Annotated in this window: 99 protein-coding genes, 1 tRNA gene and 4 pseudogenes (2 of these 104 only partly in view); 40 read left to right on the top strand and 64 right to left on the bottom strand. The window is 45.4% G+C overall.

Annotation, left to right across the window (positions count from 1 at the left end; all coding sequences use genetic code 11):
* On the top strand, positions 1-63 hold the final stretch of the coding sequence (locus MKY98_RS25175) for an alpha-amylase (protein ID WP_039271815.1). It extends 1,431 nt beyond the left edge of the window; only the last 63 of its 1,494 coding nucleotides appear in the window; its start codon lies off the left edge, out of view; it ends in the stop codon at positions 61-63.
* A gap of 64 nt (positions 64-127) precedes the next feature.
* On the opposite strand, the gene gpmA is transcribed toward MKY98_RS25175, so the two are convergent.
* The 5 genes from gpmA to MKY98_RS25200 form a co-directional block, all read right to left on the bottom strand.
* Positions 128-877, bottom strand: coding sequence for a 2,3-diphosphoglycerate-dependent phosphoglycerate mutase (gene gpmA, locus MKY98_RS25180; protein ID WP_069011004.1), 750 nt, complete (start codon positions 875-877; stop codon positions 128-130).
* 136 nt (positions 878-1,013) lie between these two features.
* Complete coding sequence (locus MKY98_RS25185; RefSeq protein WP_023990900.1) at positions 1,014-1,754, bottom strand: Bax inhibitor-1/YccA family protein; 741 nt, start codon at positions 1,752-1,754, stop codon at positions 1,014-1,016.
* A gap of 148 nt (positions 1,755-1,902) precedes the next feature.
* Positions 1,903-2,190 (bottom strand): hypothetical protein, encoded by a 288-nt coding sequence (locus MKY98_RS25190; RefSeq protein WP_029518700.1) that lies wholly within the window; start codon positions 2,188-2,190, stop codon positions 1,903-1,905.
* Between the two features lie 242 nt (positions 2,191-2,432).
* Complete coding sequence (locus tag MKY98_RS25195; RefSeq protein WP_069011005.1) at positions 2,433-4,727, bottom strand: glycoside hydrolase family 2 protein; 2,295 nt, start codon at positions 4,725-4,727, stop codon at positions 2,433-2,435.
* A gap of 200 nt (positions 4,728-4,927) precedes the next feature.
* Positions 4,928-5,992: a LacI family DNA-binding transcriptional regulator gene (locus MKY98_RS25200; RefSeq protein WP_069011006.1), complete on the bottom strand. Its 1,065-nt coding sequence runs from the start codon at positions 5,990-5,992 to the stop codon at positions 4,928-4,930.
* A 143-nt stretch (positions 5,993-6,135) separates the two neighbouring features.
* Between MKY98_RS25200 and pepT the strand changes: the two genes are divergently transcribed.
* Positions 6,136-7,371, top strand: a complete 1,236-nt coding sequence (gene pepT, locus MKY98_RS25205) for a peptidase T (protein WP_029518703.1) — start codon at positions 6,136-6,138, stop codon at positions 7,369-7,371.
* Positions 7,372-7,569: 198 nt separating this feature from the next.
* Positions 7,570-8,406, top strand: a complete 837-nt coding sequence (locus tag MKY98_RS25210; RefSeq protein WP_069011007.1) for a methyl-accepting chemotaxis protein — start codon at positions 7,570-7,572, stop codon at positions 8,404-8,406.
* A 193-nt stretch (positions 8,407-8,599) separates the two neighbouring features.
* Here MKY98_RS25210 and MKY98_RS25215 read toward each other — a convergent pair whose 3' ends face one another.
* Positions 8,600-9,475 (bottom strand): DNA-binding protein, encoded by an 876-nt coding sequence (locus MKY98_RS25215; RefSeq protein WP_069011008.1) that lies wholly within the window; start codon positions 9,473-9,475, stop codon positions 8,600-8,602.
* A 557-nt stretch (positions 9,476-10,032) separates the two neighbouring features.
* Here MKY98_RS25215 and hxlA point away from each other — a divergent pair.
* Positions 10,033-10,668 carry a 3-hexulose-6-phosphate synthase gene (gene hxlA, locus MKY98_RS25220; RefSeq protein WP_029518706.1) on the top strand — a complete coding sequence of 212 codons (636 nt, stop codon included), beginning with the start codon at positions 10,033-10,035 and terminating at the stop codon, positions 10,666-10,668.
* A gap of 5 nt (positions 10,669-10,673) precedes the next feature.
* The gene (hxlB, locus tag MKY98_RS25225) at positions 10,674-11,231 is read left to right on the top strand and encodes a 6-phospho-3-hexuloisomerase (protein ID WP_069012217.1); all 558 of its coding nucleotides are present in this window, start codon (positions 10,674-10,676) and stop codon (positions 11,229-11,231) included.
* 179 nt (positions 11,232-11,410) lie between these two features.
* Here the strand turns inward: hxlB and MKY98_RS25230 are convergent, their stop codons facing one another.
* The 8 genes from MKY98_RS25230 to MKY98_RS25265 all read right to left on the bottom strand — a co-directional run bounded on the left by MKY98_RS25230 (position 11,411) and on the right by MKY98_RS25265 (position 22,736).
* On the bottom strand, positions 11,411-13,543 hold the full coding sequence (locus MKY98_RS25230) for an endo-1,4-beta-xylanase (RefSeq protein ID WP_029518709.1): 2,133 nt from the start codon (positions 13,541-13,543) through the stop codon (positions 11,411-11,413).
* Between the two features lie 62 nt (positions 13,544-13,605).
* Complete coding sequence (locus MKY98_RS25235) at positions 13,606-14,529, bottom strand: carbohydrate ABC transporter permease (protein ID WP_029518710.1); 924 nt, start codon at positions 14,527-14,529, stop codon at positions 13,606-13,608.
* A gap of 439 nt (positions 14,530-14,968) precedes the next feature.
* A complete protein-coding gene (locus MKY98_RS25240) occupies positions 14,969-15,949 on the bottom strand; it encodes an ABC transporter permease (RefSeq protein WP_029518711.1) in 981 nt (326 codons plus the stop codon).
* A gap of 14 nt (positions 15,950-15,963) precedes the next feature.
* Positions 15,964-17,631 carry an ABC transporter substrate-binding protein gene (locus MKY98_RS25245; RefSeq protein WP_029518712.1) on the bottom strand — a complete coding sequence of 556 codons (1,668 nt, stop codon included), beginning with the start codon at positions 17,629-17,631 and terminating at the stop codon, positions 15,964-15,966.
* Between the two features lie 210 nt (positions 17,632-17,841).
* Positions 17,842-19,605 carry a sensor histidine kinase gene (locus tag MKY98_RS25250; RefSeq protein WP_069012218.1) on the bottom strand — a complete coding sequence of 588 codons (1,764 nt, stop codon included), beginning with the start codon at positions 19,603-19,605 and terminating at the stop codon, positions 17,842-17,844.
* Entirely contained in the window at positions 19,602-21,233 is a 1,632-nt protein-coding gene (locus tag MKY98_RS25255; protein ID WP_029518714.1) for a response regulator, read from the bottom strand. The genes MKY98_RS25250 and MKY98_RS25255 overlap by 4 nt, the downstream gene beginning before the upstream one ends.
* A 273-nt stretch (positions 21,234-21,506) precedes the next feature.
* Entirely contained in the window at positions 21,507-22,280 is a 774-nt protein-coding gene (locus MKY98_RS25260; protein ID WP_029518715.1) for a class I SAM-dependent methyltransferase, read from the bottom strand.
* 114 nt (positions 22,281-22,394) lie between these two features.
* Positions 22,395-22,736: a cupin domain-containing protein gene (locus MKY98_RS25265; protein WP_069012219.1), complete on the bottom strand. Its 342-nt coding sequence runs from the start codon at positions 22,734-22,736 to the stop codon at positions 22,395-22,397.
* Between the two features lie 347 nt (positions 22,737-23,083).
* Here MKY98_RS25265 and MKY98_RS25270 point away from each other — a divergent pair, with 347 nt between their 5' ends.
* From MKY98_RS25270 to MKY98_RS25285, 4 genes are all read left to right on the top strand, one after another.
* The gene (locus tag MKY98_RS25270; RefSeq protein ID WP_039271834.1) at positions 23,084-24,319 is read left to right on the top strand and encodes an FprA family A-type flavoprotein; all 1,236 of its coding nucleotides are present in this window, start codon (positions 23,084-23,086) and stop codon (positions 24,317-24,319) included.
* Between the two features lie 36 nt (positions 24,320-24,355).
* Positions 24,356-25,549: an NAD(P)/FAD-dependent oxidoreductase gene (locus tag MKY98_RS25275; RefSeq protein WP_069012220.1), complete on the top strand. Its 1,194-nt coding sequence runs from the start codon at positions 24,356-24,358 to the stop codon at positions 25,547-25,549.
* A 2-nt stretch (positions 25,550-25,551) separates the two neighbouring features.
* Complete coding sequence (rd, locus tag MKY98_RS25280) at positions 25,552-25,722, top strand: rubredoxin (RefSeq protein ID WP_069012221.1); 171 nt, start codon at positions 25,552-25,554, stop codon at positions 25,720-25,722.
* A gap of 61 nt (positions 25,723-25,783) precedes the next feature.
* Complete coding sequence (locus MKY98_RS25285; protein WP_029518719.1) at positions 25,784-26,488, top strand: Crp/Fnr family transcriptional regulator; 705 nt, start codon at positions 25,784-25,786, stop codon at positions 26,486-26,488.
* A 132-nt stretch (positions 26,489-26,620) separates the two neighbouring features.
* Here MKY98_RS25285 and MKY98_RS25290 read toward each other — a convergent pair whose 3' ends face one another.
* From MKY98_RS25290 to MKY98_RS25305, 4 genes are all read right to left on the bottom strand, one after another.
* Positions 26,621-28,390: a glycosyltransferase 87 family protein gene (locus tag MKY98_RS25290; protein ID WP_069012222.1), complete on the bottom strand. Its 1,770-nt coding sequence runs from the start codon at positions 28,388-28,390 to the stop codon at positions 26,621-26,623.
* Between the two features lie 99 nt (positions 28,391-28,489).
* Complete coding sequence (locus tag MKY98_RS25295; RefSeq protein ID WP_069012223.1) at positions 28,490-29,200, bottom strand: MBL fold metallo-hydrolase; 711 nt, start codon at positions 29,198-29,200, stop codon at positions 28,490-28,492.
* 374 nt (positions 29,201-29,574) lie between these two features.
* Complete coding sequence (locus tag MKY98_RS25300) at positions 29,575-30,216, bottom strand: SDR family oxidoreductase (RefSeq protein ID WP_069012224.1); 642 nt, start codon at positions 30,214-30,216, stop codon at positions 29,575-29,577.
* Between the two features lie 100 nt (positions 30,217-30,316).
* Positions 30,317-30,916 (bottom strand): TetR/AcrR family transcriptional regulator, encoded by a 600-nt coding sequence (locus MKY98_RS25305; protein WP_069012225.1) that lies wholly within the window; start codon positions 30,914-30,916, stop codon positions 30,317-30,319.
* Between the two features lie 242 nt (positions 30,917-31,158).
* Here MKY98_RS25305 and MKY98_RS25310 point away from each other — a divergent pair, with 242 nt between their 5' ends.
* The 5 genes and pseudogenes from MKY98_RS25310 to MKY98_RS25330 all read left to right on the top strand — a co-directional run bounded on the left by MKY98_RS25310 (position 31,159) and on the right by MKY98_RS25330 (position 34,701).
* The gene (locus tag MKY98_RS25310; protein WP_069012226.1) at positions 31,159-31,899 is read left to right on the top strand and encodes an ABC transporter ATP-binding protein; all 741 of its coding nucleotides are present in this window, start codon (positions 31,159-31,161) and stop codon (positions 31,897-31,899) included.
* Positions 31,896-32,657, top strand: a complete 762-nt coding sequence (locus MKY98_RS25315; RefSeq protein WP_069012227.1) for an ABC transporter permease — start codon at positions 31,896-31,898, stop codon at positions 32,655-32,657. The genes MKY98_RS25310 and MKY98_RS25315 overlap by 4 nt, the downstream gene beginning before the upstream one ends.
* A 123-nt stretch (positions 32,658-32,780) precedes the next feature.
* The gene (locus tag MKY98_RS25320) at positions 32,781-33,128 is read left to right on the top strand and encodes a KGG domain-containing protein (protein ID WP_029518726.1); all 348 of its coding nucleotides are present in this window, start codon (positions 32,781-32,783) and stop codon (positions 33,126-33,128) included.
* A 392-nt stretch (positions 33,129-33,520) separates the two neighbouring features.
* Positions 33,521-33,751, top strand: a pseudogene (locus tag MKY98_RS25325) (AraC family transcriptional regulator); the annotation flags it as partial.
* 491 nt (positions 33,752-34,242) lie between these two features.
* Complete coding sequence (locus MKY98_RS25330) at positions 34,243-34,701, top strand: AbrB/MazE/SpoVT family DNA-binding domain-containing protein (RefSeq protein ID WP_039275279.1); 459 nt, start codon at positions 34,243-34,245, stop codon at positions 34,699-34,701.
* Positions 34,702-34,868: 167 nt separating this feature from the next.
* On the opposite strand, the gene MKY98_RS25335 is transcribed toward MKY98_RS25330, so the two are convergent.
* From MKY98_RS25335 to MKY98_RS25365, 8 genes and pseudogenes are all read right to left on the bottom strand, one after another.
* Positions 34,869-35,744: a copper amine oxidase N-terminal domain-containing protein gene (locus tag MKY98_RS25335; RefSeq protein WP_069012229.1), complete on the bottom strand. Its 876-nt coding sequence runs from the start codon at positions 35,742-35,744 to the stop codon at positions 34,869-34,871.
* A 53-nt stretch (positions 35,745-35,797) separates the two neighbouring features.
* Entirely contained in the window at positions 35,798-36,898 is a 1,101-nt protein-coding gene (locus MKY98_RS25340; protein WP_069012230.1) for a hypothetical protein, read from the bottom strand.
* 816 nt (positions 36,899-37,714) lie between these two features.
* A complete protein-coding gene (locus MKY98_RS25345; RefSeq protein ID WP_069012231.1) occupies positions 37,715-37,945 on the bottom strand; it encodes an aspartyl-phosphate phosphatase Spo0E family protein in 231 nt (76 codons plus the stop codon).
* Positions 37,946-38,159: 214 nt separating this feature from the next.
* A pseudogene (locus tag MKY98_RS27135) lies at positions 38,160-38,530 on the bottom strand (hypothetical protein); the annotation flags it as partial.
* A gap of 227 nt (positions 38,531-38,757) precedes the next feature.
* The gene (locus tag MKY98_RS25350) at positions 38,758-39,363 is read right to left on the bottom strand and encodes a zeta toxin family protein (protein ID WP_069012232.1); all 606 of its coding nucleotides are present in this window, start codon (positions 39,361-39,363) and stop codon (positions 38,758-38,760) included.
* Complete coding sequence (locus MKY98_RS25355; RefSeq protein WP_176715749.1) at positions 39,360-39,533, bottom strand: hypothetical protein; 174 nt, start codon at positions 39,531-39,533, stop codon at positions 39,360-39,362. The genes MKY98_RS25350 and MKY98_RS25355 overlap by 4 nt, the downstream gene beginning before the upstream one ends.
* Positions 39,534-40,269: 736 nt before the next feature.
* A complete protein-coding gene (locus MKY98_RS25360) occupies positions 40,270-40,527 on the bottom strand; it encodes a SunI/YnzG family protein (protein WP_069012233.1) in 258 nt (85 codons plus the stop codon).
* 676 nt (positions 40,528-41,203) lie between these two features.
* Positions 41,204-41,416 carry a hypothetical protein gene (locus MKY98_RS25365; protein ID WP_176715750.1) on the bottom strand — a complete coding sequence of 71 codons (213 nt, stop codon included), beginning with the start codon at positions 41,414-41,416 and terminating at the stop codon, positions 41,204-41,206.
* Positions 41,417-42,241: 825 nt separating this feature from the next.
* Between MKY98_RS25365 and MKY98_RS25370 the strand changes: the two genes are divergently transcribed.
* On the top strand, positions 42,242-43,423 hold the full coding sequence (locus tag MKY98_RS25370) for a serine hydrolase domain-containing protein (protein WP_069012236.1): 1,182 nt from the start codon (positions 42,242-42,244) through the stop codon (positions 43,421-43,423).
* Here MKY98_RS25370 and MKY98_RS25375 read toward each other — a convergent pair.
* Positions 43,409-43,852 (bottom strand): Lrp/AsnC family transcriptional regulator, encoded by a 444-nt coding sequence (locus tag MKY98_RS25375; protein ID WP_023990936.1) that lies wholly within the window; start codon positions 43,850-43,852, stop codon positions 43,409-43,411. The two genes, MKY98_RS25370 and MKY98_RS25375, sit on opposite strands and share 15 nt — an antisense overlap.
* Positions 43,853-43,999: 147 nt before the next feature.
* Here MKY98_RS25375 and MKY98_RS25380 point away from each other — a divergent pair, with 147 nt between their 5' ends.
* Positions 44,000-45,187 carry an MFS transporter gene (locus tag MKY98_RS25380; protein ID WP_245231597.1) on the top strand — a complete coding sequence of 396 codons (1,188 nt, stop codon included), beginning with the start codon at positions 44,000-44,002 and terminating at the stop codon, positions 45,185-45,187.
* A gap of 144 nt (positions 45,188-45,331) precedes the next feature.
* Here the strand turns inward: MKY98_RS25380 and MKY98_RS27140 are convergent.
* Positions 45,332-45,442: pseudogene (locus tag MKY98_RS27140) on the bottom strand (SDR family oxidoreductase); the annotation flags it as partial.
* A 143-nt stretch (positions 45,443-45,585) separates the two neighbouring features.
* Entirely contained in the window at positions 45,586-46,530 is a 945-nt protein-coding gene (locus MKY98_RS25385) for a helix-turn-helix domain-containing protein (RefSeq protein ID WP_069012237.1), read from the bottom strand.
* A gap of 166 nt (positions 46,531-46,696) precedes the next feature.
* On the opposite strand from MKY98_RS25385, the gene MKY98_RS25390 reads away from it, so the two are divergent.
* From MKY98_RS25390 to MKY98_RS25425, 8 genes are all read left to right on the top strand, one after another.
* Complete coding sequence (locus tag MKY98_RS25390) at positions 46,697-48,895, top strand: glycoside hydrolase family 52 protein (protein ID WP_069012238.1); 2,199 nt, start codon at positions 46,697-46,699, stop codon at positions 48,893-48,895.
* A 35-nt stretch (positions 48,896-48,930) separates the two neighbouring features.
* Positions 48,931-51,102: an alpha-glucuronidase family glycosyl hydrolase gene (locus MKY98_RS25395; protein WP_069012239.1), complete on the top strand. Its 2,172-nt coding sequence runs from the start codon at positions 48,931-48,933 to the stop codon at positions 51,100-51,102.
* Between the two features lie 471 nt (positions 51,103-51,573).
* On the top strand, positions 51,574-52,497 hold the full coding sequence (locus tag MKY98_RS25400; RefSeq protein ID WP_029518738.1) for a S8 family peptidase: 924 nt from the start codon (positions 51,574-51,576) through the stop codon (positions 52,495-52,497).
* A gap of 1,056 nt (positions 52,498-53,553) precedes the next feature.
* The gene (locus tag MKY98_RS25405; protein ID WP_029518740.1) at positions 53,554-53,733 is read left to right on the top strand and encodes a hypothetical protein; all 180 of its coding nucleotides are present in this window, start codon (positions 53,554-53,556) and stop codon (positions 53,731-53,733) included.
* Positions 53,734-53,803: 70 nt separating this feature from the next.
* Positions 53,804-54,526 (top strand): hypothetical protein, encoded by a 723-nt coding sequence (locus MKY98_RS25410; protein WP_029518741.1) that lies wholly within the window; start codon positions 53,804-53,806, stop codon positions 54,524-54,526.
* Positions 54,527-55,599: 1,073 nt separating this feature from the next.
* On the top strand, positions 55,600-56,106 hold the full coding sequence (locus tag MKY98_RS25415) for a sigma-70 family RNA polymerase sigma factor (protein WP_029518742.1): 507 nt from the start codon (positions 55,600-55,602) through the stop codon (positions 56,104-56,106).
* Positions 56,093-57,169 carry an anti-sigma factor gene (locus MKY98_RS25420; protein WP_029518743.1) on the top strand — a complete coding sequence of 359 codons (1,077 nt, stop codon included), beginning with the start codon at positions 56,093-56,095 and terminating at the stop codon, positions 57,167-57,169. The genes MKY98_RS25415 and MKY98_RS25420 overlap by 14 nt, the downstream gene beginning before the upstream one ends.
* On the top strand, positions 57,151-57,456 hold the full coding sequence (locus MKY98_RS25425) for a hypothetical protein (RefSeq protein WP_029518744.1): 306 nt from the start codon (positions 57,151-57,153) through the stop codon (positions 57,454-57,456). The genes MKY98_RS25420 and MKY98_RS25425 overlap by 19 nt, the downstream gene beginning before the upstream one ends.
* A 160-nt stretch (positions 57,457-57,616) precedes the next feature.
* On the opposite strand, the gene MKY98_RS25430 is transcribed toward MKY98_RS25425, so the two are convergent.
* From MKY98_RS25430 to MKY98_RS25440, 3 genes are all read right to left on the bottom strand, one after another.
* Positions 57,617-57,862: a helix-turn-helix domain-containing protein gene (locus MKY98_RS25430; RefSeq protein ID WP_029518745.1), complete on the bottom strand. Its 246-nt coding sequence runs from the start codon at positions 57,860-57,862 to the stop codon at positions 57,617-57,619.
* 131 nt (positions 57,863-57,993) lie between these two features.
* Positions 57,994-58,542: a sigma-70 family RNA polymerase sigma factor gene (locus tag MKY98_RS25435; protein ID WP_029518746.1), complete on the bottom strand. Its 549-nt coding sequence runs from the start codon at positions 58,540-58,542 to the stop codon at positions 57,994-57,996.
* Positions 58,543-59,661: 1,119 nt separating this feature from the next.
* A complete protein-coding gene (locus tag MKY98_RS25440; protein WP_025683859.1) occupies positions 59,662-59,889 on the bottom strand; it encodes a hypothetical protein in 228 nt (75 codons plus the stop codon).
* 138 nt (positions 59,890-60,027) lie between these two features.
* Here MKY98_RS25440 and MKY98_RS25445 point away from each other — a divergent pair.
* The 5 genes and pseudogenes from MKY98_RS25445 (at position 60,028) to MKY98_RS25460 (ending at position 64,838) form a co-directional block, all read left to right on the top strand.
* A tRNA-Cys gene (locus MKY98_RS25445) sits at positions 60,028-60,099 on the top strand.
* A 31-nt stretch (positions 60,100-60,130) separates the two neighbouring features.
* Positions 60,131-60,364, top strand: a complete 234-nt coding sequence (locus MKY98_RS27145; RefSeq protein WP_069012240.1) for a glutaredoxin family protein — start codon at positions 60,131-60,133, stop codon at positions 60,362-60,364.
* A 31-nt stretch (positions 60,365-60,395) separates the two neighbouring features.
* Positions 60,396-60,608 (top strand): hypothetical protein, encoded by a 213-nt coding sequence (locus tag MKY98_RS25450; protein ID WP_025719390.1) that lies wholly within the window; start codon positions 60,396-60,398, stop codon positions 60,606-60,608.
* A gap of 174 nt (positions 60,609-60,782) precedes the next feature.
* Positions 60,783-60,941 (top strand): annotated as a pseudogene (locus tag MKY98_RS25455) (hypothetical protein); the annotation flags it as partial.
* Between the two features lie 306 nt (positions 60,942-61,247).
* The gene (locus MKY98_RS25460) at positions 61,248-64,838 is read left to right on the top strand and encodes a family 14 glycosylhydrolase (protein WP_208332567.1); all 3,591 of its coding nucleotides are present in this window, start codon (positions 61,248-61,250) and stop codon (positions 64,836-64,838) included.
* A gap of 204 nt (positions 64,839-65,042) precedes the next feature.
* On the opposite strand, the gene MKY98_RS25465 is transcribed toward MKY98_RS25460, so the two are convergent.
* From MKY98_RS25465 to MKY98_RS25495, 7 genes are all read right to left on the bottom strand, one after another.
* Positions 65,043-65,777 carry an ABC transporter permease gene (locus MKY98_RS25465; protein ID WP_069012242.1) on the bottom strand — a complete coding sequence of 245 codons (735 nt, stop codon included), beginning with the start codon at positions 65,775-65,777 and terminating at the stop codon, positions 65,043-65,045.
* Between the two features lie 28 nt (positions 65,778-65,805).
* Positions 65,806-66,516, bottom strand: coding sequence for an ABC transporter permease (locus MKY98_RS25470; protein ID WP_069012243.1), 711 nt, complete (start codon positions 66,514-66,516; stop codon positions 65,806-65,808).
* Complete coding sequence (locus tag MKY98_RS25475) at positions 66,509-67,435, bottom strand: ABC transporter ATP-binding protein (RefSeq protein ID WP_069012244.1); 927 nt, start codon at positions 67,433-67,435, stop codon at positions 66,509-66,511. Before MKY98_RS25475 ends, MKY98_RS25470 begins: the two co-directional genes overlap by 8 nt.
* Positions 67,436-67,625: 190 nt before the next feature.
* Positions 67,626-68,654 (bottom strand): NADH:flavin oxidoreductase/NADH oxidase, encoded by a 1,029-nt coding sequence (locus MKY98_RS25480; protein WP_029518752.1) that lies wholly within the window; start codon positions 68,652-68,654, stop codon positions 67,626-67,628.
* A gap of 319 nt (positions 68,655-68,973) precedes the next feature.
* A complete protein-coding gene (locus MKY98_RS25485; protein WP_029518753.1) occupies positions 68,974-70,278 on the bottom strand; it encodes an ABC transporter substrate-binding protein in 1,305 nt (434 codons plus the stop codon).
* 106 nt (positions 70,279-70,384) lie between these two features.
* A complete protein-coding gene (locus MKY98_RS25490; RefSeq protein ID WP_069012245.1) occupies positions 70,385-72,031 on the bottom strand; it encodes a response regulator in 1,647 nt (548 codons plus the stop codon).
* Positions 72,024-73,889 carry a cache domain-containing sensor histidine kinase gene (locus MKY98_RS25495; protein ID WP_069012246.1) on the bottom strand — a complete coding sequence of 622 codons (1,866 nt, stop codon included), beginning with the start codon at positions 73,887-73,889 and terminating at the stop codon, positions 72,024-72,026. Before MKY98_RS25495 ends, MKY98_RS25490 begins: the two co-directional genes overlap by 8 nt.
* A 121-nt stretch (positions 73,890-74,010) precedes the next feature.
* On the opposite strand from MKY98_RS25495, the gene MKY98_RS25500 reads away from it, so the two are divergent.
* Entirely contained in the window at positions 74,011-74,907 is an 897-nt protein-coding gene (locus tag MKY98_RS25500) for a carbohydrate ABC transporter permease (RefSeq protein ID WP_029518756.1), read from the top strand.
* The gene (locus MKY98_RS25505) at positions 74,907-75,737 is read left to right on the top strand and encodes a carbohydrate ABC transporter permease (RefSeq protein WP_039271872.1); all 831 of its coding nucleotides are present in this window, start codon (positions 74,907-74,909) and stop codon (positions 75,735-75,737) included. Before MKY98_RS25500 ends, MKY98_RS25505 begins: the two co-directional genes overlap by 1 nt.
* Before the next feature lie 94 nt (positions 75,738-75,831).
* Here MKY98_RS25505 and lepB read toward each other — a convergent pair whose 3' ends face one another.
* Positions 75,832-76,452, bottom strand: a complete 621-nt coding sequence (gene lepB, locus MKY98_RS25510) for a signal peptidase I (protein WP_029518758.1) — start codon at positions 76,450-76,452, stop codon at positions 75,832-75,834.
* 331 nt (positions 76,453-76,783) lie between these two features.
* Here lepB and MKY98_RS25515 point away from each other — a divergent pair, with 331 nt between their 5' ends.
* From MKY98_RS25515 to MKY98_RS25525, 3 genes are all read left to right on the top strand, one after another.
* Entirely contained in the window at positions 76,784-78,136 is a 1,353-nt protein-coding gene (locus MKY98_RS25515; protein ID WP_069012247.1) for a right-handed parallel beta-helix repeat-containing protein, read from the top strand.
* A 112-nt stretch (positions 78,137-78,248) separates the two neighbouring features.
* Positions 78,249-79,781, top strand: a complete 1,533-nt coding sequence (locus MKY98_RS25520; RefSeq protein ID WP_069012248.1) for an MFS transporter — start codon at positions 78,249-78,251, stop codon at positions 79,779-79,781.
* A gap of 49 nt (positions 79,782-79,830) precedes the next feature.
* Positions 79,831-80,958, top strand: coding sequence for a glycoside hydrolase family 88/105 protein (locus MKY98_RS25525; protein ID WP_069012249.1), 1,128 nt, complete (start codon positions 79,831-79,833; stop codon positions 80,956-80,958).
* 74 nt (positions 80,959-81,032) lie between these two features.
* Here MKY98_RS25525 and MKY98_RS25530 read toward each other — a convergent pair whose 3' ends face one another.
* The 4 genes from MKY98_RS25530 to MKY98_RS25545 form a co-directional block, all read right to left on the bottom strand.
* Entirely contained in the window at positions 81,033-81,980 is a 948-nt protein-coding gene (locus tag MKY98_RS25530; RefSeq protein ID WP_069012250.1) for a polysaccharide deacetylase family protein, read from the bottom strand.
* A gap of 196 nt (positions 81,981-82,176) precedes the next feature.
* Positions 82,177-84,243, bottom strand: a complete 2,067-nt coding sequence (locus tag MKY98_RS25535; RefSeq protein WP_069012251.1) for an acyltransferase family protein — start codon at positions 84,241-84,243, stop codon at positions 82,177-82,179.
* Positions 84,244-84,411: 168 nt separating this feature from the next.
* Positions 84,412-85,761, bottom strand: coding sequence for a sodium-dependent transporter (locus MKY98_RS25540; RefSeq protein ID WP_013312591.1), 1,350 nt, complete (start codon positions 85,759-85,761; stop codon positions 84,412-84,414).
* A gap of 162 nt (positions 85,762-85,923) precedes the next feature.
* The gene (locus MKY98_RS25545) at positions 85,924-88,476 is read right to left on the bottom strand and encodes a DUF2339 domain-containing protein (RefSeq protein WP_069012252.1); all 2,553 of its coding nucleotides are present in this window, start codon (positions 88,474-88,476) and stop codon (positions 85,924-85,926) included.
* 523 nt (positions 88,477-88,999) lie between these two features.
* On the opposite strand from MKY98_RS25545, the gene serS reads away from it, so the two are divergent.
* On the top strand, positions 89,000-90,289 hold the full coding sequence (serS, locus tag MKY98_RS25550) for a serine--tRNA ligase (protein ID WP_069012253.1): 1,290 nt from the start codon (positions 89,000-89,002) through the stop codon (positions 90,287-90,289).
* 110 nt (positions 90,290-90,399) lie between these two features.
* Here serS and hmpA read toward each other — a convergent pair whose 3' ends face one another.
* Positions 90,400-91,629, bottom strand: coding sequence for an NO-inducible flavohemoprotein (gene hmpA, locus MKY98_RS25555; protein ID WP_069012254.1), 1,230 nt, complete (start codon positions 91,627-91,629; stop codon positions 90,400-90,402).
* A 344-nt stretch (positions 91,630-91,973) separates the two neighbouring features.
* Between hmpA and MKY98_RS25560 the strand changes: the two genes are divergently transcribed.
* The gene (locus MKY98_RS25560) at positions 91,974-93,515 is read left to right on the top strand and encodes a family 43 glycosylhydrolase (protein ID WP_069012255.1); all 1,542 of its coding nucleotides are present in this window, start codon (positions 91,974-91,976) and stop codon (positions 93,513-93,515) included.
* Positions 93,516-93,609: 94 nt separating this feature from the next.
* Here MKY98_RS25560 and MKY98_RS25565 read toward each other — a convergent pair whose 3' ends face one another.
* The 5 genes from MKY98_RS25565 to MKY98_RS25585 form a co-directional block, all read right to left on the bottom strand.
* Positions 93,610-94,320 (bottom strand): GntR family transcriptional regulator, encoded by a 711-nt coding sequence (locus MKY98_RS25565; RefSeq protein ID WP_029518770.1) that lies wholly within the window; start codon positions 94,318-94,320, stop codon positions 93,610-93,612.
* A 207-nt stretch (positions 94,321-94,527) separates the two neighbouring features.
* The gene (locus tag MKY98_RS25570) at positions 94,528-95,937 is read right to left on the bottom strand and encodes a glycoside hydrolase family 1 protein (RefSeq protein ID WP_049817047.1); all 1,410 of its coding nucleotides are present in this window, start codon (positions 95,935-95,937) and stop codon (positions 94,528-94,530) included.
* A 72-nt stretch (positions 95,938-96,009) separates the two neighbouring features.
* Entirely contained in the window at positions 96,010-97,338 is a 1,329-nt protein-coding gene (gene celB, locus MKY98_RS25575) for a PTS cellobiose transporter subunit IIC (RefSeq protein ID WP_029518772.1), read from the bottom strand.
* Between the two features lie 84 nt (positions 97,339-97,422).
* Entirely contained in the window at positions 97,423-97,755 is a 333-nt protein-coding gene (locus MKY98_RS25580; RefSeq protein ID WP_013312602.1) for a PTS lactose/cellobiose transporter subunit IIA, read from the bottom strand.
* A complete protein-coding gene (locus MKY98_RS25585; RefSeq protein WP_029518773.1) occupies positions 97,748-98,065 on the bottom strand; it encodes a PTS sugar transporter subunit IIB in 318 nt (105 codons plus the stop codon). Before MKY98_RS25585 ends, MKY98_RS25580 begins: the two co-directional genes overlap by 8 nt.
* Before the next feature lie 330 nt (positions 98,066-98,395).
* Between MKY98_RS25585 and MKY98_RS25590 the strand changes: the two genes are divergently transcribed.
* Positions 98,396-99,511, top strand: coding sequence for a WG repeat-containing protein (locus MKY98_RS25590; RefSeq protein WP_069012256.1), 1,116 nt, complete (start codon positions 98,396-98,398; stop codon positions 99,509-99,511).
* Positions 99,512-99,584: 73 nt separating this feature from the next.
* Here the strand turns inward: MKY98_RS25590 and MKY98_RS25595 are convergent, their stop codons facing one another.
* The 4 genes from MKY98_RS25595 to MKY98_RS25610 form a co-directional block, all read right to left on the bottom strand.
* The gene (locus tag MKY98_RS25595; protein ID WP_069012257.1) at positions 99,585-100,022 is read right to left on the bottom strand and encodes a hypothetical protein; all 438 of its coding nucleotides are present in this window, start codon (positions 100,020-100,022) and stop codon (positions 99,585-99,587) included.
* Positions 100,023-100,273: 251 nt separating this feature from the next.
* On the bottom strand, positions 100,274-100,432 hold the full coding sequence (locus MKY98_RS25600; protein WP_176715748.1) for a hypothetical protein: 159 nt from the start codon (positions 100,430-100,432) through the stop codon (positions 100,274-100,276).
* Positions 100,433-100,441: 9 nt separating this feature from the next.
* Positions 100,442-101,008: a hypothetical protein gene (locus MKY98_RS25605; protein ID WP_069012258.1), complete on the bottom strand. Its 567-nt coding sequence runs from the start codon at positions 101,006-101,008 to the stop codon at positions 100,442-100,444.
* Between the two features lie 13 nt (positions 101,009-101,021).
* Positions 101,022-102,533 carry a DUF4153 domain-containing protein gene (locus tag MKY98_RS25610; protein WP_069012259.1) on the bottom strand — a complete coding sequence of 504 codons (1,512 nt, stop codon included), beginning with the start codon at positions 102,531-102,533 and terminating at the stop codon, positions 101,022-101,024.
* A 147-nt stretch (positions 102,534-102,680) separates the two neighbouring features.
* Here MKY98_RS25610 and MKY98_RS25615 point away from each other — a divergent pair, with 147 nt between their 5' ends.
* Positions 102,681-104,417 (top strand): ABC transporter substrate-binding protein, encoded by a 1,737-nt coding sequence (locus MKY98_RS25615; RefSeq protein ID WP_069012260.1) that lies wholly within the window; start codon positions 102,681-102,683, stop codon positions 104,415-104,417.
* A gap of 209 nt (positions 104,418-104,626) precedes the next feature.
* Here the strand turns inward: MKY98_RS25615 and MKY98_RS25620 are convergent, their stop codons facing one another.
* The gene (locus MKY98_RS25620; RefSeq protein ID WP_069012261.1) at positions 104,627-106,027 is read right to left on the bottom strand and encodes a transcriptional regulator; all 1,401 of its coding nucleotides are present in this window, start codon (positions 106,025-106,027) and stop codon (positions 104,627-104,629) included.
* Positions 106,028-106,240: 213 nt separating this feature from the next.
* On the opposite strand from MKY98_RS25620, the gene MKY98_RS25625 reads away from it, so the two are divergent.
* Complete coding sequence (locus MKY98_RS25625) at positions 106,241-106,486, top strand: DUF6953 family protein (protein ID WP_069012262.1); 246 nt, start codon at positions 106,241-106,243, stop codon at positions 106,484-106,486.
* A 42-nt stretch (positions 106,487-106,528) separates the two neighbouring features.
* Here MKY98_RS25625 and MKY98_RS25630 read toward each other — a convergent pair whose 3' ends face one another.
* Positions 106,529-107,488, bottom strand: a complete 960-nt coding sequence (locus tag MKY98_RS25630) for a helix-turn-helix transcriptional regulator (protein WP_029518794.1) — start codon at positions 107,486-107,488, stop codon at positions 106,529-106,531.
* Positions 107,489-107,600: 112 nt separating this feature from the next.
* On the opposite strand from MKY98_RS25630, the gene MKY98_RS25635 reads away from it, so the two are divergent.
* The gene (locus MKY98_RS25635) at positions 107,601-108,548 is read left to right on the top strand and encodes a Gfo/Idh/MocA family protein (RefSeq protein ID WP_069012263.1); all 948 of its coding nucleotides are present in this window, start codon (positions 107,601-107,603) and stop codon (positions 108,546-108,548) included.
* A 42-nt stretch (positions 108,549-108,590) separates the two neighbouring features.
* On the opposite strand, the gene MKY98_RS25640 is transcribed toward MKY98_RS25635, so the two are convergent.
* The 8 genes from MKY98_RS25640 to nikB form a co-directional block, all read right to left on the bottom strand.
* The gene (locus MKY98_RS25640) at positions 108,591-109,607 is read right to left on the bottom strand and encodes an asparaginase (RefSeq protein ID WP_069012264.1); all 1,017 of its coding nucleotides are present in this window, start codon (positions 109,605-109,607) and stop codon (positions 108,591-108,593) included.
* Positions 109,608-109,837: 230 nt separating this feature from the next.
* The gene (locus tag MKY98_RS25645; protein WP_029518797.1) at positions 109,838-110,605 is read right to left on the bottom strand and encodes an amino acid ABC transporter ATP-binding protein; all 768 of its coding nucleotides are present in this window, start codon (positions 110,603-110,605) and stop codon (positions 109,838-109,840) included.
* Between the two features lie 4 nt (positions 110,606-110,609).
* On the bottom strand, positions 110,610-111,326 hold the full coding sequence (locus MKY98_RS25650) for an amino acid ABC transporter permease (RefSeq protein WP_013312615.1): 717 nt from the start codon (positions 111,324-111,326) through the stop codon (positions 110,610-110,612).
* 30 nt (positions 111,327-111,356) lie between these two features.
* A complete protein-coding gene (locus MKY98_RS25655; protein WP_069012265.1) occupies positions 111,357-112,166 on the bottom strand; it encodes a transporter substrate-binding domain-containing protein in 810 nt (269 codons plus the stop codon).
* A 143-nt stretch (positions 112,167-112,309) separates the two neighbouring features.
* Positions 112,310-113,119, bottom strand: a complete 810-nt coding sequence (gene nikE, locus MKY98_RS25660) for a nickel import ATP-binding protein NikE (protein WP_069012266.1) — start codon at positions 113,117-113,119, stop codon at positions 112,310-112,312.
* A gap of 38 nt (positions 113,120-113,157) precedes the next feature.
* Positions 113,158-113,982 (bottom strand): ABC transporter ATP-binding protein, encoded by an 825-nt coding sequence (locus tag MKY98_RS25665; protein WP_069012267.1) that lies wholly within the window; start codon positions 113,980-113,982, stop codon positions 113,158-113,160.
* Positions 113,983-114,002: 20 nt separating this feature from the next.
* On the bottom strand, positions 114,003-114,833 hold the full coding sequence (nikC, locus tag MKY98_RS25670) for a nickel ABC transporter permease subunit NikC (RefSeq protein ID WP_081317601.1): 831 nt from the start codon (positions 114,831-114,833) through the stop codon (positions 114,003-114,005).
* Positions 114,833-115,343, bottom strand: the 3' portion of a protein-coding gene (gene nikB, locus MKY98_RS25675) for a nickel ABC transporter permease subunit NikB (RefSeq protein ID WP_069012269.1). It continues 434 nt past the right edge of the window; 511 of the gene's 945 nt are visible here — the last part of the coding sequence; its start codon lies beyond the right edge, outside the window; it ends in the stop codon at positions 114,833-114,835. The genes nikC and nikB overlap by 1 nt, the downstream gene beginning before the upstream one ends.

A 115,343-nucleotide genomic window follows, 5' to 3' on the forward strand; every position in this document is an offset into this window, starting at 1 on the left:
TCGGTGTGGGCACTTCCCGCAGAGGAAGACAGCCAGGAATCAGAAGAAGAAGCAAACGCTTAATCTATACCCAACACAAAGAGGACAGGATGCGAGGAAGCGCCCTGTCCTCTTTGTGTATGAAAACTCACTCCGTTACCTTGCTTTGGTTGGCCACAGCCTGCTTCTTAGCCTCTACATGACTCGGATCACCGAGATAAAAGCGCCGGATGGGATCTATATGCTCATCCAGCTCATACACCAGCGGAATACCTGTCGGAATATTCAAATCCAGCAATGCGGTTTCGTCCAGATTCTCCATATACTTGATTAAAGCCCGCAAAGTGTTACCATGTGCAGAAATGATAACTCGATCCTTTTTGAGAATCAAAGGTACAATCCGCTGCTTCCAAAACTCGCCGACCCGATGCACTGTGTCCTCCAGACTTTCCCCAAGCGGCAGCTCTTCTGGCTTAATATTGCGATAACGCTCTTCCCGATGCGGACTCCGCTCGTCTTTCTCAGCCAGCATGGGGGGCCGCACTGTCAGGCTACGCCGCCAGATATGAACCTGCTCCTCGCCGTATTCAACGGCAGAATCCAGCTTGCTAAGCCCCTGAAGAGCACCGTAATGGCGTTCATTCAGCTTCCATGACTTCTGCACAGGTATCCACAGATGATCCAGTTCATCCAAGATGTGATACAACGTGCGGATAGATCGTTTTAGCACAGAGGCAAATGCCAAATCAAACGTATAACCAGCCTCCTTGAGAATACGTCCCGCCTCAATGGCCTCATGAGTCCCTTGTTCAGTCAGGTCCACGTCCGTCCAGCCCGTAAACAGGTTTTGTCGGTTATACACGCTTTCTCCATGCCTAACCAGCACTACTTGATACATGTACTCACTCCTCTCCTGTCTGTCTTAATGTTTTACCCAACTTCTATGTATTTAACGTAAAATGCAATTTTTAAACCGTCTATTTAAAATACAAAAAAGGACGGCATTCAGCCATCCCTTTCTTCTCACCCTGCACTTAGTCCCTCTTACTGAACTTGGCCAACAGGTCCAAAATCCGTACATACAGCCATACCAGAGTCACCAGCAATGCAAAAGCACCATACCATTCCATATATTTGGGTGCGCCTTGATCTGCTTGCTCTTCAATAAAATTAAAATCAACCAGCAGATTTAAAGCCGCAATGATCACGATAAATAAACTGATGCCGATGCCCAGCCAACCTGTTTCATGGATATACGGAACATTCATACCGAAAAAATTCAAAATAAAATCAACCAGTGTCACCAGAAAAATCGCCATCGTACACAGGACCACGAATGAGATAAAGCCGCGTGTCACCTTGATGATTCGCTGTGTATACATAAAGAGCATCAAGAACAAAATACCCACGGTCAGCAAAATGGCATTAGCCACAATTCCCGGGTACTCATACTCCATAAAGGCTGAAACGCCACCCAAAGCAAAACCACTCAGAATCGCATATACAGGAGAGAGTAACGGAGCCGTCTTGGGGAAAAAGGATATCGCAAGTGCTACGCCTGCCATACCAATAAATCCTGCCGTCAGCAAAGATAGCACCTCTACAGTTCCTTCATAGGTCATGTACCAGGTAATACTGCCAGAGACGATGAGCAGAACCAGCAGAAGCAACGTTTTGTTCACCGTTCCTCCAATGGTCATGCGTTGTTCACTAGCTTCTCTTTCATCTTCGCGCAAAAAGATGTCATCACGTAAAACCGGATTGCTAAAGCTCATACAGGGTACTCCTTTTCGATGTTGTTGTTTGCTATGCTATATGTATATATCGGCACAATATGAAAAAAGTTTCAGAAAATTTCAAACAAAAAAAGCTCTAACCTTGCCTTTCGGCAAAGCTAGAGTTAGAGAGTCAGGTCGTTACAAGTTAGAAATCAGATGTAGCAATTTGGATTGTACCTGTTACTGCTCCAACTGGAGTCGCCTGAAGAGCAGCTACCAGCAGCAAAGCAACTTCTAACGTTAGACTGTTGCCCGCCGGGATAACATAAGTGATCACAGGAGCATTGACACGGGTAACCACAAGATCAACCGGATTGGCACCCGTATTATTCACGGTAATTGTAGCATTATTACCGCCTCTCAGGTTTTCAAAAAAGGACTTACCCACACCAGCAGCAAGATTGTAGAATTGCGAAGGTAAAAGAATCGCCATAGTTTTCACCTCCCTTGCTTTTGATAGTGTATTCTATGCTTCCAATCTATGAACGTAACGTTAAGTGACTCAGTAATAAGACACAATTTAAAAGACTCATAGATTAACGTACCCTATATATGTAAAAAAGAGTTGCCCTCTCAGATCCTTTACAGAATCTGCGGACAACTCCTTTTTTAAATAATGGAAGGCTCAAACGTTATAAAAAGTGGCTAGTAGGATTGTATGTTGCCTTTGCTTCATTATTGCACGTGAATGCTCAATTCCTGCGGACCGAAACGGGAAGGCGCAGAAACCTTCACACGAATTTGTCCAGCCTCCCCCTTCGACCGAATCCAGAATGCAATACGTCCTCCAATCAGAGATAAGCTCGAAGGACCGATCAATTCACCCACTCCCTCGACCTCCACCGAAACGGGATCTGCATAGAACGGCAATACATTGCCGTATTCGTCCAGAGCATCGACTACCACTCGAGTGACATCCCAATCGCCGGCTTCCAGCACTGTATCATCTGCAGCTACGCGCAGCTCTGTCGGCACCGGATTACGTGAATAGTATCTACGTATTACTTCTTGCCCATTTATGTACCCAATGAATACAGCGTCTTCCCACTTCATGCCCCAGTGGCCTGTCAACTCGTCGATCACGACAGGGGGGTGAGGAAGCGCTGGGTACTTCTCTCGGTTCGGACGATAAACACCTTTGCGCTCATGACCGTAGATGAACTCCACCTCATCGCAATTGGTGAACACGACCAGCGGCACGATGCCTCCGATATTCCGCTCGCCACGCGACCAGTAAGTGACCGGCTCCATAACGACTTCCTGTTCGACGTTCTTCTGGCTCCGGTACACGCTCGCTGCAAATTTAGGCAGGCGGAACATATCCATGACACCGTGGTAGCAGATTTTATCACCGGAACCAAAATCAGCATGCGTGTTATAGTCAAAAGCACACCAGCCAATCGCTCCGGCAATGCCCTCATCGGCATAGGAAGCATTTTGGACCCGCGTATGGCGCAGTGCATGCTCCATTACCCGTTCCTCCTGGTCAAAACGCTTGGTCGGGTACATATGCCCGTTATATTCCGTTACCAGATAAGGGACCGGATGATCCAGCTTTGTAACGAAAGACGGCTGGCGCAAGCCTGTCGTTTCGCCATCTACGCCTTCTGTATCGTCATACGTATCAAAATTGCGGATTTCCTTCGCCAAATATTTTTTGTGCCCACCATCATGAACAAAATCATTTATCGTATATACGTCTTCCAGCAGCTCACTGCCTACAATATAACGCACACCACCCGTAGCACGGGTCGGATCTAGCTTTCGTGCCAGCTCATTGGTACGCGTGTACAGATCATGGTCATCCTGCGACTCATTAATTCGTACGCCCCAGATGACGATGGAGGGATGATTACGATCACGGATAATCATGTCCTCTACGTCCCTCACCGCCTGGTCCTTCCACGCTTCACCGCCAATATGCTGCCAACCCGGAATCTCTTCGAAAACGAGCAATCCGATCTCATCACAGCGGTCTAGAAAATGACGGGACTGAGGGTAGTGGGATGTCCGTACCATATTCAGCCCCAGCTCCTCCTTGAGCACATCTGCATCACGACGCTGCGCTCTTTTGGGCATAGCATAGCCAACGTACGGATAGGATTGGTGACGGTTCAGGCCGAGCAGCTTGATCTTCCGCCCGTTCAAGTAAAAACCGTCCGGCTGAAATTCGGCCTCGCGGAAGCCAAAGCGCACGGTCACCTGATCCAACTCTTCTCCGCCTCGTAGCAGCGTCAGCTTCGCTTCATATAGCTTGGGACTATCTATATCCCACAGCTGCAGGCCGCCCAGCTCTTTCAGCTCTAGCGTTACTTCCGCCGTCGTCACCGCTGTCAGCTCGGTCTCCGCCTTCACGCTCGCTCCGTCCAGCAATTGCAGTGCGACTGTCAAGTCGTCCTGCTGATCACCGATGCCCTCCAGCTCCACGACGACGCGCACCGCCTTATTTGCCGCAAGCGGCTCCGGTGTCTGAACGAATACCGTTCCGAGGTGTACAGGCTTCACTATTCGCAGCTGCACTTCGCGGTAAATACCGCCGTAGGTCAGATAGTCGATGACTGCCCCAAAGGGAGGGATGTCGTCCCGTTCCGTGGAATCGACAATGACCGTGAGCACATTGGAGCCGCCATACTCGGCAAGTTCGGTCAATTCAACACTAAACGGTGTATATCCACCTTTATGCTCCCCCGCTTTTACCCCGTTTAGATATACCTGGGCATAGGTCATGACTCCTTCAAAATCAACATACACTCGCTTACCTTTGGCATCTGCCGGAATGTCCAGCTCTCTTTTATACGTAGAAATAAACTGAAATGCCTTGTCGTCAAAATAATTGTACGGCAGCTCTACATTCGTGTGCGGCAGCTGAACTGGCTCATACCGACTCGCATCAATGCCTGCGCTTACTTCGCTCTCGACATATTCAGGAAGGTAAAACCATTGGTCATTCAACGGCAAAATGGTACGCATGGGCAGTCACCTCAACCTTTTATTTTTCACTCTTATACCATAGTAAAATATTTGAGTAAAAATAACGAGTAAAATTTGGTAAAATAAATATATGTTAAATGTAAGCATTTACAAGACAATTGTCAATCCATTTTTGTATCTTTTTACAATCAAAAAAACAGCCCCGGAAGGCAGGGCTGTCCAAATCCATAACGTTGATTTTATGGGGCATCGGTATGTAGCGGCGCACTGCTGTTGCGAATCATTAGCTCGGTCGGAATGATGACCTTGCGCCCTACCTCGTTGGGACCGTTGCGTACCGTATGCAGCAAGAACTGAACACCCGTTTCTCCCATCAGTTCGGTATGCGTTTTGACCGTTGACAGAGATGGGGTCAAATATTCCGCTGTCGGAATATCATTGAAGCCAACAATGGAGATCCGTTCCGGCACCGCAAGGTGATGCCGCTCCAGTGCCTTTAACACCCCAATAGCCACCGAATCGCTCGCAACAAAGAAAGCTGTAGGCAGGTTTTCTGGTCCTGCCAAAATAGCCGCTTCCATCGCACGGAAGCCGTCTGCCGCCGTTCCGCCGCACACATGAATATCATCCGACGTGCACAGCCTGTGCTGTTCCTGATACCGCAAAAATGTCTCATAGCGGGCATCTAGCTCGACTCGTTCGGAATCATGGGACTGCTCATCCTTGCCCATACCAACATATCCGATGTGACGATGGCCTGCGCCCATCAAATAATCCAGTGCATCAGCTGTAGCGCGAGCAAGGTCAATGACCACATAGTCTGCCCCTGTGCGCTCTACCGAATGATCCAGAAAAACGCAAGGAATGGGCAGTTCCAGCATACGTTCTACCTCTTCGCTGCTAAAATGCCCCAGCACGATCAGCCCATGCAGCCCTTCGGATGACGCCTTCAGCGCAGTCAGGTCCTCTCTTCTGAAAATACGCTCCAGCTGTGCCCCGCTTTGGCGGCACTCTTTTTCCACGCCAAACCGGATAGACAGATAATAAGGGTCTTCCAGTTCCTCGTACACGCTAAACCAGTGCACCATACCCAACCGGATGGGTCCCTCCGCCTTCTTGCGGGGCTGACGACCAATACCGCCATTTTTACGTTTAACAGTCGTATATTTCATACGCTCGGCAACCTCAAAAATTTTGCGCCGCGTTTCCTCTGATACAGACAGTGTCTCATCATAATTTAGCACTCGGGAGACCGTGGATATCGAAACCTCTGCCTCCTGGGCGATATCTTTTAACGTAGGCATTGCAGACTCCTTTAAGATTTTACTCTATTTTTACTTTTATTTTACTATTATCCCCAAAAGGTTCAACCATTTTTTTCATATTATAAGCCTAATCATGATAAAATACCTACCATAATAGAAATGACACCAAGGAGGATATCCACATGAAACAGGAACTGATTGACCGCCTGACTACATATGTTCAGGTAGATACCCAATCTGATGAAAGCAGCCACACTTGCCCCACTACACCTGGACAGCTTACATTGGGCAACCTTTTGGTGGACGAATTGAAAGCCATTGGTATGACAGACGTAACCATTGATGATCATGGTTATGTGATGGCAACCCTTCCTTCCAATACGGATAAAGTGGTTCCCGTCATCGGTTTTCTCGCTCACCTCGATACGGCTACCGAACTGACTGGTGCAGGGGTAAAGCCGCAATTGACGGAAAACTATGATGGGGGCGATATCACGCTGAATGCTTCGCTTGGTGTGGTTCTTTCTCCACGTGAGTTTCCCGAACTGACTCAATATAAAGGCCACACCCTGATCACAACAGATGGTACCACCCTGCTCGGTGCAGACAACAAAGCCGGGATCGCAGAAATCATGACAGCTATCCACTACCTGATTGACCATCCAGAAATTCAACATGGCAAAATTCGCGTTGCTTTTACACCGGACGAAGAGATTGGGAGAGGACCGGAACGCTTTGATGTAGCCGCTTTTGGCGCTGAATATGCCTATACGGTAGACGGCGGACCGCTCGGAGAACTGGAGTATGAGAGCTTTAACGCCGCAGCCGCCCATATTACCATTCACGGTGTGAATGTGCATCCTGGTACGGCTAAAAACAAAATGATTCACGCTGCCAAAATCGCTATGGAGCTGCACAGTCGGTTACCTGCAAACGAAGCCCCGGAATATACAGACGGATATGATGGCTTCTATCATCTCTTGGATTCTACAGGCACCGCAGAACAAGCTAAACTGTACTATATTATCCGTGATTTTGACCGCGAGAGCTTTGAAAACCGGAAAGCTTATTTAACAAATGTAGTCAAAGAGCTGCAGGCCGCATATGGAGAAAACCGTATTGCGCTGGAGCTGAGAGATCAATATTACAACATGAAAGAGAAAATAGAGCCAGTCAAGCATATCGTCGATGTCGCTTATGAAGCAATGACAAAGCTGAATATCGAACCCATTATCAAGCCGATCCGTGGCGGTACAGACGGTTCACAGCTATCCTACATGGGACTGCCTACACCGAATATTTTTACAGGTGGGGAGAACTACCACGGTAAGTTTGAATATGTGTCGGTGGACAACATGGTGCTCGCTACCAAGGTTATTGTGGAAATCGCACAACTGTTCGAGCAACGCGGCAAGTGAACTACCTATACGCAGCACTGACACGTTCAGATTAAATAGAAGGCATATCGTTTCGTAATGGAAATGGTATGCCTTTTTTTCTGATGCTTTCACTTCCTTAAAGATTCAATATCTTTATAACTTTTATCCATCTTTAGACCGACAACTATATACGAGACTATAAAAAATATACCTAGTAAAGAAAGGTAGGTTATCTATTTGAATACAATAGATGCATTAATTGCAGCCATTCCCTACATACAACAGATCATGCGTGAGAAAGTGACCCTTGCTCTCTTCGACCGAACTCATGTCCTTATGTATACCCAATCGGAGGGTATGGACCTCGGCTTTGAAACAGGCTCGGAGCTACTCGAGGACTATAAGAATTTTGCCATGCTTAAAAATGGACGTGAGACCAGCCTGACCCACATTCCTGCTGAAATTCTAGGTTTTCCTCTGGATATGATCAGTATTCCTGTATTGGACGAGAAAGGTGAAGTCATTGCAGCATTTGCGGCCTCTTATAATTTGACTAACAAAAATCAACTGGATCAATTCGTATCCGAGAACCGCTCCATCACCGAGCAGCTCATTGATATGGTACAGCATGTAGCAGCTCATTCCGAGGAACTTCAGGCAACCAGTGAACAAATTTTGAAAAACACCCAAATCGCTGTGCAAAACTCGGGTAAAATCAATCAGGTAGCTGTGTTCATCAAGGAAATTTCCGATCAAACCAACCTGCTTGGATTGAATGCAGCGATTGAGGCCGCGCGTGTCGGAGAAGCAGGAGCAGGCTTTGGTGTCGTCGCTCAAGAGGTGCGCAAGCTATCCGTAGAATCCAAAAAGGCGACGGTCGATATTGAAGGGGCCCTTAAGGATGTACAGAACTCCATTCATCAAATGGAGCAGGAAATTGAGCAAATTGTTTCTTCTTCTCAAGAGCAGGCGACTCTGGTAGGCTCTTTCACTGAAGTGATGGACCGTATGCAAAAGGCGAGTGAAACGATGCAACATCTGGCCAATAGCCTGACTTCGTATGTCGTAAAATAAATTTTGGCATAAAAAAGGGAGCACACGGATCGCAAAATGCGTAAAAGTGTGCTCCCTTTATGTACAAAAGGCCTATCGGGCTTAAGGATCTAAATCTGAAACTCAAGCAGGATAAGAAAAAGAAAAAACACCATGATTTGAAGGAATCACAGGGTCTAACCCTTCCCAAATATTTCCCACCGGAAGAGCAATACTAAGAGACGCCAAGGCCATAGTTACCGAGATTAATGCCTTTTTCAGCATGAAGCCCCCTTAATAAAATGGTTTGGTATTGCTCTTGCTGTGATGGTGTTGCCCAATCTCGATAAGTCTCAAACAGAGCAACCAATGTCCTGAAATTGGCATCCACTTCTACATTGGCAGAGAATTGCAGAGAATCAAGAACATAATTTAAGGCAACGGAGTACTGCTTCTTCTTGAAATGGTAAATGGCCAATTGGTTGACCAGTTTTAGATAATATACGCGGTTTGCTCTATCTTCATAACCTTCAAATATTTTAATATCATCAGCAAAATCGTTCAGCAGGTCGTCTATATTCCAATTATTCAAGTTAGCCGCTTCCGCAATACCAACCAATCCTGGAAGTAACTCCTCTTCATTGTCATGAAGAAATTGAACGTACTCAGGCAAAAGTTCCCTTCTCCCCGAAAGTAACTCAATCGTAAATAAATTGGCCTTGGCGAGGAAACGGAATCTCTCTACTTCTTCGTGACCGCTCTGATCCAGCCCCATAAACCAGCCCATTTCGCTATACTTCATAATATAGTTTCTAGCTTCCTCATACTTGCCCATATTCTGATAGTAAATAGACTTCGCCAGATAACTGTAAGCATAATAAAACACTAGCGGGTGTTTGGTGTCCAATGTCTCATACTTGCCGTCTGCAGCATTTCTCAGTTGGGTGTGATACAGGTTTTCAGCCAACGTATGCAGAAAGTCTGCTACTTTGTTCGCTTCATCCCAATCATTATGTGTGTAGCTGAGTCTAAACAACTCACAAGCTTTATCGAGTTCGTGACTGTCCGACAACAAATAAATGGCTTCCCTTTGGTTCAAGACCTCTTCCATTAGACCCCGCCTCCCTAGCCTGAAAATTGCGGTTACCCCTAGCCCAATGGCTATTTTTCAGGGCAGTTATGCTGCTAGCCTCCATTTTTGCATACCGTATATTGCAAATATAGTCAAAACCTAACTTGAAGTCAATTCAATCATCGCTATCTTCTTTTTTTGCAACCTTACATTGCTGTGTACGGTTATGGATTTTGCAAAATTCGATTCCAGTCGCTTCGAAGTGCAAGATATAGACGAACCAAACCATTTCGATCTATATCTTGTTCATTGGAAGTCGCTTATGGGATTTTTGCAAAATCCTCGGTTACGAATAGTTGACTCTCCTTATAGAAATAATACTAAAAAAGACAAAGTATAGGCTCTCTCATGGATGGTTTTTATGATGCTATAGTATCGTGGGGGTAACTACGTTACGAATTAGTGCGTACTTTTCAACCGGATAGCTGGGCCTTACAATCAAACCTGTGCATGAAATTAAAGTATAGAGTAATACTCAACAGAGCATGTACCTGTTCATCAAAATACAAATTCACTTAAGGAGTGAAGTTAATAACATGGAACTTCAATTGGCTTTAGACTTAGTAGATATCCCGCAAGGGATTGCATTGGTAAAAGAAGTAGAGTCGTATATTGACATCGTAGAAATCGGTACGCCGATTGTCATCAATGAAGGACTTCATGCAGTAAAAGCAATGAAAGAAGCATTCCCGAATCTGAAAGTGCTGGCTGACCTGAAGGTTATGGATGCAGGGGGCTATGAAGTGCTAAAAGCTTCCGAGGCTGGTGCAGATATCGTTACGATTTTGGCTGTAGCTGAAGATGCAACAATCAAAGGTGCAGTAGAAGAAGCGAAAAAACAAGGCGGCAAAAAAATCCTGGTGGATATGATCGGTGTTAAAAACCTGGAGCAACGCGCGAAAGAAATTGACGCTCTGGGCGTTGACTACATCTGTGTGCATACAGGCTACGATCTACAAGCTGAAGGACAAAGCCCGTTCGAAGCACTGCAAACCGTCAAACAAGTCGTGAAAAACTCCAAAACTGCCGTGGCTGGCGGTATTAAGCTGAGCACATTGGCTGAAGTCGTGAAGGCTCAACCGGATCTGGTTATCGTCGGCGGTGGTATCACTGGCGAGGACGACAAAAAGGCTGTAGCTTCCCAAATGCAACAGCTCATCAAACAAGGTTAACCCCAATGGAAACCTCTCAATATTTATCTGAGGTACTCAACGAGCTACAATGGGTTCCACAGTTGATCAGCAATGCGGAATCGGAACAGCTGATCCACTCCATCAACGCTGCGAATAAGGTATTCGTGGCAGGTGCGGGCCGCTCAGGGTTCATGATTCGCTCGCTGGCGATGCGACTGATGCACATGGAAATTCAAGCTTACGTGGTGGGTGAAACCGTAACTCCCGGCTTGGGCGAGGGCGACCTGCTCATTATTGGTTCAGGCTCTGGCGAAACCAAAAGCCTGATCTCCATGGCAGAAAAAGCAAAGAAACTCGGGGCCTCTCTGGCGCTTCTAACCACGTCCCCCGAGTCTACCATCGGCAAACTGGCCAATATCATCGTCAAGCTGCCCGGTGCACCCAAGGATCCTTCCAACAAGGATTACCAGACGATTCAGCCTATGGGCTCATTGTTTGAGCAAACCCTGCTGTTGTACGGTGATGCACTGGTACTCAGAACGATGGAGCTGCGCAAGCTGACCTCCGAATCTATGTTTGGCCAACACGCTAACTTGGAATAAACCGCGATTCCTTTACGATAACAAAGCAGGCTGTCCTTCACATGTGAAATGTAAAGGACAGCCTGCTTTTATGCTTGTATAAGCGGACGTTCGATACAGCATACATGCCAATCCATACTTCCGTAAAACCGCCATTGCGTTCAGGTGAGATAACAAAGGCCGGCATGTATTCAAACCATTTATTCGTTATTCCCTGCTGGCAACGGCGGGACTTTGGACGAATCAGCAAGTGCCCAATAGGCATATTTGGCCTTTAACTGTTCGTCGAATAATAGCGGCTTATCCAGCCGGGCTATTGGAAACGTGCTGAGCCACGTATTTCCATCATCCGTACCCCAAATCGTCACATTGCTGATATGATCCTGCTGCCTTGAAAACATATCGAACAGCGCCCGATAGCGGTGAGCCTGCCGGATCAGCATAGATTCTGGAATCGTTTCATAGCGATCTGTGTCATTGGAATAAAGACCCATATCCAGCTCGGTAATCTGATTATCCAGACCAAGCGAAGCAAACTTTTCGATGGACTGCTCAATCTCGCTAATAGCGGGAAACTCTAGGCGGATATGCGATTGGTGGCCTACCCCGTCAATCGGTACACCTTTAGCGAGCAGATCACGTACCAAATTGTACAGAAAATCCCGTTTCTTCGGCTCATGCGTGTTGTAATCGTTAATGAATAGTCGTGCGTTCGGGCCCGCCGCTTCCCTCGTGACACGGAATGCTTTTTCAATATAATCCGTACCGGTAATCTGATACCACTTGCTGCGGCGCATGCCATCCGGCTGATCAGGATCAATGACCTCATTCACCACATCCCAATCGGTGATGACATTTTTATACCGCGCTGCAACAGCGCGAATATGCGTCTCCAGCCGATCCAGCAAAAGCTTTTTATTTTCAGCAGTCGGTGTCATCGGCTGTCCATTCTTATCCTTGAACATCCAATCCCCAGTTTGGTTATGCCACACCAAGGTATGGAAGCGAATCTCTAGTCCGTGCTGTCTAGCAAACTGCACAATTTGGTCTGCTTCCTCCCAATGGAACTGTCCCTCGGACGGTTGTAAGGAGATTGGCTTCATCGCATTCCCTGCAACGACGCTGTTAAAATGCTTCTGTACCAACTCTCCGTAAGCCCCTTCGGTCTGAAAAGCTTCAATCGCCGTGCCGATGCTGAACTGTCCCCCATATAATCCATGCAAAGAAGGAATGTCCTTTTCAATAGCCAGTGGTGGTACAAGTGACAGTTCGAAATCATCCATATAAAAGGAAGACGTTCCTTCTGCCGTTTCCAAATACATAGAAACAGTGTCTGCATCATGCGCGAGCGTATACGTACCAGATAAATGCATCCATCCCCCTGTCGTAGTAGCCGTGTCGCCTACAACAGTTTCATACGAACTATTCCCTTGGTGATCACGCTGCACGCTGAGCCTCACCTTGGCAGGCTGCTCACCCGGCGCCAGCTTCACCCAGGCACTGACCGTATATCGGCTGCCCTTTTGCATCGTAGCAGTCACATCCAGCTTCGGTCCGGCATATGTCTTTTGTCTGCCTGTTGTCAGCAGACTGTATGAGCCGCTTCGTGCATCGGCATCCGAAACCTGCACGGTCTCGGCTCCCATACGGGACACCCATCCTTGAGCCGTACCCTCTTCAAACCCGGATACGATACCATGGGCCGGCTCCGTTGGCGTCTTCGATACCTGTGTTATTTCTACCTCATCCACATAGTAGGCCTGCGCGGGATTCGAGCTTTCCACATACAGCTTCAATGCATCCATCCCCCCGGTAAAAGTATATTTCCCCTGAAGTTTAATCCACGATGTATCCGCCGTCTCCGTCTGCGCTACCGTCTTCCATGTCGTAGTCCCGTCTGTCGGCTGCTGCTCCACTGTAAGTTTAACCATGCTCGGAACCGCAGAATGACCATCTAGCTTCACATAGCCACTAATTTCATACTCTACATCCGGCTGCAATAGCGACTTCACATCCAGCTCCGCCCCGTTCCAAGCCGCTGTGCGGGCGGTTGCCTTCAGACTGTGCGTGCCGCCATATGCTGCTTCCGTGACGGATGCAATTTGGGTATAAGTTCCCCGGGGTTTCCAGCCGTCGCTGTTTCCTTGCTCAAATCCATACGTTCCAATGGTCTTATGGATATTACCCGCTGACAGCACCGTATCCGAAACGGGCGGGGAATGTTCTATAGACGGAGCTGCCTTTAGTACAGACGCCCCCCACCAACCGACAGGCGATAACAACAGCGCTCCAGCCAGTACCAGACAAAAAGGCTTAACCCAACATGACCGCAAAGCAATCCCTCCCGTACTCCGATTTTTTGGAATTGGTATTTGGCACCATTGGTTTTCATTTACTATCCTTTGACACCGCCCAAGGTCATACCCTTCACAAAGTATTTTTGCAAAAAGGGATAAACTAAAATAATAGGCACTGAAGCGACAATCGTCATCGTGGCCCGAATTGAGGTAGGCGTGACCGACTTCGCTAGATTTTCCGAACCAGCGAATTGGCTCGCATAGTCCTGAGTGTTAACAGACGTGTTGGAATTTTGCAGTATTTTCATCAACTCATATTGAAGAGTGCTCCATTGTTCATATGACGAATTGTACAAAAACACATCGAACCAGGAATTCCATTGCGCGACTGCTGTAAACAGCGACACCGTCGCTAGCACGGGAACACACAGCGGTAAAACGATGCGCATAAAAGTGGAAAACTCCCCAGCCCCGTCAATACGCGCCGACTCCAAAATCCCTTCCGGCAATCCCTCAATAAAGGAGCGAATAACAATCACATTAAACACCCCAATCAATCCCGGCACAACATACACCCAGAAAGTCCCCAGCATCCCAAGCTCACGAATCAGGAGAAAGTTCGGAATCAGTCCACCGCTAAAATACATCGTTAAAATAAAAGCAATCGAAACAAATTTACGCAGCACATATTCCGGCCGGCTGATCGTGTACGCCACCATCGCGCAGCAAAACACCGAAGTCACCGTGCCCGCAACCGTACGTAATACAGAAATCAGCGTAGCATGAAAAATCGTCGCTTCCTTGAACACAAATTCATAATTACTCCACGTGAATTCACGTGGCCACAAATAAATCCCGCCCCGTATCGAATCATTCGCTTCATTCAACGAAACCGCCAGTGTATTCAAGAACGGATACAGCGTGAACACCATCAGGCAGAGCATAAACAGAATATTGCACGCATCAAAAATCCGATCCGAGGGGGCCCGAAATCGCCCGTGTACAGCCTTCCCTTTACCCATGACTTCCGCTCCTTTCTAAAAAATAGCCTAATCATCTGACTGATAAGGTCAGCGAAGCGGCCTGTTAAAAATCCACTGACCTGCACCCGTAGTATGAATGAGCTCGCACCTTCTGTTATCACCACCACTAGCAGTCCTAAAAACAAGCGAAAGCGAAGCTGAGCCAACCATCATGGCGCATTTACCCAAGGAAGCGCGAGTCACGCGCCTTCCCTAAGTTCTCCCCTTGCCACTACCCTCAGTTCTCAAAAAAAGTGACTTTACGGCGGGTAGCAGCGGAGCGGGCGGAATTGTTCTGAAGAAGCGGAGCGTTCGCCTTTATCCCCGGATTTTAACCTATGATCTTTATTCCAATAAGAAAATACGGGGATAACAGCGATCGGAAGAACAATCCGCACGCGAAGCGACAACGAGCCCTCCCCAGAAACTCACTCTTTTTTTAGAACAATCTCTCCTCCCCTAACCGCTTCGCAATATGATTGGCGCTAAACAGTAAGATGAAGCTGACCACCGTTTTGAACATCCCGGCAGCAATGGAAAGCGAGAAATTACCCATCTGGATACCATATTTCAGCACAAAAATATCCAGATTCTCCGAGTAATCCACGTTCATACCGTTGCCCAGTAAGTATTGCGGCTCAAAGCCGGATTCCAGCAGATTGCCGATGTTCATAATGAGCAGGATGATAAATACAGGCTTCAATCCGGGTAATGTCACATGCCAAATCCGCTGAAAACGCCCTGCTCCATCCATCTCAGCCGCTTCATACTGCGAGGGATCAATCATCGTCATCGCGGCCAAATAAATGATGGTATTCCAGCCGACATTTTTCCATACCTCCGATGCACCGAGAATGCCCCAGAAATAGCTTCCTTCGCCCAGCCACAGAATAGGCTCCTTAATCAATCCCAGCCACATCAGCACCTCATTGATGATGCCGCCATCCGCAGATAGCGCCGTACTAATGATGCTGGCCGCGACCACCCACGAAATAAAATGCGGTAGATAGCTGATCGTCTGTACCACCCGCTTAAATACGAGCTGACGAAGCTCATTCAGCAAAATTGCTAGTGTTATAGCGGTGACAAAGCCCAACACCAAATTAATAAAGCTCATCGCCAGCGTATTGCGCATGACCCGCAGAAAGTGTTCATCCTGAAACAGAAAATGGAAATGCTTTAATCCAACCCATTGCTGATCGAGCAACTTGCGGGCAGGCTTAAAATCCTGAAAGGCAATCGTCCAGCCCCAGATGGGCAAATACTTGAAGATGAACAGCCAGATTAAAAAAGGGACGGACATCCATACTAGTGCCCGTTGCTGATTCAGCTTGTGCATAAATCCCCTAAAGCCGGTTCGCCGCGAGGGCGGAAAATGATCCGGGGAGATCGTGACAGGTGGTGGTGACGAGTGGCCCATAGCTGCTTCCTCCTTTATTTTTTACCGGGATTTTCGATTTTTTTGGCAACCTCCTTCGTGATCAACTCCTCATACGCCTTTACATCCAGCTTGTTGAATTCAGTAGTGTATTCATTCCAAATCGCATCAAACTGTTCCGGTGCAGACAGCACCAAACGCGGGAAATATTTGCGCTGTAGGTCCCCCTTCTTTTGCTGGAAGAGCTGCGCAGTTGAGCCTTGAGCAATCGGAATACTCCAGGCCGGATACCATGGGCGCTCGTCAGGTGCGGAAAACATTTGCGAGAAGGACTCTACACCATAGACTTTTAGTAGCTTTTTATCTCCCTCGGTGTAGGACATACGCGCAACCTCAGGCTGCCGTCCGGGGCCAACCGAGTTACCGTCAGGCAGGGTAGAACCGCTACCGTATCGCGGCCAACTATATTCAAAATATTTGAACCCGAATGATTCGCGGAACGCGTCCTGACCAGTCTGCTTAATTTGCTCCTCAGTCCGGTAAAAGCGTCCTTTTTTATCTACATCATAGGTTTCCCCCTTGATTCCCCAGTTGGATAATATCTGGTTTTCGTCCGTCAGCAGGTTGTCAAAAAATTTGATGATACGTACCGGGTCCTTGGCACTGACCGTAATTCCTATGCCTCGGTTATTAACGAATGACGACGGATCAATGTACTGATCCTTTATATTCTGGTCGTATACAATAGGCAGCCCTATATACTCCATATCATCATTGCCCGATTGCTTGGCAGCCTCTTGCAGATTATTCAGGGCCTGCCCCGCCTGCCAGCGGTAGTCAAAAAAGCCCAGCACCTTACCCGAAGTCAGCTTCGCCAAATATTGATCGTAATTGTCCACAAAGGACGATTTATCAAATAGGCCCTCTACATTGAGCTGATTTAGCTCTTTCAGATACCGCTTTGTGATTTCCATATCTCCATAATCCGTGGCCCGGTGTGTCTTCATATCAATAATCGTGCCGCCATCATTCGGATAGCCTGCCAGATGCATCGGCGCGTTCGTAAGAGCATAAAACCTATCCTGCGTGGTTAACGCCAGGTACCCAGTCAAGCCCTCATCTGCATGTTTTTTCGCATAGTTACGAATCAGGGCTAAATACTCGTCAAGTGTTTTGATTTTTGGAAATCCCGCTTCTTTTAATACCCTGCGTTGCACCCAAAAGGCTCCTTGCTCCAAGTTAGGCGCAGGTAAATAATCGCCTACCACCGCACTGAGCGGAAGAAAATAAATGTTCCCATCCTCCGCCTTCATCAAGTTGTAGTACGGTCCATATACACGCTTAATATTCGGTCCGTATTTGTCGATCAAATCATTCAGGGGAATAAAAGCCCCGGCATCCAGCAGCTTATCGATCGTGCCATCCGGTACTATCACATCCGGGAAATCGTTACTGGCAATAAATGTACCGATCTTCGTATTGGAATCACCCACCAAATGCTCCAGCTTCCAGTTTACCCCCGTCTGATCCTCCAGGATCTTGCCGATCCGCGTTTCATTGGTATTAATGTCCCTGCCCGCAGTGGCATTAAAATACGTGAATGTGACTTTCTCCTTGCTATCTCCTGACGCTGGCTCCTTGCCCGAGCTCCCTGAGCAAGCAGTGATCATAGATGCCATCATAACCATTACCAGACCGATGATTCCGAACCTTTTGCTTGTCATGCCAGACCTTCCCCTTTCGCCCTCTTTTGTCGATTGTGTGTGAATATCGTGCGGACGTACCGCAAGCACTGGGAATCCCGCACGCCCTAAATTGTAAGCACTTTCATTTTATAAAATGCCGTCCATTTCGTTCACCTGCCAATCTAAAGGTGTTACTTAGGAAACTATAGGTAAAGGTCCTTCAAAGCAAAATAGGTACCGCTCTCCACCTCACTCCCGATCCGCAGGAATCCTAATTCGTATCTCCGTACCCACGCCGGGGGCACTGCGTATGGCAAGCTCAAAGCGGCTCCCGTAGTAAAGTTTAAGACGATAGATGACATTTTGCAGACCTATACGCTCACCCATTTCTTCCTGCCTTTGCATGTAACCATATAAACGTTGTACCTGTTCCTCAGATATGCCCACCCCATCATCTCGAACCGTTAGAATCAGTTGTCCTTCCTCATGCTCAAAATGAATCTCAATGCGTCCCCCATGCTTTAGCGGCTCAATGCCGTGGATACTTGCATTTTCAACCAGTGTCAGCGCGACCATTTTGGGAAGCAGATTGTCCAAGTCTTCAGAGCGCGCCTGCACTTCGTACTGTATTCGCTCACCAAAGCGATATTGCTGGATTTCCAGAAAACAACGGATCAGCTCCAGCTCCTCCCGCAAAGTAACCCGATCCTTGTTCCACACCAGCGAATTGCGGAATATCCGTGCCATGTTATGAATAATGTGCGCTGTCTCATCCTCATGCTTCATCAAGCTCCTCATGCGAATCGTCTCCAGCGCATTGAACAGGAAATGGGGGTTGATCTGGCTGTGAAGTGCATTCAACTGGGCATGTCTGCGCTGAATTTCCAGATTTTTTCGTTGAATATCAGCCATATACACATCGTTAATCAGTCGCTTTATTTTCAGCGTCATCCGGTTAAACTCACCTGTTAATTGCCCGATTTCATCTCGCGACTCTGTACCGGGAATCAGCTCAAAATGCTGGTTTTTCACCTTTTTCATGTGCTTTAAAATACGATGAATCCTCACGTTCAGCGAACGTGTAATCCAGATAATAATTAATGTAGGTAACAGCATATTTACACAGGTTAACAAGAGCACAAAGTTGCGGGATTCCTGCATTTCATACAGCATTTCATCTCTGGATACCGCTGCCACAATGCTCCAGCCGTTCAGATTGCTCGTAAGCACATAATTCGTCTTGAACTCCATCGTGTCCTCGGGCAGCTTGAGGGTGCTATAGGCCACACTTTTGTGGTTTATAGCAACTTTGGGATCCGTTGTATATTCGATTTCCCCTCGTTCGTTCAGCAGAAAGAGACTTCCCTGCAAATTCAGGTTGTTGAAAATCTCACGAATGGACGACATTCGCAGTTCTATTTTCAGTATTTTTTCACGACCATTTTGGGAATAAAAGTAGTTCATCCGCCGAATCAGGCTGAAAGGGTGCAGCTGTTCGCCTGTACTGTCATCGGTACGTACAAATATAGGCTTGGACTGGCGTCCAGGCGGGATTTTGGTATACCAGGGCAAGCTTCTGACCCTCTCATCTATAAAACTGACTCCCCCGGAATCCAGCAGCGTTGAATTATCGGTGTAGATCGTAATTCCACCTACGGAATGGTATACAGGACTGTAATTATTGTTCAAGATACGACGTAAATAAGAGTCATAGGCAGCAATATAATCAGCAGGGTGGGGATATGTTTGTTCCAACACCTCATTGAGCTGATGATCGGTATAAAAGATAGACGAGATTTCCATCGCATCTTCAAATTCACGGTAAAATTCAATTTTAATCTGTTCCAGTGCACGCGAAATATCCTGAATACGCTGTTCTTTCACATTTTGTGAGGTAACATGGTAAAAAACCAGATTGGTCAACACTACAGGCGCGAAAACACACAGAAAATAAAGCAGCAGCATTTTATCCCGCAATCGCACATGATCAAGAGTCGTCCTCAGCATCTTCATTCGCCGGCCCTCTCTGGCTCGTCGCCAATACTCAGGCTGTTGCGGTATTCACTAGGCGTGGCGTGCGCCGTCTTTTCAAACTGGGTAACAAAATAGTCTGAACTGCCAAAGCCCACGCGCTCCGCAATTTCATAAATCCGCAGATCCGTCTGCCGCAACAAACGTTTTGCCTCCTGAACGCGCAATTTCAGCAAGAATTCGTTAAAGTACACACCATACGTTTTTCTGAACAATTGACCGAGGTACACCGGGTTCATGTAAAAGCGAGCCGCAATACTTTTCAGGCTTATATTCTCGGCGGCATGCTGCTCAATGTAAGCACGGATGTGCTGGATGCCTCCCTGCTGACAATCCTTGCGCAGAACCCCAATATACCTTCCACTTTCCTCTGCAAAAGCTGTAAACAATCGCTGTAGTTCACCCAGGGACAGGTTCATGTCCTGCCAGTTCATCATCGGTTCTAGTGACCGAAGTGAGCGCTCATCTCCCTGCATGTTTTGAATGACCCGAACGATACTAAGTACGCATTGATGCAAACTCATTTTCACAGCCTCAGGTGCATAACACTCCTCCCGAAAGCTGCTAAATAAATTATCCACGGCCACACGCAGCTCCTCCAACCGCAGTTCCTCGACTTGTTCCGTCATGCGATCCAGTACGTCCTGATGTATGGTCTTATAGTGGAGTGGTGGCATTCCCTCCTGTAGATATACAACAATACCGCTATGGTCATAAATGTATTTATGGAGCACTGCCTCCTTCGCACAGGCATAGGACTGCTGGATATCCTGCAACCGATTCACAGGCTTTCCTGCATAAATGAAAACCCGACTTCCCAGCTGGTCTTTTAGTGACTTCATCCCCTCTATCTCCTGTTGTAGCGCTTTCATAAAGACTTCGACCTTGCCTTGAAAATAGTTCAAAAAGAAGTCCGGTACGATAAGACCAATTCGGTTGCGATGCTCATGGACATAGAGAGGGTACTTGCCATCCATTAAACGATGAAGTGCTTGCTCTATAAGCTCCCTGAATTGGAAAAGCGATAGCATAATATTATTGTCACCAGAGCGCCAGGGATGTTGGTCATTCAGCTCGACGAGTACATAGTACATAGAAGTGGCCTCCTCAAGCCGTAGTTGCTGCTCCCACTGTGTCACCACTACATCATCCACTGGGTTCATCATCACAGTCTCTAACAACCCACCTGCATGGTGATTCTGATATCGTTGCGCATTCTGTTGTTCACGATGCAGTCTCTCACTCAGCTTGCGCAATGTAGCCGAAAAGTCACCCTCATCAATCGGCTTAAGCATAAAATCATGAACCCCATAGCGGATTGCCTGCTGCGCATAAGCGAAATCACTATAGCCGCTTAAGATAATAAACGCGGGATGTTCTGTACTCTGTTCGAGCACAGATCGAATCAGCTCTAATCCGTCGAGCACAGGCATACGAATATCGGTAATGACCAGGTCCGGGTGAATACGGCTGATTAGCTCCAGCGCATCCTCACCGTTATCAGCTTCTCCTACGATTTCAAAACCACAGGCTTGCCAATCCATGAGTTGAAGCAGCCCTTTACGAGTAAAGGTTTCATCATCTACCACAATGGCTCGATGCAGCTTCATAACACGCTTCCTCCTTTTGATGTACGCCTATTTTATTATTTTAGTTAACTATTCCAACGATCTTAGTCACTATGATAATGTAAAAACATCAGGGATTGGAAATTTTCACCACACCTATGATATGACAAATAGAGGGGTGCAAAGCATGCGCACACCAGCAGCCAAGCCAAGCAGCAAATATACAAAAAGGAGACGAATCCCTGAATGGGGGGTCGTCTCCTTTTTTTGCTATTGCGTAAAAAGCTTTATTATTCTCTTATTCGTGAATTCAGGCTATCGCTCAGCGATGATACTGACCGCTTGCAGATGGTCGGCGTACTTTACAAACTGCTTGCGCATACCCATAACCCTTGTCCGGGCAGCATGGTTACGCATAAGGTTAAAGGTGATTTTTCCAAGTCTCAACCAGCCCTCGTCCTGAATGATACGTGGCAGATGCAATAAGTGCATGGGAACCGTATAGATTTTAACGACCTTAAAGCCTTCCTCTTTCAGCAACTGTTCCCACTCTGACACCGTCAACGGTGTCGCGTTAACTCGCATGGCTACAGCCAAGTCCTTGTAAATTTGCTTTCTGAGCGCAGGCTCAATATGGCTAGGAGCAAGGCACATCTCATGGATAGCAAACTTCCCGCCTACTTTCAAAAGCCGCCTGGCTTCCGAAATAATCTGCGCTTTCTTGGCCCTTGTGTGCATCGTCAGCATGGCTTCCCCATATACCACCGTCGCAGAGGCATCCGGCAACGGAACTTGTTCAGCATCGGCAATAATGACTTCCCGGTTTGCTCCGCTTGCATACGTTTTTACGATAGAGGCCGCCTTCTCATTCTGTTCAATCGCAATATAACGGCGGGGATTAAGCTGTAGTGTGATTTGGGCAGTTATACCCAATCCGGGGGCAAACTCAATGACCTCATCCTGCCCGGTTACGTCAAGTCCCTCTATCATCCAACGTGTCGTTTTTAACCCTCCGGGCCTAAGCACGCGCTTACCGAGACTTGCTAATACCCAGTGCCCTGGCACCTGATTGTAATCTACTGTCTGCATTGGCCATTAACACCTCTTCTCAAAATTTGATAATGATATTCATTATCAATACGAGTGTAAAAAAAATAACCATTTTCTTTTTTTTATATGAGCATCTTGCTGCTATGTTCTCTTTTATATGTTTTGTGCATAGCTTTCACTTGGCGTTTGGGTCAACACTACATGCAGACTGGAATTCGTCTCTGAACCGCCACGATAGGAAAAGTGTTCATCGCCTGTAACATGAATGATATCCCCTTGGACAACTTCCGTTGCTTCGCCGTTCACAGTTACAGTACCGCTGCCTTCAAGAACAAGCAAATATACATTCGCTCCCGGGTGATTATGTGTTGGCAGCTCGGCATTAGGAGTAAAGTTGAGAATAAAAATTACATTGTCGGCTTCCTTATGCACAATTCGTTTTGTAAAGGCTGCTTCCTTATATTCCTGAAATTGAATGAGGTTTGATTTTTTCATATTGGTTCACGCTCCTGTTTGGAATTAAATTGCTTAAGATGGATTTATACCTTTATTGTATTGGATTATTTCGCTCGCCTTGTGATTGCAATCACAAAACTAAATTTAAGGAGGATTTTGCAAAAATCCAATAAGCGACTTTCAATGAACAAAATATATAGATCGAAATGGTCTAGTTCGTCTATATATTGTACTTTGGGGCGACTGGAATCGAATTTTGCAAAATCCTAAAGTCAAAAATACTTTTGAAATATTTAAAAATTTGATTTCAATCATCTTTTTCATCGACACATCCAACTAGAATCGAATTGTGTTAGACAAACAAAAACAAGCAGGAGGTTGTTCCTATGAAACCAGGATTCCAACTGGCAAAGGATATTTATTGGGTAGGAAAAATTGATAATCGTGAGGTTCCCTTTCATCGTCTTCTACTATCTAAGGGCACAACCTATAATGCATATCTATTGAAAACCGGAAAACCGACCATTGTAGATACCGTAGATATGGCGTTCGGTAGAGAATTTGCAGAGGCTGTTGCCGAATTGATCGATCCATTGGATATTCAATATATTATCGTCAATCACACGGAACCAGATCACTCGGGTGGATTGGCGGCACTCGCCTCCAAGGCAACAAACGCTACGATCGTCTGCACTGAGATTGCCGTTCCGGAAATTCAACAAATGTACAAGCTTCAGCATCGCAACTTCCTCGTCATCAAGGATGGAGATCAACTGGACATTGGAGGCAAAACGCTGCTGTTCAAAGAAACACCTTACCTGCATACGGAAGAAACCATGATTACGTACTGCATAGAAGATAAAATCTTGTTCCCTTGCGATATTTTCAGTACACACGTGGCTGTAGAGCATCTATTTGCCGACGAGGCTGGTTTTGATATCACCGAGGACTTTGTCGGATACTATCAGGCTATTATTCATCCACATCGCAGATATGTGCGCACATTAATCGAAGCTGTTGCCGATCTGGATATTGAGATGATTGCACCTTCCCACGGCTTCGCAATCCGGCATGATATTGCCAAGTTTATCGATTTGTACGCCTCTATGAGTACCGAAACCAAGGAGGATAAAAAAGTAGCGATTGTTTATGCCACCCTAAAAAATAACACTAAAAAAATGGCAAACATTCTGAAAGATTGCTTTTTGGAGAACCAAATCAAGGTGGAGCTATGGGATGTGGATAAAGCCGATGAAACGGAAATATTGAATAGTATTGCCTCAGCGGATGCTGTTTTCGTCGGTAGCTCTACTAAATATGCTGATATGACGGGCAAATTGGAAGACCTATTGCAACAAATGCAAAAGATGAATCTGGAAGGCAAGCTGGCTGCTGCCTTTGGTTCCTACGGTTGGAGCGGGGAAGCTATTGAAGTCGTGCAGGATTACTTGAACGGTACCAATATGAAGGTCCAAAGTACTTCAGATGTAATCAAATCAACAGGTATGACCCATGTGGAATTCCCGGTACGTATTCGTTTCTCTCCTACAGATGTTGAAAAAGTGAAAAAAATTAAAAATGCCGCTGAATTTGTCTCAGATCTACTGCTTAGTGTTATTTAAAACACAGTAGCATATAGCGAATAGGAGAGATACTGAATGGGTAACCAACATTACGTTATTATCGGAGGCAGTGTCGCCGCCGTCAACGCAGCAAAGGCGATTAGAGATCATGATGAGCTGGCTGAAATATCTATTTATGGAGAGGAAGCATCCTTTCCGTACAACAGAGTCAAACTTTCCAAGGGACTGTTCACTGATTTGCACAGCGACAAAATCCTGATCAAAAAGGAAAAATGGTTTGCCAATCAACGAATTCATGTGTATTCCGGCATCAAGATAACCGAGATACAGCCTGAGGATCGTACTATCCAAACCATAAATGGACAAACCGTTGCTTATGACAAGCTGCTACTGTGTACAGGAGCTCACAACCGTAAGCTTGTGCTAGAGGGGGCTTCTCTAAGGAACGTTCACAATATCCGTTTTCGACAAGATGCAGATAGCCTTAAAGCGGAATTGCGACAGGGAGACCGGATATGCATCATCGGCGGCGGTATTCAAGGCGTGGAAACCGCCTGGTCCTTCCAGCAAGCAGGGTATTCTGTAATCATACTGGAAGCTTCGCATCGGCTTATGCCCCGCCAGCTAGATGAAAAAGCCTCTGCTATTTTGACCGATCGTATAACCGAACGGGGTACTCAGGTACACCTTGGGCAAGGCGTACAACGTATTAAAGGCACAGATCACGTAGAAGGTGTGGAACTACAGGACGGCTCTGTTATCCCCTGCGAGCATGTCGTGTACTCTATCGGAATTGTACCTAATACGGAGCTTGCTCGCCAAATCGACCTTGGTATTGGACAAGGCATTCTGGTGAATGCGCAGATGGAGACCAGCGCCACCAATATCTATGCAGCAGGTGATGCAGCCGAATTTCAGGGTAGAGTAGATGGGTTATGGGAAAGCGCAATGGAGCAAGGAAAAATAGCAGGCGCCAATATGGCGGGCGCATCCGTCAGCTATCAGCGTCCCCTCCCTGTAACCCTGTCGAACTGCTACGAATCCCCTCTCTTTTCCATCGGTCTAGTAGATGAACGAGTCTGCGACACCAGCCTGATTACTAAAAGTCAAGCTTCTTATACACGTATGTTCATACAAGACGGCTCTATCTGCGGCGTGATTGGCTTTGGGGATGCCCTTGCTTCACTACCCTACAAAACAGCCATCATGCAGGGACTCAAACCGGACGCACCAGAGCTTACAAAAATTTTGAATGACAAGGAGAACTAAAGATGAAAAAATATGTATGTCAACCCTGTGGATATATTTATGATCCTGCAATCGGCGACCCCGATGAAGACGTAATGCCAGGTACAGCGTTTGAGGATCTCCCAGAGGACTGGGTTTGTCCGGTCTGCGGTGAGGATCAAAGCCATTTTTCTCCAATAGATGATACAGAATAACAACCATGCGCTATAACCTGTAGTTTCCGGTTTATGAATGGAGTGAATGAATGTGAATGAGATGTCCTGCCCCTGCCAGTGCGAAAAGGAGCCCTGTGCCCGCAAAGTACCTATCTTTTCCTCTTTGTCCTGCGAAGATTTGTGTAAGGTCAGCTCCATGATCCGACACCGAAAATATCAGAAGGGTGAGGCCCTAATTATCGAGGAACAAGCATCCGATACGCTGTACATTATTAAAAGCGGGCATGTCAAGCTGCTGAAGATGACGCCTCAGGGTAAGGAGCAAATCCTGCACATTCTAACAACTGGCGATTTTTTTGGCGAGTTGAACATATTTAACAGCGATGAGCTGAGTAACTTTAGTGCGTATGCCTTAAAAGATACTGATATTTGTATGCTCACCAAGGATGATATGGAGCAGTTGATCCGCAACAATCCCGATATCTCTTTGAAGCTGCTCAAAACCATTACTAAACGCTTGGCACATACCGAGAATCTGGCTCAAAGCCTAGCTACCAAAGACCCGGAAATCCGTATCGCCTATATGATTCTTGAGCTTGGACATAAATACGGCAAGCCGGATGGCTCCAATATTAAAATAAATCTCCCCCTTTCACGCGAAGAAATGGCTAATTATGTGGGTGTCACCCGCGAAACCATCAGCCGTAAATTTGGAAAATTTGAACAGCTGGGGATTATTCATAGCAAGGGTACACGAGAGATTACCATCTGCGATGTACAAAAACTGAACGAATATATGGATTGAGACACATAGATACAATGTTACTCTAACATGAGGACAACAAAAAAACCGCTTCTTTAACTTATGGATTGCAGTTGATCTATCAACCACTTCCATTTCGTTAAAAGGCGGTTTTTTACCGTATTTTATACTCCACTAACGATCAATTGTCGTGTTCACGCCTTGGGAAGACGCTCCCCATGCAGGCCGCGCTGAGGGAACTTCTGGCGAAACTCTGTCTGTGGAAGGAGCAGTCTCAATCGTGGTCGATTTGGAGCAATCCCACACTACTTTGACCAAATACCCAAACAACAACACATTCAACAATGATGTCACACACAAAATAATACCGTATTGATCCCGAGAATTGGAGCTATAGAAGATATCAAAGGTATTCAGGAAAATCGTAAGACTGAATCCACCTGCAAGCCATAAAAATCTGCGGTCTCGCAAATACAGATACGCCAGTACAGCTAACGCCGCCGCAGGGAACAAGTACCGTTCATGCATGCTGGAAGCGAAGGTAAATACACCTGCAATGAGTACCAATGCAGCTGCCGCTGCAAATTGTGGTTTGCGACTGCGGATATACATCCACCACGTAAATAGAGTCACCAACACAATGCAGATCATACCCCACGTATGGTAACTGAACAGGAACAACGTTGTAGTGTCCTGCGTATAATTGCCACCAATCAGTGCAAAGAAATTATACGCGTTCACCGAAGCATACGGATACTCGCCGACCGTTCCCTTGTATAGGTCAAGCAGCCATAACGGCTCTTGCCCCCACGAGAATGGCAATATGACCAGAATGGTCGTCACAACAGCACCGCCCATGGACAACAGCCAAGGCTGTATTTTACGTTGTCTCAGCAGCTCAAAGAATAGAACAGGCCCATAAATAATTCCCTGCGGCTTCATCAATACGGCTAACGTAAACAATACGGCTGACCAGCCGACCCGGTTTTCCACAAGCAGCACAATCATGCCCACAATCAGCATAGTAAAGAAAGAATCTACCTGCCCCCAGAAGGTCGAATTGATAAATACAGCTGGGTTAAACACGTAAAATATAGCTAATCCCAGGCTTATTCCAAAGCCGACCCGTTTGCTTGCCAACCGATACAGCATGTACGCTGTCACAATATCGGCTAATATATTGGGAAGCCGCAGCAGTACGGACATATAGGGACTGAAAGCATCCGTAGAGCTGATTTGACCGATCACATATAAAATATAAATATAGAACGGAGGATAATCACTTGATCCGTTCGTGTAAAAGCCCGATAAGCTATCCGCTGCTGTCGTAGCCCAGTTCTGGAATAGCATTAAATCCATGTGACCCGAGATCCATGGGGCGATCGCCATTCTTAAAAAGAACCCCACCCCCAGCACAGTCCACAGCATCAGTCCTCGATTATGTTCCCCGAGCTTCCAATCACGAGCCCGAAACCGGTACGCGATAAACACGAATGCACCGAAGAACAAAGCGGCGAAAATCGCCAGCGGAGTCGCATAAGCAGATGAAGAATTCCCACTTCTTCCACCACCCATACCACCGACAGGACCACCCATGCCCATTCCAGATCCGTTACCAGACATGCCTCCGGGGCCTCTGTGCTGACCGTCTCTGGCGGCACTACTGCTGTCCGATGCAGACGTATCATTCCCGGCCGTTGTATCCTTGCCGCCCGATATCGATGTCTCCTCCGTGGAGGAGTTGGTAGGTTGATTCGGCCCCCCCATACCTCCGCCAGGTCCGCCTCCTCCCCCGAACCCGCCGGATGTGCCCTGCCTAACAGCCGCAGACTGGGACGCGGAGCTACCTGAATAACTCCATAACGAAACGACACTAGCGACAGCACACAATATGAGACTAAATAGAAGTATATATTTCAGACCGTTCGCTTTCCAAACGTTCAAATCCGATGCACCTCTCTCTGTTTCTATTTTCCCATATTGTATCTGCCTTAGCTTAGGACTTTGTGAGTTCTGGCTGAATGTTGGCTGAATACCGAATCATCACACTGAAGATTGTCGCTCCATCTCCATAATCGCTCTTTCCAGCTGAGATTGTGGATGTTTCAGCATGTTGCCGTGACCGACAGCTAATAAAGATGGATTGAAACTCGCCAGCTTTTTGGCGCTTTTCATCGAAATTTCCTTGTTCCAGGTAGCCAGTGCCGGAAAAGGAAACAGCGGCTTAACCCTTCCCGATACCGCTATACCCCCTCGGGTCTGGAAGGCGTCGCCTGCAATCAACGCTCGGGTACGAGTATCCAAAAATGCCATCGAGCCCGGCGTATGTCCTGGTGCGCTGATTGCCAACAGCGAACCCACATGATCCCCATCCTCCAGTAAAACGTCTGGCTGGGTAAGGATATGCTTTGGTACATCGCCCCGAATTGGAGTATCCGGTTCCCCTGCCTCCAACGATACATCGCCCTGTAGCAGCGGTGCGTCCCGCCTTGAAATGAATACTTGCGCGTCAGGATACCTTGCCTTCAGCTTATCCAACGCACCCACATGATCCCCATGGGCATGGGTAAGTACAATTCGAATAATCGGCTGCCCGATCCGCGCCGCAGCCTGCTCTATACCACGGGTACTGTATGGCAATCCGGCATCTACTAAGGTGAGCCCCTCTTTCTCCTCCACCAAATAACAGTTCACCGGGAACAGCCGGGGCATAAACGTCAATTGATACAGATGCTGTACCTGAACAATACGCATTTCAGCTCATCTCCTTGTCTTCATCACAAACTAATTATATTAGTATTATAATTAATATAATTAGTTTTAAGCAACTGTTTTTGCTGCTATTCAGCCGGAGTTGGAGCTTGGGACTACTACGGGGACGATCACACTGAGAAAAACAGCAAAAAAGCATCCCCGGAACTCTGCCTCCGTGGATGCCTCTCAAAGCAAAAATTAGTCTTAGATACGAATCTTCCTGCACGCTCCCTTTGCCCAGTCTTGGGAATGGTGATATCGTGATGTCAGGAGATCCAGATATCATTGCAGAAACTTGGTACAACTTATACGAGAAAAAGCATAGCTTTGAAGAAACATTCTCAAAAGAAATGGATCCAACAACTTCACCGTAATTACAGCCGGATTGCCTCAGCAATAGGTGTACTGCCAGACACCAAATTAATTGAACGATGATACGTCTGCTGTTCCTCCAGCACTGCTATGACCGCTGCCGCCACATCTTCACGAGAAATGGTGTGGCTGGTGCGATCCTCACCAGTAGCAACTTTGCCGGTGCCCACATCATCCGTCAGGCCACCCGGACGAAGAATCGTGTAGTCCAGGTTGCTCGCTTCTAACAGGCGGTCAGCGTAATGCTTCGCCACATAATACGGTTTAATGGATTCGGGCCACTGCTCCCGTTTCTCCGCATGTAGGGCGCTGACCATAACGAAGCGTTGGATACCTGCTTGTTCGGCGGCTTCCATCGCCTTGACTGCTCCATCCAGGTCGATGAGCAGCGTTTTATCCGCTCCTGTTTTTCCACCGGAGCCTGCCGTGAATACGATAGCATCGCTACCTTTTATAGCTTCGGCAATTTCACCAACCGTCCCTTCGAGGTCAGCTACCACCGTTTCTGCTCCCAAACGTTCAAGCGCTTCAGCCTGATCCGAATGGCGAATCAACGCCTTTACACGATGCGATTTATTTTGCCCCAGTAGACGAACAAGATGTCTGCCTACTTTTCCATTTGCGCCAATCACCAGTACGTTCACTCATATCCCCCCTGTATTCAGAGTCTCTCATCTACATTATACAGATGTATTTTACCCTTCGGGTCTGCGACGCAATCATGTTAGCTGCATCAGGTTGAAATCAGACTTCTTTGGTCAGCTCACCATCTCGTTCTTGCTGCACACGCAGACCTGCCAAAAAGGTAGCCATCATCACCTCTATGCTCCAGTCCACCTCCACAGGCAAACCAAACCCGCCCTTTTGTTCAAGCGAGGCAAATCCATGAAGCAGGCTACGGAATCCCCTCGCTGCATGAATGCAATCTTCTTCCTTAAAGCCATAACCACTGGACAGGACGGCAATGACCAGCTCGGCCACGCGATCCGCAGCCTGCCTCATTTCGGTATCATTTCGATCAGTTGCATACAGCATCGCTTCATACAAACCGGGTCGCTCGCGAGCATACCGCATATACGCCTTCCCCATAGCGGTTAGCGCATCTGCGCCCGCTCTACCAACTGCTGCGCTCATCAAAGCTTCCTCCAACTGTTCGAGACTGTGCAATGCCAGTACTTGGCGCAGTCCATTCAATCCGTCCACGTGGTTATACAAAGACGGAGGGCGAATGTGCAACTTTTGCGCCAGCGTGGTGAGCGTGACATCCCCCATCCCTTGTTCATTGGCAATGTCCTCGGCAGCCCGCAGAATATCTTGCAGCTTTACTCCGTTTCTAGGCGACATCATCCTGTCTCCTTTCATCGAATTTCTATGTAATTCGGTTCCTTATACATGTACAGAATCGATCCAGATTCTATTTTAACTAATCCTGTTAGTTTATACAAAGAAAATGCCGTTTACCGCAGCCAACCTGCATCGAATCTTTACAGAAGAGCATAGCAGTCATTACTGATATAATAAAAAATAAGATCATAGAACGGATCTGATCCCTTTCTCGATCCCCTACAAAGGAGCTAGCTATATCTATGGAACCCAAACCACTTCCAGCTATTGAATTTAACCACATCATCAAATATTTCACCGGGTCTGGACAACAACGTGCGGTTCTGAACGGGATTACCGCAAAAGTTTCCCCCGGCAAAATCACCACGTTGGTCGGTCCATCGGGGTCTGGTAAAAGCACGTTGCTTTCACTGTGTAACCTCCTAATGACACCGGATGAAGGGGAAATCCGTGTCCTCGGCAAACCTATATCGGAGTGGGAGATCCCTGAACTGAGACGGAAAGTCGCATTGGTTTTTCAGGATGCCCCCATGCTTCAGGGAACTGTCCTGTACAATCTCCAAACCGTAGAACGGCTGCACGGTACAGTTCTGGATGACCCTGCCAGCCTGTTGGAACGCGTAGGGCTCACCCGCGATCTGTTGGAACAGAAGGCGCAGGAACTGTCTGGCGGACAAAGACAACGCTTGGCCTTGGCGCGGACGCTTGCGAACCGCCCGGATATTTTACTGCTGGATGAGATTACTTCTGCACTGGACCCTGCCTCGGTCAAAGAGGTTGAGGAACTGCTGCTGCAAATGAACAAAGAAGAGGGAACAACGATGATCTGGATTACGCATCATATGGAACAAGCCCGCAGAGTAGGCCACGAAACATGGCTAATGATCGACGGAAGACTGATAGAACAAGCGGATACGGAGACGTTTTTTAATGCTCCGCAGCATAGTGAGACCCGAAAGTTTGTAGCAGGAGAATGGGTATGACGATTGTTGCCTTGATTCTCTCTCTCGGTTTTGTATTTATCGCCATCGTCATGTCCAAATCCTTCAAACTCGGTCTGGACCGAGACATGATCATCGCCACGATCAGAGCGTCGGTTCAACTGCTGGCGATTGGATATGTATTGCATTTGATTTTTGGGATGCAAAGCTACGGGTTTATCGTATTATTCATTCTGCTCATGATTACCGTAGCCTCACAAAATGTTGCGCGCAAAGGACGATTTATCCCCGGTCTCATGTGGAAGTCATTCCTGACTTTGCTGTGTGTGGAAATCGTTACACAGACATTCCTCATTGGCCTGCATATTATTCCGGCGACAGCCCGATATATGATTCCGATTAGCGGTATGATCATTGGCAGCTCCATGATTTTGTCCAGTCTGCTGCTATCCCGGCTCAAGTCGGAAGTCCTGCTGCGCAAGCCTGAAATCATGCTCATTCTGGCGTTAGGCGGCACGCCTAGACAAGCCATCTTCCCTATACTCAAGGATTGCATACGTTCCAGTATGATTCCAACCATTGAGGGGCAGAAAACGCTGGGGCTTGTCCAGCTTCCCGGCATGATGACCGGACAAATCATCGCAGGTGCCAATCCGATTGCCGCCGTGCGTTTGCAATTGCTCATCGTATTTACCACCATGACCTCTGCTATTTTGACCAGCGTGCTGCTCAGCCTGTTCATTTATCCGGCATTATTTAACCGCCAGCAACAACTGCACACCGAAGCATGGGAACGCTAATCAGGTGAATATCCCCAGTTATCTGCTATTTGGCAAAATAAAAGGGACATGTTTAATTCCTGACACAAAGGTTAATAGATACACGTACCCGCTTTACTAAAATTCGATGAGGAGTGATTGAACATGGCTAACAACAACCAAAATGGCAAAATGAGTCGCGAAGAAGCAGGACGTCTAGGTGGAGAAGCTACTGCTAAAAATCACGACAAAGAATTTTACCAAGAGATTGGCGAAAAAGGTGGCGAGGCCACTTCCAAAAATCATGGCAAGGACTTCTACCAGGAAATTGGTGAAAAAGGCGGCGAAGCCACTTCCAAAAACCATGACAAGGAATTCTATCAGGAAATCGGACGCAAGGGCGGCGAAGCCCGTGGCAATTCAGACCAAAGTGATAGCGACGGGAAAATGAGTAGGGAAGAAGCAGGCCGCAAAGGCGGCGAGGCTCGCGCACGCCAACGTAAAAATAACTAACGACAGATCAGGATACGTTGTCGGTGCAGTTGCAATGTAAAGACACAGACTGCATATGGTTACGAAGTATAGTGAATGTTTATGTTATAAAAGCCTATCTGCCAGTGTTCCGGCAGGTAGGCTTTTTGTGTGAAATCTACTTTCATCATCCGATCATACACCTTACAATATACATAAACAGGTTAAATAACCAATCATACATATTTTATTACAAATCAAAGAATAGATTATGGGAGGTTTGCGCGAATGTCATCCTACTTATTGCGAACAAGACAGCAGGTACTAACATAACCCTTGATTAAAGGTTCATGGCTACAAAAGAGTGCATGCAACTCAAGTCAAATATTCCTGCATTCCGGCTGTTAAGATGGAGTCGAAAGGAGGGAACCCTCGTGTACGAATGGAACGAAATGGTCCAGCTCATGATCGATTGGATTGATAATAATCTTACTTCAGCACCTTCATTGTTGAGAATGTCCAATCAGTTAGGCTACTCCCCTTACTACTGTACAAAGCAGTTTCATTCTCTTACAGGAATGACGTTAAGGGATTATGTGTGGATGCGCCGGATTAGCCGTGCTGCACTGGAACTCCGGGATAGCAATGTCCGCATCCTCGATGTTAGATGGTTAAGGAGCATTCGCAAGAAGCTGAAGTCAAAATCAATGTCCTCCAAGTGTTTAAAAAGGTGGCAAGTTAATTATAAACGTTTGTAATTATAAATAGCTACCTTTACAAACAAATTTTCGGACTAAATTTGAGTGTTTGTAAAGATATACCTTTACGGACACAATGACGAGGTATATGTGCTGCTATATGAATAAAAAAGGGCATCCGTAGGGATGCTCTTCCAGGCTGTCGAAAAATCATTTGGCTGCGTCTCTGACCACGGGACCAGCGCCGGGAAAATCCAGCGATTTTCCCGGCGCTGGTCGGCTCACATGAGCACAGCAATACGCCCAAATTAAATCCAATGTCAAAACTAATAGATTCCCCCATATAATAACATCTACTTTGCGGGTGGTGTCACATACGCATGCGCTCCCTAACCATGTAAATTAGTACCATTATATTGAATTATTTGATATTATTAGGGTGAAAAGGAGTGAAATCATTGAAAAGTACAGGTATGACACGTCCCTTAGATGCGCTAGGTCGTATTGTCATTCCCAAAGAAATGCGGAGAGTGCTAGATTACGAGATAGGCGATCCCATTGAATTCTTCCTTGATGAAGAGGCGGGTATTCTTTGCCTTCGGAAGTATATTGGAGTTGCTTGCATGCTGTGCGGATCATTGGAGGGCTTAACTTACTTTAGAGACTCATTTATGTGTGTAAACTGCATTCGCGAGCTGAAGAGTCATCCAGGTTCCAGTAAATTACCTTCTCCCTATCCAGCAGCTGCAGATCATGTTTATCCGAAAACTAAAAAAAGAATGTATCAATCCGCACCGCAAATGCTTGATAAGCTTAGAAGGCTTATTGAATCAGATCCAAACGCCTCCCAAAAAGAATATGCTAAACAACTTGGTATATCGCAAGGGCGTGTTTCGCAACTTAAAAAATTACTGTAGACAGCAGAATTGAAAAAGGCTCCCTATTTTAAGGAGCCTTCAGATTTTATAGGAGCTACTTTCAAGCCAGCGTGATAACTGCTGCTCGTCGATCTGTTTATTGGCCACTGGATGGCCATATTAAACGATCGATGAGGTTCAGCTCCATGCCATTTATATTTAAATTACTATTTTCGTTCATTCTTCGTTTGTATTGTTCTTCCGGCAGTTAGTATATACTGCAAAGGGTCATCATTTATTTTGAGATACGACAGACTTTGAGACACGCTGCCTTCCGGATTAACTTTTGGACGTTTTCGATCCGGGATATCTATAGACGCGAAGTCTGCATCCATATCCAACGTTTGATTAAATAAGCAAATGATGTGCAAATCTTCTTTCCCTTCTCTAATCGTAGAGCCTGTCCGATTTAATCCACTCACCGTAATACTCCCTCTGGTTTCGCCTGCTGAGTTTTTCTCTTCCACAAGCTTGAAATTTTGAATATCCAGTGCAGAAGGATTGTCAAGAATGAATCTTCCTCGGTCCGCTTCTATTACATTTTGAAAAATCTTGCTTTGGTCAAAAGACGGATTTTTTAAAATCACTTTGTTGTTCTTGTACTCAAACGGGATATTCATACTTCTCAGCAATACTCCAAGCGGAATGACAAAGGCATCCTGAATCACTTCGGGTTGAGTGTCCATCTGTGCTGGAGTATTGTTCAGTTTATATGTTTTTGCTCCCTTTTGAAACACAATTTCATTTGAACTCCACCTGATTTTTGCTTCCTGAAGTTTACCGTTATAATCAACTTTTGCACCAAGAAGCTCGGCAACGGAACGAAGCGGAACCATGAGACGTTTTTCTTCATTAACGTAGGGACCAATCGGTGTGCAGTACAAAACATCATAATCATTCACTTTGAGCAATGAGGTTCCTTTGACATGAATAGAGTGATTAATCGGTGCTGCAGTAGCGTTATAAGAAGAGGTTCCAAATATAGCACTCACAAGAACTGCAAGAGATAATACAGCCGTTCTATAAAAATATTTTCGTTTCATTTTTTTACCCTCCGTTTATATAACGAAGCAAAGTATTTTTTTGTTGCAAACATTTACGGAACTCTAATATTTACAGTTTCTTCACCAGGATTAATAAATGAAGCTGTAACTTGCGAACTCGGTACATTGCAGTATCCTGCAGTTTGTGACGATGTAGTCCACGGAGAATTATTTGTTGAGCTTGTGCCAATATAAGAATTGTACCAGTGAACTCCGTTAATAAACGATCCAGAATGTGGAGAACCTGTAGACGCTATAGTTGTCGATCGTTTAATAGATTGATTATAGCCACTAGTATTCCAACCCTTAACATCTCTTACCACAGTGCAATCTTTTTGAGAACTACCTACAATGGAACCCGCTGCATACAAAGCGACTCTATCAGACGTTGGAACATAAAATTTCAAAAATACATTTTGGCCCGATTCAAAGACTAGACCTCGTGAATAGCCATTCTGTCTTATGAACATTGCCCAGTTATCGTTTGTAGGCTGATGGAAAAAACCCGCATCAACCTCATTTGCTGCAATTCCACCTGCATAAATGTGGGCTGTATCACCATTTCCTCCAGGTTTATTCTCATCATGCATTTGCCCTCTATTTTGAGAAGGTAGATATACATATCCAGAAAACCATGAGTATCCGGTATTTGATTGAACCTTTCTATATGGTCCATCAGAAGGAGCACATGAAACATTTTGAGTTGAGAAAGATTGTGTAAGATCGCATGTTTGCTTTGGAGCAGCGATAGTTTGTCCTTCTTTAGTTTTAAATAAATTTTCTCCTATTTGCTCTGCATTTGACCATTGCTTCAATAATTCGGGCTTGTTTGCAAAAATCTCTCCATCATCTCGAATGTATACTACATTGGTTCTTTCTGCAGCAGGTATGTCTTTCATTACATCTAAAATGGTAGCTCTATCAGTACCGGTGATATGGGGATCAATAAAAGTTTTAGAGTCTAGCAATTCGGGCTCAACACCATACTTTCCAATTTCAGTGGCCTTATAAGTATCATCTGAGACAGAAGCCGGCTTAGCTAATTCCTGATTCGAAACGCCTTCCGCACCCGTAAGACACGGAAAGACTGTCATTGCAAGCAAAGGGATCACTAACATTGTTTTTTTTATTTTACCATTAAAGCTAAATTTCATTCATCTTCCATCCTCTCTTTTTTTTACATAAATATACCTTACGCGTTTCTGGAATAAATGTACACTACAACCATGTAAAATTTTTGTAATTTTTTTGTAGTGTGATACTCTTCCTCTCATGAAAAATACATCAGTTTCATATTGTTCTTATGACATACCCCACTCTCCTTTTTGCCATACACATTAAACAAATGACATTTAATTGAATAATCATTTGTTACTTTACATTTCTTTATAGAAGTTGGAATACCTCTGGTAATTATTGCCATCCCTAATAAATCCAAAGATTTTTTTCAATAGGACACTAAAAAAATAAAAAAGTATTACGGCAACGACACAAATAGCCCGGTGGGTGCAACCCCCCGAGCCAATTTTGACAAAATTCAAGTAACACAATTAGATATTCATTTCTTGTTATGAATTGAATAAAGCTCTGTTGTATTACTTTACACCCGTCTCTCAAATTTTGATAGGCTGAAAAATAGAACGAATGGGATTAGGAACGGATAATGAACAGATACCCACGAAGTAGCTACTCCTAAGCCAAAAAGGATCAGACATGTCGTGCTCTGGCCCGTTATCAATGTCGTGCCTTGACCGATCGAAACATCGTATCATTTCCCCGGGTCAATCTCTACCCCTTCTGCCTGCACAGTAGTTTCTACCCTGCTCGGTAACGTAGCAAACATGCTTTGTGAGTTGTAGAAGTTGCTACTACAATGTTTGTACACGTACCAAATTATTTACATTTTATGACTTGAGAAAATATATATATATATATATCATTCAAAGCATTTTATAGCATAATTATGAACGTTATGTGGGAAGAGAAATAGTTTTGCATAAAAAGGATTGGGGGGATGCCTGAACATTGTGATGTAACTCTTTAGTCTGGTACATACGATTGTACTGGTTAATTAGTTCGTCCAAAATCATTGATTGCTCAAGAACACATGAATGTCCGAAGCCGCCATACTGTTTGTAAAGATCATGCAATCGTTGTCTGGCACTTTCCAATTGTTTAATTAAGGATTCATCTATGTTCATATTTTCATTTCCTCCTAGTTATTTTCACTTTAGGAGAAAATAAACAAATACATTGTATGCGTTTTTTAGCCAAAAGATAAAAAAAGCCAGCTGAAGGGCTGGCCGGAGATAACAATTTGGTATTCATTAAAATGTACCGATGTGTCCTTGTACTTCGATTGTGCTCGAGCTTGGGATTCCGGTTGGAACTGGTAGGGCAAATACCAGTAAAAAACTAATTGTAGCCAAAACTAAAGCCATCTTCTTGATCATTTTTTTCCACACCTCCTCATAAGCGGAACTAATTTGGGCCTGTGTTTCAGGATCAGCGTATTCACTGAAACGGAAAAATAAGCCTGCACAATTAGATATAAGTAGTACATGGTTAATTATACCAGATTTTTTCAAAGCTTCTGTTAAGCATTTAAAGCCATAAAGGTATCTTTCTTTAAACAGGTTATATTTAGCTAACTTATACCAGAATCGTGCGGCTTCTTCGAGTAAAACTTGCTGCTCTGCTAATGAATTTGTATGTTCTGGTTCTTGGTATGCTGCAATTTGAGTCTCAAAGCGCTGAAGAATATGATCAATGTCGACATGATACCGATATGGCTACGCAGTGCTACGTCCAGTGAAAAAAGTGTAGAGATAAAGAATCCGAAGAAGCCGCTACGATCAGGATGCTGTTCATCGTCTTGCTAAAGTCTGTTGAAAAATAATAACAGTTTATTACTAACGAATTCTATTTTGAGGTGCAACATCGAATTGACATTGTGGACACAATACGATGTAAATATAGAGTAAACCGATCACTGAGTCATACAGTGATCGGTTTATTCTTGATCAGCATTTTTATTTTGCAAGTAACTATCAATGATTTTAACCCAATCCGGTAACAACGCCGCATGATGTTTCATCGTTTCACTATCTGATTCCAATACAATCACGCCATCTGAGCTACTGTTGTCAATGACAATTAAATGATCGATAAGTTTTTGATGTAAGAGAAGATTGTCCAGCGAGGTCTGATGCCGTCTTATAATATCAGCGGTATCAATGTGGTGACCCCCATTTCGAACTCGTGCAGCAACTCGCTCGATATTAAGACGATAATCACCAAGGCCCACATAAAACATAATAACTTCAAAGCCCTTTTCTTTTGCCACTCGCATTTGTCGAATCACATTGCCACCAGCAAGTGTCGTCTCTACGGTAAAATCTCGTTTATTTCTTATACAATCCCGCGCTAGCTTAATTGCTTCCTTTCCTGCCGATACTTTGTGTCGATCAGGGTTTTCACGATCAATCCCTCGCGCTAACGCATCTGGATCGATATTAACACTTACACCAAGTTTATCAACGATTAGATTACGAATTGTACTCTTGCCACTTCCGTTGTTTCCTGCGAATACAAACATAGTAGCAAACGGCTCACTCATGATAAAATATCCTGTTCTTTAATTCGTTCGACTTGACCATTACTGTACTCTTTAACAAAATGACCATCCGGCGTTTTGTAGACGATATATGTGCCATTTGCTTTAGCGTCCAGTTTTGCTCTATCTCCAGTTAGTTTGATTAGCTTGCCTAGGTCGTGTGTACGATTCATTCAGCCATCACCCTCCCATACAATTCATATATCGAGAGTATATCACAAATCGAAAAGTCTGAAAGAATCCAGCGTCACTCAAAACCACACGAATACCGTACGGCTAAAAATCGTGATAAGTAAATAGGATCGAAATATCGTTCTTTTTAATACATATTAATAAATAAATTTGGTATAAATGCTACCTTCAGCTTTTTTATTCGTCTATTACAACAAATACAATTGCGGAGGTATAGGCAATGAAATGAATCATTTCGATTTGTGCGAGAAGCAGACATCCCCATAACCATTGTTTACTTCACTACACTAGTTTTCTGGTATCTCATTGGATACGCTTTGGACCGTTTGATTAGAAAATTGAAAAATTAAAATCACTTGAAATTATCTTCTAAATTGTCGTCTACTTTGTCAGGCTCATAAAACATTTATATATTCCGAAAATGTCGAGATAGCAACCTCTTTGGTTTTATCAGGAAGTTTATAAGGTTCTCCCTCCCCTCCAAAACCAGTAGCAGTTACAGTCAAAATCCTTCCTAGGACAACCAAGCAAGCCAACTTTTACGCTAGAGTTTAAATATAGTTAGATTCTAAATGTTCGATGCCCTTGGCAGATATATGTACATACCTCATTGCTCATTTTGAGCAATGAGGTACAATGCAGATCATGTCTGTCCTATAAAAGTATAAATTATCACTCTACTGCAGTATACCATGCTGTATTTTTGTGGACAGCTCATCAAAGATAGGACTGTATTTTTTCAAGAATATTCTGACCATTTGTAGTAAACAAAATATAGGTCTTTGAATTTGTTTTAATTACAACTCTATCCGTTGTAGCATAAGGGGTACCAATTCTTATTGCACTTTCCTCTTGTCCTGCATAAGTATTATCAAAAAAAACATCTTCAATATCACCAAGAGATAATTCTATCCTAGATAACTGCCAAGTAATAACTAAGTTATTGCTTTCCTCTTTTATACCGATTCCCAACATGCCATTTCCTCCTAAATTTTTTTCAATACAAATTGTAAAATGAAATGCGACACTTTTGTTAGAAATGCCTATAGCATGATTTGTATAGAATGAAGCTTCCTGACCACCTCTACGAGAAGCCGCTAATTGCTTACAGAAAATTTCAACATGTTTTCCCAAAAGCTGTGTTATACTAGCCGTGGAAACTTAGGGTTAGTTTCCCGTAGAGAGATCCACTTGGTAGTATTTTAAAGAGTTTCGCTCCACCATAATTCACAGAGACTCTGTCTAACTTCACCTAACAATTCATCATACTCACTTACAGTTCCAAGTATATTTTTATTTCGTTTAAGGCATTTTATAGACGATATGGCATAATTGGTTCCGTTACATGTAACATTTCGTACGTCTTCAAACTCCCTCCTAATGAATCTTATTTTAGGATGGAATGAGTAAATATGAATCTATTATTTTTGCATTCAAGACTCGGCAAAGTGAAATAAAAAAAGACCAACATTTAAGCTGGCGCGCGGTAATAACTCAGAAGCTTAAATTATAAATCACCGATCATCCCATAAATTTGAAGCATGTTGGGAGAATAGTTCGGGCTTTAAAAAGTAAAGCCAGTGTAATCAGAAAATTATTTTCCGTAAAAAGGTAAAACCATGTACTTAGCCAGCTTATAGTAAAACTGTACTTACGTTTCAGTTAAAACTTGCTGTGTATACGTATCATCTGATGATGGTTCCTGATAGGTTGCAATTTGAGGTTCAAAACGTTCTAAAACATAATCTACATCTATATAGTAACGATTGGCAGCTTCTATGACGTTTAAGAGTTCAGCAAAAATTCCTTCTTTACCTTCTATATACTCTACATAGCCAGGCAGGACGCTAACATCTCCAAACATAAGTCTATTCACATACGTATCAATTTTCGTCCAATGTTGAAACAAACTATCCAATGAAGGGTATCTGAGTCTTGCTCCTTTACCCGGCTTAAATCAGTGTTAGCACGGAGAAGTTAAAGTGCTTTCACATGTTCTCCCTTGGCATCGTATACAGCTACGCGTAGCAAACCAGAACAAGCAATATAAACAAAAAGTGGTCTACTTTGTTGCTTTAGTGACCATCCGAAGAAGGAAGTGCAGTTATCAGATCTTGACGGTAAGAACGAAAAAGGAGGTAGATCATGAAAAGCACAGGTATGACGCGTTCATTGGATACTTTGGGTCGGATCGTTGTTTCTTGAGAAATGCGATTGAAAATGAATATAAATAGCGGGGATTCGATAGATTTTTTTGTGAATGAGGAATTATTTATGGCTTTAAGGAGGTATACGGGTGTCTCCTGTAAGCTGTGTGACGCAGTTGAAAACCTGACGTATTTCAGAGATTTACACCCCTCAAAAGAAAGAATCAGCCGGCTGAAAAATTACTCGAAATTCTAAAGAAACTCATCCGACAACATCCCAATGCCAGATAATATGACTATGCAAAATGGCTTGGCGTATCACAATAGCGTGTATCTCAACTTAAAAAGATGCTGTAAAACGCAGCATAACTTCTTGTAAAGTCCCATTCATTTAAATCCAAGGTCATGCCTTTAATATAATTTTATTTTAACGAAAATACTCACTGAATTCCTTTGTTACCTTATGTAATGTCTTCTTCCCATCCTGTAAACTAAGTTCCATCAAGCGGTAACCGCTGGATCATAGAGAGGATGAGATATTTATGAGTTTGGATAATAGAGTTTTTGCGATACAAGCTGGTCTGGACGGACGTGTAAGTGCAGTTATAGATCAAACCCTTGCCGAAAAGCGTCTGATCGGCACAGTCGTCATGATATATATGGATGGTTCGCCCGTGTATGTCCGAGCGGCGGGGCTGGCTGATCGAGAAGAACAACGTCCTATGCATGAGGATGCTTTATTTCGGCTTTCTTCTGTATCCAAACCGATTGTATCTACTGCGGCTTTGGTTTTGGCAGCCCAAGGATTGATTAAGCTCGATGAATCTATTGAACGCTGGTTGCCCGACTTTCGCCCCCGATTAATCAACGGTGAGCAGCCCTCTATTACAGTACGCCAATTGCTGACACATACTGCCGGGTTGACCTATGGCTTTTTAGAGGAAGAAGGCGGCGGTCCCTATCATCGTGCAGGCGTATCAGATGGTATGGATTTTTCAAATCTTACGCTGGAAGAGAACTTGCAACGTTTGGCTTCTGTGCCTCTGTTATATACACCGGGTAAAGCATGGGGATATTCGATTGCTACTGATGTGCTCGGCGCTATCATTAGCCGTGTATGTGGCACAACCCTTGATGCAGCTGTTAAAAAGCTCGTTACCGAACCTCTCGGTATGCACGACACCAGTTTCGCGGTCGCAGATGCCGGACGGCTTGCAGCTCCCTATGTCAACGATATATCAGAACCCCGGCGGATGCGTGAGCTTGAGGTTGCGCAGGTTTTTGAAGGCACCGCAGGACTTCGTTTTCAGCCTGCACGAGCCTTTGATCCCACGGCTTTCCACTCTGGTGGGTCTGGTATGATTGGCAGCGCAAAAGATTTCATGCGACTGCTGGAAACACTGCGAAACGGCGGCAATCCGTTACTTTCAGAGGAATGGGTCCGCGAAATGGGCACCATCCAGACCGGGAACCTTCCCTTGGCAGGCTGGCCGGGGCGGGGGTTTGGATTAGGATTCACCGTACTCCAAAATCCCGATGAAAGCGAAACAGCAGAATCACCCGGAACGTGGCGTCTCGGAGGAGCTTATGGTCATTCGTGGTTCGTTGATCCTGCACTAAGACTCAGTGTGGTCGCCTTTACCAATACAGCATTTGAAGGGATGTCAGGTCCGTTTACAACCGAGCTTTGCCAAGCCATTTACGGTAGCTCAAATAGGGTCTAATAAAGTAGGGGTTACATGTTTATGGTCTACAGGCGAGGACAGGACAATTAACGTGGTAGAGTGCCCGTGCTTTCCACACTCATCCCCGAACTGCTCCAACTTGAGCATAGACTCAACCATGACTTTCAGTAAGTAATTTTGCTCGCCGCTGATTCTATGGCATTCAATGACTTCAGGTGCAGATTGGCAAAACTCAACAAATGAATTGCATTGATTCGTGTGCACGAGCACGTGAGCCATGATCGGTTTTCCAACTTTCTCATGTGAAACTATGGCACGGTACCCGGTGATAATACCCTTATCCTCCATGCGCCGCACTCTTTCTGTTACGGCAGGCTGGGAAAGACCAACCTCCTTTCCCAGCTCGGTCATGGAGATACGCGCCTGGTTTTGTAGACACAACAAAATTTTATGATCCACTTGATCCATCAAATCCATCTCCTTAAGTCGAAGGTAATATTGCAAAAACACAATTATTATTATGTATTATCTCGAATATCTCCTTATTATTTTATGATTTAATGGAATATTAGCATGCAAAATCAAGGACGTAAAGTAGGAGGACATGGAGAGGGAATGAAACTAATGAAATATAGTAAGCCCCTGCTTTTCATTGCGCTTGGCCTATTCGGTGTATACACGATTGAGTTCGGTGTGGTTGGTATTTTGCCGGTCATCATTGAACGTTTTCATATTACGGCAGCTCAGGCTGGGTTTCTTGTCAGTTCATTTGCATTGATCATCGCGCTGTTCGGTCCCTTCATGGTGCTATTGATGTCCAGGTTTAACCGCAAGCGAATCATGACAATGTCGTTGTTTGTTTTTGCCGTAACAAGCTTGCTGTCAGCCTATACATCCAACTTTTATCTACTAGTGATTTTACGTATCATTCCGGCTCTGTTTCACCCGGTGTATTTCTCGCTTGCCTTTGTCGCCGCCACTGCGTTGTATCCTCCGGAAAAAGCAACGCAAGCTTCTGCCAAAGCCTTTCTCGGCACGAGCATGGGAATGGTGCTCGGTATTCCGATTACGGCCTATATCGCCAATCAAATTTCATACGAGGCCTCCTTCTGGTTTACTGCGGTAGCGAATGGGATTGCAGGGATCGGTATTTTGCTTATGCTGCCGGATACACCACAAGCCGAAAAGTTCTCCTATCGGAAGCAGCTTGGCATTTTGCGTAAACTATCGCTGTGGCTCAATATCGGGGCGGCTACTTTTATTTTTGCAGCCATGTTCTCGGTGTATAGCTATTCTGCCGAATATTTGGGGCAAAATACAGGGATGAGCAGCAATGTTATCAGTTTTCTGCTTATTATTTTCGGCATCGGCGGAATGCTCGGCAATCTATTGGCTGGCAAGCTCATGGGCTTGCATAAGGTTCGCACCGCTCTTTTTCATCCCGTAGCCTTGGGGAGCACCTATTTGCTGTTGTACGGGATCAGTTCTTCATTCATCCCTACGCTCTTCATCACTATCGTGTGGGGGGCCGTTCATACCAGCGGACTGATTGTCGCCCAGATTTGGGTGATTGATGAGGCCAAAGAAGCTCCCGCGTTTGCCAACAGTCTTTATATCTCGTTTATTAACCTAGGGGTTTCGCTGGGCTCGCTGGCAGGGGGATGGTTTATTGCCAGAGCGGGCATCCAAGGAACGCTGTGGAGCGGTTTACTGTTCGCCATGCTGGCGATGGTATGTATCGGGACTAAAGTAATTTATCCACGTATTTTTCGAAAATATAAAAGGTTAGATGTGCAAAACTAAAGAGTTGCAAGAGGGCCAAGCCTGTTATCATAAAAAACCGGTCAATACTTTGTATGGGGTTGAACCGGTTTTTGTTTAATGATTTATTCCTGCCTTTCGGATTGGATCAGAATGAAATCTGCACTTCGTTGCGAATTGAATCAACGTATAACCGCCATCTGGGAACAGCACGCTTCCGGTGGTAAACTTGTTCGTCATCAGATACAACACAGCATGTGCGATTCCCTCATTATACCCACCCCGGTGGTAAACAGATGGTCGAATGCTCCGACTTTTTCAAAAAACGCCTGAACCTCTTCCTCTATTTGATTATTAAGCATGTTGATTATGTAAATTCGTATTATTCTCAGCTACTCTATGGGGATCATATCATAACTATTTTAAAGGAATACTTATTTTTATTCAGATGGGCTTTCCTGCACCGAGCTTTTGCGATAGGATGTCGGCGATTGGCCCGACCAGCGCTTGAACTGTCTGCTAAAATGCGCAATATCCCCATAGCCGAGCATATCGGCAATTTGTTGCACCGACCATTGCGGATCAGCCAACAGCAACTTGGCCTCATGCAGCACAAGCCCGGATAGATATACACGGGGAGAAACGCCGAAAACACTACGGAATACACGATTACAATGGGATACGCTAATACCTAGCTCGGATGAAATCCCCTCGATCCCATCCTGTTTTTCCACCGAGCCAGCCTGCCCATAGGGCTGATTCACTCTGCCCTGAAGACGACTGGCAATCTGATGGGCAAGCTCTGCCTGCACATATCCACGCCCCGGCAGATGAGCGGCTTCGCTGGATACAGCCTCCCACAACGTTGCGAACAGTTCAAACACAGCAGATTGAATCCGCATTCGCTTTGCCACCGAATCACTACCTACTCCTATGTCTTCCGGCGTTGAAAGATCGAGCAACTTGCCCAGCGCTGGTCCCATCTGCCCTGCCACTGTGCCTTCAGCTGGAAACAGCACCTGTTCCAGACGACTCAGCAGCGAGAGAAACAGCTTATCATCAATGTCGAAATGCATGCAAAAATACGTAAATCCCTTTCCGTTACTATGACTGGAGTGAACAATCCCCGGGCGCAGCAGCACCAGATCACCCTGTCGCTGGGTATAGCTACGACCATCCACAACCATGATCTGTTCTCCCGCAAGCACGATGTTAATTTCATATTGAGGATGCTCGTGTGGCGGATAGCTCCAGTCTCTTCCCACACTTCGTGTATGAATGGCAAATAGATTGACTGTGGTCCGCACATCGGGAAAAAAGAATTCCTCTCCGGCAGCTGTAAGGTCCGGATGATGGGGACGCTTCGGTAAACGTGGTGACGACATGTTTTCCCTCCTGGCTTACTTACATGGATATACTCCAGTATATCGCTTTCAGCGCGATTTGGATAAATAGTTGAGCGATTTGACAATGGTTCCCCACCACATGACATGCTAGGCTCTAAGTGAAGTTAATCAAAGTTGAACTTTATCATGAAAGGGGTTTCATTATATGTCGAAAAATATATTTTATAACACACAGCATGCACCTATCGGTTCTTTTTCCAGCTTTACACTTGGGTTTAAGGGTAATCGCGGCGGACTTGGTTTGGAGCTGGGCAAGCCTGCCGACGAAAATGTATATATCGGGCTGCAATCCAGAGATGGCGAATCATACGAGGCGCTTCCCTTCTTTGCATCCACACAGGATGAAAGTGCCCGCTACGACGTGGAGAAAAAGGGTAAACGAACGGAACCGCAGCTTATGGCCTTTGCTGATTCCGACATTACCCGTGAGCTAAAAGTAGGAACGGATACATGGCAGGCCGGCGATTTGACGTTCCGGCTGTACTCTCCTGTTCGCCCGGTACCCGAGCCGGGAATTGCAGGTATGGATGAACTGCGAGCAGCGTTGGTTCCGGCGGTATTCGCCGAGCTAACCGTCGATAACACGCAGGGGACTGCAGCGCGAAGAGCTTTTTTCGGCTATCAGGGCAGTGATCCGTATAGCGGCATACGCATTATAGGAGAAGATCCGCGCAGGGACACTACGGATTCTACCCCATTGGAGGAAAGACTCACAGGCATCGGCCAAGGGCGCAGTACAGCCATTGTGACCAACAGCAGCGAAGCAGTACCTGCCAGCGGATTTGCAATGGAGAAGCTGCTTGGGGAGAACATGGCCGAGAATTTATCCTTTGGCCTGGGCACGACGGGTGCGCTCCTGATGGACGTTCCCGCAGGTGAGAAGCGCACATATGCCTTCGCCATATGCTTCTATCGCGGCGGCATTGTGACAACAGGCATCGAAGCGTCGTATTACTATACCCAGCTGTTCAAGGATATTGAGGACGTGGGAAACTATGCGTTGAAGCATTTTACAGACCTGACTGCAGCCTGTGTTCAGGCTAATCGCTGGATGGAGTCGGCAGACCTGAGCCCGGACCAGAAATTTATGCTCGCTCAGGCGATCCACAGCTACTACGGCAGTACTCAACTGCTGAGTCACCAAGCGGACGGAGAACCGATCTGGATTGTGAACGAAGGCGAGTATCGGATGATGAATACCCTCGATCTGACGGCGGATCAGCTTTATTATGAATTGATTTTGAATCCATGGACGGTACGCAACGAGCTGGAGTGGTTTGTCCAAAGGTACAGCTATCGGGATGAGGTACGCTTTCCGGGAGAGGAACAGACCTATCCCGGTGGTATCACGTTTACCCATGATATGGGCGTAGCCAACGTGTTCTCCCGGCAGGGATACTCCTGTTATGAGCTGGCAGGGATTGACGACTGCTTCTCTTACATGAGCCACGAGGAACTGGTGAACTGGCTTTGCTGCGCCACGGTATATATCGAGCAGACACAGGATCAGTCATTTACGACACGTATGCTACCTGTTTTGTGTGACTGCTTCGAAAGCATGCTACGACGGGATCACCCCGACCCGGCACAACGAAACGGCTTGATGGGCTTGGACAGCTCTAGAACCCGGGGCGGCGCGGAAATTACGACCTACGACAGTCTGGACGTATCTCTGGGTCAGTCCCGCAACAACATTTATCTGGGCAGCAAATGCTGGGCGGTATATGTTGCACTGGAAAAGATATTTGCCTCAAAAGGGCTTAACTCCCTCTCACAGGAGGCTGGCTTACAGGCGGACAAATGCGCAGCAGCAATCACAGCACATATGACAGACAAGGGCTATATTCCTGCAGTTATTAAAGAAGGCAATGACTCGCAGATTATTCCTGCCATTGAGGGGCTGATCTTCCCTTACTTTACAGGATGTGAGGATGCGCTTAAGCCTGATGGACGGTTCAGTGGATATATCCAAGCATTGCGGCGCCATTTGGAAACTGTACTGGTACCGGGAGTTTGTCTGTTTGAAGACGGAGGCTGGAAGCTGTCCTCGACCAGTAACAACTCCTGGCTGAGCAAAATCTATCTGTCACAGTTTATTGCCCGCGAGCTGCTAGAGCTGCCTTGGGAAGAAGCTGGGCAGGCCGCAGACGCTGCCCACGTCTCATGGCTCCTTCACCCTGAAGAATCCTATTGGTGCTGGAGCGATCAGATACTCTCCGGCATTGCCCACGGCAGTAAATATTATCCGCGCGGAGTTACCGCTATTTTGTGGCTGTATGAAGGCAACGGCAACCGTCTGACTCTCCCAGAGCATATGAGTCAGGATCAGAAACAGCATGTCTGAGGATCATCTTCACCTGCCCAAAAGGAGGCTCCAATATGAGCAAGCTTATGGATATGCCAAAAGAAAGCGGCTATGCGGCTTGGCTGCATTACAGCCGCAATAGTAAGGTACAAAAGCTGCCCGCCTGGTGCAGGGTCATCGTGGTCCATGAGACAGATGAAGTGCTTCAATCGGCTGCGAGTGAGCTTCAGCACGGATTGACCTCCATGTTTGGACAGCAGCCGAAAATCAGTACCGTTCCTGTAAATGCGCCATTCATTGCGCTGGGTACGTTCCCAACGCATCCTTTGGTCGCAGAACGATTCAGTGCGACGGAACAGGCAGAAGTGGGCGCGGAAGGCTACCGAATTCGCGGGCTAGAGATGCCAGATCCGGCATATTCAGCTTTGCACAGTAACGATGAGTTCAAAGGACCGTACGTTATAGTCGCGGGGCAGACCTCCAAAGGCGTATTGTATGGAGTCTTTCATCTGCTGCGCTACCTTCAAGGAGGATTAGACGGCAAACTGAAACCCGCCGCCGAGGAATCATTGCACGCTCCCCTTCTAGACCTATTGTCTAATCCAGCTAATCCCATCCGTATGATCAACCACTGGGATAACATGGATGGTAGTATTGAACGCGGGTATGCGGGTGGGTCCATTTTCTACGACAATAATGCCTTTACTGCAAATATGGAGCGCCTGCGAGACTATGCCCGTCTACTCGCTTCTGTAGGCATTCAAGCGCTATCCATTAACAATGTGAATGTCCATCAGGTAGAAACCGAGCTGATTACAGATAAATTCCTACCGGATGTGGCCAAAGTAGCTGCGGTATTCCGCGCCTATGGCATACAGATCTACTTGAGCATTAACTATGCCAGTCCTATTCAGCTCGGCGGGTTAACTACAGCCGATCCCTTGGAACCAGCTGTAGCTGAATGGTGGCAGACCAAAGCCCAGGAAGTTTACGCCGCCGTTCCTGATCTGGGTGGTTTTGTGGTCAAAGCCGATTCCGAAAATCGGCCCGGACCGTTCAGCTACGGGCGCCATCACGCCGATGGAGCCAATATGCTGGCAGATGCGTTGCAGCCCTATGGCGGACGTGTGATTTGGCGCTGCTTTGTCTACAATTGCAAGCAGGACTGGCGCGATCGCAAGACGGATCGAGCTCGCGCAGCCTTTGACCATTTTAAACCACTGGATGGGCTGTTTCGGGAAAATGTCATTTTACAGATCAAAAATGGTCCCCTGGATTTTCAGGTGCGGGAGCCTGTCTCCCCCCTGTTCGGTGGGCTGGAAGCCACTCAGGTGCTACTGGAATTTCAGATTGCGCAAGAGTACACCGGCCAACAGAAGCATCTATGTTACCTTGTTCCGCAATGGAAGGAAGTATTGGATTTTGATACTTACGCCCAAGGAAAAGGCTCCACCATCAAGCGTATTGTGAGTGGCGCCCTGCATTCTCCCAAACCTACCAACTATGGAATAGCCGCTGTATCCAATATTGGTGCAGACACCAATTGGACCGGACATTTGCTCGCCCAGTCCAATCTTTATGGCTATGGTCGACTGGCATGGGACCCGGAGCTGTCTGCGGAGGAAATCGCTGATGAGTGGGTTCGGCTGACGTTTGGCAGACAAGGGAATAGCGAAGGCGACACAGATTTAATTTCTACCATTAAGCAGATGCTGCTCGATTCATGGAATATCTACGAATCCTACACCGCCCCTCTGGGGGTCGGCTGGATGGTCAGTCCCGATCACCACTATGGGCCGGATGTAGACGGGTACGAATATTCCAAGTGGGGAACCTACCATTTTGCTGATTGCCGAGGGATTGGAGTAGATCGCACGACCGCAACCGGGACCGGCTATGCAGGACAATATTTTGCTCCCCATGCCGATATCTATGAATCTACGGACACCTGTCCGGATGAGCTGCTCTTATTCTTTCACCATGTTCCTTATACACACTTGCTCCATTCCGGCCAAACTATCATACAGCACATTTATGATACCCATTTTGAAGGTGCAGAACGTGCGGCCCATCTTCGAGACACATGGGTTAGTCTACGAGGGCAGCTGAATGATACCATGTATGAACAGGTGTTGGAGCGGCTGGAGCATCAGGCTGAGCATGCCAAAGAATGGCGGGATCGGATCAATACGTATTTCTACCGTAAAAGCGGCATTGCCGACCAGAAGGATCGCCCTATTTATTAAGCAGGCTGTCTCGGCTTCCATGGAAATTAAAATTTTATAGAACAATGATAACTTAAAGATACTGATAACATCCCCACTCCTTGGCAGCATCCGATTTAGAAGTATCAGATAAAAAGTGATTAGCTGTTGGAAATAGGCCGTGTTTTACCTGAACTGAATCTCATATATGGGCGACTGGTTTTTTACCAAGACTCTTCAGATTTCAAAAAGATGGCTTTCATCAGGAGTCATCTTTTTTTGTATCCATTGAGCATTATCATAGCAGTTACCCTTACGGGACATCGACTATTTGACTTTGAGTTTTATCAATGAGCACATGTGTTCTGGGGGTGAATGTAATGCATGCCTCAATGTCAGAGCTTCTGTTACACGTTCCTTGAATGACCGACTTTTAATTTTAAAACTTTAGTTGTATTTTTTAATATCACTGACACTTTCTTAATTAACAAAAGAGAATGGATGTGAGATAGAGTGAAAATACAATCGATAGGATTACCAAACTATAATATTAAAACTGCTACAAACAAAGAAAACAAGGGTTTAGAAATAATTCATGCTGAACAGTTTTGGAAGCGGAATATTTTTGGATCTAATGTTGTCATTGCTGTGTTGGATACCGGAATAGATATGAAGCACGAAGATCTACAAAACAACATCATTGGTGGGAGAAATTTCACTTCAAACTATGACAATGATCCGCATAACTATCAGGATGGCAATGGACATGGGACTCATGTTGCAGGAATTATTGCAGCTAACAATAAAAAAGTTAACATCGGAGTTGCCCCACGAGCCAGCATTCTCATTTTAAAAACGTTAACCAATGACGGAGATGGAGATATTAATAATTTAATTGAGGCTATTTACTACGCAATATTATGGAGAGGGCCCAACGGAGAAAGAGTTAACATTATGGCAATGTCTTTGGGTACCATAAAGGACAATCCTCTTCTGCATGATGCTATCCGCTATGCAGTGGAACACGGCTTGTCTATAGTCGCTGCTTCCGGAAATGATGGAAACGGGGAGAGTGATCGGGAATATAGATATCCCGGTGCTTACAATGAAGTGATAGAAGTTGGGTCTATCGGAGCAACAAAATTAATTTCAAAATTTTCTAACAAAAACGAGCAACTTGACATTGTCGCTCCGGGTGAAGACATATATTCCACATTCCTTAATAATAAATATGCCTCTTTTAGTGGTACATCTATGGCAGTCCCTTTCGTTGCTGGTGCATTAGCATTGATCATCGAAGAAGGCAGAATCCTATTCAAAAGGGATCTTACTGAACCAGAAATTTATGCTCAATTAATTAAAAGCAGTTCGCTGCTCTTTGGAAATCCAGCTATAGAAGGAAACGGAATGCTGAATTTGTTAAAGAGCTTTGGATAAGTTGATCTAAAATTAAAAACTTATCGCCTTGCTAAAAAAAAACGACTCATGACCTGATAGTACGAAATATAGCTATAATTACAATCATACAAAAGAATCAGTTCATGAGTTGCTCTCATCACCGCAAAATTTCTGTAAAATGGTCTTATGAAAGTATGTTTCTCACAACTACTCTAAGTCTGTAATTACTCGATTTTCAAAAGCCTCTAGGCATGTTTTAAGTTCAAGTTATACACTCCGGACGTAAGACGTTAGAACACTAGTGGCTTCCAAGAAAAAGCGTCATTACTTATTAGGAACTCCCTCCCTCAAGCAGTAGAACTCCAAGTAAAACTTATATATTCCTCTCTAGTTTTGAAATGCTCCAAATACACGAGTTCCTCTTTCAAAATGCTGTGAAACGATTCAACGCAGACATTGTCATAACAATTCCTTTTTCGGCTCATGCTGCCTTTCATGCCGTAATCCACAAGCTTTTTCTGGTGTTCCTGAGCCGCATACTGACTGTCCGATCCGAATGGTGCAGAACTTCACTGGCAGGACGGTGAGCCTGGTAAGCACGCTCCAATGCTGAAAGGACCGGTTCCTTTGTCATCAAGATCCCATTTGGAAGCCCACAACCTGTCGGGTATACAGGATCCATGACGCTGGGCAGGTAAAACCATTCTTCATCCATACTTCCCTTGGCGTTTGAGCAGAAAACTGCTGGTTCAGGTGTTTTTCATGGACGGGTATCTGATATTTGGAATTCGTTGTCGCTTGGTATTCTTCACGATCCTAGATTGAAGGAACAGCTGCCTAATTTTCTGCTCGACCTGACTTCTTCGCTTCTTTCGCTCACTGCTCTTTTGGCACCTCGAATGAATTTGGTTTTATTCTCGCTTCTCGTCTCTCGGTGTCCACTTTTTAGTCTAACATCAATATGGGCATTTCATGTATGCAGCTTTAATAAAAGGGGGAGGAAAACGATAAACTTATAAATATTGGGTTGTTATATCTAGTACATAACTCACTTTTATAGTTGTAACAAATTAAATCGAAAGGAGAAATTAAATTATGAATGAGAAGAAAACTACTCAGACAAATGCTTCCCAGCAAGAGCAAGTGCAGATTCAAGCGGAAATTGGCTGTTACCAACTGCCTAAATGCTGTGGCTTCGGACCTGACTGCCCAGCAACATATCGCGGTGTATTTAAGAACAATCCGGTCTTTTATTCATGTGGCTGTTCACCTTAATGATTAGCTTTTGATAAGATTTGTGCGTTATCCGCCTTTATATTTCAATTTTAGAGGAGTGTATATAGTTATGATGAATATAATTAATGGTCGACCTATGACAATAATCGAAACAACCGATTTTTTAACTGAGCTTACAAATAGCCCTGATTATAAGAAAATTTCAAAATTAATTGATACAGAGTATTCGAAATTTTCTCTTGAAAACCTAAAAATCAAAGCTACTTTTGTGAGTGACTTATATACAACAAACAAAAAATTAAATGTAGGAAAAATGATTTATTTCATTAGTGAAGATAAGAAACTTGTATTTCATGCCTTTGGTTATAATGAAATTGACAGTACAGAAGTTACTTACTCCCTTGGTGTAGATATTTTAGAGGGGAACGAATTGAAACAATTAGATGTGAAAAAAGGAAGAACTCACGTCACTAATTCACCTTATGATGGAGTTGATCTAGACGTAGAGGTGGAAACTCCACCTTTTCATGACGAGACATACACCCCCGGAGAAACTAACAATAAAATTACTACTGCTTGGGATCCTACGGAGTTTTGTGCTCCTGGTGGTTATCAGCATTGTGGTAAAAACTGTGGATACAATATGGCTAGAGGTGGGGGCGCCCCCATTAACGAATTAGATGAATGTTGCGTAGCACACGATCGTTGCTGGGCAAATTTCGGCGAAGGTAACTGCGAGTGCGATGGGATTCTCGAGAACTGCGCTCGCAGATATAGAACTCAATATTATATTATAGCTAATGCCATTATCATTTATTTCGAAGGATGCTAATAGATAATACTTAAAATGTATAAATATCTCCACTTCTTAATATAGTACTATCCCTTTCAAGTAGACACTCAAAAAAACCTTATGTCACATGAGGAAAGAGTAAACTTGAAGGGGATATTTCCATATAGAAAGGGTAATTTCTTTTTCAGAAGAAGCAGAACAAGAAACTGTTCTATAGGCCTCTACTATTTGAAAACGATAATATTAAGACGCCTTATGATAAATATGTTTGTACTGATTAGGAACATGTAGCCTTAAGCAGAATAAGAGCAGGTACCTTTCCTTACTATTTATTTTGAGCCTCAGCTGATCTTTGCAATTTTTTAAAAAGATTTCCTTACAGCTTGTCGCGAGACTCCCTGTTCTCTCGCTACTTGAACAATCCGTTTTTCTTTACCTTGAACAATTATCAGTCGGAGGACTTAAAAACTAACTTTTTTACTCATTGGACACACCTCAACTAAGTTTGATTGTGTTCTCCATTCCCCGTGTCTAAACGGAAACCACCGGCAGAGAAACGTGGGAAGTTTGCGGTAGGAAGTCAATTCAAGAGCGCGTCAAAGAAGTATCCTCTTGGGAGCCTTTCGTTCTGGAACTGGATTCGGTAAACCCAGTCGTGGGGAAAGCAAAAACTGTTTAGCTACCTTCATCAAACTGAAGATGCGTCTGTAAACCGCGATAAAAGTGCTGGAGCATGTTCTTCCTCATCAACCACCTCCCCGAAAATGTCTGGACTGGAAAATCACTCACGAACGATTTACAGAGGAGCTGTTGCACTGGCTCTACAATCCGTCATTTAATCATTGTTATCTTTCTTCACTCTTACCGTTTAAGGAATTCAAATTGAGCTATTTCGGTTGTGCTATGATGAAGGAGTTAATAAATTGAGATTCATCTGCACGAATGTATTTTGGTAACTATATTTCACATGATCAGACCATAAGCTGAATATTTACTTCTTTGGGACCGCCACAATAATCGGCATGTAAATAAATTTAAAATTCATCAGTAAATTATTATTTATTGCAACTTTTTCCTGTCTTCATTCGTGGTTGTAGTGAAAGGAGGAAAGAATGAACCTAGAAACTCTTTACTCCAGCTACTTTAACGACTTGTATAGATACCTGCTTTCCCTCTCCTGTAATCATTTCGTTGCAGAGGAACTAGTCCAAGAAACTTTCTTTAGAGCCTTTTTACATCTTGAGGATAATGAAATTGAAAATATTAAGGCTTGGTTGTTTAAAGTTGGATACCATGCATTTATTGATTTCACACGACGAAAAAACAAAAAAAATGCACTTATTGAAGAAATTAAGGGACTAGAATTACTGGATAACAATACTCCGGAAAATCAGTTCATAGAGCGTGATCAATTAAGCCAGTTAATACAATCAATTCATACTCTACCCGAAAAAGAATCCCAAGCCATCCTTTTATGTGATTTACATCAATTCAAAATGCACGAAGCAGCTGAAGTGCTGGGGTTAAATCTTAACACTTTAAAAAGTCATATTTATCGTGGGAGGAAAAAGTTAAAAACGATTCTTGAAAAGAGGGGCATACTACATGAAGAAGGATAACGATAACGAACAATTTCTCGATAAAAAAAGTAATAATAGTAATTTAACATCTAAAGAAGATCAAGAGGCGACTAATAATGAATACAATGAGTTGTTTAAAAAAGCTAATTTAGATTTCGGGACCACTTTACACTTTGAAGAAAAAGCTTCAAAAGGAATTATTAAATTAGCAAAATACCAAGCAAAGATAAGTACAATCCTCATTGTTCTAACCATTTTACTTTTAATTGTACCTGTTCTAACACTTTGTTCCTATTTATATTACGGAACAGAGAACCGAGCTAACGACTTGTTAGACACCACTAGGAATTTAATCTACGTAACTGAACCTAATACAATGTTAGAAGAAGGGTTTGATGCTAGAATCGGTTTTTTTTCTATGGACGCGAATTTTAACACTTTAAAACGTGTTGGGAAGCAAAGTCTTAATTCTGAGGCAATCAAAGTGCATTACACAATGAAACAATTTTCTGCCGTGGAACGGCAATCTAACACAAGTATACCTGTATCTGAGTCAAATAAGAATCATTTCATTTTCCCAAGTAACAACCTGAATCTTGATAAAAATAAGGAGTGGGAGGTTTTAAACGGTTTGCCTTCTGGGTCTGTCGCCGAATTGTACATTTCTTTCGATGATTTGTATTCTCCCCAAGAAGTGGAACATAAGCTCCCCAAAAGTATTGATACTCTGTGGCTTGCAGTAAACTCAGGAGTGGAGAACTCACAAAATAGTGAACAAATAATTCCTTTGGGGTACCCTACGCATTCTGATGCCAATTTATTTTCTCCGTTTTTCGAGGCTGAGGTTGCTAAACAAGGAATTGAACCTATATTTCTTAAAATTGTTGAACAGTTGGCTCAGCGACAAAAGCTAATATCTACTTTTCCATACTACCAGAATACATCTTTCTCTAAACGTTTGGATTATATAAAGAAAAATGGAATCCTCACCTATGGAGTCGTCGTTACTGGGCCATCTGAAGAACTAAAAAAACTTAAAAGTAATAAAATGGTGCGCACAATAAAAGTTGAGGAGGTAGAGTTATGGAATTGGCATTCTTAAAAAATAAAAAGAGAACCCTTTTACACCCCATAATAGGAATGATATCTTTCTTGTGCGGTATTTTTTCATTAGTTGAATTGAATATTAACTATTTATTTCTCTCTTCTTTTTTTCTTCCTCAAGCACTATATAGCATACCAGTACTAGGAATTTTTTTGGGAATGGTAGCACTATTTACAAGGCGATCTAAAATGTATGCATGGTGGGGGATTGGACTGAATATTTTTGTACTCCTCTTCTCTTTCGTGATATTAATACTCTCTTGGTCAATTAATCCTAAGCCATAATACGAAAGATTTGATATATACATCGCACTATTTACTAACTTAATTCGCATTCAAACAAAACCAAATAACCAGTCGCCGATAGATTCCAGGCGACTGGTCGCTTAAATTGCAATATGTTTTGATATCCCACTCAAGACATTCCCGGCTTACAGCACCAGACTTAATTATCTGTCTCTTCATTTTTTTTATTTACAAATTCCCAAAAACCAGGCACTGATTTCAAGTCATATCTATAGATTGCCTCAATTAATTTTAAGCTTACTTCTTGTCTTAAGTCATTACGATCTTGAGGTTTTGTCTGTGTAAGAGATTTTTGAATTTTGGGATTGAATTTTTCAATAATAGTTGCTATTGCTCGTGCGTCTCTTTGTTGTGCTTTCTTAATTAGATTCATAAAAGAGTTCACTGCTTCTCTCCCCTTCACATAACGAATTACTTGCTCTATTTTCCCGAGAGTATTGAGGATTGATGCCATTGATCATAACAGATTGGACTGTACTGTTCTTTTATATAATCCAGTACTATAATTAATCCACTTTACGCCAAAAAATCTCTAAGTTTTTTTAATGCCCTAGTTCTTGTTTTTGAAACGGCCTGCTGTGATACGTTATTATTTTTAGCAATTTCAGTATCCGAACAATTCATGACATATGAAGCACTCAAAATACTCTTTTCTTTTTCCGTTAATAAACTTATCGCTTTATGTAGCTTTGAACTCGTTACCACGTCTTCTATTTTAACTGTTCGCTTATCCTTCAAGAATTCATATTGTGTACATACATCCTTAAAAAGATTGTGTGAATCCTCTTCCGGTATTAACACGTTTCTTTTTCGGATTCTTCTTTGCTTCTTGTCAAAATCTATCGAAGCATAATGTATCAAAGATGATATATAGGTTGTAAAACGAAGTTCTAAAAAGAATTGTTTGAATTTTTCATCTAGTTCCTTATTATTAGCATCAGATGGAAACATAATACTTTCTTTGAATAAAGCATAGTGCTCTGGGTCATTCAAAAACTCATTTATAATTTTTTTTCTTGAAAGAATGCTAACAATTTCAGTAAAATTTAGTATGTAAGAGTTCATAATTTCCCTCCTAAATAAACAGTATGTTTAATCAAAGTGATACAACTTGGCGAAACCACAACCATAAATGTCTAAAAAGATATTTTTTTAAAAAAATTGTTAAAAAACCTTGTGAAAGGCTTTAGTATCGAGATTATTTGTGAGAATTTGAATTCTAATCGTGCTATATTAATTAACTTGGACATTGTATAATATTGGATTTTCTTATTTAAAACCTCTTATAACTAATCACTAAAAAATAATCTTGCCTGAATTAAAGAGTTATTGCTACGAAAACAAAACATTTACATCGCGAAGTGATTACCGGAGTATTACGGCTCTGTATAAACTATTTCACTATGGGGAAGCTCAATGGAAAGTAGGAGAATTTTTTCGTATACTTTGTTGTGATGCCTATTGTTACGATGATTGTTTATATTTATCAGCATGAGCCAGTATAGAGTGGGCAGTGTATCTCAGACCGAAACAACCGATTTTGAGGATCGACCATGTCTCTAAACATGACTTGATTGACTTGAGTTGAAAATACGCCTTAATAAAACAAAAAAATCGTTACAAAACACCAACGACTGATTTTCGAAATTAATGTTATGGTGAAGAAGACAGACTGGAAATGGTTCTGAAAAAAACCTTTTTCGCACACCCCCAATTAATAAAACGACGTAAAAAGTTTAGTTTTCTCTACATAACTGGTAATATCGCAATTTAGGATTGAATGGGTATATATAAAAATTCATGATAAGAACACAGAAAAATAGAAATTTAAAAGCTTTGAATATTTATCACTTAACTAAAAAACAAAACATTTGGTTCAGGTTTTGAATAAAATGTTTATGAGCGTTAGCTCTTTGAGAAATGAAAAAAGCCGCTTCCTAAGAGGAAGCGGCTTTTCGCTATATGATTTAAGTTGAACTTACAAGTACTACTACTCAGTTAGATCATGCCCCTTTTCCTCCTTCCTAATACCGCTTAATTAAACCCTATAATTAGGGCAGGAGGCTCGGTGGTAATATTTTTAAAAGCAGCCGTCTCGCTTCCATAACACTATTATGCCCCATCCGTTTAATCTAAATTTTAAGAGTTCAACTGTAATTCACGGTTTATCAAAGGAAAGGAGCACTAATCCGTACAATGTTCAGGATTAAAGTTACAACCACAAATTGTGACACCTACTTTATCGTAGCACGCGGATTCAATTTTTTTAAGATGATAAGCATATTTCTCACATATCTCCTGGTAAAACAAAATATCACTAGGATTTTCAGTTTCCTCTATTTTTTTACTTAGCTTTAATAGTTCAATTTTAAAATTATGATGTCTTGATCTCCAAGCGTGCAATTCTTCCAACAGGATCGCCTCCAAAATATTTTATGTTTAATAAAGTGGGGCAGCGGATTGATAGAACAACCTAAAAAATAGAAACTATTTTTGGGTTGTACTTTTTAAAACTACTATCACTTTACTTCTCAAACACCAATTAAGTTTGGGGGTATAGCCAAGAGGCTAAGGCAAAGGTCTGCAAAACCTTCATCCCCGGTTCAAATCCGGGTACCCCCTTGCTAATTTAATTCGATGGGAGAGAAAGGTAATGTTAAATGAGGTACTTATCTACACAAAGTCAAATTGTAAATTTTGCCAAAAAATTAAGGAGTGGATGGAGGACAACAAGATCAATTTCACTGACATTGATATTACCAATATAAATGATCTCAAGTTACTTCGCGAAATTAAAGGCGTACCCTACACAATCATAAAGAGATCTGGCAAAGAAACAGTTATCTGCGGATTCAATCCAAACAAGCTTAGGGAGACGCTTCTATAATTTCAAAATCTCTTCTGAAGGGAAGATATCTATGAGTGTAGAGGCAATGATTTCATTAATTACAAATGTTGGATTTCCCGTTTCGCTATGTTTTATTCTTCTTTGGTACATTTTGAAGACTCTAGGAGAAAAATTAGATAAGTTAGACAACTCAATGAATCAGCTTAATACTACGATTAAAAAGATTAGCCTGTTAAGAAACTCTAAAAATGAATTTGATTCAAAAAAAAATTCACTTATGTGATATCAGCATCCTAATGGAAAATCATGCAGACACCTTCCAAGTAAGCTATTTCTGAGAGAAATGTCTGTCAATTATATTCAATTTCACATAATATATATTACTCGTTAGTGAACACACTCCTTCGGATAGGTTTGTGTAAAACGTGGAAACTTCACTCGTCTCAAAGACATCTAGATCAGTTTGTATGAGCAACTGAATGATACCATGTATGAACAGGTGCTGGAGCGGCTGGAGCATCAGGCAGAGCATGCCAAAGAATGGCGGGATCGGATCAATACGTATTTCTACCGTAAAAGCGGCATTGCCGACCAGAAGGATCGCCCTATTTATTAAGCAGGCTGTCTCGGCAATACTTTCCATACAGACTGGAACAAGACTTTATACGCTTAGGTTCATTTTCTCCTATACTGGCTTGGCTATCCGCACATCACTAAAAGGCATGCGTCTTCCTCAGACCTATGCCTTATTTTTTTGCCTGTAGACTTTTAGGCACACGGTTGCTTACGTAAAATGTCATATTTGTCCACCTTGAGTGCGCAATAAATTCTTCTTTTTATGCAACCGCTTGCTTTATACTATTTTTGTAGACGTTTACAAAATGTTGTCGAATTAGACTATGCTTTGGGGAGGATGATCGGTTTGACCTTGTATCGAAGTCTATGGAAAAAAGGGTGTATGCTTCTACTAAGCCTTGTGCTGTCTCTGACCGCCTTCATTGGCTCACCCTCTAATACGGCGAGCGCAGCGGTTGCAGATGATTTTCAAGCTTCCGTTATGGGACCGCTGGCGAAAATCAATGACTGGGGTGCCTTCAAAAAGCAGCTACAAACGTTGAAAAACAATGGCGTGTATGCCATCACTACCGACGTCTGGTGGGGCTATGTGGAGAGCGCAGGAGATAACCAGTTCGATTGGAGCTACTACAAGACCTATGCAAATGCCGTGAAGGAAGCGGGACTGAAGTGGGTTCCTATCATCTCAACGCATAAGTGTGGAGGAAATGTGGGAGATGACTGCAACATCCCACTGCCAAGCTGGCTGCCGAGCAAGGGCAGTGCAGATGAAATGCAGTTCAAGGACGAAAGCGGCTATGCCAATAGTGAAGCCCTCTCCCCATTGTGGAGCGGAACCGGTAAACAATATGACGAGCTGTATGCCTCATTCGCTGAAAACTTTGCCGGATATAAAAGTATCATTCCCAAAATTTATTTGAGCGGCGGTCCTTCTGGGGAATTGCGCTATCCGTCCTACTATCCAGCAGCAGGGTGGAGCTACCCGGGACGAGGCAAGTTCCAAGCTTATACTGAAACAGCCAAAAATGCATTCCGCACAGCTATGAATGACAAGTACGGATCATTGGACAAGATTAATGCTGCTTGGGGCACCAAACTTACCAGCCTTAGCCAAATCAATCCACCGACCGATGGGGACGGATTTTACACGAACGGCGGATATAATTCCACATATGGAAAGGATTTTCTGTCGTGGTACCAAAGTGTACTTGAGAAGCATCTAGGTGTCATCGGAGCAGCGGCTCACAAAAACTTCGATTCTGTGTTTGGTGTCCGGATCGGGGCCAAAGTTTCTGGTCTGCACTGGCAAATGAACAATCCTGCTATGCCGCACAGCACAGAACAAGCGGGTGGATATTATGATTACAACCGTCTCATTCAGAAATTCAAGGATGCCGATCTAGACCTGACATTCACTTGCCTGGAGATGACTGACAGTGGCTCAGCACCGAATTATTCGTTGCCGTCCACCCTGGTTGATACCGTCTCCTCCATCGCGAATGCCAAGGGTGTTCGCCTGAATGGTGAAAATGCACTTCCGACAGGCGGCAGCGGCTTCCAAAAAATCGAGGAGAAAATCACGAAGTTCGGTTATCACGGGTTTACGTTATTGCGCATCAACAATCTCGTCAACAATGATGGCTCACCAACCGGTGAGTTGAGTGGATTCAAACAATATATCATCAGCAAAGCCAAGCCTGACAATAATGGCGGTACAGGCAACAAAGTAACGATATACTACAAAAAAGGCTTTAACTCACCTTACATTCACTACCGTCCGGCTGGCGGAAGCTGGACTGCAGCGCCAGGTGTGAAAATGCAGGATGCCGAAATTAGCGGCTATGCTAAAATTACCGTCGATATCGGTTCTGCCTCCCAATTGGAAGCCGCTTTTAATGACGGCAATAACAACTGGGACAGCAACAACACCAAAAACTACTCCTTCAGCACGGGCACTTCTACGTACACGCCCGGTAACAGCGGCAATGCGGGAACGATCACATCTGGCGCTCCAGCGGGTACGATTCCCGGGGATGGCGGCGGTACAACTAACACGGTAACGGTATACTACAAAAAAGGCTTTAACTCGCCTTATATTCACTACCGCCCAGCTAACGGAAACTGGACTGCCGTACCCGGTGTGAAAATGCAGGATGCCGAGATTAGCGGCTATGCCAAAATTACCGTTGATATCGGTTCTGCCTCCCAATTGGAAGCTGCTTTTAATGACGGCAATAACAGTTGGGACAGCAATAACTCGAAGAACTACCTTTTCAGCACTGGAACTTCTACCTACACACCCGGCTTGAACGGGGCTGCAGGATCTATCCGAACGGGGGCACCTTCGGGGGGCGTCCTCAGCGTAGGGGCTTCTACCTACGCAACCGACCTCAACGAAGTGGCAGGACCTATCCCAACAGAAAAACTTTCGGGTGTATCCTTAAACGTAAGTACTTCTACCTATGCACCCAACTCTAACGGAGTTGAAGTAACTGCTCAAACGGAGGCGCCTTTAGGCGCCTTCACTCCTATAGATCCGGGTACCCTTTCCAAGCCAACTCCCCTCAACGTAGACTGGAGCGAACAAAGCATTTATTTTATCATGACAGACCGATTTAGCAACGGAGATCCGTCCAACGATAACTACGGTGGCTTCAATTCCAACAACAGCGATCAACGCAAGTGGCATGGTGGCGATTTTCAAGGTATTATTAACAAACTCGACTACATTAAAAATATGGGGTTTACCGCGATCTGGATTACTCCGGTAACGATGCAAAAGAGTGAATACGCTTACCACGGCTATCATACGTATGATTTTTATGCGGTAGACGGGCATCTCGGTACAATGGACAAGTTCAAAGAGCTGGTTGGTAAGGCACATGACAAAAATATCGCTGTGATGCTGGACGTCGTCGTGAATCACACAGGTGATTTCCAACCGGGGAACGGCATCGCCAAGGCTCCTTTTGATAAAACAGATTGGTATCATCACAATGGTGAAATTACAGGTGGGGACTACAACTCTAACAACCAATGGAAAATTGAAAACGGTGATGTGGCTGGACTGGATGACCTAAATCATGAAAACCCCGCTACCGCAAATGAGCTTAAAAACTGGATCAAATGGCTGCTGAATGAGACAGGCATCGACGGACTGCGGTTGGATACCGCCAAGCATGTACCGAAGGGTTTTCTAAAGGATTTTGACCAAGCCGCCAATACCTTCACCATGGGTGAAATTTTCCATGGCGACCCTGCTTATGTGGGGGATTACACCCGGTATCTCGATGCCGCATTGGATTTTCCGATGTATTATACAATCAAGGATGTCTTCGGACACGATCAATCCATGAGAAAAATCAAGGAACGCTACTCCGATGATCGTTACTATCGCGATGCCCAGACCAACGGTGTATTTATTGACAATCATGATGTAAAACGTTTCCTGAATGACGCCTCCGGCAAGCCGGGTGCTAACTATGACAAATGGCCACAGCTCAAAACTGCTTTGGGCTTTACTCTGACATCACGCGGAATTCCAATCATCTACCAAGGTACTGAGCAAGGCTTTAATGGCGGAGATGATCCCGGCAATCGGGAGAATATGGCTTTCAACTCCAACCATGACCTGTATCAGTACATCGCTAAGCTGAACAATGTGCGCAACAACCACCCTGCTCTGCAAAACGGCAGCCAAAAGGAAAAATGGGTGGACGACTCCTTTTACAGTTTTCAGCGCTCTAAAAACGGTGACGAGGCCATCGTATTTATCAACAACTCTTGGAATAGTCAAACCCGCACGATTGGCAACTTCGATAATCTGTCCAACGGAACCCGCCTGACCAACCAGCTAAGCAACGACTCCGTTCAGATTAACAATGGTTCAATCACCGTGACTCTCGCTCCAAAGGAAGTTAAAATTTTCACCAAGTAAACAGCGTTATTCAGTTACACTGGTTATTCAGATGTGCTAAAATAAATGATAGAAGGATATACTAAAAAAGAGCAAGGATGCTGGTAACATCCCTACTCTTGGCAACAGCCGCTTTGAAGAGCGGTCGGCTGAAAAAGGCTAGCTATTAGAAATAGACCGTGTTCCCCTCTCCAGGGCGGTCTATTTCTTTTTGTTATACTCTACTTATTTTTCTATACGAACATAACCTCGCAACGCTAAAAAAAGTCCCAGCACAAATATAAAGAAAATACTGATGACCCCTCCAGGGACATACGTGAATGTTCTGCCCATTTGTACATGGGGAGAAAACAATAACGGCACTGTCCATGGATAAAAGGTATTCCCCGGTGTATTAATCAAAACAAAATTTAAGCACATAACCGTACACATCCCAATAATGGAGGGTACAAATTTTTTCCAGCGAATAGCAAAGAACGTGATGATCGGGATAAGCATAGCGTGCATAAGAATCATCTTAGCAAATACCCCAAGCTGATACATAACAATTTCAAAGGTTAGCGGTCTGGTCGTAATAAACGTACCCAATACTGTAGATAGCACAAATGCCATCAGTAGGCTAACAGCGATATACATATAAATAACGAGCAACTTACTGAAGTAAATCCGAGTTCGTTGAACCGGGTTTGTCAACAGGGCAATATGGGTGTTCTCTTGATACTCTCTCGCATAGATATAGCAGGTCAAAATGTAGTAACTCATATACCCAGTTATTAAATTAACGGAGGATACAAAATCCATAAAGTATTCATTCCACCCGTCACGATCCAAGGAAAGTTTAGGATTTATGGCGTAAGTACTAAAAGTCAAAAATACGGTTGCTATTAAAATAAACACACTTAGAAATAGAATTTTAGTTCCTTTCAGCTTCAAGCACTCTGCTTTAACCAGGTCAAGCATAGTAACCCTCCTCTCAAAAACTCTCCATTTAGTCTTTTCTTTGATATGTCCATATGGATAAAAACAATCCAAGAAGAAAGGTCACGGATAAGCTGAACCATGCTATTGAAACATTGGTAGGTATAGTCGCATTTCTTTCATTAGGAGATAAGAGATAGGGCACAATCCAAGGATACCATTCACTTTTGTATATAAAATTCAAAAATATAGCAGTACAAACTACGAGCACAACCACCATGATACTCTTCCAGCGTATAGCAAAAAAAGAGGCAATCGGGATCAACATCGCATGCATTGCACACATTTTGGCAAATACTTGGATCTGATATACCCAGATAGCCATCGTTAAAGGTCGATTTGTAATGGACATGCCTAATAAGGCAGACAAAAACAGAACGAGAAATAAGGACACCATTATAAATCCATAAATAAGGATCAATTTACTAAAATAAAATTTAACCCTGGTGACAGGCGTGGTAAACATAAATAGATGCGTGTTTTCCTGATACTCTCTTGCAAAAATATGACCCGTTAAAATGTAATAGCTGATAAATCCCGCTGCAATATTGACCAAGGAAACAATATTTGTAAAATAGTAGTCCCAACCCAGATTATCAATTGAATATCTGTAAAAAATAGCGCTCAATCCAAACATCAGCAACACAACAGCCAGCAATATTATAAAACTCAACAAGAAGGCTTTAGAGCCTTTAAGCTTAATGAGCTCTGCTCTAATCACGTCGCCCACCCTCTCCTGAAATGAGAGTCAAAAAGTACTCCTCTAGCGTCTGCTTTGTGGTGTGTATCTCATAAACTGAAAACTGATGATCTATTAACTGTTTATTTAACGCAGATGTATTTTCAATCGGACTATGAATTCTTAGTTGTTGTGGGGATATCACATTAGATTGAAGCTGCTTCATGTGCTCTTGCAGAAATGCTTGCACTGCTTCTGCATCGTCTACCTTTACATCTGTATATTGCTCAAAGCCTTCCTCTAACCGGCTCAAACGATCTTCCGCTAACAGTTTTCCATTATGTATAATCCCGATGTGTGTAGCTAACTGCTGAATTTCGCTCAAGATGTGGCTGGAAATAAGAATTGTTTTCCCGTCTTCCTCGCACAACCGCTTCAATAGCTGACGAATTTCCTTAATTCCAGATGGGTCCAGTCCGTTTGTTGGCTCATCCAATATGAGCAACTCAGGGTCATGAACAAGCGCCCTCGCAATCCCCAATCTTTGCTTCATCCCTAGGGAAAAATCTTTGAACTTCTTTTTACCGGTATGCTCTAAACCTACCGTGGTTAAGGTACGTTCTATTCTTCCATCATCCTTCATTCCCATGTACTTACAGCATATTCTCAGATTATCACGCGCACTCAGGTTTTCGTATAAACCTGGTGTTTCAATAATCGTTCCAATTTTGGAAAAGATAGATGGATAATTCGTCTCCAACCGCTCGCCAAATAAAAAAACCTCCCCACTTGTAGGCTCAATCAGCCTCATCAGCATGCGGATGGTCGTTGTTTTGCCAGCCCCATTCTCACCGAGGAAACCGTAGATACTGCCACGCTCCACGTGTAAGGAAATATCGTCTACAGCTACCGACATCCCGAACTGTTTGCGGAGGCCCTTCGTTTCAATAACATACTGCATTTCTTTCATCCTCCTATACACACCAAATATAATTATTATACAGATTGAATCATCCACAAAATGTAAAAACCATCACATTTATTCATTTGCCAATCATTATCCCGATAAAAACAAAACAGGCACCTGACGAAGCGTACACTTCGTTGCAGGTGCCTTGTTTATATATAAACAACGTGGGATTACTTAGGCCTCAGTAGCCACGTTGATATTGTTCAGGTATGGAAGGCTTCTCGCCGCGCAGTGCCACCGCTGCATGAGTAGCCCAATATGGATCACGCAGCAATCCGCGTCCCACAGCGACCAGATCGGCATCCTCATTGCCGATAACAGACTGCGCCAAGGCCGGTTCATCCAGTGCGCCAACGGCGATGACTGGGATGTTCAGCGCCTCGCGGATTTGGCGAGCAAACGGCACTTGATAGCCCGGATAGTTGCCTGGCTTTCTGGCGCCTGCCGGTCCTTCTCCGCCCGAGCTGACATGGATCACGTCTACGCCTGCAGCCTGATATGCTCGGCTCAGCTCAATAGCATGATCCACATCGTATCCACCATCTACATATTCCACCGCGCTGATGCGGAAGATTAACGGCATACCCGCAGGCATTTCCTTGCGCACAGCCTGAATGACTTCAACGCCGAAAAGGGATAGCTCCTGACCATACACGTCATCACGCTTGTTTGTAACCGGCGAATGGAATTGGTGAATCAAGTAACCATGTGCACCGTGAAGCTCAATCGTATCCACGCCCGCTTGAACCGCACGCCGGGCGGCGTCTGCGAATTTTTGTACCATGCCACGGACTTCCTCTGTGGTCAGTGCGCGCGGCTGCTTATAACTCGCATCCGGGTATGCGATGGCCGAGGGAGCGACCGGCTCTGCTGCATCCTCAGCTTTACGGCCCGCGTGAGCAATCTGAATGCCTACCTTGGACCCGTGCGCATGAATACCGTCAACCAGCTTCTTATAAGCCGGAATATGTTCATCTGACCAAAGGCCCAGATCATAATCGGTAATTCGTCCATCCGGTTCCACGTCCGTCATTTCTATAATAATCAGCCCCGTGCCTCCAATTGCTCGGCTTAGGTAGTGAACATGATGCCAATCATTCGGAATCCCATCCTTGGCTGTGACCGAGTATTGGCACATCGGTGCCATGACCACACGATTCTTTAACTCCAAATTTTTGATTGTATACGGTGTAAACAACGAAGTCTTCAAAACGCTCATCTCCTTTTTCATCTCTACCACATAACTAAAAATGCGTTCCAAATTACACGGTCTATTATAAGCACAATCGGCACAGTCCAAACGAAATAAAGAGATTCCCCAACCGGGGCCTCCCTCGTATTTGCACCGTGCAGTCATTATGTATATCGTAAGGTTGTAGATGTATTGCACACAATCTATTATCCACAACCTAATAACTTTTTGCAAGTAAATATTTAAATATTATTAAATATTTTTTTGTTCACACTCTCTCGACCTCCTAACTCTAACACAAAAAGACGCCCTTACGGACGCCTCTGCGAAACCAGTTTTATTGTGCTGAACCTAATTGCACCCATGCCTTCTCAATCTCTGCAACCGCCTGATCCTTGTTCATGTTACCACTGATATAAGCCTGCATCAGCTCGCCAAATTTTTGATGGAATGTATCCAAGGAGTAGTTAACAGACAGATCACCGGACTTCGACGTTTTCAAAATGCTTTCCATTTCCTTAGGCATTTCCAGATCAGGAAGCGGTGCATCCTTAATTGGAGGAATCACCTTCGCTACCTGGGAGAACCAGTTCTTACCGTATTCCGAAGTGTACAGCCAGTTGAAGAATTCAATTGTTTCCTTCGATACTTCGGAATCCTTATTGATACGCAGCGCCTGATCTGCACCGGTAATGATGACCGATTGATCCGCTTTGTCACTCACCGGATATCCCATGATGCCAATCTTGAGATCAGGGTTAATTTTCTTGATCGCTTCCTCATCCCACGCACCTTTACCCGTCATAAATGCAGCTTTTCCAGATGCAAAATCACTTACTCCCGCATTGCTGTCCCGTTCCAGCGGCTTATCTGTGCCATGTTTCACCGTCAAATCAATGAAGCTAAAGAAGTTGTTGTACAGCACTGGGTAGTCCTTGATTTTTGCTTTACCTGCGATAAAATCACTAACGAGCTGCTTCGACTCCACGCCTGCATCCTGTGCAGCAGCATCTACATAGTGCATGAAGATGTGCTTCCATACCCACCACTCTTTATATGCGTTGGCAAATGGAGTAATGCCCTTCGCCTCCAGCTTGGTGACCGCGTCCTGCATTTCTGCAATCGTCTTTGGCGGGGAGGTTATCCCAGCTTTGGTAAGCAAATCTTTGTTGTAAATCAACGAAAACAGGTTCCCCTTCACCGGGAGTCCGAGCACTTTGCCGTCACTGGAACTCATATTCGCTCGAACAGCATCCGTCATGGCTGCTGCTAGCGGCTCATTGGTCAGATCGGCGCTATAATCCGCATACGTGTCGATGTCGCCTCCTGCCGTCGTTTGGAATACATCCGGTGTACTACCTGAAGCTATTTTCGACTTCAGAATCGTGTTGTAGTCTGCCTGCATGATCTCCAAATTGATCTTCACGTTAGGTTTGACCTTCTTATACTCCTCGATATACGCGTTAAAGGCATCGGTATACTCCGGTGAGGCTGTGAACATATTTATTGTAACCGTTTTCAAATCTTTTTTGCCGCCAGCACTTTCTTTCGACGCATCCGTGCCGCCGCTGCTTCCACATCCGCTCAACAAACCGACCGTCAAAAGCAAACTGCCGGATAACGCCATCATCTTCTTTAACATGGATACTCCCCCATTTGTTTGTGATCAACGTCCATGCGATCATTCTAAAAAATATACTCCAATTTAAAAAGGCAGATTAGTGAAGCATTAAGGGTAAAAAAGTGGTTTATTGCAAGCTCACACGATACTCAGACGGTGACACCTGATAATAATTACGAAAAGCCTTACTGAAATAATTTTTATCCTTGTAGCCGAGCATATCCGAAATTTCCTGTATTTTCAGGCTGGAATCGCCCAGCAGCTCCTTCGCCTTGTCCATCCTAACCTTCTGTACATATTCGTGAATACCGTAACCAAACTGCTGCTTAAACAGCTTCATCAAGTATTCCCGACTCAAAAAAAAGGTTTCAGCAAAGAACGAAATTTTAATATCCTCAAAATAATAACGGTCGATGTGCCTTTTGATGTCTGTTATGTCAAAGGGCTGGTTCCCCGCTTGAGCATGTTGGACCCCAGCAATGTAAAGCTCCAGCATCCGATTCAATCTCTGACCGTAGTGAACAAAGCTCGTAAAATCAGCAGACAAATCGCTTTCCCCCATGTGCTCCGGTTCTTCCAAAGCTCCATCTTGATTCAACGCTGATGTAGACGCACCCAACTCAATCGCTGCCTCTTTCAGTAGAAAATGGAACTCCCGCATCAATCGATCAGCATCTTGTAAACGGAAAACAGGACCTGTTGCCAATTGTTTCAGCAGATCACCCAGCAGTACCTTTGCCCGGTTTGCCTGACCTGTCTGAGCATCCTTTTGGATCGACAACAGTTGCTCCGTCCATGACATTTCCTCTGACGCAGCCATTTGCCGGGGCACCGTATGGAGAATAGATTCCCCTTCCAGCTTCAATACATCCGTGCTGTGAATGAGCGTTTTGGCATCCCTATAGGCAGAAGCCAGCTCCACTACGTCTGTACAGAGCTTGCCCACTCCGGCCGCTACTACCATACAGAACAGCCCATGCAGGTTCACAACCGCCTTCTGTGCCACTTGTGCCAGTAGGAGGGACATATGTTCTTCATGCCCTGGGGCCAGGGTACAGATCGAAATGACCTCGCGCTCCCGTCGCGGATGGGGGAAGCTAAAACAACTCAACCGTTCATCTGATGTCTGCGCTAATACATTCGTTACAGCAAAATCCATCAGATCGACATCGCCATGAAAACGTGTCCTGCGGATCACATCCCTGTTGAGCAGCCGCAGCACGATCACCCCAAAGCGATTCCCCGGCTGATCCGCTCCGATTAATGGGAGCAACGCCGTATTGGCCTGCTTTTTAAAGCTACCGTCCAAAATGGACAAATACAGCTTCTCTTTCAGCTTCGGCAGTGACATATTCAGCGTAATGTTCTGGCTAATGGACTTGTTTTTGCTTTGCTCTCGGCTTTCCAGAATGTCCACTGCTTTGCGCAGTGCCTGGTTCAGATCCTGACGATTGATAGGCTTGAGCAGATAATCCACCACCCGGGATTGAATCGCCTGCCGTGTAAATTCAAAGTCGTTGTAGCCGCTAATGACAATCGTCAGCAGATGGGGATATGCCTTCTCGATGGCACGGAGAAATTCGATACCGTTCAGCTCAGGCATTTTCATATCGACCATCACCACATCTATAGGGTGCTGACCCAGCAGCTCCAGTCCCAATCTTCCATTCGTCGCTTCATAAATATGTTCGATCCCCAGACGGTCCCAGTCCCCGATAATACGAATGGCTTCGCGCAACGGCTCTTCATCGTCAATAATCAATACGTTATACATGACTACTTCCTCCCCGGGGAATTTGCATTCTCATTTCCGTTCCCGTTTCATCCGTAAGGATGAATAATCCTGCCTGATCTCCATACAAAAGCTTCAACCGTGTGTTCAGATTTTTCAAACCAATATGCTCACTCTCCCGTTCTTCCCATTTTTCATGGAATGAATCCAGCACCAGTCTCAGCTTGTCCTCTGAAAATCCAGGCCCGTTGTCCCTGACTGCAATTGTGGCATTTGCATCTGTAGAACTCGAATCGGCTGAAATGACGATCAGAATATCGCTTGATACTTTTTCCAACGCATGCTTGATAGCGTTTTCCACCAACGTCTGCACAGATAACCTTGGAATCGGCAGCTCCATCAGCATTTCCTCCCATACCACTTCGACCCGCAGTCTCGCCCCGAATCTTGCTTTTTGCAGACCTATATATCGTTCAATATGCTTGAGCTCCTCGCGGGCAGCTACGATATCCTTGCCGTTGATGGAATACCGTAACGTTTGGGCCAACGCATCCACCATATCCGCCATATCGAACATCTCCCGCTTTAATGCCTGTGTGGATATGGCTTGCAGGGCATTGTACAGAAAATGAGGATTAATTTCAGCCTCCAACGCCTTGAGTATGGCGTTCTTTTCGACCAGCTTCATGCGATAGCGCTCATTAATAAGTTCTTCGGTTCTTTGAACCATTTCGTTAAAATGCAGTGACAAATATGCAATCTCGTCATGTCCCTTCACAGGAGCTGTTGCTCCAAAATCTCCGGTGCTAAACTGCTTCATCTGGGTGGACAGCTTATGTAAAGGTCGGGTAATGGCGTTCGAGGTCAGTGTCACTAATATAATAGACACACCTAAAAATAAAGCCCCAATGGCATAGCTCCAGTTTCGTGTTGTCGTAGCTGCTTCATAAATCTGGCGGTATGGGATGGGCTTAATGAGCTGCCACCCATCCTTTTCGCCAGCATCATAGACGACCAAATACTCCTGATTGCCACTGCGATCAGACCACGTTACTCGCCCGCTTCCTCCCTTGCCAATCTGTGCCAACACTCCGGAATCACGCATCCGCTCATATAGCGGAAAGCTGTTCACATAAAAGGGAACCCCTTTAGGGCTCATTAGCATCAATTGGTCCCCTTTGCCCAGTGGAATGTTCTGCATGATTTCATCCACGGTGCTCGTATTGTAATAAAAGGACAGCACCGCCTGCGGGTGACGGGATGCAATCGACCTCAGCACTCGATGGTATGCCATAAAGCTGGCTTGTGGCGCTACATAGCCCATATCAGAGCGGGACCCCACAAAGGATTGAAATGATTCATTCGTGGTACTGGCCATCGCCTCTTTATACCAAGGAAGCTTGGGAATATCTGTATTTACTCCTTTGCGCACCGTAATGTTATACGTCTCCCTGGTCACCACATAGTATTGATGTCGGTCCGCCACGTACAGATAGATCGCTTCCAGATCGGTACGCGAATAAAACATGCTGCGCAAGTAATTCTCAATGACCATTCTCGAAGCATAGTCCCAGTTCTCATTGGCAATCGCGTTCATAATATCGTTGTAACGTAGCTGCGGAAGAGCCAACTGCTGCATTCCCTCCAAGTAATCCTCCAAATTCTGATTGACCAGCAGCAGATTATTGGTCGTGCTGGCGATGCTATGGTTAACCGACTCCTTTTCAATCATCTGATAGGAAATAATTGTGAGTGAGCCCACCACCAGAATAATCACCGAGGTAAAAAGTAGAATGAGCTTGTTCACTAATTTTTGCGTGATTCTCCTCCACATAGAGCGAAGAAACGTTCTTACACGCTCTGACATCATGATAATCGCCCCTTTTGAAAGCGTACACATTTTTACCCTCAACTGTTTTCTTAAATCCATTGGTCCGGCCCTAGAGCTATCCTATACTTTCATTATATCTTAAACAGCTTGGAACGTAAGAGCGGAAAATGTTGAGAAAAAGAGGTGCGTTATGCTGAAAAAAAGGGGAACCCGGGGCGACAAGGGCAGTAAACTGGAATTCGGTTTATTCACACTGCCCGTAATCTTGTGCATTACGATTGCATTTTATATTCCGTTTTTGATGACGATACGCTATTCCCTGACCAAGTGGAACGGCATATCCAAACATCCGAAATTTGTAGGTCTGGATAACTTCAAGCAAATCTTGCTTGGAGACGCCAATTTTGCACATGCAGCCTGGTTTACCGTCAAGTATGCCATCCTGTACATTGTATTGGTGAATGTGCTGGCCATTTTGCTGGCGCTCGTTCTCGATATGAAGTTGAAAAGCTCAGCTTGGTTGCGAGCGGCCTTCTTTATCCCTTATATCCTCAGTCTTGTAATTGTTGGATTCATATGGAAATTTATCTTCATGCAAGGCTTTGAGTCATTGGGTCACAGTACAGGCTGGGGCATCTTCCAGCTCAGTTGGCTGGGTGAGGAAGGGCTCGCGTTTGTTTCCATTTTGGCGGTATCGATCTGGCAATCCATTGGCTTTTACATGGTCATTTATATTGCAGGCTTGCAATCTGTGCCAGAGGATCTAAAAGAAGCTGCCATTGTCGATGGCGCGGGGCCGATTCGGAGATTTTTCAGTATTATTCTACCGATGCTTGCACCTTCCATTACGATCTCAGTCTTCATGGCACTGACCAACTCAATCAAAGTGTTTGACGTCATTTTATCTCTGACCGGCGGTGGGCCGGGAGGTACGACATACAGCATTGCGTATGATATTTACCGGGACACGTTCCAGAACAATCTGTATGGCTACGGAACAGCCAAAGCATTGATTTTATTCGTTGCAGTCCTGATCATTACGATTATTCAATTGTCTATTTTCAAACGCAGGGAGGTTGAAGCCTGATGCAACGCAGCCGTACGGGACGTATTTTGCTAGAAGCGGGCATGATTGTATTATCACTGTTATTTTTGTACCCGCTGTTTCTCGCCATTAACAATTCGTTCAAAAGCTTCGCCGAGGTCATGACCGACGTCATTGCCCTGCCTAAGCAGCTTTCGCTGGATAATTACGTATATGTATGGAAATTCATTGACTATCCACGCCTATTTCTGAATAACACCATTATTACCGTCGTCGGACTGGCAGGTATCGTACTGATATCTTCCATCGCGGCCTACAAGCTGGCAAGAACCAAGAGCAAATGGAGCTCCGTGATTTACATGCTGTGCATTATGCCGATGCTGATCCCGTTTCAGTCCATCATGCTCACTGTCTTGCGACTAGCGAAAGACTTAAATCTGGCAGACAGCACTTGGGGACTTGGCTTGCTGTATTGGGGCTTCGGCGCTCCGCTGGCCGTGTTTATCTATCACGGCTTTGTGAAGGGCATTCCGGTCGAGATTGACGAAAGCGCCAAAATCGATGGGGCCTCGGGCTTCCGGCTTTTCTTTTCCGTAATTTTCCCCTTGCTGAAATCAGTCACCGCCACCATTGTCATTATCGACGTGATGTGGATTTGGAACGATTTTCTGCTTCCGTTACTCATGGTTAACGGCTCGCCCAGCACTAAGACACTGACGCTGGCCGCCTATACCTTCGTCGGACAGTACACATCCGACTGGCAATACGCCATGACCGCGATGGTAATGGCTGTGCTGCCTTCGATTATCGTATTTATTTTTCTGCAAAAATACATTGTCAAAGGCGTTGTTGCCGGAGCCGTCAAAGGCTGATTCAACTACACCCTTACAGATGACCCAAAGAGGACTTGCGTAAACTTTACGCAAGTCCTCTTGTCTTCGTGATGTCCATGCCTGTACTCTGGCCTTATTTATGCTTAACCCATTGCGCGCTATCCACCGGCCAAAAAATCACATCCGCACGGCCAACAATATCTTTAATAGAAACAAAGCCAATAGCACGACTATCCCTACTATTATTGCGGTGGTCGCCCATCACAAAAATATACCCCTCAGGTACCTTGGAATCGGTTATGGTTCCATTTGGAAAGTCCACATTGTTATATAGTTCTCCCTTGGCGTGCGCATCCTGAATAGCTCCCTGAATGTATGACTCCTCTACTTTCTTACCGTTCACATAAAGATTGTCGCCTTGATACCGAATCGTATCGCCAGCCACCCCAATAACACGCTTAATAAAGTCTCTTTGTTCCTTTCTCACATGGAATACAACAACCTCACTCGGCTTGGGATCACGAAAATCGTAAATCACCTTGTTCACGACTACTCGTTCATCTGTCTTGAAATTCGGTTCCATGGACGCTCCCTCAACAATAAATGGCGCAAATAATAGCCAACGTATAATGAACACGAGCACAATGGCTACAATAATGGCCTTAAGCCAATCGATCATCTCCTTTTTCACTCTTGGCTGCTTTTCCTGCAATTGTTCGACAGTTGAATCTGTCAAATGATTTCCACTCTCCATGCGCTAAAACCACCCTTTCCCACAGTCTTCATTCCTATTATATGTATAATGTTTAAGTATAATCAAATTTTCCCAGTCTGACAAAAGTGCATTTTTAGTTGAAACAAAAGTGTGAACTTTTTTTCACAACATTAAAAAAACAGTAAAAAACTGTTGATGCAAACGTTAACATATATTACACTGTGCATATACTTCATAGAGCGTATTAGACATAGGTTAGATCAATCTGTCACCCCAGGAGGTGTCCTGTTTTTACTGGTAAGACAGCATGAGCCACTTTTATATATGCTATCTTCTTTTAAAATAAGAACTCAAATGAGGAGGAATTTACATGTTTAAACGGAATGATCGTCCAAAAAACGGATTTAACGCTCTAAGACTCAGTGTTTCTTTTGTTTTCGCCTCTTCTTGTATTATTGGAACCGCTTACGCAGATACGTTACCCAACGACACCCCTTCTTCCGCACTCACAGAAGAGGCAGTTAGTACAACTGACTCAACCACCGTCTCCACAACGTTAGCGGCAGGAGATTTGTATGTGGCGCCAAATGGTAACGTGTCCAATCTGGGCACCATATCTAGTCCTACCACACTCGAAGCAGCTCTTACACAAATTGCTCCTGGTAAAACCATTTACCTGCGCGGTGGCAACTACACCTACTCCTCAACGATTACAATTCAGCGTGAAAATAGCGGCAATAACGGCTCACTCAAAGGGTTGGTCGCTTACGGTAGTGAAAAGCCGGTACTTGATTTCTCTGCTCAAGCCTTTGGTTCAGCCAATCGTGGACTTCAGCTTAACGGAGACTTTTGGCTGGTAAAGGGCCTTGAAGTAAAGGGTGCCGGAGATAATGGTATCTATATCGGCGGTAGCAATAACCGAATCGAAAACGTGGAAACCCACCACAACCGGGATACTGGACTTCAGCTTGGGCGTTACTCTCCTAACGCTTCCACTAGTGAGTGGCCTTCGAATAATTTGATTTTGAATTCTTACTCTCATGATAACGCTGATCCCGATAATGGTGAGGATGCCGATGGCTTCGCGGCCAAATTGACTGTAGGATCAGGCAATGTGTTTGATAACTGCTTGGCTGCGTACAACGTAGACGATGGTTGGGATTTGTATAGCAAAACAGAAACAGGCCCTATCGGTGAGGTAACCATCTTGAACAGTGTGGCCCACCACAACGGGCAGACCGCAGATGGAACGTCTACCGCGAACAGCGACGGCAATGGCTTTAAGCTGGGTGGAGACAAAATCAAAGTCAACCATATTGTGAAAAACAGTATTGCTTTCCAGAACAAAAAACACGGCTTCACCTACAATAGCAACCCCGGCAGCATTACGTTGACCAATAATACCTCGTGGGACAATGGACAAAGTAATTTTGCTTTTGACAAGGGTGATCACGTGTTCATTAACAATCTTTCCTTTGAGGGAAGCGCCAGTGACAAAACAAGCGGTACAGATCAAGACAACTCTAGCGTTTGGTGGAAAAACAAAAAATCGACGAATGCCAAAGGTCTGGTAGTCAGTGCAGACGACTTTGTTAGTCTCACGCCTTCTATCACTCGAGGTGCAGACGGTTCCATCCAGCTAGGTGATTTCCTTAAGCTGGCCAAAGGGAGCGATCTGATCGGCTCGGGTACTCCGAGCGGAAAAAATATAGGGGCACGTTAAAAGCCCAGCTTAATCAGGACGCCCTGGCCCATCTACCAACTTAGACAATTCTGCATAATATAGCGACCGGTGATTGTCCTCATAACCAGACAAAATATGAGGTGAACAGATCATGGAACGAAGAATCACACTGAAACATACACTCGCCTATGGAAGCGGTAACATGCTGGGAAGTGGCGCACTTGCGATTAGCGGTGCATGGTTAATGTACTTCTATACAACCTTTTGCGGACTGTCTCCCGTTCAGGCCGCGGCCATTTTCTCTGTTGCTAGCATCATAGATGCAGTCAGCAATCCGGTCATGGGCTTTATCAGCGATAACTTTCACCGGACCCGCTTGGGCCGTAAATTCGGCAGACGACGCTTTTTCATCATGATGGGTATCCCGCTGATGCTCGTGTATCCGATGCTTTGGGTAGATGGGTTGGGCTTCTGGTATTACCTGAGTACGTACGTGCTGTTTGAACTGGTGTATACCTCAGTCATGGTGCCGTATGAAGCACTAGCGTCAGAGATGACCCGCGACTTCGGCGCACGCTCCAGATTAACTGGATGGAAGGCCATGTTTGGCAAAATTGCCAATTTTGCCGCTGCCTTTATCCCTGGTCGCTTTATTGCTGAGTATGGCAAAGACTCTCCATTGCCTTTCTTTTATACCGGTCTCGTTTTTGCAGCTATTTTGCTGATTGCGATGGCATTCTTGTACAAAAACTCCTGGGAACGTCCAAGTGAGGAACTGCAAAAGGAACTGGAAGGTGAAGCTCCGCTTTCCTTTATAGATTCGATGAAAAAGTTGTTTATCGACATTTCCTCTACCTTCCGGGTCAAGACGTTCCGTCATCATCTCGGGATGTACCTGGGCGGCTTTTCAGCTGAGTGGCTGTTTACTTCTGCTTTTACGTACTTTATTGTCTTCTCCTTGTTTCAAAGCTCGGAGATGGTGTCCAATCTGAATAGCTTTAACTCTGTCATTCAATTGATTTCTACCTATTTCTTCATCCAATTCTGTGTGCGTAAAGGATTCCGTATGCCATTCATCGCTGCACTCGTTGTCGTTTGCTTTAGCGTAGCAGGCTATGGCCTGCTCTATATAACGGGAGCCTCTAATACGATGGTATGGCTATATGTCATCACACTGTTCATGGGACTTGGTACAGGGGGCGTCTACTATATCCCTTGGAATCAATATACGTTCCTTGCCGATGTGGATGAAGCGTTGACTGGCCGTCGACGGGAAGGAATTTATGCAGGTATGATGACTTTTGCCGGAAAAATGGTGCGGGCCGTTGTCGTCTTCATTCTCGGCTGGGTGTTACAGCACTTTGGCTTTGTATCCGGGGCTGATAGTCAGCCCGTCGCTGCTCAGCACGCCATCTTTTATGTACTCGTGGTCGGTACCATCGTTCTCGCGATCATCGGTATGATTGCTTCTGTCGTGATGAAGCTGGATATTGACAGCCACAAGAAGCTAATCGCCGAAATTGACCGCCTCAAAAACGGTGGTTCCATGAAATCAGCTAAACCGGAAGCCCGGAAGGTATTCGAGGAACTGACAGGTTTCCATTACGATCGGTGCTGGGGTAACAATAATGTGGGCTTCAAGAACAAACCCGTTGACCCTAAGACACACACTCCATCTATGTAACAACAATAACAATTACAGATTAAACATTTACTAAAGAGGTGACTGTATCATGGCAAATCCAACATCACAACCAACCCCCAGCCCTACAAAAACAGATTCTTGGGCTGTACGTATGAGCGATTCCGTTCTACAACGGAGCCCGGAATTTTATGAAAAATGGGAATATGACCATGGCGTGATTTACAGAGGTCTGGAATGGGTCGGCGAACTGACAGGCGATCCCAAGTACATGGAATTTATAAAAAAACATATGGATCATTTTGTTGACGAAAATGGCGTAATTCAGCGCTATAAAGTAGATGAGTACAATATTGACCACGTGAATAACGGCAAGCTGCTCTTCTCTCTGTATCGTGCCACAGGAGATGAACGATACAAAAAGGCTGCCTACCAATTACGCAGTCAGTTGGAAAAACACCCACGCACAAGCGAGGGCGCATTCTGGCATAAGCAAATTTATCCGTATCAAATTTGGCTCGACGGCTTGTACATGGGTGCCCCGTTCTACGCTGAATTTATCCGCGAATTCGGAGATCCGTCAGAGTTTGACGATGTGACCCTACAATTCAAGCTTTGCTACAAGCATACGCGTGATCCTGAAACGGGTCTGCTCTACCATGCTTGGGATGAGAAGGGTGAGCAGCTTTGGTGCAACCCGGAAACAGGCTGTTCCAAAAATTTCTGGGGACGCTCGATGGGTTGGTTCGTTATGGCACTCGTTGACGTGCTGGACTATATTCCAGAGGATCATGCAGACCGTCCTGTCCTGATCGATATGCTGACGGAAACACTGGAAGCCCTGCTGAAAGTGCGTGATAAAGAAAGTGGAGTCTTTTATCAAGTGCTCAACCTGGGCCATGTGAAAGGCAACTATCTGGAAGCCTCTGCTTCCTGCATGATTCTTTATGCTATTGCCAAGGGCGTTCGCAAAGGCTATCTGCCAGAGCAATATCGTCAAGAGGCAGAAATCATCCGTAAGGGAATTATCGATGAATTTATCACGATTACTGAAGAAGGACTCGTGAATCTGAACAAAACGGTGCAAGTAAGCGGTTTGGGTGGTAAAGATCGTCGGGACGGTACCTTCGCTTACTATATCAGTGAGCCGATTATAACTAACGATCCCAAAGGTATTGGCGCTTTCATTCAGGCGATGGGTGAAGCGGAGCGCACCTAAACGATGCGGACTATATACTCTTAGATAGCACAAAGGACGGTGGCGATCAGCCCCGTCCTTTTCTCCTATATATCCTACTTCATAACCTTAAATTCATATCCCTGTTTCTTCAGGTATTCTATAATTTGCGGCAATGCTTTTGCTGTTTCTTCTTTACCATAGGTGTCATGCATGAGTATAATTGCTTTTTCTCGACCTTTGACTGACCTTATAAACTGGTTGATTAGTGCCGGTGCTTTCTTGGATCTTCCCTCTGCATCCTTCGTTAATACATTCCAGTCCACCTGATGGTAATCCTTTTGACGCAAAACCTTATCCAGAGCAGCCATTCCCTGTGGATCTCTTCTGTTCCATGTCATGTGCCCCCCAGGGAAGCGGATCATTCTGGTGGAGAATTCTGGCCCCAGAATACTTTTTAGAACCTGATTGTTCTTCTCGATCTCCTGCATAACATGATCCGTATTTACTCGTCTGTTCGGATATAAATATTTATAATTATGTGAGTACGTATGGTTTCCTATCGCGTGACCCTCTTTGACAATTCTTTTGATAAGGTTCCTGGTATGCTCATTTTCATTGGCTTCTTTACCTACAATAAAAAAAGTTGCCTTGACCTTCTGCTTTTTCAGAATATCCAATATCTGAGGTGTGACCGTCACGGATGGTCCGTCATCAAAGGATAAGTAGGCCACTTTTTTACCATCAGCTCCATCGGGCATTTGTCCTAGCATTTGCTGATTTAAATATTTTTCAACAAAGGCACCGTCTTCTACATCGGGATCGTTTTTTGGAGAGGCCGCTTTACCCTTTGCCCCTGCGCTGGATTTAACGTTTGATGATCCGGAATCCGTTTTTTTAGCAAGCTCCTGGGTCGGCGCGTGTGGCTTACTATCCGAAACCTTTATCGCAATGAAAGTAATGCAGCCTGCCACAAATAATATAATAGCAATCAGTATCAGCCTTCTTCTGTTCCTCTTCAAGCGGTGCTCACTCGTTCTACTATGTGAATAGCCCTTTTCCATTAGCTTATGTACCTCCACACTAAAATAAGAAAAACCACCGGATCAGGGTGGATGTACACACCTTAGAATGGACATTGGAAAAACCCTTAGGTTTAAGCCGGTGAAAATTTAGGGATGCACTTCAACCAGAGGACAACCTACTCCCGATGGCTTTCTTGTCTTGCATTTGCATAATTACGAGTATCATTGCAGTTTATTACGATTGTTTCGTTAGGACCTGAGCTAACAAGGACGCATAAGCTTTAGCACCTTTAGGTTTTAAATGTACTCCGTCATGCTCGAAATATGAATTTTTACCAGAGCTTGCTGCATACCAGTCAATCATTGTAATTCGTGGGTCTTGGGATGCAGCTTCGGCAAGATGCTTGTTCACAATACTCTCCCATGGCCGAGGCACACGGGTATTCACGAGTATAATACGCTTCGTATCCTTCAGACTGGCGAGCAAATTCGCCAACTGATCCTTAGTGAAAGCGCCGTTCGTGCCCAGCTCAATGATAACTGTCTTACCTAGCTGTCCGTTCTGTCTTAGCTGCTCCAGTACGGCAGGCGCTTCGGCCATCTGACGACCGATCCGCCCATCTACAACAGCTCCCGGGAAGGATTCCTGAAGGTACGACTGTACATCTAACATGACAGAGTCTCCAATGGCGGTCACACTCGACCCATCACCTGTCATAGGCGTATCTTCTTTGGGTTTGTCCGAAGGTTCCGACGGTTTCGTAACATCATCCGTAGTACCCACCTGGACCGCCGTGTTTTTAGGCGTCTGGGCTTGAGACAGGGCTGGGGTCTGCGCCTTGCTGCCCTCGGATCCTTGCAGCTTGGTGGCTTGGGGCTCCTTGGAAGCCACGGATACCGTTCCGTGAAGTGGCTGCATCGCCTTTGCCTTTGCGACTGGCTTCTCATCACTTGATGCCGCCTGAATCGTTGCATCAGGAGAAGCCACGTACAGGTGGACGGTACCCATGAGAATACCTGCAAAAAGCACAGCCGCTGTAGTTGTAGGCATCCATCTCCACCGCGCCTGTCTACGAACCGCTGAACGGATTTCTGTAATCCAGTGGCGGAATCCTCCATGGCGAATTGGCTCCTCGATATATTTAAACGAGAGAGATGCCAGCAATACGGTAGCTAGCAATTGTAAAATGATACGCGTCATATGTACGCCATCGGTATCTACTTGAGGCGTCGTTAGCGTAATAACCGGAAAATGCCACAGATACAGACCGTAGGAACGGGCTCCAATCCAGCGTAGCGGCTTGATTCCAAGGAGACGACCAAGGTGGCTTACCGGATGAGCCAACGCTGCGACCACAATAGCAGTGACCAAGGCTATGCCCAGCAGGCCGCCCCGGTACAGAGATGGGTCGTATTCATTCGAGGCCCACGCCCAGTGACAAAGCAGCAGCAAGCTTATCGCACCGATGCTGTCCAGAAGCATACGCGCCTTAGCAGAAGCTTGCTCTTTCAGCTTGCCGCTTGGCCACACCAAGGCCAGCGCTGCACCAATTAGTAAAGCAAATCCACGCGTATCCGTGCCGTAATACACCCGGCTCGGGTCGCTTCCCGGTACGTAAATCACGGCCATCAGGAGTGCAGATATTAACGCCAGACAAATCACCCAGCCTGCAAGCACAATACGCTTGGGCATGAATTTTAGCCCGAGCGCCAGCAGTAAAGGCCACAGGATATAAAACTGCTCCTCCACCGCCAGCGACCACAGATGCCCAAGCGGAGAAGGGGGGCCGAAACTTTCAAAATACGAAACCTGATGGAAAATAAACCACCAATTACTCATATACACCAATGCGGCAGGAACATCTCCGCGCAAGGCCGTTAGCCGTGACGGATCGAAGAGCAACGAGCACAGGACGATGACAGCCACAACCGTCAACATGGCAGGCAGCAACCTTCTGGCACGACGCAGCCAGAAATCTTTCATTTTAAAACTATGATATGTATCCCACTGACTAACCAAAATATCTGTAATCAGATACCCCGACAACGTAAAAAACACGCCTACACCCAACAAACCGCCCGGCAACCAATCCGGATTCAGATGATACACAATGACTGCGATGACCGCCAGCGCTCTTAAACCATCCAAACCTGGCATATAACGACGTTGTGACGACAACCGATTAGACTTCATTTCAGCCGCCGTCCTTCTTGCAAATTCAAGCTCCCTGTCTGTTTCAATGCTCTTCTGCCCTTTCCCTCTCCTGCACATCGTCTGTGCGATGCCCTGTAGCCTTTTCATTCATTATATAAAACTTCATAATCGTAATGATTTCATTGAAGTTAAAATTAATGACAATGTTTTTATTATATCATTCCTTTCCACAGTTAGGTAACCACTGATAGATATACAAAAAAAGGCATCTCTTCCCTTAGGAAGAAAATGCCTTTTTATTCGTATTCTATTCTCTTAAAATTTGATGATACCTGAGGTATGAAGGAAGACCAACAACATCAGGATCGGTGCAACATACCGAAGACCGAATAACCATACATTGAACCAGAAGGGTTTGATGTTCGCATGCTCAGCCGCAGTCTTCCAGTAGTAACCTGTGAATATAACAATCAACAAACCGCCTAACGGTAAGAAGATGTTGGACGCGGTGAAGTCTACGAAATCAAAGAATGATTTATCCCCTACTTTTAACTCTGGCACCAGCCCCATGGACAATGCAGAAGGGACGCCCAGCATCAAGCACAGGACCGATACGACGATAACCGAGCGAACCCGGCTCCAACGCATACGCTCCATGACATAGGCTACTGGAACTTCCAGCAAGGATACCATAGAACCTAACGCAGCAACCGCCAGCAGTACGAAGAACAAACCGCCGAAGAATGCACCAAAAGGCATTGCCGAGAAAGCAGCCGGTAAAGCAATGAAAACCAACGATGGTCCTTGAGCCGGGTTAATTCCGAAGGAGAAGGTTGTAGGGAAAATAATCATACCTGCGATAAACGCATAGATTAAATCTCCACCACCAACGGCCAGCATGGCTCCACCCAGGGATTGACGGCGATCCACATATGCACCGTACGTGATCATAATCCCCATCCCAAGTGAGAGTGAGAAGAAGGCATGTCCCAAAGCAACCAATGCAGACTCTATACTTAGCTTAGAGAAGTCAGGATTCAGAAAGAAGGATACGCCCGCACCAGAGCCTGGCAGCATAAGAGCGTTAATCATCAACACGAGCAGCAGAATGACCTTGGCAGGAATCAAAATTTTATTGAACTTTTCAATCCCGTTCGATACCCCAAGCGTAACCACGACTGCTGTAAATGCAAAAACAACTAACAGCCAAACCAACGGCGCATAGCCGGAGGAAAAAGAAGCGAACTGTCCAGCAAAATCATTATTTGAAAACAGATTTCCGCTAAATGCCTCTACGGCATAATGCAGTGTCCAGCCTCCTACAATGGCATAGAACGACAAGATAACAAACGGTACGATAACAAACATGATGCTCATCTTGCCCCAAATCGGATGACCGCCTACTTTTACCATTGCAGAAGCAGCACTTCCTCGACCTGCACGACCAAGCGCAAGCTCTGCTAAAAGTACAGGCAAACCAACAAGCAACAGGCAGACAATAAACAATAAGAAAAATGCAGCTCCGCCATATTGTCCTGTAATATACGGAAATTTCCAAATGTTACCTAGTCCTGCCGCACTTCCGATCGCCGCCAATATAAATCCAGCTGACGAGAAGCGTTCATTTTTATCAGACAGGCTATTCTGCCCCTTGCTCAAATTCATTATATCCCCCTCATTCTCTCTACTTACGCATAAACATGAGCATGCGCACATAAATAATTTTTACTCATTATAGCGTAAGTAGGATGTAAGGTCATGCATAATTTTTCACTATTACCGGATTTATTTTCATAATGTTCGGTATCTACACAATACAACAGAAAACTACATTTTTTCTTCAATATCCTTCTTTATTATGGTCTCTCCCATGCGATTGGATACCTTTTGATAAATATACGAAATCGCCAACAGTACAACACCAAAAGAGAAGTAGGCTACAATTGTGCTTCCTGTCGTTAATAGATGCAGATCATACAACAGCAGCTTACCTGTCGACAGCAAGGTCAAGCCCAATCCAAATCTGCGAATGTAGACCACTCGCTTGAGGAAGCCGTATACAATATACAAAATGGCCAGTAGCAAATACACCAGACTGAACACAAGACCAGCATCCCCCAGACGGAACTGAACTCCGAGAAAGGCGGTTATGATGCCCAGCAAATATACACCCATAATGACCGGATATAACTCATTACTTCTATAATGTCGGGTCATCAGTGCGTTCAAGAAATCCCTGCTACTGAAGAATACCAGCACATTGAAGGCAGCAAGTACCACCAACGCCACATAATCAGCAGCCGTATTTTGCGCATAATTTTCATGCAAAGTTGGAATCGCTACGGTGGCCACCAGTGCCAGCGCATAGCCTATGACGTACAACGCCAAGCTGTAGTATTTAATCACCCGATCGTACAGCAGCTTCACTTTAGGCAGGAAATAAGCCAACACCAGCGATACGCAGGTGTACAACAATACTTTGTACAAGGTGTAATGGGCAAACTCGTCGGATACAACGATGTTATACCAATGCCCGGCTTCATACAAAAGGTAGAAATACACGTTCACCAAAGCTACATATTTAAATCCTTGCATGATATGCATTTCGTACAACCGATTGTTTTTGAAAGCATTCGGACGGCTAAATTCAATCGCATAGAAGACGGTAACGACCAACATTCCCAGTGTAATGAGCGTATATTTGAGTCCAAAATAATCCGTCTCAAATCCTGACAACAGATATATAGGGAAATCGACGAAAAAGAATGCGCCCAGACACAGTAATAAAATGCCCCAGCCAGCTCGTTCCAATTCCTTCAACCGGTAACGGTGGCCATATAATGTAAGAAGAACCGCTTCGATCAACCACCCCATGGATAACCATCTAACTCCAAACTGGAACGGAATCATAAGGATGGCAAAGGTCAACGAAGTCGCATAAAATAATATTTTGGTTTGTTTCTCCTCTGGAATATATCGACGGACCCATTGTCCCAGACCCCCGTACACCAAGCAAAAGACGAGAGCCAACAAGCCTTTATAATCATCCAGGCCTGCATCGCCGAACAGAGAATACAGAACGGAACAGCTCACGACTGTATTCAGAGCCAATAGGGAGAAATCCAGCCATGACAGTTTTGTTTTTAAACGGAACGGCACCCACAGTGTCATCCCGAGGTACATCGCAAATGTAATGACTGCATACAGCATGCTCGCTACGGCGCTTTCCGATAACCACGCCAGCACAATCATCAAGGGCGTATTAAGCAAAAAGCTGATATATTGCACGACGACCCACCGTTTGCGGAAGGATACAAGCAGAATCAGCAAGTTTAACAGGAACAAATAGCCCATGGCGATATACACGGCGTTCCCTTCCAGCCCGTTCGCTGCCATATAGGAAAAGAGCGGAAGATATCCCCCTACTAAACCAAAAGAGCATATCGTTCGGGATTCATACCTTAATGACAGTAGCACAGCGGTCACTGTAACGAGTACGGACAAGCCTATGCCTGTATACATTCCTATGATTTCTAACAAAAAGTAGCTGTAAAAAATCGATCCGTACAGTACAGAAATACCGCCGCCCAAAATACCGAGCGCAAAGGTCTGCTTCTGCTTGCGGTACAGCCATTCGCCGCCGCCCAGCATCAGCGCTCCTAGCAGAAAGAAGGCAACGCCCTTCATATTTCCTGTAAACCAGTTCGAGTATGAGTATTTAAATGCGGCTCCTACACCCAATATAATGAGCAAAATCCCCAGCTTGTTGATCCAGTTCAAGCCTAACTTCATTTCAAACTGATTTTGCTTCATGCGCTTCTGCATCGTTTCTTCGCTGATCTCTTCTTCTCCGAACTGCTGGAACTCGCTTGCCGTCTGATGAAGCAATTTGCGCTCGGCCTCCTGAAACCGCCTGCGTTGCTCCATGATTCGGTCTCGTATCTCCTCTGAGAACAGTCGTAATCGGGCGACGATCTCGTCCTGATCTTCTTTAAGCTCATGCGTAGTTTGCTGAATAAGCTGGTCCACTCGGTTTTTAGCCCCATATTCAAAGGATGTCAGCCGATTTTCCCCTTCTGTGGTTCTGGAAGCAAAATAGGTCTCCAGCTTTTCACGCGAAATGCGAATCATATTCGCCTTTTCGCTCAGCATTTGCTCCGTCAGCGCAGTGCGCAATTTTCCATTTTCCTGCTCAATATGTCGTACTCGCTCTTCCAAGTGAATGCAGCGAGCCTGATAATCCTCGAACTTTTTTCGCAGAACCTCATTCTCCAAAATGATATCTGAGGCTTCATAGTCTGCGATTAATGTTTGATACTCCTTGAGCAGCTTGTTCTGTTCTTGGCGGATCGTATGTAAACGATCTTTAAAATCCTCCATGTTCTCCTCCATCGCTGTCCATTTTGGTAATCATTACATTTTACATGAAATTAAAAAGGCATTATAGAGACTATAGCCTATTTTGAGCGTTAAATTGGTGCTTTTACTTAAATTTTCTTCCAGTTTCATCATCACAAAAAAAGCAGGACGAATATACATAAGAAATAAAGCCTACCTTTTCCCTTCGCAAACATGAAACCCGCATGGATGTGTTGCAGAGTCATGCCCTTGATTACCCTGCCGAAAATCAGTATACTAACAAAAAAGCAAACGATATTATGCCTGTGAAGAGCATCCAACTCGGAGGCGTTTACGCCAAGGACCATACGTTAGCGTAGGATATGGCGATATGTACCTAAGTAAACCGGACCCGCCCGTTACAGCGGAGCAAAGTGGATTGGAGAGTCATGACATCTGTCATGCTGTCCGGTCAATTTGGGTGGCACCGCGAGATCAAAGCGCTCCTCGTCCCTTATGGATGAGGGCGCTTTTTGTATTTTTATCCGAAAAGGAGTGCGGTGTCATGTTGGATATCAAATGGATCAGAGAGCATCAAGAACAGGTTCAGACGGCAGCAGACGGCAAAGGAATACAAGTATCGGTCGCAGAGCTGTTGACTCTGGATGAGCGGAGAAAACAGCTGCTTCAGGAAGTGGAACAGCTTCGGCAGAAGCGAAATCAGTGTAGTCAGGATATTGGTGCGCTAATCCATGCTGGTAAGAGTGAGCAGGCCGAAGGAGCAAAGCATCAGGTCAAAGAAATTAACGGACAGCTAGATCTTCTGGAGGCCCCGCAACAGGAAGTAGAAGAACAGTTTCAACAGCTTTTGCTTCTGATGCCTAATATCGTATCGCCAGATACACCACGGGGGAGATCAGATGAGGATAATGTAGAGCTGGAGAGGGTTGGAACGGTTCCGAACTTCGGATTTGAGCCAAAGGATCATATGGCGCTTGGTGAGCTTCACAAGCTTATCGATGTCCCTCGGGGTGTCAAAACAGCCGGTACCCGTAACTACTATCTGACGGGAGCAGGGGTTGCATTGCATCGGGCTGTGCAGCAGCTTGCGGTGGATCTGCTGACTGAACGCGGATTTCAGTTGCTGGATGTTCCGCTGATGGTACGTGCAGAGGCGATGCGCAGCACTGGTTTCTTCCCGCTCGGACTGGATCAGACGTATCGCATCACAGGAGAGGATCAGTGGCTTGTAGGCACTTCGGAAGTGCCGCTGGTCTCGTATTACAGCGGTGAGATCGTGGATGTTACGGACCCGATTCGGCTGGCAGCCGTGTCCGTATGCTTCCGCAATGAGGTCGGCTCGGCCGGAAGAGATGTGCACGGACTGTATCGTGTGCACCAGTTTGCCAAGGTCGAGCAGGTCATCATCTGTGAAGCCAGCCTGGACGCTTCAGAGCAGATGTTTCAGGAGATTACGCGCAATGCGGAGGACCTGCTTCAACTGCTGGAACTGCCCTACCGTAAGATGGCTGTCTGTACAGGCGACATGGCGCAAAAAACCTACAAGCAGGTGGACATTGAGACATGGATGCCTAGCCGTCAAGCTTACGGCGAGACACATTCGTCGTCGCAACTGCTTGATTTTCAGGCGCGTCGTTCCAACATCCGCTACCGTAATGCGGACGGCAAGCTGCGATATTGTTACACGCTCAACAACACAGCGGTTGCTTCGCCCCGGATTTTGATTCCGTTGCTGGAGCATCACCAGCAAGAGGACGGTTCGATCCGTATTCCGGAGGCTTTACGTCCATATATGCCGCGAGGTATGGAATTTTTGCGTACTCCCTTGTTATGAAAACAGGAGTGCACTTTGAAAAGTAGTACCCCATGAGCAGGATTTCCCATTGTATCATCGCAAAAAAGACGAAGGACAAATATCCTTCGTCTTTTTGATGTTTCATTGTGTCATTGTGCTTCTGCTTCCCAAGCGCTGGCAGGGCCAAAGAATTCATAGTGGATATCCGAAGCAGGGATATTCCACTCCTTCAACAGGCCGTATACCGATTGCATGAATCCCTCAGGGCCGCAAAAGTAATATTGTGCGTTACGTTCCGGTATCACGGATTGCAACCAGGCCAGATCCAAACGACCTTCCTTGTGAAAAGCCTGTGCCAGCCGATCTTGCTCCGTTGGTCTGCTGTAACACCAACGAACTGCAGCCTGTGCATGTGTGGCGACCAGCTTTTCCACCTCATTGCGCAGAGCATGGTTATCTCCGTTGACTGCTGCGTGGACAAAGGTGACAGGCCGATGCGGAGCAGATTTCACCAAGGAAGCCAGCATACTGACCATTGGGGTTAGCCCGACCCCGCCGCTGATCAGCACGACAGGTCTGCGATCTGCCCGATCCAGCGTAAAATCACCCGCCGGTGCAGATACCTGAAGCACATCGCCCTCTTGTACCTGCTCATGCAGATATACGGATACTTTACCTGCCGGACGTGACTCTACGGCATCCTCGCGCTTTACAGATATCCGGTAGTGGGATTGGCCCGGTGCATCCGAAAGGCTGTATTGACGAATATGGGTATTATGTTCGCCCGGAATTTCCATTTTTAAGCTGATATATTGCCCAGGCTCGAATTCAGGCAGCACCTGTCCATCCTGCGGCACCAAATAAAAGGACGTAATTTGGTCGCTTTCCTTAACCTTTTTCTGCACAACAAAGCTCTTAAAGTCTGACCAGCCTCCCTGCTGCTGTCCAGCCTCCTTGTACATTTCAGCTTCCATGTCTATAAATACATTAGCGATCACACCATAGGCCTCAGCCCATGCGGCAATGATCTCGTCTGTAGCCGCATCTCCCAGTACGTCTTTGATCGCAGCGAGCAGATATTTTCCGACAATTGGATAATGCTCGGGCTTAATTCCCAAACTGCGATGCTTATGTGCAATCTGACGTACCACCGGAATAATTTCCTCCAGACGGTCAATGTGCTGTGCAGCTGCGTATACAGCATTGGCCAGCGCCCCTTGTTGACGTCCTTGCTTCTGATTCGCGTGATTGAATATATTGAGAAGCTCGGGATGGGCCTCAAACATCATCTGGTAAAAACGCTTGGTGATTGTAGTTCCATGTACCTCCAAAACAGGTACAGTCGATTTGATCGTTGCAATGGTTTGCTCACTTAGCATCTTTGTATCCCTCTTCTCTCCAAAATAAGATCAACAAAGGGTGTATCAACATATGCCCCATTTGTTAATCCTCAATTTAAAGCAAGTATACCCAACTAAAGTAACCGTTTATGTGATTCTAGTCACTTTAAATTTGAATTATTCGAACATGTCAATGACAAAACGCACATTTAAAAACAATTCCGATATAACGAACGCACTTTCCCCTAACAACAGTTTCACCATTCTAAAGACTTCAATTTATTCCACTTGTAAACGCTTCCAATTGGGATAAAATCGAAGATGAGGTGCCGGACAAGCCGTTACGGCCCATCCTATTCGTGTTAAAGGAGGCAGATGATATCGTGAAGTGGATCCACAGCAGCAAATGGTTAGCCGCATGGATTTGTATCCTGTTCGCAGTGTCCAGTGCGGGTCTTCAACCCGACGTAGCCCATGCCCATACAACAGGAGTTACGCAAGCAACCTACGGGACCGAAGTGAACCAGGCGCTGAATGGTTTGGACGTCGCCAATGCCGAACTATCCCTGAGCGCAACAGCAAGCACGGCCATTACGAACGGAACGGATTGGAAAGACACCGCAGGTAACCCCATTCAGGCGAACAGCGGTAATATCCTAAAAGTAGGTTCCACTTATTATTGGTACGGCGAGCACGCCGAAAACTGGAAATTTGAAAAAGTGAACGTGTATACCTCAACCGATCTGAAAAATTGGTCCTTCCGCAGCACTATTCTCACCAAAGGTTCCGCCCCTGAGCTAAATTCGAGCAAAATCGAACGTCCCAAAGTCATCTACAACAAAACCACCGGAAAATATGTATTATGGGCGCACTATGAAAATGGCACGGACTACTCCCTAGGTCGTGTAGCCGTCGCTACCAGCGATACACCCGACGGAAATTTTGCCTACCAAGGCAGCTTTCGCCCGCTGAATTACGAGTCTCGTGATATGACGGTGTTCACGGATACTGACGGTAGCGGCTACCTTATTACAGCTTCCCGTAAAAATGGCGGCGCCAACGATACGATGGCGATCTTCAAGCTGACAGCTGATTATACAGGCGTGCAGTCGTTTGTTGGCTGGATTTTTGAAAATGGCTATCGCGAAGCTCCTGCTGTTGTGAAAAAGAACAACACCTACTACCTGTTCACCTCGCAGGCATCCGGCTGGTATCCGAATCAGGGCGCTTACGCAACCGCCAGTTCCATGACGGGAAGCTGGTCTGCTCTATCGCCCTTCGGTGATCCGGCGGCTTATGGATCGCAAATCCACTCCATCGCCACGATTACGGGTAGCGCGGGAACCAGCTACATCTATATGGGCGACCGCTGGAACCCGCTCAATCTGAGCGACCACAAATTCATCTGGTTACCACTAACTCTGAATGACGCCAACAAAACAGCAACCCTGAACTGGTACAGTAGCTGGGATCTGGATGCTGCCACAGGCACAGTAATTCTACCGTCCCTTGTGAATCATGCACAGGGCAAAACAGCGACTGCTAGCTCAGCCGCATCCGGTTCTCCAGCTTCACTGGCGAACGATGGCAACGCCCAAACCTCGTGGAAGGCTACTTCCGCATCCTGGCCTGCATGGTGGCAGGTCGATTTGGGCAGTTCCAAGACCATCCGCGAAGTGGGTATTTCATGGTTTATGTACAAAGGATCTGAAGCGTATTACAAATACAAAATTGAATACAGCATGGATGGAGTCAACTACTCCACGATTGATCGCACAGGTAATACCACATATGGTTTTACCAGTGACAAAGTCAATTTTCAAGCTCGCTACGTGCGAATCAACCTTGTAAATGCAGTGCTATTCAATAATCCGAACAACTGGTATACCCCGACAGTGCATGAAGTCAGATTGCTTGGCCATTAACTTGCTTCATTAAAAAGAACATGACAGGAGAATCCCATATCAAATAGGCTTCTTCTGCCATGCTTGCTTTACCACCTGTTTCGTACTCATTCGCTCAACGTATCCGATTTACTGTGGTAAACACAAATTTATCATACCGATGCCGTGAGAATGAGTATTCAAACGGTATACCCGTATCCAGATAACCTACCTGCTCAATTTCTAAAACCGGATCATCCACACCACAGTCCAAATACTCCCAATCTAGCTCAGTCGACTTGGACGCGCGGATGGTACGATGTGAACTGACAATATTAAGGCCCAGCTCCTCCTTAATATGTTTGTACACTGAGCCGTGCAACACCTGCTCGGTAATACCGCTGATCAGCTTGGTAGGCATGTATGTGCGCTCTATCACATAGGGCTCGCCCTCTACAATACGCAGACGGACGACATGATACACAGGAGAATTGGCATCAATAAATAGATGCGCCGCTACCTCTTCAGATGGAAATTGAACGTCAAACGCTATGATTTTACTTTTGATTTCTTTCCCGCGCAGTACGTTTGTCAGCCCCAGCATTTCATTCACAACGACATTAACCGGGACATTGTAGACCGATTTGACGATAAAGGTTCCGTGTCCTCTTTTACGATTCAACAGCCCTTCCGACACCAACGTATCCAATGCCCGCTTAATCGTCATCCGACTTACCCGGAACTCACTGGCCAGTGAAATTTCATCGGGAATCGGATCATCACTGCTATAGGTCTTATCTATAATACGCTTCTTGACCTCTTGTGCAATCCGTTCGTATTTATTCATCTGTCTACCACCTGTACTAAAATTTGTTTTATGTCAGCATTTTACCAAAAAAATCGGTAGCGCTGGTTCTTTTGGTTCTGCAGGCGGGGACATCGAGGTATTACGGTATAAGTAAGTATACCGAACAATATACTTTCTCACCAGCAGTATACAGAGTAACTTGGCACGGTGATAAAAAAAAGGCGGTCCAGAGGACCACCCACCACCTTAGAATCCGTTATTTTCGATCACTTGTTTGAACCAGTGCCCACTCTGTTTAACGGATCTTTTGCCGCCGTCCTGAAGATCGACAGACACAAAACCATAGCGATTCTTATAAGCATTCGTCCAGGACCAGTTGTCCATAAACGTCCATAAGTGATAGCCTTTCACATTGGAGCCCTCCAAGATGGCCCGTTGAACCCATTTGAGATGCTCACGGATAAAATCAATGCGATAGTCATCATGGATCATGCCGTGCTCATCCCTGAATTTTTCCTCGCCTTGAACACCCATCCCATTTTCTGAAATGAAGCATTCAATGTTGCCGTAATTCAGTCTGACATTGGTCAGAATGTCGTAAATGCCCTTCTCATAAATCTCCCAGCCCCGCATCTCATTCATCTTACGGCCAGGCATAGCGTAATAATCGAAGAATCGTTCCGGCACAAAAGGCGCGTCCGGATTCGGCAGACTTTCGCGGGCCTTGACTCTGCGAGGCTGATAATAGTTAATCCCCAGCAGGCCCACCGTGCCTTGACGTATAATCTCCCGGTCCCCGTCTTCCATCAGCGGTACAAAGCCCTCTTGGCGCAACAGTTCCACGAGCAAAGGGTTAAATTCTCCCGTCACAGATGGGTCTAAAAAGGAACGGTTAAAGAACGCATCGCATATTTCAGCAGCCTGCACGTCTGCCGGGTGCTGACTACGCGGATAGGTCGGCGTCAGGTTCAAAATAATTCCGATTTTGCCCTTGTAGCCTCCCTCTTTGTATGCCTTAATGGCACTCGCGCTCGATAACAGGGTATGGTATCCCACCTGTACAGCTTTACCGAAATCCACTTCATTCGGATAATGGAAATCGTACAGATAGCCGCCTTCCACTGGGACAATCGGCTCATTATGCGTAAACCATTTGGCCACACGATCTCCGAATAGCCCAAAGCAAGTGTTAGCGTAATCTACGTAAGCTTCGACCGTCTCCCGGTTCACCCATCCTCCTTTTTCCTGTAAAGCCATCGGCAAATCAAAATGATACAAACTCACAAATGGCTCAATCCCCGCCTGATGCAACTCTGCAATGACGGCATTATAGAAATCAACCGCCTTCTGGTTCATCGCACCCCTTCCCGCTGGAAACAGACGCGACCAGGAAATAGAGAACCGGAAGGAGTTGTGACCAAGCTCTTTCATGAGTGCAATATCTTCTTTGTAACGGGTATAGAAACGGGACGTTTCGCCAGGTCCAACCCCGTCATAAAAACGGTTCGGCTCCTGCTCAAACCAATAATCCCAAATGTTCGGTCCTTTGCCGTCTCCCTCCATGGTTCCTTCTGTCTGGGTAGCCGAGGCCGATGAGCCCCACCAGAAGTCGGATGGAAAACGGTATTGAATGGTTTGCTGCTCGATATCTTTCATTTCGGTATGATTCACAGCTCTACTCCTCTCTCTTTTGCATGAATAAGCTGCTAATCCAGCAGCTTATTCACATTACATTCCAACAGTTTGATCCTTACCTGCAATGGCTGCTTGGTTAAGCTCCTCTTCCTGCTCTTTACGAACGTTCATCCGATCAATAAATTTCAGGAATGGGAACCAAATGACAAAAACGACAGCCATATTAAACAACTGCAGTACGCCTCCCATTAGAGATCCCGTAGCCATCATTCCACTAAAGAACAACGGCATCGTCCAAGGGACCTGTATTCCGTTAGGCGGTGGTACAAGCCCGGTGGACATCGCGAAGTAAGTAATCAGCGTAACGATCATTGGAGCAATGACCCATGGGACAAAAATAAGCGGATTCATCACAATCGGCAAACCGAAAATGACGGGTTCATTGACATTGAACAGACCTGGTCCAATGGCCAACTTACTGACCTGCTTCAATTGCTTGCTCTTCAGGAAGATCAGAATCGTGAGCACGACTGCCAGTGTCATACCTGTACCACCGATACCTACGGTATAAATATCCACAAACTGCTTGGTGATAATATGCGGCAGTTCCGCTCCTTTGGAGTATGCTTCATAGTTTTCAAGTGCCAGCGTATTCCAGATCGGCTCCATAACCGAGTTGATAATGATTTGACCATGAAGACCAAAGAACCATAAAAGCTGAACAAAGAAAATAGCAATCAATGTAGGGATAATGCCACTGCCCAAATGTACCAGCGGTGCCTGTACGGCATGATAAATCAGATCATGCAGGTTATTATGAAGGGTCAGTGTAACTACAACATTAATGATCAAAAATATGCCCAATGTAATACATGCCGGAAGCAAAGCGGCAAATGACTTGGCAACTGCCGGCGGAACGCCTGGAGGCATTTTGATAATAATGTTCCGCTGTGTCACTCTTCGGTAAATTTCACCAGCTATAAAAGCAACGATCATGCCAAGGAACATGCCTTTGGCCCCAATCCGATCCAACGGAATGACACCAGCAATCGTGGCACCGCTTTCTTGTGTCAGCACAAACGGGGTGAGCATCAAGAAGCTGACCAACGCGATCATGCCGCCGAATATGGGCTCGACCTTATAACTTCGGGATAAATAATAGCCGATCCCGACAACCACGAATAAGGTCATGATGTTCAGGGTCGCACTCGGCGCAATGTTCAGCAGACTGTTAAAAGTCGCATAATTACCGTCGCCCATCCAACCTTTTAGAAACGGCAGATTGATAATAACGACAATGATGGAGCCAAAAACTGTTAATGGAAATGACAGCATAAATGCATCACGCAGTACAGTAAGATAGCGGTTGTTGTTCAGTTTACCGGCAATAGGTATCAGTATCCGGCTTAATTTCTCAAACAAAGCCTATTCCTCCCCGCGAAGTGACTTGCATCAATAGGGTTGCAAGCTTTTCATGTCCTCAATTTCACATACTTATATGTTTCGTTATAAATTTCTGGATTTGAACAGCTCCAGCAATTCTAGAACCAGGTCTTTCATGGTAACCGTGGACATCAGATGATCCTCGGCATGCATCAGAAGGAGCGAGAAGGGAGTTTGGGTACCTCCCGCTTCCTTCTTAACCATTTGAAAATGGATATCATGTGCAGCACGTAAATCCTGCTTGGCTTGTTTGAGCAGTTCGTCCGCACCTTCTACATTCTCATTTCGGTATTCGGTCAGCGCCTGAATTACTTTACTGCGAGCGCTTCCACTATGAAGAATAAGTTGGAAACTAATCTGTTCTTCCGTCAGTTCAGCTATATTGACTTTATCCATTTTTGCGTTCCACCAGCTTCACGGCCTGTTCATAGGCTTTCTTACCGTCAACCATTCCGTAGGCCATCATGTCGATCACTTCTACGTGAATACCATATGGAGCTGCTTCCTTTTCCAGTTGTCCTTTCAGAAAACTCATTTGTGGTCCAATCAATACCGCGTCAGCCTTAGCCATGTCTTCTGCCGCCTGATCTTGACCTACTGCCCAAATTTCAGCCTCGTCCCCAATGGACTTAGCATATTCCTGCATCTTAGTAACCAGCAAACTTGTAGACATACCTGAGCTGCACGCCAGTAAAATTTTTTTCATGATTATTCCTTCCCTTCAAGGTATTATTGGATGTTAAGTACTAGAAAACGTTTACAGCGTAATTATAAATCCAGTCTTTTGATTTGTCTATACATTTAGGTTATATGTATAGACTTTTTTTAAAATGACACGACTTCTCCACTTTTTTTCTTAAAAATGAACGTGATCTCTTATCTTTAATCTCTCAGTAATAGCTGAAAATTAGAAAAATTTAGAATATCAAGAAACATTCCTACATTTTTATCGTCTATATTATGGAAGACCTTACGTATGAGGGTAAGATTTTCCGAAGCCCAAAGTTAAAAAATCAACTCACAAAGGAGCTTATGCATGTTAAAAAAGTTAGGATTAGCTGCATTGATTCTGGTTACTAGCCTCTCCGTTATTGGAACAGGCTGGGCCGCATCCAGCACAACAACCATTGAAGTTTCTAAAACTGCTCTGGATTACAACATTGCTCGCCCGCTGAGCGATGGTGCTTTTCATGATGGCTTATTGGCCGCTGAAACATCCGCTGGAAACCTTGTGTATTACAATACCAAAGGAGCAAAAGCTTTCTCACTTCCCGCCGAGCTTAAACCCGTTGGCGATTTTCATGAGCAGCGAGCCGTCGTCAAAAATACAAAAACCAATCTCTATGGGTACATGAACACCAAAGGGACACTGGTCATCCCTTGCCAATATACCGAAGCCAATTTCTTTTCCGAAGGAAAAGCCAAGGTTACCATAGCAGACACCAAAGAAAATGCAATTATAGATCGAACGGGAAAAATCCTTTCTCATTTTAAAGAAAATGGGGAGTCAGAATATGTATTTACAGACGGTCTGGCCCTCGCCTACGCCCCCAACACTGGCAAGATCGGTTTTGTGAATGCCTCTGGTCAACTAGCGATTCCTTATAAATACAAATACAGTCGTGGTTTCTCGAATGGCTTGGCTATTGTTCAAAATAGCAAAGGGCTGTACGGGTATATCAATACAGCAGGGAAAGAAGTCATTCCTCCTCAATATCAATCCGGTGGAGACTTCTCGGAAGGATTGGCCCCGGTGCAAAATACCAAGGGAAAATGGGGATTCATCAATAAACAGGGAAAAGTCGCAATTCCCTTTAAATTTACGGATGCACAGGATTTTAGTGAAGGCTTGGCGAGTGTGAAAAATGCAAAAAATGAGGTTGGATTTATTGATAAAACCGGAGCATTGGTCATTAAATATCAACAAAAATTTGACGTTACCTCTCCATTCAAGGAAGGCTTAGCTTTAGTCGGTAAACAAACACAATCATCCGTCTCAGACGGCAAATTCGGTTACATCAATCGTCAAGGGCAACTGCTAACTAAACTTGAGTACAGATCCGAATCTTCTTCCTTCTCCAATGGCTATGCTGTTGCTTTTATCAAACCAGGCAAAGCGTTTATTATATCTAAACATTCCGTTTCAAAATAAAAAAGACGACCCCGGAGGCAGATCGAGTGGATCTGCTTCCGGGGTCATTAGATTTCCAATATCTTGTATACAATTAGTCGTGTGTGTAGAATTTTACCCCAGGCAGATCTGCTGCCACCCACGAATAATTAATGGTGTTACTGTTATAATTTTTGGTCCCCGCCTGTGCAACCTGTACCTCCTTCAAAATCGTGATCGATGAACCCTTCGGTCTGACAACAACCACATGACCATGCCCATCTGCTTTTTTGATTCCGATGGTAGGATACCCGAGATTTGCTCTTTTTTGAGCATCCTGAAAGGTTACAGTGTACCATCCCGGCGCATTGTTGCCCAGTAAAGCATCAGCCATTTGATTGGCTAAGCCACTTGGCAGGGAAGCCGACATCGCAGACATCACATCTTGTGCAAAAATATTACACTTCGTTCCACCTACTGGCGAATACTTTTTGTTCGTTTCTACCTTAAAACCGTCAATTACAGATGCGTAAGTACTTGCACTTCTAGCCATTGAAATTCCCCCTGAATATAAGTTGTAGAGGAAATGAACGGAGTCGCTTGAACATCTGAATGGCTCCACATTCAATTGATGTTGGCCTCCATTCCCTCTCAACTATTAGGGTGATTTCCGCCTTACTTTAACAACGCAATACCACGGAAAAATTAACTTATTTTTATTTTTCTATTTAAATTTAAATTCCATCTACAGTGATGGCACGGCCTTCTGATCCATTAGGTTGAGAAAATAAAACGCCTTTCTCGTTAATCATCACTTAACTGAAGGCTTTCTTCACTGATTACGGTTGGAACGATAAGCTCAGGAGTAGTCGTAGGCTTAGCTTGTGTTAAATAGTCTGCTGCCCCCACCATCAGAGCGATGCCGATAAATAGCACGATCCAATTACGATTCTTTTTTATCATCTGTACCTCTCATTCTTCACTTCGCCCGTTCAGCCACTTGAACCAATGGAGCAGATGACTGAATCGGTATTCATGCTGCAAAGCATACGTCCATACTTCTGGCTCTTCGCCAGGCTCCTTCCAGACGAGCATGGAAAAGTGACCCTCTTCCTCGCTTGCAACCGACAGCAGCGAAAGACGATCATCCCCGAATCGGTATGGAGCCGATTCCACCCAGTAATTCCGCATATCGCTGATCCAGCTGCGAAACTGCTCTGTACCTGCGATCCGCAGCACCTCATCCGGCAGGAGCAGGTGCTCGTCGATGTCCTTCCAATCCCCCGCATATCGGTACCGCGCTGCCAGCATCGGACTGAGCGGTCGGGTTTTACCCGGGGCCAACGTAGGCATATAGGCGACGGGAACGACCGGACCGATACTCTGGATAGCATAAGACCGAGCTTCCTCCTCACTCATTCCGTAGGACATCGCCTCCGCAAGAAAATGGTTTCGTCTTACACCAAATTGATACTGATACTGTGACATCTCATCCTGTAGCTCCAATACCATACCCTCTAATGCATCTGTTCCGATCATTCCCAAACACCTCTCATTCCAAAATATAGTCGTGCAATTCTCGTTGCGCTCGATACTTTGCCCAATTGAATTCAGGCCAAGCCGATTCTTCTCTCGTCATGCTCGTCAAACGGGCTTGTAAAAACTCATCCAGTGCTCCATGTTCCTTACGGCTAAAGTCAATCAGCAGCGGAATCGCGTCCGCCGATAGCTCACTCAAATATTCCTTATCTATCACCGATGTCGTGCGATACCGTTCGAGATTATTTTCAGCAATCCGTATATCAATGCCCACATAGTTCACAACGACATAGGCGACCAGAGCGAGTACAATATAATATTTCGCCAACGGCATTTGACGGAAATGAATGCGCATTGCTGCAATAAGCAGTAGCAAGCCCAGAAAAATCATAAACGCGTGTACCAAATAGCGGGTGTACGTATAGCCGTATGCTTCTTCGTACATAACCAGCCGGGTATATCCCGAATACAGCATCACACCCGAACAACCCACGAGTATGTACAGCAGGCCGCTGTTCATTTTTTGCACTATACCTGAGCCAAATTCAGTCCACTTCAATACACTGATCATCAGCACAAAGTTGATACCTGTTACCATAACCAGCTCCCCGAATCCTCTTCTCGCATATTCGGCATACGAGGTTCCTTCGGGCAGAGCACCTTCCCATGCACCAAACAAATATCCGAACTGCAACACGACGAACACAACATACACCAAATTCATGACAATCAGCACCGTAGCGGTAATTACAGGATCAAACTTGATCGCCACCGGCTCGTGGTAAGGTACTGTTGATGACTGAGTTTCTCTCTGCGTATTACGCGGAGCAGGCTGTACAAATCCCCACAAGTAACAGAAGAAACAGAAGGTGAAAAAGCAGATCCAGATCAGCCGTGGCAAACCACTCCCAAAGGTCAATGTGCCAATCCATTCGGGTATGCCAGATAACAACTTTTCGAACATCCCGTCTGCCGAAGCCAGCAGAGATATAATAATGAGTAGCAACGGCAAGGCAATAAGTAGACCGATTATCACTTTACCCAATACACGCTTACGCTCATCCTTTACATTCCGAAAGGCTGCCGTCTTAAACATTCGAAACGGAGTCACGATATGGCGAAAATTTTGATAAAACCAATGGCTTAGCGCCTGACCGATAATACCGGGTTCTGACCAGCCATGCCTTTTCTCCCCGAACAGCAGCACCATATGTACGCTAATCAGAGCAGGTATCGCCAGCGCATTTAACACATATAGGATCGGATTATTGAACAGCACGTATGTCAATGCCAGCATGAAAATGATCACAAACAGCAAACGCCCTATCCATGATTTGAGCTGGAAACGATCTCGATTAAAGGCATACATATAGGCGTAAAACCCAATAACAAAAATTGGCATAGACACGCCCAGCCCATGTCCGAAGAACAGATATTGATGAACCAGCGCCAACACAATTGCGCCAGCAAAGGCAGACAGAAACGACGTTTTCGGCAAAGACGTTCCATTCATCTTGTCATGCATGATAAATACCTCCGCAAATATGCTTTATAACCCTTATTGTAGATGATAAAATAAGAAGATAAAGAGAAATTAATTCAAACAAAATTTCCTATTTTATAAAAGTGGCTACGCTTTTAATCAAATATAGGGGAACCGGAGCAACCTTGAATGAAACTCCATGCCCAATTTTTACGACTTCACTCACACGCAGCTGACGACAAGGACGAAAACCATACTATAGAGACGACGCTGGATGAGCTAGCAGCTATTTTTGACTGTACTCACCGCAACGCCTTGATGATCATTCAGAAAATGGAGCAGCATGACTGGATACAATGGACTCCCCGCCGAGGCAGAGGCCGCCGCTCCAGTCTGCGCTTCCTTATTCAGCCGGAAGACATTGCCGTGCAATCCATGATGCAAGCCATAGACCGCCATGATATCAAACGCGCGCTGGATGAGATCCGAGTTCATTCGCGCTCCTCCACCATGCAAGAGCATTTGCAAGGCTGGCTGCTAAATTATTTTGGGCACCACGCGGAGGTGCGCAGTGATCAGCAGCAGATCGACACGCTGCGTCTGCCTATTCGCCAGCAACTTTATACGCTGGACCCGTTGTACTTGAACTGGCTTGCCGAGTCCTTCGTATCCAGCCACGTCTTTGATGGCCTGGCCCGTCGGGCGAACGAAAGCGGCGAGATTTTGCCGGGATTGGCGCACGCTTGGGAGGTGGACACCACTCGTACACAGTGGACTTTTTTCCTGCGTAAAGAAGTGCTGTTTCATAACGGAAAAATACTCACCGCTGAAGACGTCGTCTATACCTTTGAGCGACTGAGTCGGGCCCCGGGAAGGAGACTTTACCATTTTATCGTCCGGCAAATTCAGCACGTCCAGGCGTTAAGTCCGACGATGGTACGTTTCGTACTAAAGGAGCCAAACGAGCTATTTCTATCCTTCCTGTGTACCAGCCGGGCTGCGATTGTGCCGCGTGAGCTTAATCAGGTGGGTGAAGCCGCCTTTGGCATCCACCCTGTCGGTACAGGGGCATTCAAAGTCACGGAAATGAACGAGAGCCTGTGTACACTGGAGGCTTTCGCACCTTATTTTCAAGGCCGAGCTCATCTGGACCGAGTGGAAATTGTCCAACTCCCGTGGGCGACTAAGCTGGAATCGCCGGATACGGAAGACACCGCTTCTTCTTTTCACATTATCCATAATCCCGTATCGGCGGGAGATACGGATACCGCATGGAGCCAGATTCACTCAGCGGCTTCGGTACGCAAATTTATCACATGTAATACACACAAGGATGGACCGCTGCGTAACCCAGAAATACGTGCCCGCATTGTAGCATGTCTGGATCATCGCTCCCTTCCTCCAGCAGTAAATTCATCTAACGATTCTTTTGAACCACTGGCGGCACTGCAAATTGCTACCATTCCCGAGTATAAAGCGGACGCAGACCGGGTTGCGGCTCAGCTCGAATCCTGTGGGTATACCTGTAACATCGTGGCCGCATCTATGAATGAATTCAAAAGCTCATCTATCCGTATGGAGTCAGACTTAATCATCTTTTCTCTCTTTCGTGACCGTGATGAGCAATTACGCCTGTTTGACTTGTATCTGAATGTATCCGGACATGTTGAGCCTCATAGCCGTGTGGATATCGAAAGACTGCTGCGTGAAATTGCACGGGAGGCCGATCACACTGTTAGGGCGCAGCAATTTGAACATATCGAAACTCGGCTCATGGATGAGCACCAGCTGCATATTTTATATGAAAAACCCGTTCAGACGGCCTATCTCCCTTCTGTGCGCGGCGTATCTTTTAACAGTCAGGGCTGGGTGGATCTGCGTCATGTCTGGTTTCCACCTGCTGTACCTCCATCATCCAAGCCTTGAGCCAAGCGGTCCATTCAAGCGCATCGGATGACCAAAAAAAGGTATCCTCTTTTCACAAGAGGATACCTTTTGGGTTACGACAATCCAGACCTTTTCAAGTAGATGGTTCAAGGGATGAAAGCGCCCATCCCCCCAACCCATGACTGTGGACATCGCTAGGATCTTCCATAGGAGGGGTAACGGGTGGAAAATTCAACAGGATAAAAACATTAAATGCGAGCAGAGAAAAAACGATCTTTTTTATCATGGATGTACTCTACCTCTCCAAGTAAGTTTTTATATTCCTCTTTGTCCTGAGAAGTGGCAGTATGCCGATACTTTTCAAATAATCCTACACATTTGATGGTGACAGGATTACCATTCAGCACGACGGAATAAGAAAGGCTCTCAAGCAAGAATTTCATACCTTTGGTATAACGGTGTTTGTTGAGATCATAACAAGCCATCTCTGCCAAAAATCGTGCATAGAGATCTGCTGACATTTGCTCCGTATAAGTGCCTACCTTAACATGCTGATCTGCAAATGCCTCAATTTGTTTTTCAAAACGTTGCAGTACATGGTCTACATTAAAATCATAACGGTTGGCCGCTACCATAATTTTATGTAACCCCACGAGAATTTCGCCTTCGTTTTTTTCCAAATAATCTACATACTGTGGAATCACATCCAGACTGCCGGACATCAACTGGTATAAATACCCGTTGGCCTCAGCCCAGTTGCTACAAAGGGCCTTCAAACGCCGAGCTTCTTCCGTATCCTCTTGCACCCAGCTCAAATCAGAGTATAGGGATACAAATTCCAGTGCCTTCTGATAATCCCCGCGCTCATCCCACACCCCGGCACGCAGCACGTAAGAATATACAATATACATAAACAAAGGACCCTTAGGTTCCTTGCCACGCTCCGGTCTTCTGGTATTTCCGTATTTTTGCTCGTATTGTACCTTGGCTTTTTGAGCCATTTTTTCAGCATACCATTCTACTTTATCCCAACGCCGCAAGGAGGCATAGGTATTAGCCAAGTCTCTTAAGGCATCCAGTTGGTCTGCTTCACCCAGTCGGTCCACAAAGCTTTCGAAATGTGTGGCTGCCCATAAATTTTCGTCCTGGTCATCACCAACGGCAATCGTAAATAAACGGTATTGGCAGAGCGCCAGACGCTCTGAATGTTGGTACTTCTCACTTTCCGAAACATTTTTATAAATAATTGCAGCAGCCTCGAGCTTACCTTCGCTGAATAATTCTTCTGCTGTCTCAAACAAAGCTGGGGCGTATATGAGATAGTCCATCATAAACTCCACGACTTGCTTAATACAATCCAGTTTGTTCAGCTCTGCACAGCGATGCAAAAAGGGACGAACCCGTCGCCAATTCGGTGCCGTATTCCGTATAAATTCATCAATGTATAACTCATAGAGGCTCCCTTCTTCAAGCCCCATGCCTGCACCAATCCTATCCAACAGCAGCATCGCAATCGGACGATTACCGTTAATAATGGCACTGATCGTTCCTGCATTAATACCTGTGTTCTCCCCAAACTTACTAATCGTAATTCCTTCTCGTCTGATGTACTGTTCCAGCTCTGCGCGAATTGTGGTTGTTTCCTTCAAACCAGGCACCCCCAGGGATTACTTGCATGATTACAATACAAAAAAAGAAAATTCCCGTGAATATTCCCTTAATTATACAAAAGAAAGCTCGCTTAGCCAACCGCTCCAGTAAATTTATATCAAAAAATTCAATAATTCTCCGAATTGCCGTATACTACGGGGAGGTGAGCCGAGCAGCTACACCCAATCGGTACGCAGGAAAGGATACGACAAATGGACAACACCCCTACAGCAGAACAAGAAATTGCACAATGGATGGTCGCGCAGATCCGTGAAGTGGGCACCCTGAAACAAGAAGATGCAATTGCATATGTACGCTCTGAGTATGGAGAGCAGTATGTGTTTATAAGCGAGCATGGTCATGTATCTCTGGAAAAAGAAATCAAAAAAGCATTTCGCAAGCTTCATGGTGGCAGAATCGCCTGGGATCGTGACGGATTTCTCTGGGCCTGGACTTAACAAGCAAAAGCATCTGCCCTAGGCAGGTGTTTTTTTAATGATTTATCCATATATCCTCTGGAGTCGGTTAATTTCTTCCTTCACAAACTGTCGGAGTATTACAGGCTCCACAACTTCAACCCTGCCAATCCAATCCATAGCATCGCGGCAGGCCGCTTCATAACTATACATGTTGACCGTTAGAATGAAATGAGTGCCTTCCTGTACAGACTGGATGATTTCCATCCTTTTCGCTATGATTTCCGCTTGCTTCTTATTCGTTCGGATCAGAACGGGATAGTATTCTTTCTCTGCACAAAGCTGCTTAAACGCGGTTTCTTGTCTCATCCAATGATGCTCCAGCGAAAAATCCTCCGGAACCTCAAAGACTTCCGCAGACGGCTGAACCTCCTTGATTCGCTCACACTTAAAGGTCCGAACCTCCCGCCCAACTTCACAGAAGGCAATGAGGTACCAATCTCCTTTTTTCACCACAAGTCCGTAGGGATGCACATGACGGGAAGAACAGATTCCGTCAGCTTTTTCATATTGAATGTTTATTTTATGGGACCCCCACACCGCAGCTCTTACGGACTCAAGACAAGGAATGGCTATACGTTCCGTCCACCACGGCGTATCATCAAAATAAAACCGCGCTTTGGCTTTCTTAATATCGGACTGATACGAGTCTGGCATCGTCTGTTCCAGTTTGAGCAGAGCATTCTTTAACTTCAAACCCGATTCCGTGGGCCCGCCTGTATAAATGCCCATCCCTGTTAAATACAACTGAATGACATCCCCGCCATTCAACTGTTTCAGGTTCGCCGTATAACCCTCCATTAAATAAATTCCGCCCTTCGGGCCGGAAGCGGTAACAATCGGAACGCCGGCTTCAGCCAGGAGGTCGATATCCCTGTAGATGGAGCGTACAGAGGTTTCCAGTGCCAACGCCAATTCCTTGGCTTTCATTCTCCCTCTAGATTCGATACATAATAAAATCGCGATTAAACGATGCAGTCTCACAATCATTCCTCCACAATAGATGGTTAACCCGAATTGAAAAGATAATGCAAAGATTGTTGACACCCTGTTGGCAGTAATAGGTGTGTATCATAGAAGTAAAGAGGTGTGATGGATGATGAATATTGGAATATTGGGGACGGGATTCGGCGCGTATCATGCCTCACTGTTAAACAACCATCCCAAGGTAAACAGAATCATGGTATTTGGAAGGAACGAAGCCAAGCTGCAAAAGCTGAAAGAGGAGCTAAACGTAGAAGTCACACAAAATATAGAGGATATTCTGCTGGATCCAGACGTGGATATCGTCGATCTATGCCTGCCTTCCCACCTGCATAGGTCATATGCGGTGGACGCGCTGAAGCACGGTAAGCATGTATTTTGTGAAACACCCGTTTGCTTTGATCTCGAAGACGCTCTTCTTATGCAACAAGCTGAGAAGCAATATGACAAAAAGATTCTGGTCAACCAGTTCATTAAGTTTGACCCCGCCTATACCTATCTGTATGAAGCATACCGCCAACAGAAATACGGGAAGCTCATTTCCTTATCTTTGAAAAGAGAAACGTCTCCTCTGTGGGGGGATCTTGGACTAAGCTCCATCCCTACTCAGTTCATGATTCATGAACTGGATTTATTGACCTGGCTATTAGGCCCCTGTGATCCTTGTACAGTCTGGGGAACAGAAGTTACTCATCCTGAACAAGCACAGGTTCGGGCTTACTTTCAGCATCGGGATACTTTCACAGAAGTCATCGCCTCATCCCACATGCCGAGAAGCTACCCATTCACAGTGGCCTATGAGGCGTATTTTGAAAAGGCCAAGCTGGTATTTCATGAAAGCGACGAAAACGATCTTATACCTACCGCATTATATGAATATACCGCATCAGGACAGCAAAAAATCAACCTCGAATCTGCCAATCCATACGAAAAAAGTTTGGATCATGCACTTGAATGCTTTGGTGGACATCCGGAAAGCCTGATTCCACTGGAGTCAGCTGTACAAGCGCTGAAAGTGGCTATTGAGATTAAAAGCAGACTGGGGCAAGCGCAGCGTTAACCCGGTATTTTTGCAAAATCCTCATCTACGGAAATCAGCTTTCTATAAGGAAGCTGTATCCGCAGGCAAGGAAACTTCGTCCGCGTAGTTCGTTGCCATAATCTTGGCTACCCCTGCCGGGTCGTCCGTCTGCCCCAACGCCCACATCATTTTCGTCACCAGCGCTTCCGTTGTCATGTCATACCCTGGAATAACACCCTTCTCCAGTACCTTTTGTCCCACTTCGTAAATCGTCAAATCCCCGCCCTCATAAGGACATTGAGTAGTCACGACAATACTCATACCGTCCTTCATCAGTTCCTCGATTTTGCTGATCAAGCTTCTTTCTTTAAAAGGGACGCCGCCCATACCAAAGCCCTCAATAACGATACCTTTATAGCCCAAGCCCTGAATGGCATCGAAAATCGCCGGATTCGTACCCGGAATCAGCCTGAGCAGAAATACCTCCGAAGCATACCCGTCGTTGTATGGGTGACGAACGGTGCCGCGATTTGCAAATACGCCCTCCGTATAGATCACCTTACCGTTCTCCACGAGTCCGATATACGGATAGTTAATACTCTCAAAAGCATTATAGCTGCGTGTTCTGATTTTTGAACTGCGGCTACCGTTGATAATTTTGCCGTTAAACACGACAAAAACCCCGGCCACCTCGCCACATGCGGTCAGGAATGAGTCGATTACATTCTTTTTGGAATCGCTGTGCTCCGCCAAAATAGAAACCTGCGAACCTGTCACGACGACGGGTTTGTCTACAGTTCCCAACATGAAGCTCAAGGCTGATGCTGTATAAGCCATCGTGTCCGTGCCGTGTGCAATGACAATACCGTCGTATTGATCGAGCGAACGATGTACCATCCGGGCGATGGAAGCCCAATCCTCAGGTTGTGTATTTGTGCTATCAATGCTCATCAGATTATGGGCATCAATCTCGCAAATCTCCTTCAGTTCCGGAATTTCCGCCAAAATATTTTCAGCCGATTGGGTCGGTGTCAGGCCGTTTTCCTGATAGGAGGAAGAAATGGTCCCTCCGGTATTAATGAACAAAACCTTTTTCATATCCAATGTTCCTTCCCGATTACATCTTCACTGTATTGTTCTTAGAATTTATCATGAATAAGTGTGATAAGCTACTTTACAATGGAAAAGAATTGGAGATATGAGGGGCCAAAAAAGCACGACAAACAAGCGCGGGCTTTCCTTCCTCCTGCGACTTGTCTAACGTGCTTCTTACATAGATACAATAAGTCTACAGCGCTGCACATACCTATAAGCCATCCACGTACTTCTTATGGCGATACAGGCTGCTCCTGTGGCGCTCTCTGTACCAACGCTTTGCCCAGAAACTGCCGTGTCCGTTCTTCCTTCGGATTGGTGAAAAACTGCTCCACGGGTCCCTGCTCCACGATCACACCATGCTCCATCAGCACAACCCGATCCGCTACATCTCTCGCAAAACCAAGCTCATGCGTGACAATAATCATCGTATTGCCTTCACTCGCCACCTTTTGAATCACGGACAGCACTTCATCTACCAGTTCAGGATCAAGTGAAGATGTCGGTTCATCGAACAACAACACCTGCGGATTTAGTGCCAAAGCACGGGCAATCGCAACTCGCTGCTGCTGTCCACCCGAAAGCTGGGCAGGATAATAAGTCATACGATCCTTTAGCCCGACCTTTTCCAGAATGCCTTCACTGATCTCCCTCGCCTGCTTACGATCCAGCTTTTTCACACTGGTCAGACCAATCATCACATTGTGGAGTGCATTCAAATTTTTAAACAACTGATATTGCTGAAATACCATGGCCGTTGCCATCCGTAGTCCGAGAATGTCCTTTTTTCCCGCCTTGGCCGCGTCTACCTTTACACCGTCAATTTCAATGACACCACTGGTCGGCTGTTCCAAAAAATTAATGCTGCGCAGCAGCGTGGACTTCCCCGATCCGCTTGGGCCCAGGATCACCACGACTTCTCCCTTGCCCACCGTCAGGTCTATGCCCTTCAACACGTGATGCTGTCCAAAATGCTTATGAATTTGATGAAGTTGAATCATACCCTTACTCACTTCTTTCGTAAATTCGAATACGCTTCTCCAGCACGACAAGTCCGCGCTCAATAATAATGCACACCAACCAGTAAATCAGAGACACCGCAACATACACCTCAAAAAAAGCCAGCGCCCGCGCGCCCATAATTTTAGCCTGTCCCATCATATCGACGACACCAATCATAAAAATAAAAGACGTATCCTTCACTGTACTGATCAGCGTGTTTCCCAAATTGGGCAAAGCCACCGTCAACGCCTGCGGCAGTACAATTTTGAGCATAATTTGTGTTTGGCTCATGCCGATGGAATTAGCAGCCTCAAATTGTCCCCGATCGACCGAATGAATCGCCGCCCTAAATGTCTCCGACAGGTATCCCCCGAGATTCAATGAAAATGAGAGCAACGCAAACAGCTCGGGCGGAATGACATAGACATTGAACTGCTGTAAGAACCCATATTCGCTCTGGAAATAATACAGAAACTTGGGTATTCCGTAATATACGAGAAACAGCTGCACAATGAGCGGTGTTCCCCGAATGTACGAGACATACAACGTAGATAACGGTGCCAAGACAGGCACCTTGTATATCCGGATTAAGGCCGTAGCTAACCCGATGATCCCACCCAGCAGCATGGACACAAACGCAATCCATAAGGTCACGGGGAGATACTCGACGATCTGGGGAAGGCTTTTCAGCATATAATCAAGATCAAACAGCTTTTCCATAGGAACCCCACTTTACCCTTTACATTGTTATTACTGAGGAATAAATTCTCCACCTGTCCACTGTTCAGACAATTTTTTCAGTGTTCCGTCCGTTTTTAACTCTTTAATGATCGGGTCGATTTTAGCTTTCAGCTCTTCGCCCTGCTTATCCTTTTTGAACACCAGATTAATGTTATCGCTTTGCACCGGCTCGCCCACAGCTTCCACCTGCAAACCTTCCTTCTTGATCGTTGCCGCCGCCATAACCGGATCATTCACATAAGCGTCCACTCGGCCATTTTGCACGTCTTGAAGGTTATCGGACGAAGTGCCTGTATCATTGTATTTTAAAATAATTTTATTCCCGTTCTTCGCATTATACTGTTCCAGCAACTGTGTGTAGGAGTCGCCTACCGAGGCTGCTACCTTCTTGCCTTCCAAATCCTTGAGGGAATGAATATCCGTTCTACCCTTTTTCACAATAATAACCGACTGAGCCGAGAAATAGGACTCATCCGAGAACAAATACTTCTTCTCACGTTCAGGATTTTTGGCAACTTCATCTGCAATCATCTGAACTTTATTCGAATCCAGGGCAAGGAATATCGCATCCCAACCCGAAGGTACAAATTCAATCTTATACCCGTCCAGCTTCTTGTCGATCTCCTTGACTACTTCCACATCGTATCCGGTCAGCTCATTTTTATCATTCGTAAAGGCAAACGGTGGGTAGTCATTTTGTGTGCCTACATAGATCACCTTGTCCCCCGATGCCACATCCTTCGAGGAACATCCACTCAAAGCACCCGTTAATAACACAAGAGATAGGCCAATCGCTGCTACCAAAGCAGATTTCTTCATATTATGACATCCCCTTTTTAATATCCAAGTAATTTACTATGATTTTATATTATAACGGGTTATTCAAATAATACAACAAGTAAATTTCATATTGATTATTTAGCTATATGTTGCACAAAAAAAGGACCCTTGCGGGTCCACTGTTATCCATGAAGCGGAAAACGTTCTGCTGGATGCTCTGGCAAAATGGACGAGATCAACCGTCGTACAGCGGGATGAGCAGAGTCCAAAATCTGATCCTTCTCATCACAGCGCTCGATCAATCTCCCGTGCTCCATCACAGCAATGCCATCGCAGACGGCGTATGCCGCCCGAATATCATGCGTGATGAACAGATATGACAATCCAAACGAAGATTTCAGTTCTCCCAGCAGGGTTAAAATGTGCATCTGGTGAGCCATATCCAGACTGCTGACGGACTCATCCAGCACGATCAGCTTTGGTTTAAGCGCAATCGCCCGTGCAATGTTGATCCGCTGCAATTGTCCGCCACTGAACTGATGCGGATATTTAATCCGATCCTCTGGCTTGAGGCCAACCCGTTCCAGTAGGCTTTCGACTGTTCTTTTTTGTTCCTGCGCCGATAACCGTTCGTAATTGTCCAAAGGCTCCCCAATAATCTGCCCAGCGGTCATTCGGGGGTTTACAGCAGAGTGGCAGTCCTGAAATACGACTTGCATATCCCGTCGCAGTCCCCTGAGGACCTGGGGACTCGCATTATAAATGTCCTGTCCCTGGAACAGAACCTGACCCTCCTGCGGCTTCTCCAGCCCTAGAATAATCTTGCCCAGCGTGCTTTTACCAGCTCCACTGGTTCCAAGTAAGCCCAGGCAAAATCCACTCTCTATAGTAAGCGAAACGTTAGCCAACACAGGGGGACGTGGTTCAGAGCGGCCCAGCCATTTGCGCCTTCCATAGCTATGGGTTACTTCCTTCACTTGTAGCATGCGCATTCGCTCCCCTTTTGAAAGTGTGACCGTCGAACAGGCGACTAACCACCTACCTGATTTATGCCCCGAAGAGACAACTTGGGTCTGACATGCAGCAGCATTTTCGTATATTCATCCTGCGGGTGATCGAACAACTGATGGACCTCAGCCTGCTCAACAATACGACCCTGCTGCATGACAGCCACTTCATCCGCCAATTGGGAAATGACGCCCAGATCATGCGAGATCAGCAAAATGGACGTATTGTATTCCGTACGCAAGCGATCCAGCTCTCTTAGCACCTGTAGCTGATTGACCACATCAAGCGCCGTCGTTGGTTCATCGGCAATAACCACTGCTGGCCGCAGGCACATGGAAATGGCGATCATGACCCGTTGCAGCATCCCTCCGCTCAACTGAAATGAATAACGCTTCATCAGCTTGGCTGGATCGGGCAAATTCATATTTTCCAGAGCCGTTATGGCAAGATCACGGGCCTGTCGTTTGGTTAATCCGGTGTGCGTGCGGACCGTTTCCATAAACTGAGCTCCGATCGTATACACTGGCGTAAAGGCACTCATCGGATTTTGCATAATAAACGCGATTTCCTTGCCCCGAATACGGCGCATCTCCTCGGCCGCCATTCCGTTCAGCTCACGCCCGTTCAGACGGACACTACCTTCCACGTCCATCGTCTGGCGATCCAGCAATTGGAGCAACGCTTTACAAGTCACGGTTTTGCCGCTTCCACTCTCGCCGACAAGACCCAGAACTTGTCCCCTTCTCAGCTCAAAATGAATTGGCTCCAGCAGAGACACCGCTCCTGCATCGGTTTTGAGCTTCACCTGTAAGTCGCTGACCTCCAGCACCTTCGCCCTGTCGTCCATCGTTGTAACTCACTCCTGTTTTACTGACGTTTGGCAATTCCGTATCGGTCTGACAGCGCCTCCCCCAATATATTGAAGGCCATCACCACCACCAGAATCATAACCCCCGGATAGATCATTAATTCCGGATGGCTGCGGATGTATCCCGTTCCCTCATGAATCATCGCTCCCCATTCGGGAGTCGGCGGTTGGATGCCCAAACCGAGGAACGACAACGCGGAAATATCCATGATCGCCCAGCCCATTTCCAGCGTACCAATGACCACAATCGGCCGCAGCACATTCGGAATAATATGCCGCCGGATAATGGCTCCTGAGGAGGACCCGCTGATCCTTGCGGCAGCTATAAAATTCCGTTCTTTCAGACTGACGACCATATTGCGGCACATTCTGGCATAATACACCCACTGCACCATCATTAATGCAAGCAGCACCTGCATGAGGCCCGGTCCAAAAATACCGACAATGCCCAGCACAAGCACCAAATTCGGAAACGCCATAATACCTTCACAAAACCGCATCAGCACACTATCGACCCAGCCGCCCACATAACCCGCAAGCGACCCGACCACAACGCCGATGCTAAGCGAGGACAGGAAAATTAAGGTTGCAAAGCCTAGCGAAATCCGTGCGCCATACAGCAACCGGGATAAAGTGCACCGACCCAAATGATCAGTTCCCAACCAGTACTCTTTGGAAGGTCCCTCCAGCTTGTGCAGTAAACTGACTTTAACCGGATCATGGGGAGCCAGCCAAGGAGCTAGCGCCATAATAATAAAAAGAGCAGCCAGTACGACAGAGCAGACCACGATTACCTTTTGACCTTTGAACATTGTACGCAATCTTATCATCACTGCTCTGCTCGTCCCTTCGATGAAATTCGGGGGTCCATATACAAATGCACCAGATCAACGAGCAAATTGCATACGATGAACAGGCATGCCGCCAAAAACACATAGCATTGTATGACGGGAATATCCCGGTTAAAAATCGCCTCCACAAAATAACGGCCAAACCCGGGCCATGAAAACACCTGCTCCACAATAATCGTTCCGGTCAAAAGTTTGCCCAGGTTCATACCCATACTTGTAATCAGTGGAGCAATGGCAATTTTCAGTACATGCTTGAGCATGATCACCCGCTCACGGAGTCCTCTAGTTCTGGCATACTGCACATACGTTTCCTGCAGCTGCTCCAACACACTGGAACGCAGCAGGCGCGTATATAAAGCAATCAGAACCAGCGACAGGGTTAACGTGGGCAGCACCAGATGCTGCCACGTTCCTCGCCCCTCTACAGGGAGCCAATCCAATCGGACAGAGAAAAAGAAGATTAACAAATATCCCAGCCAGAACTGGGGA

Origin of the sequence: Paenibacillus sp. FSL M8-0228, from assembly GCF_038007385.1 — a bacterium.
Taxonomy (GTDB): Bacteria; Bacillota; Bacilli; order Paenibacillales; family Paenibacillaceae; genus Paenibacillus; species Paenibacillus polymyxa_D.

Coding starts and splice junctions, on each gene's coding strand:
- MKY98_RS25545 (WP_069012252.1), bottom strand. CDS start 88,476: ATGGAGGATTTTAAAGATCGTTTACATACGATCCGCCAAGAACAGAAC.
- MKY98_RS25425 (WP_029518744.1), top strand. CDS start 57,151: ATGGAATTGGCATTCTTAAAAAATAAAAAGAGAACCCTTTTACACCCC.
- MKY98_RS25310 (WP_069012226.1), top strand. CDS start 31,159: ATGGAACCCAAACCACTTCCAGCTATTGAATTTAACCACATCATCAAA.
- MKY98_RS25600 (WP_176715748.1), bottom strand. CDS start 100,432: ATGATAAAAAAGAATCGTAATTGGATCGTGCTATTTATCGGCATCGCT.
- MKY98_RS25305 (WP_069012225.1), bottom strand. CDS start 30,916: ATGTCGCCTAGAAACGGAGTAAAGCTGCAAGATATTCTGCGGGCTGCC.
- MKY98_RS25570 (WP_049817047.1), bottom strand. CDS start 95,937: ATGAAAGATATCGAGCAGCAAACCATTCAATACCGTTTTCCATCCGAC.
- MKY98_RS25500 (WP_029518756.1), top strand. CDS start 74,011: ATGCTGAAAAAAAGGGGAACCCGGGGCGACAAGGGCAGTAAACTGGAA.
- lepB (WP_029518758.1), bottom strand. CDS start 76,452: ATGGAGAGTGGAAATCATTTGACAGATTCAACTGTCGAACAATTGCAG.
- MKY98_RS25605 (WP_069012258.1), bottom strand. CDS start 101,008: ATGATCGGAACAGATGCATTAGAGGGTATGGTATTGGAGCTACAGGAT.
- MKY98_RS25610 (WP_069012259.1), bottom strand. CDS start 102,533: ATGCATGACAAGATGAATGGAACGTCTTTGCCGAAAACGTCGTTTCTG.
- nikE (WP_069012266.1), bottom strand. CDS start 113,119: ATGCGCATGCTACAAGTGAAGGAAGTAACCCATAGCTATGGAAGGCGC.
- MKY98_RS25185 (WP_023990900.1), bottom strand. CDS start 1,754: ATGAGCTTTAGCAATCCGGTTTTACGTGATGACATCTTTTTGCGCGAA.
- MKY98_RS25385 (WP_069012237.1), bottom strand. CDS start 46,530: ATGTCGTCACCACGTTTACCGAAGCGTCCCCATCATCCGGACCTTACA.
- MKY98_RS25420 (WP_029518743.1), top strand. CDS start 56,093: ATGAAGAAGGATAACGATAACGAACAATTTCTCGATAAAAAAAGTAAT.
- MKY98_RS25450 (WP_025719390.1), top strand. CDS start 60,396: ATGAGTGTAGAGGCAATGATTTCATTAATTACAAATGTTGGATTTCCC.
- MKY98_RS25260 (WP_029518715.1), bottom strand. CDS start 22,280: ATGCAGACAGTAGATTACAATCAGGTGCCAGGGCACTGGGTATTAGCA.
- serS (WP_069012253.1), top strand. CDS start 89,000: ATGTTGGATATCAAATGGATCAGAGAGCATCAAGAACAGGTTCAGACG.
- MKY98_RS25250 (WP_069012218.1), bottom strand. CDS start 19,605: ATGAAGATGCTGAGGACGACTCTTGATCATGTGCGATTGCGGGATAAA.
- MKY98_RS25395 (WP_069012239.1), top strand. CDS start 48,931: ATGAGCAAGCTTATGGATATGCCAAAAGAAAGCGGCTATGCGGCTTGG.
- MKY98_RS25665 (WP_069012267.1), bottom strand. CDS start 113,982: ATGGACGACAGGGCGAAGGTGCTGGAGGTCAGCGACTTACAGGTGAAG.
- MKY98_RS25275 (WP_069012220.1), top strand. CDS start 24,356: ATGGGTAACCAACATTACGTTATTATCGGAGGCAGTGTCGCCGCCGTC.
- pepT (WP_029518703.1), top strand. CDS start 6,136: ATGAAACAGGAACTGATTGACCGCCTGACTACATATGTTCAGGTAGAT.
- MKY98_RS25415 (WP_029518742.1), top strand. CDS start 55,600: ATGAACCTAGAAACTCTTTACTCCAGCTACTTTAACGACTTGTATAGA.
- MKY98_RS25490 (WP_069012245.1), bottom strand. CDS start 72,031: ATGTATAACGTATTGATTATTGACGATGAAGAGCCGTTGCGCGAAGCC.
- MKY98_RS25355 (WP_176715749.1), bottom strand. CDS start 39,533: ATGAATCGTACACACGACCTAGGCAAGCTAATCAAACTAACTGGAGAT.
- MKY98_RS25390 (WP_069012238.1), top strand. CDS start 46,697: ATGTCGAAAAATATATTTTATAACACACAGCATGCACCTATCGGTTCT.
- MKY98_RS25380 (WP_245231597.1), top strand. CDS start 44,000: ATGAAACTAATGAAATATAGTAAGCCCCTGCTTTTCATTGCGCTTGGC.
- MKY98_RS25335 (WP_069012229.1), bottom strand. CDS start 35,744: ATGAAACGAAAATATTTTTATAGAACGGCTGTATTATCTCTTGCAGTT.
- MKY98_RS25505 (WP_039271872.1), top strand. CDS start 74,907: ATGCAACGCAGCCGTACGGGACGTATTTTGCTAGAAGCGGGCATGATT.
- MKY98_RS25270 (WP_039271834.1), top strand. CDS start 23,084: ATGAAACCAGGATTCCAACTGGCAAAGGATATTTATTGGGTAGGAAAA.
- MKY98_RS25235 (WP_029518710.1), bottom strand. CDS start 14,529: ATGGGTAAAGGGAAGGCTGTACACGGGCGATTTCGGGCCCCCTCGGAT.
- MKY98_RS25635 (WP_069012263.1), top strand. CDS start 107,601: ATGATGAATATTGGAATATTGGGGACGGGATTCGGCGCGTATCATGCC.
- hxlA (WP_029518706.1), top strand. CDS start 10,033: ATGGAACTTCAATTGGCTTTAGACTTAGTAGATATCCCGCAAGGGATT.
- MKY98_RS25650 (WP_013312615.1), bottom strand. CDS start 111,326: ATGGAAAAGCTGTTTGATCTTGATTATATGCTGAAAAGCCTTCCCCAG.
- MKY98_RS25215 (WP_069011008.1), bottom strand. CDS start 9,475: ATGGAAGAGGTCTTGAACCAAAGGGAAGCCATTTATTTGTTGTCGGAC.
- MKY98_RS25465 (WP_069012242.1), bottom strand. CDS start 65,777: ATGCTTGACCTGGTTAAAGCAGAGTGCTTGAAGCTGAAAGGAACTAAA.
- hxlB (WP_069012217.1), top strand. CDS start 10,674: ATGGAAACCTCTCAATATTTATCTGAGGTACTCAACGAGCTACAATGG.
- MKY98_RS25535 (WP_069012251.1), bottom strand. CDS start 84,243: ATGAAAAGGCTACAGGGCATCGCACAGACGATGTGCAGGAGAGGGAAA.
- MKY98_RS25365 (WP_176715750.1), bottom strand. CDS start 41,416: ATGTTTGGAGATGTTAGCGTCCTGCCTGGCTATGTAGAGTATATAGAA.
- MKY98_RS25200 (WP_069011006.1), bottom strand. CDS start 5,992: ATGCCTACGTTAAAAGATATCGCCCAGGAGGCAGAGGTTTCGATATCC.
- MKY98_RS25585 (WP_029518773.1), bottom strand. CDS start 98,065: ATGAAAAAAATTTTACTGGCGTGCAGCTCAGGTATGTCTACAAGTTTG.
- MKY98_RS25640 (WP_069012264.1), bottom strand. CDS start 109,607: ATGAAAAAGGTTTTGTTCATTAATACCGGAGGGACCATTTCTTCCTCC.
- MKY98_RS25525 (WP_069012249.1), top strand. CDS start 79,831: ATGGCAAATCCAACATCACAACCAACCCCCAGCCCTACAAAAACAGAT.
- MKY98_RS25255 (WP_029518714.1), bottom strand. CDS start 21,233: ATGAAGCTGCATCGAGCCATTGTGGTAGATGATGAAACCTTTACTCGT.
- MKY98_RS25520 (WP_069012248.1), top strand. CDS start 78,249: ATGGAACGAAGAATCACACTGAAACATACACTCGCCTATGGAAGCGGT.
- MKY98_RS25485 (WP_029518753.1), bottom strand. CDS start 70,278: ATGTTAAAGAAGATGATGGCGTTATCCGGCAGTTTGCTTTTGACGGTC.
- MKY98_RS25405 (WP_029518740.1), top strand. CDS start 53,554: ATGAATGAGAAGAAAACTACTCAGACAAATGCTTCCCAGCAAGAGCAA.
- MKY98_RS25595 (WP_069012257.1), bottom strand. CDS start 100,022: ATGGCTAGAAGTGCAAGTACTTACGCATCTGTAATTGACGGTTTTAAG.
- MKY98_RS25530 (WP_069012250.1), bottom strand. CDS start 81,980: ATGGAAAAGGGCTATTCACATAGTAGAACGAGTGAGCACCGCTTGAAG.
- MKY98_RS25540 (WP_013312591.1), bottom strand. CDS start 85,761: ATGAATTTGAGCAAGGGGCAGAATAGCCTGTCTGATAAAAATGAACGC.
- MKY98_RS25515 (WP_069012247.1), top strand. CDS start 76,784: ATGTTTAAACGGAATGATCGTCCAAAAAACGGATTTAACGCTCTAAGA.
- rd (WP_069012221.1), top strand. CDS start 25,552: ATGAAAAAATATGTATGTCAACCCTGTGGATATATTTATGATCCTGCA.
- MKY98_RS27145 (WP_069012240.1), top strand. CDS start 60,131: ATGTTAAATGAGGTACTTATCTACACAAAGTCAAATTGTAAATTTTGC.
- MKY98_RS25295 (WP_069012223.1), bottom strand. CDS start 29,200: ATGCGTATTGTTCAGGTACAGCATCTGTATCAATTGACGTTTATGCCC.
- MKY98_RS25410 (WP_029518741.1), top strand. CDS start 53,804: ATGATGAATATAATTAATGGTCGACCTATGACAATAATCGAAACAACC.
- MKY98_RS25655 (WP_069012265.1), bottom strand. CDS start 112,166: ATGAAGAAATCTGCTTTGGTAGCAGCGATTGGCCTATCTCTTGTGTTA.
- MKY98_RS25315 (WP_069012227.1), top strand. CDS start 31,896: ATGACGATTGTTGCCTTGATTCTCTCTCTCGGTTTTGTATTTATCGCC.
- MKY98_RS25340 (WP_069012230.1), bottom strand. CDS start 36,898: ATGAAATTTAGCTTTAATGGTAAAATAAAAAAAACAATGTTAGTGATC.
- MKY98_RS25360 (WP_069012233.1), bottom strand. CDS start 40,527: ATGTTGGGAATCGGTATAAAAGAGGAAAGCAATAACTTAGTTATTACT.
- MKY98_RS25285 (WP_029518719.1), top strand. CDS start 25,784: ATGTCCTGCCCCTGCCAGTGCGAAAAGGAGCCCTGTGCCCGCAAAGTA.
- MKY98_RS25320 (WP_029518726.1), top strand. CDS start 32,781: ATGGCTAACAACAACCAAAATGGCAAAATGAGTCGCGAAGAAGCAGGA.
- MKY98_RS25475 (WP_069012244.1), bottom strand. CDS start 67,435: ATGCAGTATGTTATTGAAACGAAGGGCCTCCGCAAACAGTTCGGGATG.
- MKY98_RS25190 (WP_029518700.1), bottom strand. CDS start 2,190: ATGGCGATTCTTTTACCTTCGCAATTCTACAATCTTGCTGCTGGTGTG.
- MKY98_RS25565 (WP_029518770.1), bottom strand. CDS start 94,320: ATGAATAAATACGAACGGATTGCACAAGAGGTCAAGAAGCGTATTATA.
- MKY98_RS25240 (WP_029518711.1), bottom strand. CDS start 15,949: ATGGGCCACTCGTCACCACCACCTGTCACGATCTCCCCGGATCATTTT.
- MKY98_RS25345 (WP_069012231.1), bottom strand. CDS start 37,945: ATGAACATAGATGAATCCTTAATTAAACAATTGGAAAGTGCCAGACAA.
- MKY98_RS25350 (WP_069012232.1), bottom strand. CDS start 39,363: ATGAGTGAGCCGTTTGCTACTATGTTTGTATTCGCAGGAAACAACGGA.
- MKY98_RS25245 (WP_029518712.1), bottom strand. CDS start 17,631: ATGACAAGCAAAAGGTTCGGAATCATCGGTCTGGTAATGGTTATGATG.
- MKY98_RS25625 (WP_069012262.1), top strand. CDS start 106,241: ATGGACAACACCCCTACAGCAGAACAAGAAATTGCACAATGGATGGTC.
- MKY98_RS25645 (WP_029518797.1), bottom strand. CDS start 110,605: ATGATTCAACTTCATCAAATTCATAAGCATTTTGGACAGCATCACGTG.
- MKY98_RS25615 (WP_069012260.1), top strand. CDS start 102,681: ATGAAACTCCATGCCCAATTTTTACGACTTCACTCACACGCAGCTGAC.
- gpmA (WP_069011004.1), bottom strand. CDS start 877: ATGTATCAAGTAGTGCTGGTTAGGCATGGAGAAAGCGTGTATAACCGA.
- MKY98_RS25580 (WP_013312602.1), bottom strand. CDS start 97,755: ATGGATAAAGTCAATATAGCTGAACTGACGGAAGAACAGATTAGTTTC.
- MKY98_RS25435 (WP_029518746.1), bottom strand. CDS start 58,542: ATGAACTCTTACATACTAAATTTTACTGAAATTGTTAGCATTCTTTCA.
- MKY98_RS25370 (WP_069012236.1), top strand. CDS start 42,242: ATGAGTTTGGATAATAGAGTTTTTGCGATACAAGCTGGTCTGGACGGA.
- MKY98_RS25265 (WP_069012219.1), bottom strand. CDS start 22,736: ATGAAAAAATCAAACCTCATTCAATTTCAGGAATATAAGGAAGCAGCC.
- MKY98_RS25375 (WP_023990936.1), bottom strand. CDS start 43,852: ATGGATCAAGTGGATCATAAAATTTTGTTGTGTCTACAAAACCAGGCG.
- MKY98_RS25590 (WP_069012256.1), top strand. CDS start 98,396: ATGTTAAAAAAGTTAGGATTAGCTGCATTGATTCTGGTTACTAGCCTC.
- MKY98_RS25195 (WP_069011005.1), bottom strand. CDS start 4,727: ATGCGTACCATTTTGCCGTTGAATGACCAATGGTTTTACCTTCCTGAA.
- nikC (WP_081317601.1), bottom strand. CDS start 114,833: ATGATAAGATTGCGTACAATGTTCAAAGGTCAAAAGGTAATCGTGGTC.
- hmpA (WP_069012254.1), bottom strand. CDS start 91,629: ATGCTAAGTGAGCAAACCATTGCAACGATCAAATCGACTGTACCTGTT.
- MKY98_RS25495 (WP_069012246.1), bottom strand. CDS start 73,889: ATGTGTACGCTTTCAAAAGGGGCGATTATCATGATGTCAGAGCGTGTA.